96 protein-coding genes, 1 rRNA gene and 3 pseudogenes (1 of these 100 running past the window's edge) are annotated in these 115343 nt (G+C 40.5%); 62 read left to right on the plus strand and 38 right to left on the minus strand.

From position 1 onward, the window contains the following. Positions 1 to 3: 3 nt before the first annotated feature. Positions 4 to 118: ribosomal RNA gene (gene rrf / locus H5186_RS00005) — 5S ribosomal RNA — on the plus strand. A 287-nt stretch (positions 119 to 405) separates the two neighbouring features. Continuing rightward, positions 406 to 1438, plus strand: a protein-coding gene (locus H5186_RS00010) for an IS630 family transposase (protein WP_182793874.1) whose coding sequence is annotated in 2 segments (ribosomal slippage) — positions 406 to 864 and positions 866 to 1438 — 1032 coding nt in all. Because the reading frame shifts where the segments join, the coding sequence is not laid out codon by codon here. A gap of 142 nt (positions 1439 to 1580) precedes the next feature. Here H5186_RS00010 and H5186_RS00015 read toward each other — a convergent pair. Beyond that, positions 1581 to 3206, minus strand: coding sequence for an alpha-glucosidase family protein (locus H5186_RS00015; protein WP_182793877.1), 1626 nt, complete (start codon positions 3204 to 3206; stop codon positions 1581 to 1583). A gap of 722 nt (positions 3207 to 3928) precedes the next feature. On the opposite strand from H5186_RS00015, the gene H5186_RS00020 reads away from it, so the two are divergent. The 8 genes from H5186_RS00020 to H5186_RS00055 all read left to right on the plus strand — a co-directional run bounded on the left by H5186_RS00020 (position 3929) and on the right by H5186_RS00055 (position 19351). Then, the gene (locus tag H5186_RS00020) at positions 3929 to 6679 is read left to right on the plus strand and encodes a TonB-dependent receptor (RefSeq protein ID WP_182740719.1); all 2751 of its coding nucleotides are present in this window, start codon (positions 3929 to 3931) and stop codon (positions 6677 to 6679) included. 104 nt (positions 6680 to 6783) lie between these two features. Further along, a complete protein-coding gene (locus H5186_RS00025; RefSeq protein ID WP_182793879.1) occupies positions 6784 to 8295 on the plus strand; it encodes a tryptophan halogenase family protein in 1512 nt (503 codons plus the stop codon). 1 nt (position 8296) lies between these two features. Next, complete coding sequence (locus H5186_RS00030) at positions 8297 to 9784, plus strand: tryptophan halogenase family protein (RefSeq protein WP_182793880.1); 1488 nt, start codon at positions 8297 to 8299, stop codon at positions 9782 to 9784. Positions 9785 to 9836: 52 nt separating this feature from the next. Next, entirely contained in the window at positions 9837 to 11642 is a 1806-nt protein-coding gene (locus H5186_RS00035) for a glycoside hydrolase family 13 protein (protein WP_259400271.1), read from the plus strand. Between the two features lie 123 nt (positions 11643 to 11765). Further along, the gene (locus tag H5186_RS00040) at positions 11766 to 13658 is read left to right on the plus strand and encodes an alpha-amylase family protein (RefSeq protein ID WP_182793884.1); all 1893 of its coding nucleotides are present in this window, start codon (positions 11766 to 11768) and stop codon (positions 13656 to 13658) included. Next, complete coding sequence (locus H5186_RS00045; protein WP_182793886.1) at positions 13648 to 15132, plus strand: MFS transporter; 1485 nt, start codon at positions 13648 to 13650, stop codon at positions 15130 to 15132. The genes H5186_RS00040 and H5186_RS00045 overlap by 11 nt, the downstream gene beginning before the upstream one ends. Positions 15133 to 15146: 14 nt before the next feature. Next, positions 15147 to 17552 (plus strand): glycoside hydrolase family 15 protein, encoded by a 2406-nt coding sequence (locus H5186_RS00050; protein ID WP_182793888.1) that lies wholly within the window; start codon positions 15147 to 15149, stop codon positions 17550 to 17552. 86 nt (positions 17553 to 17638) lie between these two features. Next, complete coding sequence (locus H5186_RS00055; protein WP_182793891.1) at positions 17639 to 19351, plus strand: alpha-amylase family glycosyl hydrolase; 1713 nt, start codon at positions 17639 to 17641, stop codon at positions 19349 to 19351. A 22-nt stretch (positions 19352 to 19373) separates the two neighbouring features. On the opposite strand, the gene H5186_RS00060 is transcribed toward H5186_RS00055, so the two are convergent. Then, positions 19374 to 20351: an integron integrase gene (locus H5186_RS00060; RefSeq protein ID WP_149982792.1), complete on the minus strand. Its 978-nt coding sequence runs from the start codon at positions 20349 to 20351 to the stop codon at positions 19374 to 19376. A gap of 255 nt (positions 20352 to 20606) precedes the next feature. On the opposite strand from H5186_RS00060, the gene H5186_RS00065 reads away from it, so the two are divergent. The 3 genes from H5186_RS00065 to H5186_RS22830 all read left to right on the plus strand — a co-directional run bounded on the left by H5186_RS00065 (position 20607) and on the right by H5186_RS22830 (position 22331). Next, positions 20607 to 20933, plus strand: a complete 327-nt coding sequence (locus tag H5186_RS00065; RefSeq protein ID WP_138585493.1) for a hypothetical protein — start codon at positions 20607 to 20609, stop codon at positions 20931 to 20933. A 108-nt stretch (positions 20934 to 21041) separates the two neighbouring features. Continuing rightward, on the plus strand, positions 21042 to 21599 hold the full coding sequence (locus H5186_RS00070) for a GNAT family N-acetyltransferase (protein WP_182197572.1): 558 nt from the start codon (positions 21042 to 21044) through the stop codon (positions 21597 to 21599). 114 nt (positions 21600 to 21713) lie between these two features. After that, entirely contained in the window at positions 21714 to 22331 is a 618-nt protein-coding gene (locus tag H5186_RS22830) for a YecA family protein (RefSeq protein WP_220496365.1), read from the plus strand. Between the two features lie 78 nt (positions 22332 to 22409). Here H5186_RS22830 and H5186_RS00080 read toward each other — a convergent pair. Beyond that, positions 22410 to 22679, minus strand: a pseudogene (locus tag H5186_RS00080) (group II intron maturase-specific domain-containing protein); the annotation flags it as partial. A 98-nt stretch (positions 22680 to 22777) separates the two neighbouring features. Between H5186_RS00080 and H5186_RS00085 the strand changes: the two are divergent. The 6 genes from H5186_RS00085 to H5186_RS00115 all read left to right on the plus strand — a co-directional run bounded on the left by H5186_RS00085 (position 22778) and on the right by H5186_RS00115 (position 27307). After that, on the plus strand, positions 22778 to 23782 hold the full coding sequence (locus H5186_RS00085) for a transposase (protein ID WP_259400260.1): 1005 nt from the start codon (positions 22778 to 22780) through the stop codon (positions 23780 to 23782). Between the two features lie 838 nt (positions 23783 to 24620). After that, the gene (locus tag H5186_RS00090; protein WP_182793893.1) at positions 24621 to 25076 is read left to right on the plus strand and encodes a hypothetical protein; all 456 of its coding nucleotides are present in this window, start codon (positions 24621 to 24623) and stop codon (positions 25074 to 25076) included. Positions 25077 to 25373: 297 nt separating this feature from the next. Then, complete coding sequence (locus tag H5186_RS00100) at positions 25374 to 25754, plus strand: hypothetical protein (RefSeq protein WP_149982415.1); 381 nt, start codon at positions 25374 to 25376, stop codon at positions 25752 to 25754. Positions 25755 to 25813: 59 nt separating this feature from the next. Beyond that, positions 25814 to 26191 (plus strand): VOC family protein, encoded by a 378-nt coding sequence (locus tag H5186_RS00105; RefSeq protein ID WP_149982414.1) that lies wholly within the window; start codon positions 25814 to 25816, stop codon positions 26189 to 26191. A gap of 268 nt (positions 26192 to 26459) precedes the next feature. Next, entirely contained in the window at positions 26460 to 26879 is a 420-nt protein-coding gene (locus H5186_RS00110) for a hypothetical protein (RefSeq protein WP_182793896.1), read from the plus strand. Between the two features lie 200 nt (positions 26880 to 27079). Then, positions 27080 to 27307, plus strand: a complete 228-nt coding sequence (locus tag H5186_RS00115) for a hypothetical protein (RefSeq protein ID WP_182793898.1) — start codon at positions 27080 to 27082, stop codon at positions 27305 to 27307. 249 nt (positions 27308 to 27556) lie between these two features. Here the strand turns inward: H5186_RS00115 and H5186_RS00120 are convergent, their stop codons facing one another. Then, positions 27557 to 28324, minus strand: coding sequence for a hypothetical protein (locus H5186_RS00120; RefSeq protein WP_182793900.1), 768 nt, complete (start codon positions 28322 to 28324; stop codon positions 27557 to 27559). 362 nt (positions 28325 to 28686) lie between these two features. Here H5186_RS00120 and H5186_RS00125 point away from each other — a divergent pair, with 362 nt between their 5' ends. The 3 genes from H5186_RS00125 (at position 28687) to H5186_RS00135 (ending at position 31439) form a co-directional block, all read left to right on the plus strand. Next, positions 28687 to 29007: a DUF2834 domain-containing protein gene (locus H5186_RS00125; protein ID WP_182793903.1), complete on the plus strand. Its 321-nt coding sequence runs from the start codon at positions 28687 to 28689 to the stop codon at positions 29005 to 29007. A 340-nt stretch (positions 29008 to 29347) separates the two neighbouring features. Continuing rightward, positions 29348 to 30202: a CPBP family intramembrane glutamic endopeptidase gene (locus tag H5186_RS00130; protein WP_182793905.1), complete on the plus strand. Its 855-nt coding sequence runs from the start codon at positions 29348 to 29350 to the stop codon at positions 30200 to 30202. A gap of 586 nt (positions 30203 to 30788) precedes the next feature. Next, the gene (locus H5186_RS00135; protein WP_182740834.1) at positions 30789 to 31439 is read left to right on the plus strand and encodes a membrane protein insertase YidC; all 651 of its coding nucleotides are present in this window, start codon (positions 30789 to 30791) and stop codon (positions 31437 to 31439) included. Positions 31440 to 31539: 100 nt separating this feature from the next. Here H5186_RS00135 and H5186_RS00140 read toward each other — a convergent pair whose 3' ends face one another. Together H5186_RS00140 and H5186_RS00145 are read right to left on the minus strand one after the other, a co-directional pair. Next, positions 31540 to 32172, minus strand: a complete 633-nt coding sequence (locus H5186_RS00140) for a trimeric intracellular cation channel family protein (protein WP_145233460.1) — start codon at positions 32170 to 32172, stop codon at positions 31540 to 31542. Positions 32173 to 32396: 224 nt separating this feature from the next. Further along, positions 32397 to 33413 (minus strand): LacI family DNA-binding transcriptional regulator, encoded by a 1017-nt coding sequence (locus tag H5186_RS00145; RefSeq protein WP_182793907.1) that lies wholly within the window; start codon positions 33411 to 33413, stop codon positions 32397 to 32399. A 340-nt stretch (positions 33414 to 33753) separates the two neighbouring features. Between H5186_RS00145 and glk the strand changes: the two genes are divergently transcribed. From glk to H5186_RS00180, 7 genes are all read left to right on the plus strand, one after another. Next, positions 33754 to 34752 carry a glucokinase gene (glk, locus tag H5186_RS00150; RefSeq protein WP_145233464.1) on the plus strand — a complete coding sequence of 333 codons (999 nt, stop codon included), beginning with the start codon at positions 33754 to 33756 and terminating at the stop codon, positions 34750 to 34752. 35 nt (positions 34753 to 34787) lie between these two features. Beyond that, positions 34788 to 35801 carry a LacI family DNA-binding transcriptional regulator gene (locus H5186_RS00155; protein ID WP_145233466.1) on the plus strand — a complete coding sequence of 338 codons (1014 nt, stop codon included), beginning with the start codon at positions 34788 to 34790 and terminating at the stop codon, positions 35799 to 35801. Between the two features lie 480 nt (positions 35802 to 36281). Beyond that, on the plus strand, positions 36282 to 38132 hold the full coding sequence (gene edd, locus H5186_RS00160) for a phosphogluconate dehydratase (protein ID WP_182719541.1): 1851 nt from the start codon (positions 36282 to 36284) through the stop codon (positions 38130 to 38132). A 32-nt stretch (positions 38133 to 38164) separates the two neighbouring features. Beyond that, complete coding sequence (eda, locus tag H5186_RS00165; RefSeq protein WP_145233470.1) at positions 38165 to 38785, plus strand: bifunctional 4-hydroxy-2-oxoglutarate aldolase/2-dehydro-3-deoxy-phosphogluconate aldolase; 621 nt, start codon at positions 38165 to 38167, stop codon at positions 38783 to 38785. 18 nt (positions 38786 to 38803) lie between these two features. Then, positions 38804 to 39808 carry a type I glyceraldehyde-3-phosphate dehydrogenase gene (gene gap, locus H5186_RS00170; RefSeq protein WP_145233472.1) on the plus strand — a complete coding sequence of 335 codons (1005 nt, stop codon included), beginning with the start codon at positions 38804 to 38806 and terminating at the stop codon, positions 39806 to 39808. 281 nt (positions 39809 to 40089) lie between these two features. Continuing rightward, positions 40090 to 41214, plus strand: coding sequence for a sterol desaturase family protein (locus H5186_RS00175; protein ID WP_149982407.1), 1125 nt, complete (start codon positions 40090 to 40092; stop codon positions 41212 to 41214). A gap of 187 nt (positions 41215 to 41401) precedes the next feature. Continuing rightward, on the plus strand, positions 41402 to 43156 hold the full coding sequence (locus H5186_RS00180) for a hypothetical protein (RefSeq protein WP_182793909.1): 1755 nt from the start codon (positions 41402 to 41404) through the stop codon (positions 43154 to 43156). 198 nt (positions 43157 to 43354) lie between these two features. Here H5186_RS00180 and H5186_RS00185 read toward each other — a convergent pair whose 3' ends face one another. The 4 genes from H5186_RS00185 to H5186_RS00200 form a co-directional block, all read right to left on the minus strand. Next, a complete protein-coding gene (locus tag H5186_RS00185) occupies positions 43355 to 44629 on the minus strand; it encodes a leucine-rich repeat-containing protein kinase family protein (RefSeq protein ID WP_182718565.1) in 1275 nt (424 codons plus the stop codon). Between the two features lie 88 nt (positions 44630 to 44717). Then, entirely contained in the window at positions 44718 to 45431 is a 714-nt protein-coding gene (locus H5186_RS00190; protein ID WP_145233481.1) for a YebC/PmpR family DNA-binding transcriptional regulator, read from the minus strand. 180 nt (positions 45432 to 45611) lie between these two features. Then, positions 45612 to 47681: a M13 family metallopeptidase gene (locus H5186_RS00195; protein WP_182718566.1), complete on the minus strand. Its 2070-nt coding sequence runs from the start codon at positions 47679 to 47681 to the stop codon at positions 45612 to 45614. Positions 47682 to 47854: 173 nt separating this feature from the next. Then, positions 47855 to 49597 carry an ABC transporter ATP-binding protein/permease gene (locus H5186_RS00200; RefSeq protein ID WP_182740248.1) on the minus strand — a complete coding sequence of 581 codons (1743 nt, stop codon included), beginning with the start codon at positions 49595 to 49597 and terminating at the stop codon, positions 47855 to 47857. A gap of 222 nt (positions 49598 to 49819) precedes the next feature. Here H5186_RS00200 and H5186_RS00205 point away from each other — a divergent pair, with 222 nt between their 5' ends. The 4 genes from H5186_RS00205 (at position 49820) to secF (ending at position 54378) form a co-directional block, all read left to right on the plus strand. Beyond that, on the plus strand, positions 49820 to 50869 hold the full coding sequence (locus H5186_RS00205) for an NAD(P)-dependent alcohol dehydrogenase (protein ID WP_182718567.1): 1050 nt from the start codon (positions 49820 to 49822) through the stop codon (positions 50867 to 50869). 127 nt (positions 50870 to 50996) lie between these two features. Beyond that, positions 50997 to 51494: a hypothetical protein gene (locus tag H5186_RS00210; protein WP_182718568.1), complete on the plus strand. Its 498-nt coding sequence runs from the start codon at positions 50997 to 50999 to the stop codon at positions 51492 to 51494. 107 nt (positions 51495 to 51601) lie between these two features. Next, on the plus strand, positions 51602 to 53455 hold the full coding sequence (secD, locus tag H5186_RS00215; RefSeq protein WP_182793912.1) for a protein translocase subunit SecD: 1854 nt from the start codon (positions 51602 to 51604) through the stop codon (positions 53453 to 53455). Then, entirely contained in the window at positions 53452 to 54378 is a 927-nt protein-coding gene (gene secF / locus H5186_RS00220) for a protein translocase subunit SecF (protein WP_182793914.1), read from the plus strand. The genes secD and secF overlap by 4 nt, the downstream gene beginning before the upstream one ends. Before the next feature lie 68 nt (positions 54379 to 54446). On the opposite strand, the gene ttcA is transcribed toward secF, so the two are convergent. From ttcA to ccoN, 11 genes are all read right to left on the minus strand, one after another. Next, positions 54447 to 55352 carry a tRNA 2-thiocytidine(32) synthetase TtcA gene (gene ttcA, locus H5186_RS00225; protein ID WP_145233494.1) on the minus strand — a complete coding sequence of 302 codons (906 nt, stop codon included), beginning with the start codon at positions 55350 to 55352 and terminating at the stop codon, positions 54447 to 54449. A gap of 74 nt (positions 55353 to 55426) precedes the next feature. After that, a complete protein-coding gene (gene uspE / locus H5186_RS00230) occupies positions 55427 to 56353 on the minus strand; it encodes a universal stress protein UspE (RefSeq protein WP_182731414.1) in 927 nt (308 codons plus the stop codon). A gap of 92 nt (positions 56354 to 56445) precedes the next feature. After that, complete coding sequence (locus tag H5186_RS00235; RefSeq protein WP_145233499.1) at positions 56446 to 57180, minus strand: FNR family transcription factor; 735 nt, start codon at positions 57178 to 57180, stop codon at positions 56446 to 56448. Positions 57181 to 57221: 41 nt separating this feature from the next. After that, entirely contained in the window at positions 57222 to 57893 is a 672-nt protein-coding gene (locus tag H5186_RS00240; protein WP_182731415.1) for a sulfite exporter TauE/SafE family protein, read from the minus strand. Continuing rightward, the gene (gene ccoS / locus H5186_RS00245; protein WP_145233504.1) at positions 57886 to 58053 is read right to left on the minus strand and encodes a cbb3-type cytochrome oxidase assembly protein CcoS; all 168 of its coding nucleotides are present in this window, start codon (positions 58051 to 58053) and stop codon (positions 57886 to 57888) included. Before ccoS ends, H5186_RS00240 begins: the two co-directional genes overlap by 8 nt. Then, positions 58050 to 60425 carry a heavy metal translocating P-type ATPase gene (locus H5186_RS00250; RefSeq protein WP_182718573.1) on the minus strand — a complete coding sequence of 792 codons (2376 nt, stop codon included), beginning with the start codon at positions 60423 to 60425 and terminating at the stop codon, positions 58050 to 58052. The genes ccoS and H5186_RS00250 overlap by 4 nt, the downstream gene beginning before the upstream one ends. A 10-nt stretch (positions 60426 to 60435) precedes the next feature. After that, the gene (locus H5186_RS00255; protein WP_182718574.1) at positions 60436 to 60927 is read right to left on the minus strand and encodes a FixH family protein; all 492 of its coding nucleotides are present in this window, start codon (positions 60925 to 60927) and stop codon (positions 60436 to 60438) included. Between the two features lie 148 nt (positions 60928 to 61075). Then, a complete protein-coding gene (gene ccoP, locus H5186_RS00260) occupies positions 61076 to 62041 on the minus strand; it encodes a cytochrome-c oxidase, cbb3-type subunit III (protein ID WP_182718575.1) in 966 nt (321 codons plus the stop codon). After that, positions 62038 to 62223, minus strand: a complete 186-nt coding sequence (locus H5186_RS00265; protein WP_064667100.1) for a cbb3-type cytochrome c oxidase subunit 3 — start codon at positions 62221 to 62223, stop codon at positions 62038 to 62040. Before H5186_RS00265 ends, ccoP begins: the two co-directional genes overlap by 4 nt. 6 nt (positions 62224 to 62229) lie before the next feature. Further along, positions 62230 to 62904 carry a cytochrome-c oxidase, cbb3-type subunit II gene (ccoO, locus tag H5186_RS00270; protein WP_149982438.1) on the minus strand — a complete coding sequence of 225 codons (675 nt, stop codon included), beginning with the start codon at positions 62902 to 62904 and terminating at the stop codon, positions 62230 to 62232. A 12-nt stretch (positions 62905 to 62916) separates the two neighbouring features. Beyond that, on the minus strand, positions 62917 to 64350 hold the full coding sequence (ccoN, locus tag H5186_RS00275; RefSeq protein WP_149982386.1) for a cytochrome-c oxidase, cbb3-type subunit I: 1434 nt from the start codon (positions 64348 to 64350) through the stop codon (positions 62917 to 62919). Positions 64351 to 64689: 339 nt separating this feature from the next. On the opposite strand from ccoN, the gene H5186_RS00280 reads away from it, so the two are divergent. The 4 genes from H5186_RS00280 (at position 64690) to H5186_RS00295 (ending at position 70716) form a co-directional block, all read left to right on the plus strand. Continuing rightward, positions 64690 to 65112, plus strand: a complete 423-nt coding sequence (locus H5186_RS00280) for a hypothetical protein (protein ID WP_182767565.1) — start codon at positions 64690 to 64692, stop codon at positions 65110 to 65112. A gap of 822 nt (positions 65113 to 65934) precedes the next feature. Continuing rightward, a complete protein-coding gene (locus tag H5186_RS00285; protein ID WP_182718576.1) occupies positions 65935 to 68625 on the plus strand; it encodes a TonB-dependent receptor in 2691 nt (896 codons plus the stop codon). A gap of 116 nt (positions 68626 to 68741) precedes the next feature. Further along, the gene (locus H5186_RS00290) at positions 68742 to 70097 is read left to right on the plus strand and encodes a hypothetical protein (RefSeq protein WP_182718577.1); all 1356 of its coding nucleotides are present in this window, start codon (positions 68742 to 68744) and stop codon (positions 70095 to 70097) included. A 70-nt stretch (positions 70098 to 70167) separates the two neighbouring features. After that, positions 70168 to 70716, plus strand: a complete 549-nt coding sequence (locus H5186_RS00295; protein WP_149982382.1) for an HPP family protein — start codon at positions 70168 to 70170, stop codon at positions 70714 to 70716. A 49-nt stretch (positions 70717 to 70765) separates the two neighbouring features. Here H5186_RS00295 and H5186_RS00300 read toward each other — a convergent pair whose 3' ends face one another. The 8 genes from H5186_RS00300 to H5186_RS00335 form a co-directional block, all read right to left on the minus strand. Next, positions 70766 to 71017 carry a DUF3862 domain-containing protein gene (locus H5186_RS00300; RefSeq protein WP_149982381.1) on the minus strand — a complete coding sequence of 84 codons (252 nt, stop codon included), beginning with the start codon at positions 71015 to 71017 and terminating at the stop codon, positions 70766 to 70768. A gap of 18 nt (positions 71018 to 71035) precedes the next feature. Then, positions 71036 to 71872: a peptidoglycan binding protein CsiV gene (locus H5186_RS00305; protein WP_182793916.1), complete on the minus strand. Its 837-nt coding sequence runs from the start codon at positions 71870 to 71872 to the stop codon at positions 71036 to 71038. After that, the gene (gene mfd / locus H5186_RS00310; protein WP_182793918.1) at positions 71872 to 75345 is read right to left on the minus strand and encodes a transcription-repair coupling factor; all 3474 of its coding nucleotides are present in this window, start codon (positions 75343 to 75345) and stop codon (positions 71872 to 71874) included. Before mfd ends, H5186_RS00305 begins: the two co-directional genes overlap by 1 nt. A 44-nt stretch (positions 75346 to 75389) precedes the next feature. Then, positions 75390 to 76283: a carbon-nitrogen hydrolase gene (locus tag H5186_RS00315; RefSeq protein ID WP_182740237.1), complete on the minus strand. Its 894-nt coding sequence runs from the start codon at positions 76281 to 76283 to the stop codon at positions 75390 to 75392. After that, positions 76280 to 77335 carry an agmatine/peptidylarginine deiminase gene (locus tag H5186_RS00320; RefSeq protein ID WP_182760802.1) on the minus strand — a complete coding sequence of 352 codons (1056 nt, stop codon included), beginning with the start codon at positions 77333 to 77335 and terminating at the stop codon, positions 76280 to 76282. Before H5186_RS00320 ends, H5186_RS00315 begins: the two co-directional genes overlap by 4 nt. A gap of 87 nt (positions 77336 to 77422) precedes the next feature. After that, positions 77423 to 78055, minus strand: coding sequence for a PilZ domain-containing protein (locus tag H5186_RS00325; RefSeq protein WP_182740247.1), 633 nt, complete (start codon positions 78053 to 78055; stop codon positions 77423 to 77425). 123 nt (positions 78056 to 78178) lie between these two features. Beyond that, a complete protein-coding gene (locus H5186_RS00330; protein ID WP_182793920.1) occupies positions 78179 to 81352 on the minus strand; it encodes an efflux RND transporter permease subunit in 3174 nt (1057 codons plus the stop codon). A 14-nt stretch (positions 81353 to 81366) separates the two neighbouring features. Beyond that, positions 81367 to 82563: an efflux RND transporter periplasmic adaptor subunit gene (locus H5186_RS00335; protein ID WP_182718582.1), complete on the minus strand. Its 1197-nt coding sequence runs from the start codon at positions 82561 to 82563 to the stop codon at positions 81367 to 81369. Positions 82564 to 83047: 484 nt separating this feature from the next. Here H5186_RS00335 and H5186_RS00340 point away from each other — a divergent pair, with 484 nt between their 5' ends. From H5186_RS00340 to H5186_RS00350, 3 genes are read left to right on the plus strand one after another with little or no spacing between them, the layout of a single operon-like run. After that, positions 83048 to 83605 (plus strand): RNA polymerase sigma factor, encoded by a 558-nt coding sequence (locus H5186_RS00340; RefSeq protein WP_145233553.1) that lies wholly within the window; start codon positions 83048 to 83050, stop codon positions 83603 to 83605. Next, positions 83602 to 84678 (plus strand): FecR family protein, encoded by a 1077-nt coding sequence (locus H5186_RS00345; protein ID WP_145233555.1) that lies wholly within the window; start codon positions 83602 to 83604, stop codon positions 84676 to 84678. Before H5186_RS00340 ends, H5186_RS00345 begins: the two co-directional genes overlap by 4 nt. Before the next feature lie 40 nt (positions 84679 to 84718). Continuing rightward, on the plus strand, positions 84719 to 87718 hold the full coding sequence (locus H5186_RS00350) for a TonB-dependent receptor plug domain-containing protein (protein ID WP_404936438.1): 3000 nt from the start codon (positions 84719 to 84721) through the stop codon (positions 87716 to 87718). A 57-nt stretch (positions 87719 to 87775) separates the two neighbouring features. On the opposite strand, the gene H5186_RS00355 is transcribed toward H5186_RS00350, so the two are convergent. From H5186_RS00355 to H5186_RS00385, 7 genes are all read right to left on the minus strand, one after another. Further along, positions 87776 to 88171 (minus strand): biopolymer transporter ExbD, encoded by a 396-nt coding sequence (locus H5186_RS00355; protein WP_145233557.1) that lies wholly within the window; start codon positions 88169 to 88171, stop codon positions 87776 to 87778. Between the two features lie 215 nt (positions 88172 to 88386). Beyond that, a complete protein-coding gene (locus H5186_RS00360) occupies positions 88387 to 88830 on the minus strand; it encodes a PA2169 family four-helix-bundle protein (protein WP_145233559.1) in 444 nt (147 codons plus the stop codon). A 167-nt stretch (positions 88831 to 88997) separates the two neighbouring features. Further along, complete coding sequence (locus H5186_RS00365) at positions 88998 to 89936, minus strand: LysR family transcriptional regulator (protein WP_145233562.1); 939 nt, start codon at positions 89934 to 89936, stop codon at positions 88998 to 89000. A 15-nt stretch (positions 89937 to 89951) separates the two neighbouring features. Beyond that, positions 89952 to 91670, minus strand: coding sequence for a bifunctional isocitrate dehydrogenase kinase/phosphatase (gene aceK / locus H5186_RS00370; RefSeq protein WP_145233564.1), 1719 nt, complete (start codon positions 91668 to 91670; stop codon positions 89952 to 89954). A gap of 82 nt (positions 91671 to 91752) precedes the next feature. Further along, positions 91753 to 92229: a DUF4124 domain-containing protein gene (locus H5186_RS00375; protein WP_182740233.1), complete on the minus strand. Its 477-nt coding sequence runs from the start codon at positions 92227 to 92229 to the stop codon at positions 91753 to 91755. A 76-nt stretch (positions 92230 to 92305) separates the two neighbouring features. Beyond that, a complete protein-coding gene (locus H5186_RS00380) occupies positions 92306 to 93802 on the minus strand; it encodes a DUF3413 domain-containing protein (protein WP_182718592.1) in 1497 nt (498 codons plus the stop codon). Between the two features lie 5 nt (positions 93803 to 93807). After that, the gene (locus H5186_RS00385) at positions 93808 to 94020 is read right to left on the minus strand and encodes a DUF1414 domain-containing protein (RefSeq protein WP_016707302.1); all 213 of its coding nucleotides are present in this window, start codon (positions 94018 to 94020) and stop codon (positions 93808 to 93810) included. A gap of 62 nt (positions 94021 to 94082) precedes the next feature. On the opposite strand from H5186_RS00385, the gene yejK reads away from it, so the two are divergent. The 7 genes and pseudogenes from yejK (at position 94083) to H5186_RS00420 (ending at position 99214) form a co-directional block, all read left to right on the plus strand. Then, positions 94083 to 95096, plus strand: coding sequence for a nucleoid-associated protein YejK (gene yejK / locus H5186_RS00390; protein WP_149982371.1), 1014 nt, complete (start codon positions 94083 to 94085; stop codon positions 95094 to 95096). 298 nt (positions 95097 to 95394) lie between these two features. Then, positions 95395 to 96185 (plus strand): annotated as a pseudogene (locus tag H5186_RS00395) (alpha/beta fold hydrolase). Between the two features lie 342 nt (positions 96186 to 96527). Then, positions 96528 to 96875, plus strand: a complete 348-nt coding sequence (locus H5186_RS00400; RefSeq protein ID WP_182740231.1) for a hypothetical protein — start codon at positions 96528 to 96530, stop codon at positions 96873 to 96875. Between the two features lie 233 nt (positions 96876 to 97108). Further along, positions 97109 to 97411: a hypothetical protein gene (locus tag H5186_RS00405; protein WP_182718594.1), complete on the plus strand. Its 303-nt coding sequence runs from the start codon at positions 97109 to 97111 to the stop codon at positions 97409 to 97411. A gap of 97 nt (positions 97412 to 97508) precedes the next feature. Further along, a complete protein-coding gene (locus H5186_RS00410) occupies positions 97509 to 97925 on the plus strand; it encodes an SMI1/KNR4 family protein (RefSeq protein WP_182760807.1) in 417 nt (138 codons plus the stop codon). A 118-nt stretch (positions 97926 to 98043) separates the two neighbouring features. After that, entirely contained in the window at positions 98044 to 98775 is a 732-nt protein-coding gene (locus H5186_RS00415; RefSeq protein ID WP_182793923.1) for an alpha/beta fold hydrolase, read from the plus strand. Then, positions 98756 to 99214 carry a GFA family protein gene (locus H5186_RS00420; RefSeq protein ID WP_182793925.1) on the plus strand — a complete coding sequence of 153 codons (459 nt, stop codon included), beginning with the start codon at positions 98756 to 98758 and terminating at the stop codon, positions 99212 to 99214. The genes H5186_RS00415 and H5186_RS00420 overlap by 20 nt, the downstream gene beginning before the upstream one ends. A gap of 216 nt (positions 99215 to 99430) precedes the next feature. On the opposite strand, the gene rne is transcribed toward H5186_RS00420, so the two are convergent. Further along, positions 99431 to 102607 (minus strand): ribonuclease E, encoded by a 3177-nt coding sequence (gene rne, locus H5186_RS00425; protein WP_182793927.1) that lies wholly within the window; start codon positions 102605 to 102607, stop codon positions 99431 to 99433. A 625-nt stretch (positions 102608 to 103232) separates the two neighbouring features. On the opposite strand from rne, the gene rluC reads away from it, so the two are divergent. Continuing rightward, positions 103233 to 104192 carry a 23S rRNA pseudouridine(955/2504/2580) synthase RluC gene (rluC, locus tag H5186_RS00430; RefSeq protein WP_145233581.1) on the plus strand — a complete coding sequence of 320 codons (960 nt, stop codon included), beginning with the start codon at positions 103233 to 103235 and terminating at the stop codon, positions 104190 to 104192. Between the two features lie 41 nt (positions 104193 to 104233). Then, positions 104234 to 104832, plus strand: a pseudogene (locus H5186_RS00435) (HAD-IA family hydrolase). An 18-nt stretch (positions 104833 to 104850) separates the two neighbouring features. On the opposite strand, the gene H5186_RS00440 reads toward H5186_RS00435, so the two are convergent. Continuing rightward, entirely contained in the window at positions 104851 to 105444 is a 594-nt protein-coding gene (locus tag H5186_RS00440; RefSeq protein WP_145233583.1) for a nucleoside triphosphate pyrophosphatase, read from the minus strand. A gap of 142 nt (positions 105445 to 105586) precedes the next feature. Between H5186_RS00440 and yceD the strand changes: the two genes are divergently transcribed. The 13 genes from yceD to H5186_RS00505 form a co-directional block, all read left to right on the plus strand. After that, entirely contained in the window at positions 105587 to 106111 is a 525-nt protein-coding gene (gene yceD / locus H5186_RS00445; protein WP_182793929.1) for a 23S rRNA accumulation protein YceD, read from the plus strand. A gap of 9 nt (positions 106112 to 106120) precedes the next feature. After that, positions 106121 to 106291 (plus strand): 50S ribosomal protein L32, encoded by a 171-nt coding sequence (gene rpmF / locus H5186_RS00450; protein ID WP_002962381.1) that lies wholly within the window; start codon positions 106121 to 106123, stop codon positions 106289 to 106291. A 12-nt stretch (positions 106292 to 106303) separates the two neighbouring features. Then, complete coding sequence (gene plsX, locus H5186_RS00455) at positions 106304 to 107347, plus strand: phosphate acyltransferase PlsX (protein ID WP_145233585.1); 1044 nt, start codon at positions 106304 to 106306, stop codon at positions 107345 to 107347. A 59-nt stretch (positions 107348 to 107406) separates the two neighbouring features. Then, positions 107407 to 108333, plus strand: coding sequence for an ACP S-malonyltransferase (gene fabD, locus H5186_RS00460; RefSeq protein WP_145233586.1), 927 nt, complete (start codon positions 107407 to 107409; stop codon positions 108331 to 108333). Positions 108334 to 108345: 12 nt separating this feature from the next. Then, positions 108346 to 109092, plus strand: a complete 747-nt coding sequence (gene fabG, locus H5186_RS00465) for a 3-oxoacyl-ACP reductase FabG (protein WP_145233587.1) — start codon at positions 108346 to 108348, stop codon at positions 109090 to 109092. 240 nt (positions 109093 to 109332) lie between these two features. Then, positions 109333 to 109569 (plus strand): acyl carrier protein, encoded by a 237-nt coding sequence (gene acpP / locus H5186_RS00470; RefSeq protein WP_016707440.1) that lies wholly within the window; start codon positions 109333 to 109335, stop codon positions 109567 to 109569. A gap of 118 nt (positions 109570 to 109687) precedes the next feature. Next, positions 109688 to 110926, plus strand: coding sequence for a beta-ketoacyl-ACP synthase II (gene fabF / locus H5186_RS00475; protein WP_149982366.1), 1239 nt, complete (start codon positions 109688 to 109690; stop codon positions 110924 to 110926). Between the two features lie 54 nt (positions 110927 to 110980). Further along, positions 110981 to 111823 (plus strand): aminodeoxychorismate lyase, encoded by an 843-nt coding sequence (gene pabC, locus H5186_RS00480; RefSeq protein ID WP_259400261.1) that lies wholly within the window; start codon positions 110981 to 110983, stop codon positions 111821 to 111823. Next, on the plus strand, positions 111817 to 112818 hold the full coding sequence (gene mltG / locus H5186_RS00485; RefSeq protein ID WP_182793930.1) for an endolytic transglycosylase MltG: 1002 nt from the start codon (positions 111817 to 111819) through the stop codon (positions 112816 to 112818). Before pabC ends, mltG begins: the two co-directional genes overlap by 7 nt. A gap of 54 nt (positions 112819 to 112872) precedes the next feature. Further along, positions 112873 to 113502 carry a dTMP kinase gene (tmk, locus tag H5186_RS00490; protein WP_182793932.1) on the plus strand — a complete coding sequence of 210 codons (630 nt, stop codon included), beginning with the start codon at positions 112873 to 112875 and terminating at the stop codon, positions 113500 to 113502. Position 113503: 1 nt separating this feature from the next. After that, complete coding sequence (gene holB / locus H5186_RS00495; RefSeq protein WP_149982363.1) at positions 113504 to 114400, plus strand: DNA polymerase III subunit delta'; 897 nt, start codon at positions 113504 to 113506, stop codon at positions 114398 to 114400. A gap of 7 nt (positions 114401 to 114407) precedes the next feature. Next, a complete protein-coding gene (locus tag H5186_RS00500; RefSeq protein WP_145233592.1) occupies positions 114408 to 114734 on the plus strand; it encodes a PilZ domain-containing protein in 327 nt (108 codons plus the stop codon). A gap of 11 nt (positions 114735 to 114745) precedes the next feature. Next, a protein-coding gene (locus H5186_RS00505; protein ID WP_145233593.1) for a TatD family hydrolase crosses the window boundary here: on the plus strand, positions 114746 to 115343 show its 5' portion. It continues 182 nt past the right edge of the window; the window shows 598 of its 780 coding nt (coding positions 1–598); the start codon lies at positions 114746 to 114748; the stop codon falls past the right edge of the window.

A 115343-nucleotide genomic window follows, 5' to 3' on the forward strand; every position in this document is an offset into this window, starting at 1 on the left:
TTGCTTGGTAACAATAGCGTTTTGGACCCACCTGACCCCATGCCGAACTCAGTAGTGAAACGAAACAGCGCCGATGATAGTGTAGCATTTGCTATGTGAAAGTAGGACATTGCCAGGCTCCAAATTGAGAAAGCCGCTTCAGAAATGAAGCGGCTTTTTTACGTTTAAAATGTGAGTTAGCGAGAGTAAAGTTAGCGAGAGTAAAGTTAGCGAACGTTTGACATAGGGCGCGAAAAGTTTATTTTTGTAAAACTCGAAACTCGAAACTCGAAACTCGAAACTCGAAACTCGAAACTCGCAAATTTATTTCCTCTATCAGCTAATGATACCAATCTGCCAAATTATACCAATCTGCCAAATTATGTGATCTAATTAACACACTGATACTTATCTACTTTTACTAAATTGAACTTAGAAAAATCCAAGCAACTTTTAGCTTTATCACGTAAAGAGCCTAATGCAAGAAAGCGCATACGCCTGCTTGCTGTTTCATTATTCTTTGAGGGTGAAAACAGAACGAATATTGCTAAGCGCCTAAATACAGCGCGCGGCAGTCTCAATAAATGGGTTTCAAACTACCTTAACAATGGCGTTGCTGGCTTGAACAACAAACCGATTAAAGGTCGTCCAGCTAAATTAACCTCACAACAACTAAATACACTGTCAGATTATGTAAAACAGTCAGCAAGTTCTTCAGAAGGAGGCAGACTAATGGGGGAAGATATTGCTCAGTATATTTATGACCAGTTCAACATAAGATATCACACCGATCATATTTACAAACTGCTCAAGAAGCGTGGGTTTAGCTGGATCACAAGCCGTTCTAAGCACCCAAAGCAGTCAAAAGAAAGCCAAGAGGCTTTTAAAAAAGTTCCAAGTGGAAACGATCCTTCACACCCCAGGACATCTCCCTTTAGATCGCATTGATGTGTGGTTTCAAGATGAAGCACGGTTTGGACAACAAAATCAAACAACACGCTTATGGGCTGAAACAGGCTCTAGGCCTCGCGCAACAAAACAACAGCAGTTTGAGTATGGATACTTATTTGGTGCAGTGTGCCCAAGTAATGGTAAAACAGAAGCGCTGATCAGCCCTATCGTCAATAAAGACGTCATGACGCAACACATGGAATTAATATCAAAAGCCACGGAGGTAGGACGTCATGCGGTCGTGATCGTTGATGGCGCTGGTTGGCATACTATTGATACTGTAAAACCATTCAATAATGTCACGCTAATAAAACTTCCGCCTTACTCCCCGGAGTTAAATCCAATAGAGCAAGTATGGAGTTGGATACGGCAACACTGTTTATCTAATCGTGTGTTTAGTGGTTATGAAGAAATAGTCGAACAGGTTTCGCAAGCGTGGAATAAATTCATTTCAGTCCCAGATACGGTTAAAAGCAAATGCTCTAGAGACTGGATAAAATTGACTTAATCTTTATGCAGATTGGTATTATTTAAAGAACTATAGTTGATAAAGAATCAAAAAATCGGCCACAATATAGATTATGACCGATTACTCTTTTTCGAAAAGGAAATTACAATCTTGCAAATCCCTTTTATATTACTAAAAAATATTAACTAACGGCTGCGTAAAAACAACCAAAACCGGGTAGGGTAAGGGTTTGTTTATCTAAGCTGCCATTGTGATGATTCAGTTCTGTATGTGGCACAATATCAGTGTGTTCAATGTTGAGGCTTGCAGGCTCTTGCGCTAGGTTAAATACGCACAACATAGTCTGGCCTGCAAAACGACGGTAAAAAGCTAACAATGGCTCAGGGGTATTAATAAATTCAATATCGCCTTCGAGTAAGATAGCTTGTTGCTTACGCCATGTCATAAAATGGCGGAACGCATTTAGAATAGAATCACTATCGCTATCTTGTTTGCTTACAGTCTGGCGTTTGTGGTTTTCGTCAACAGGTAACCAAGGTTTCGTTGCAGAAAATCCGGCCTGTTCACCGTCATCATTGTGCCATGGCATAGGCGTACGACAGCCATCTCGGCCTTTAAAGTTTGGCCAAAAAGTTATCCCATATGGGTCTTGTAAGTCTTCAAACGCCACACTTGCTTCGCCAAGACCTAGCTCTTCACCTTGGTACATACATACACTACCGCGCAATGAAGCGAGGAGGGCGGTAAGCATTTTACACTGCTCTGAGTTTACTTCACCATTGTTACTCCAACGACTAGCAACACGTTCTACATCATGGTTACTAAAGGCCCAGCATGGCCAGCCTTCTGTCATTCGTTCTTCCAATGTTTTAACTGTTGTACGAATATACTCACTGCTATAATCATTGGTTAGTAGCTCAAAACTGTAACCCATATGCAATTTATCGCCACCAGCGGTGTATTCAGCCATAGTAGCAAGTGAATCCTCGGATGATATTTCACCCAAAGACACGGTACCAGGATATTTGTCTAACAGGGTACGAATATCTTGCATAAAGCTGATATTTTCAGGTTGGGTATTATTATAATGATGATACTGAAATGCATATGGATTATCTTCGCTAAAACCACGGCCTTGGCGTTTTTCTGGTGGTTTGGCTGGGTTATCACGTAGCTGTGCATCGTGATAACAAAAGTTAATTGCATCTAGGCGAAAACCATCTACCCCTTTTTTAAGCCAAAACTCAACATTGTCTAATACTGCTTGACGGACATCTGGATTATGAAAATTAAGATCCGGTTGTTCAGTAAAAAAGTTGTGTAAATAATACTGGCCACGACGCGGCTCCCATTGCCAAGCAGGGCCACCAAAAATAGAAAGCCAGTTGTTTGGCTGGGTGCCATCTGGTTTTGCATCAGCCCATACATACCAATCTGATCTGGCGTTAGTTTTGTCTTCTCGGCTATCTAAAAACCATTGATGTTGGTCTGATGTGTGGCTCAATACTTGATCAATAATAATTTTAATATCACGTTGATGAGCTTGTGCAATGAGCTCGTCAAAGTCATTAAGATCGCCAAAAAGAGGGTCTACGTCACGATAATCGCTGATATCATAGCCAAAGTCTTTCATTGGTGATTTAAAAAATGGTGAGATCCAAATAGCATCAACACCCAGACTTTTAATATAGTCTATCCGGCTGATGATCCCTTTTAAATCACCAATGCCGTCACCGTTGGTATCTTGAAAACTGCGCGGATAAACCTGATAAATCACGGCACCCTTATACCACTGCTGTTGAGCCATTTTTTTCTCCATCGTGACAACACTCCCCATTTTACCCTAGCAATTATTACTGTTTAGAAATGGTGTGTTCGTAATCTTGTTAGCAGTTCAATTAAAGCAAACTACGTTATTTTTTAAAAAGCATACGTGAAGGGCTTGATACTGTAAAAAGGATGCATACGTATGCATGCTAAATAGATCGCTTTGATAAGGAAAACAGCTTCTGAAAAACCTATTAACAAAGGTATGTGAGCGGCAAATAGATGTTTACCAATTCTCGTTTTCGTATCATTAACAAAGTAGCAAATCCAACTTGGTGCATATTATATGGGTTCTGTAGCGTTATGGTGCAGCGCCATTAATGGTCTTACCAATTGGCATTTTGTGAGGGGGGCGATCGGGACTCGAATGCAAAGTGTGAATGCACTAATAATTAAGGTATTAAACTGTAAATCGCCGCGCTGAAGGAGCTCGAAGCAGTACATATTTCTTTTATAAAATAGAATGATCAATTATCCCCTCTTTATACCTATAAAAACAAGGTGTTGCCATTATTTGTGTGAATTTTTTGTTAACTTTGTTGGTTTTGTACTAGCCTGAATACGTATGCATAAAGTTGTTAAAAAAATAAGGCGGGCGTTAATATTCATCCTGACAACAAAATAGCTAACAAATGGTTTGCTTCTATCACAAGCAACTCGCTAAAAGTTAGTAATATAAAATTGGGTAACGGGAAACACATCATGTCTATGTTCAAACCAAGTATATTAACAATTGCACTTGCAACCGCAGGCTTAACTAGCATGTCAGGTTTTGCAGCTGAGCAACAAACAACTGCGAATGAAGATTTAGAAGTCATTGAAGTGAAAGGTTTTCGTCGTAGTTTAATTCAAGCTATCGACACTAAACGTTTCAGCAGCTCAGTAGTAGAGGCAATCTCAGCAGAAGATATTGGTAAGTTACCAGATTCGTCTATTGCAGAATCAATTGCGCGTCTACCTGGTCTTGCCGCGCAACGATTAGATGGCCGTGCAAGTTCAATTACTATTCGTGGTATGGGCGAAGACTTTAGTACCACAACATTTAATGGTCGTGAGCAAGTATCGATTGGTGATAACCGTGGTGTTGAATACGACTTATACCCGTCAGAAGTGATCAGCGAAGTTGTTGTATACAAAACGCCAGATGCATCTTTAACGACTCAAGGGATTGGCGGTACCGTTGATTTACGCTCTACGCGTCCTCTATCAGCCGGTGAACAATCAATTACTGCAAATGTGCGTTTTGAACAAAACGAAATGGATGCAGTTAATCCAGAAATGGATAATAAAGGTTATCGTGGTTCGTTTGGTTATGTAGATCAATTTGCTGACGATACCATTGGTGTTGCATTTGCTTATGCCCACATGGAATCACCAAATCAAGAACAACGCTGGAATGCATGGGGTTATGATCCAAGTGGTGCTGACGGCAATTTACGTTTACAGGGCGCTAAGCCTTATGCACGTTCATCAGAGCTAACAAGAGATAGCTTTTTAGGTGTGCTTGAATTTGCACCATCAGATAAACTGCATATTACCGCCGATGCGATGTATGTTGATTTTGAAGATAAGCAAATATTACGAGGCATAGAGCTGCCATTAAATTCAGGTCGTGCAGATACAAATTATGAAACGTTAGCCACCAATGGTGGCGTTGTTACTCAAGGCCAAGTTAATAATATTAAAACCTTAGTTCGTAATGACGTAAACTTCAGGACTGCTGATTTACTCGCGCTTGGTTTTAACGTTGAATACGATATAAATGACAGCTGGCAAGTGGCTGCTGATGTGAGTTATTCAAAGGTTGAACGTGATGTCTGGGGTCTTGAAAGCTATGCAGCGACAGGACGTGGTGACAACGAAGGCCTTGGTGATAACCTACAATACAGACTTGACAGTGGTATGGCTGGCGCCATTTTTACCCCTACACTTGATTATTCAGACCGCGATTTATTTCAACTGGGTGCAGCGCGTACTTGGGGGAGTAGTGCTGTTGGTGGAGATGGTCAAGATGGCTTTTTAAATAGACCACATGTTGAAGATGAATTAGCATCATTAAAGCTCAGTGCAAAAACGTTTATTGAAAACAGCCCGATAAGCCAAGTTGAATTTGGTGTTAACTACAGCAGCCGTGAAAAAGATAAACAAGATACCGGTGAGTACCTGCGCCTCAAGCAGTATCCTGAAATGGTGCGTATCCCAGATGAATATTACCTAGGCTCAGTATCACTTGATTTTATTGGTATGGGTGACATGATTGCATATGATTCGTTAGCCCTATACAACAGCGGCGCGTACGATTCATTTAATCAAGCTGATACTGATACAGGCCGTTGGGCAAATATTTGGACTGTACAAGAGGATATTTTAACTGCCTATGTTAAAGCTGATTTAGATACTGAATTGTTTGGTTTACCTGCACGCGGCAACGTGGGCTTGCAAATTGTAAATACAGATCAAAGCTCTGACGGTTATGCGGTTGATTCAGATCCGGATACAGGCCTTGTCCGTGTACAATCGAATAGAGCAGGCGACAAGTATACTGAATTTTTACCAAGCTTGAACTTGAACTTATCGTTGACTGAAGATCAAATGCTACGCTTTGGTTTAGCTCGTACAATGTCGCGTTCACGTATGGATCGTATGAATGCAAGTAACAGCTACAGCTTTGATGCGGCAAAAAACAACGTTACAACACCACCGACTAATCTAGAGAATTCACCATGGAGTGCAAGTGGCGGTAACCCAAGTTTGCGTCCTGTTATTGCTAATCAAATCGACTTATCGTATGAGTATTACTTTAGTGCGGAAGGTTATTTTGCAGCTGCTTTATTTCATAAAGACATAGAAGATTGGCAGTTCAACACGCAAATAGTGGGTGATTTTGCTGATGTTGATACACCTAATGGTGAAGTGCCGATCACTAACCAAGGTCTAGTGAGCGCATGGGATAACGTAGGCGATGCAAAAGTATCAGGCCTTGAGTTAACAGCGACATTACCAGGTAATATACTCAGCGATAGCCTTGAAGGCTTTGGTACAGTTATTAGCGCTACCTTTTTAGATTCTTCGCTTGATAACCTCAATGGTGAGAAAGAAGAAATTCCAGGTCTATCAGATAAAGTTTATAACTGGACACTTTATTATGAAAACTACGGTTTTCAAGCACGTGTGAGTATGCGTTACCGCTCTGACTTCTTAGGTGAAGTAAATGGTCTATCATTAGCAAGAACAACGGTCGTTGTTGCAGAAGAGACTATCTGGGATGCCCAAATTGGTTACGATTTCTCTGAGTCTAGCATTGAAGCATTACAAGGTCTTACTGTATCGCTACAAGCACAAAACTTAACTGATGAGCCGTTTGTAACTTATCATGACGGCAATAAAGCAACGGTACGTGATTATCAAAGCTATGGGGCTAATTATTTATTAGGCTTTGCTTATAAATTTTAATTAAATATACCCAAGTCAGTATGATTCAGTTGTATTAAACGCGATTGAGACAAGATACTAGGGATCTCAATAGAGATCCCTTTTTTATTTGTGAGGAGTGATAAATGAAAGCGATAGAAAAAATTGTTATCTTAGGCGGCGGCAGTGCAGGTTGGATGACCGCTGCGATGTTAGCAAAAGTGTTTTCTAAGCAGCTATCAATCACTTTAATAGAATCACCCGATATTCCAACTGTTGGTGTAGGGGAGGCAACTATCCCTGCGATACAGACTTTCAACAATGTCTTGGGGCTTGATGAACACGTTTTTTTAAAGCGCACTCAAGGCACTTATAAACTTGGTATTCAATTTGAAAATTGGGGCCAACAAGGCGATAGTTACCAGCATGCATTTGGTGATATTGGCAGAGGGCTTGGGATCACCCCATTTCATCACTTTTGGCTCAAAAGCAACCAAAGCAAAACAACGCAAACCTTATGGGACTTCAGTGTTAATGCGATTGCGGCAAACCATAATAAATTCAACCCAAATCCACAGATTGGTAAAACGCCTTTAGCTGGGCTTACTTATGCTTATCACTTTGATGCGGGCAAATACGCAAAGTTATTACAAGAGTTTGCAATTGCGCAAGGTGTAGAATATCTCAGTGGTACGATGGAGTCTGTAAAATTAGACGATAATGGCTTGATTAAAACACTTGAACTCAGTGATGAACAAACCATAAAAGGTGATTTTTTTATTGATTGCAGCGGCTCCAGTGCACGCTTGATTGAACAGGCGTTGGGGGTTAAATACCAAAGTTATCAGCATTGGCTTTTCTGTGATCGTGCAATTGCAGTGCAAACTAAACCGCTGAAAAATACGCCGCCATTTACTCGTTCGATTGCAAAAGATGCCGGGTGGCAATGGCAAATTCCGCTGCAAAATAGAGTGGGGAATGGGCTGGTATATAGCAGCCAATTTATGAGTGCTGAACAAGCTGAACAACAGTTATTAAATAGTTTAGAAACTGAGACCATAACGGCCCCAAAACATATTAAGTTCACGCCAGGAAGACGCGAACAGCAGTGGTTTAAAAACTGTTTAAGTATTGGTTTATCTAGTGGCTTTTTAGAACCTTTGGAATCTACCAGCTTACATTTAATACAAACCAGTATAGCTCGGTTTATTAAGTTATTTCCGGCGCACCCTGATTGTGAGTTATCGGCGCATGCTTATAATTTACAAGCCAAAAATGAATTTGAAAAAATTCGTGATTTTATTATTTTGCATTACGCTGTTAATCAAAAACAGTCTCCATTTTGGCAACGGTGTGGCGCTATGACATTACCTGACTCATTACAGCAACGTATTGCACTATTTAAACGAACAGGCACGCTTTCAATACAAGCAGATGAACTTTTTTCAGAGGTTGCTTGGCTACAAGTTTTAATTGGACAAGGGATCCGACCACAAAGTTATCACCCGCTCGCACGTGCAATTTCAGATTCTGAGCTTGATGAGTTCTTATCCAATATAGCGACTATCCAACAGCAATACGTTACTCACTTACCAACACATGAGCAATATTTACAGCGATTTTGTCGTTGTTCAGAGTTAGCAAAAGGCCAGATCTAGTATGAATATTATTATTGTTGGTGGTGGTACAGCAGGGTGGATGGCTGCTAATTTATTAAATCATTCTCTCACTAATACCCATGTCACTTTAATTGAATCACCAACAATTGCGCCTATTGGTGTTGGTGAAGGGTCGACTGCGCAGTTAAAACAATTCTTCGATACATTAAATATTAGCGAAAGTGAGTGGATGCCTCAATGCAATGCAACCTACAAACTGGGGATTGAATTTAAAGATTGGTCTACCCATCCAGGTCATGAGCAGTATTTTCACTCATTTTATGGGCAGACGGATTTACATACACAGCAGCAATTTATAAAAAGTTGTTTGTTAAAACGTCAAGGTATAGCGATTGATGCACATCCCGACAGCTATTTTTTAGCAGCCTACTTAGCTAAGCAACAGCGTGGGCCACATACTCAAGCGGACTTTCCATTTCAGCAAAGTTATGGTTATCATTTTGACTCGGGACTGCTTGGGCTATTTTTAGCTAATAGAGCAACAAGCAAAGGTGTTAAGCACCTAAAAAGCACCATAGCGCAGGTTGAGCTTGATTCTGCAGGCAACATCAAGCAGCTTGTTCTTGATGAAAACAGTGATGGACAGCAGTGTATTGCAGCTGATTTTTTTATCGATTGTAGTGGTTTTAAAGGATTGCTTATTCAGCAAGCATTAGCCGTACCTTGGCTTAGTTTTAAAGAAAATCTATTTAACGACAGTGCTATTGTACTGCCGACAATGAGTAATCAATTACAAGCCCCGCAAACAACTTCAACCGCATTAAAATATGGATGGCAATGGGCTATTCCGCTTACCAATCGTATTGGCAATGGTTATGTTTACAGCCAAGACTTTTGCAGTGCTGATGAAGCAGAAACAGAACTTAGAACCAAACTCGGCTTACTCAATTGCGATGTACCTGCACGTAAGCTAACAATGAAAGTAGGACGAGTTAAGCAACATTGGTATAAAAACTGTTTAGCTGTAGGTTTATCGCAAGGCTTTATTGAACCTCTTGAAGCAACTGCTTTACATTTAGTGCAGCAAACAATCGAATCGTTTATCGCATGTTTTGAGCATAACCGACCGAGTGAAGTAAAACGTGATCCGTTCAATATGCAAATTAATAACCGTATAGAAGGTATTCGCGATTATATTGTGTGTCATTATCGCGCATCTAATCGGCGAGATACAGAGTATTGGCAAGCAAATGGTCAAAATGAAATGCTATCAGCCTCGTTAAAAAATATTCTTCAGTGCTGGCTATCGCGTAATGATTTAACCGGCGAAATTGCCCATCAAGGGATTGAAAACTACTATTCAAGTCTGTCGTGGCATACCTTATTGAGCGGTTATGGCGTCTTCCCTCCTAGCGTTGCTAAGCCAAGTTATACGCAACAACAGCAAATTAAAGAGCTTTATAATTTTAACCATCAGTGTGCAAGCCATTTTAGAGCGCTTACGCCCATCATCCCGCAGCAAAAATAATCAGGATATTAATATGAGACTATCAAAAAGCGCATTACTGTTAGTAACAGTAATGCTGAGTTTTCAGCTGCACGCAAAAATGCGCGTTGAGCCACAAAACTGGTGGGTTGGTATGCAAAATAATACCTTGCAAATTATGCTGCATGATCAAGGTATTGCTAAGCAACAATGGCAATTAGCATCTTACTCAGGGGTGAGTTTAAAAAGTGTAACTAAAACCGATAACCCAAATTACGTTTTTTTAAATATTGAAATAAATCCAATAGCAAAGCCAGGTGTTTTAGTGTTTAGCAGTAAATCAGGGGAGCGTTTTGAGTATCAATTGCATGCACGTAAAGCTAATAGCAGTAAACGTAACGGTTTTGATAGCAGTGATACCATTTACTTAATTAATCCGGATCGCTTTGCTAATGGCGATAGCAGCAACGACACAGTAAAAGGAGTGCTTGAGGGTGCAAATCCAATTGAGCGAGGTGGGCGTCACGGTGGCGACATTCAAGGTGTAATTAACGCACTGCCGTATTTGCAAAAACTGGGCGTAACCCAGCTTTGGTTAACACCACCGCTTGAAAATGATATGCCCAGCTACTCTTATCACGGTTATGCAATTACCGATTTTTACACTATCGACCCACGCATGGGCTCAAATGAGTTATATCGCGAGTTATCAGCCAAAGCGAAACAACACGGTATTGGTATAGTGATGGACCTAGTGCTTAATCACTTTGGCTCTGAGCATGAATGGATGACAGATAAACCCACATCAGATTGGATCAATTTTAATGGCGAGTTTGCAAACGGTAAACATGCTACCAGCCATGCTCGTCAAACCATTCAAGACCCACATGCAAGTGAGTTTGATAAACGCCAGTTTAGCGATGGCTGGTTTGTAGCCACAATGCCGGATCTAAACCAGCGGCAACCGTTATTAGCAAACTACCTTATCCAAAATGCTATTTGGTGGATTGAATACGCCGACTTAAGCGGTATTCGCGTTGATACCTATTCATATTCAGACAAAGCCTTTTTAGCTGACTGGACTAAAGCCATAATGACTGAGTATCCCGCTTTTAATATTGTTGGCGAAGAGTGGACCACCAATCCTGCGATTGCTTCATATTGGCAAGCAGGAAAGGTAAATAACGACGGCTATACCTCAAGCTTACCAAGCGTGATGGATTTTTCATTACAAGAGTCACTTATTCAAGCACTTAATGAAGAGGAGAGTTGGAACACTGGCTGGGTAAAAGTGTATCAATCAATCGCCAATGACTTTTTATACCCAAATCCAGACAACTTGCTCGTGTTTGCCGATAACCACGACATGAGCCGAGTTTACACTCAGCTTAAGCAAGATCTTGCTAAAACGAAAATGGCGATGACTATGTTGCTTACCACTCGTGGTATTGCACAAATGTATTATGGCACCGAAGTATTGCTTGATAATACGGGCAGTAATGATCACGGTGATATCCGTATTGATTTCCCCGGTGGTTTTAAAGGTCAGCCAAGTAATGCTTTTACAGGACAAGGGTTATCAGATGAGCAGCGTGATATGCAGCAAACCATCACCACCTTACTTAATTTTAGAAAGCAAAGCCCAGCAATAGCGCAAGGTAAACTGGTTCATTTTAGTCCTAAATCAGGTATATACAGTTACGCGCGGATAAGTGAACAGCAAACTTTGTTGGTGTTTTTAAATAAAAATACCGCAGCAAAAAACTGGTCATTAGCGTATCTGCAAGAGGTTATTGGGCAATACAAAAAGGCTGTGAGTCTTTTTACTGAACAGCAAATAAATATAACAGATACAGTGACCTTAGCGCCTATGAGTGCAACGGTATTAATAATTGAATAAAGCCTGTGTGAATACGTATGCAGCCGCTGTCAGTCAGTGGCAGTTCACTTTAGTATTAAATTTATAATAAAAATGACGTTTAAATGACAACCCATTAAAACGTCAGATCTAAGTAAGAACATTATGACAACAAATAAAACCACAATTAGTACATTCAAATATGGCTCATGGGTATTAGCTAGTAGCTTGTTATTGTCGAGCTGCTCAGATGAGCCCACAACCCACAGTACTGACAAAAAGGTAGCTGAACAAGTTAACGAGCATTCAAAGCCGGTTGTGTATCAGGTATTCACGCGCTTATTTGGTAATACGCAAACAGCCAATATTCCGTGGGGAACCAAAGAGCAAAATGGCGTAGGCACATTTAGTGACTTTAATGATGCTGCTTTAAGTGGCATTAAAGAACTTGGTACCACCCATATTTGGTATACCGGCGTGTTACACCATGCTTTGGTAGGCGATTACAGCCAATATGGAATTAGCCAAGATGACCCGGATGTAGTGAAAGGCCGTGCCGGCTCGCCGTATGCAATTAAAGATTATTACGATGTAAACCCAGATTTAGCCATTAATCCAGAGCGCCGCCTCGAAGAGTTTGCTGCATTAATTGAGCGCACCCATCGACACGGTATGAAAGTGGTCATTGATATTGTGCCAAATCATGTGGCGCGTCATTATCAATCAACCGCTAAACCCGCTGGAGTTAAAGATTTTGGTGAGCAAGATGACACCAGCGTAGAGTATGCCCGCGATAATAACTTTTATTACGTTACTGGGCAGTCATTTCAAGTACCAACCATTGAAAACTACCAAGTGCTAGGCGGTAATGCCCACCCACTTGCTGATAACTTATTTGCTGAAACGCCTGCAAAATGGACTGGTAATGGTGCCCGTGCTGCTAAGCCTGATATAAACGACTGGTACGAAACAGTTAAAGTAAATTATGGCGTAAAACCTGACGGTAGTTATGACTTTCCAACTCTGCCCGATGAGTATGCTACTAAAGATTTACGCGCGCACTTTGAGTTTTGGCAGGATAAAGAGTTGCCAAACAGCTGGTATAAGTTTCGTGATATCGCGCTATATTGGCTCGATAAAGGCGTAGATGGCTTTCGCTATGATATGGCCGAAATGGTACCAGTAGAGTTTTGGAGCTTTCTAAACTCATCAATCAAGATGCACAACCCAGAGGCATTTTTACTAGCCGAGGTATACAATCCCGCACTATATCGCCCGTATATCCAGCAAGGAAAAATGGATTACTTGTACGATAAAGTCGGCTTTTACGACACCTTAAAAGCTGTTATGCAAGGCACGCAACCGGCAGACACTATTTTTAATGCTCAGCAAAAAGTGGCTGACATAGAGCAGCATATGCTGCACTTTTTAGAAAACCATGACGAACAACGTATCGCCAGCCCTGACTTTGCAGGTAGTAGTGAAAAGGGCAAACCCGCATTAGTAGTATCAAACCTTATTAGCCGTGCGCCAACACTATTATATTTTGCTCAAGATGTGGGTGAAGATGGCTCTGAAGATGCAGGCTTTGGCAAACCAACTCGCACCAGTATTTTTGACTACATTGGCGTGCCAGCGCATCAAGCGTGGATGAACAACGGCAAGTTTGATGGTGCTTTATTAACACCGGCACAAGGTCAATTACGTGAATATTACAAAGCCGTTATGGCGTTGAGTAAACATCCAGCAGTTGTAGCTGGTGACATGCAACCACTGATGGTTACTGGCAGCGAAAAAGTTGCTGCGTTTAGCCGCAGTATCGGTAATCAACAAATTTGGGTGGTGAGTAATTTTGCTGAGCAAGTCAGTCAGATCAGTATTGATATTCCACTTAACACACTGACGCAAAATACCAACGAAAAAATACAATTGCTTGATTTGCTAGAGGCGAATCAAAACGCCGAGCTAACTATTACAGCTGAGCAGGCACACATTAGTTTAACTTTAAATGCGCTTAGCAGTGCAGTATTAACCACTGGAGCTCATAATGAAAAATAACAAACCAGATTTAAGTTTTTGGCAAATATGGAACATGTGCTTTGGCTTTTTAGGCATTCAATTTGGCTTTGCACTGCAAAACGGTAATGTAAGCCGAATATTTCAAACCCTTGGGGCGAATGTAGACGATATTCCTATTTTGTGGGTAGCAGCACCACTCACAGGGTTAATTGTACAGCCAATTATTGGTTACTGGAGCGATAAAACCTGGGGCAAATTAGGCCGCCGTCGTCCGTTTTTTTTATACGGCGCTATTTTAACCACATTATCGTTATTTATTATGCCAAACTCACCAACACTTTGGATTGCAGCGGGCATGTTATGGATAATGGATGCATCGATTAACGTCACTATGGAACCATTTCGCGCTCTTGTAGGCGATAACCTACCAAACAAACAGCGTGCTACTGGCTATGCAATGCAAAGCTTTTTTATAGGCGTAGGCGCCGTGGTTGCTTCTGCACTCCCTTGGATGATGACGAACTGGTTTGATATTGCTAACACCGCCGCTGCAGGGCAAATTCCTGATTCAGTAAAGTACTCATTTTACTTTGGTGCAGTTGTATTGCTGGTCGCAGTGGGCTGGACAATTATAACCACCAAAGAATATTCACCTGAAGAATTGGCCGCATTTAATCAACAAGAGCAAACTGCGGCTGAACAGGCTGTATCTGCACAAATTAACTTTAGTAAAGGCGGCAGTGTATTTACTGTGTTAGGCCTTGCTGTGCTTGGTTTAGTCATGGGATTAAACCTAGAAAAAGAGCTGTACCTATTGGCAGCTGGCTTAGTGAGTTTTGGCGTAATTCAATTTATTGCAGCCGCACTACAGGCAAAAAACCACACCAGCGGTGGCTTTTACCAAGTCGTTAACGATGTATTCACCATGCCAGAGGCGATGAAACAACTTGCTTGGGTACAGTTTTTTAGCTGGTTTGCATTATTTGCCATGTGGATTTACACCACCTCAGCGGTAACCAGTTTTCATTATGGTAGCAGCGACACAAGTTCAGCGGCGTATAACAACGGTGCAGACTGGGTGGGTATTTTATTTGCGGCTTACAACGGTTTTGCTGCATTGGCGGCTTTATGTATCCCGATCATCGTTAAGCGTGTTGGTTTAAAACTAGCACATGCACTTAACCTTATTTTAGGTGCGTTAGGTTTGGCGAGCTTTATGTTTATACAAGATCCGAGCTTACTTATTTGGCCAATGATAGGTATTGGTTTTGCGTGGGCGTCTATTTTGTCATTGCCTTACGCCATGTTAAGTACCTCAGTACCGAGTCATAAAATGGGTGTGTATATGGGAATATTTAACTTTTTTATTGTGATCCCACAATTATTAGCCGCCAGTGTACTTGGCCTGATACTTCGTCACTTTTTCCAAAATCAACCTATTTACGCATTGATGCTAGGTGCTATGTCTTTTGTACTTGCAGCGGTTGCCGTACTGCGGGTTAAACAGTCTTAATTTAAGGGGCTAAAATGAAAAAATATAACCTAATTACCGCGACAATATTGGCCGCAGGCCTTGTAGGTTGTGGCGTGCAAAATACGCAAACTAGTGCAGTAGCGCAAACATCAGTGAGTGCCCCAGGCGCACCAGGCGAAGCCCCATTTTGGGCATACGCAGGCAAAACTGGGATAGGCACGTCTTTTGAGCAATATCAAAATGGCCATTACAGTGACGACGCGCCAACAGCTAAAGTGTCAAAAGTATGGTTTTCGATTGCTAAAGGGATGATCACCGAAACTATGTTTGGGCTTATTCATCAAGCGCAAATTAAAGACATGCAATTTGTTGTAGTCGGAAAAGATTTTACAGTCACCGAAGCTGACGATTTAGACGTTACCATTGATTACTTATACAAAGACGATAAAGGCCGCCCGTTATCATTAGCATACAAAGTAGTAAGCAAAGACAAACAAGGTCGCTTTAGCCTAGAAAAACATATATTTACCGATCCAGACGGTCAAAGCTTATTTGTACGCAGTATTTTTAATACCCAGCTTGACGGTGTAAAAGCTTATGTAACGGTTAACCCGTATATAAACAACAACGGCTTAGATGACTTTGCAAAAACCACCGAGCAAGGATTGGTAGCGTGGCAGGGCGATAATTACTTGTCATTGCAAGGTGCACAGCCATTTAAACAAACAAGTGTCGGTTTTACGGGCGTGAGTGATGGTTTAACTGAGCTTAAAACAACCCAGCAATTAGCAACTGTGTATAAAAATACGGGTGAGCAATCGGGTAACGTAAGCTTACTTGCTGAGCTGGGTGAGATTGGTAAAAACAGTCAATTTGATCTAAGCCTAAGCTTTGGTAAAAACCAGCAAGCAAGCTTTAAAGAGGGCCAAGCTACGCTAGCCAAAGGGTATCAAGCTGTACTTGATAACTACAACGGCAAAGGCGAAGCCCTAGGTTGGCAAGATTACCTACAAAGCCTTGCACCACTTAATACCATGAGCGAGCAAACAGCTGATAACGGTAAACTGCTGTATACCAGCGCCATGGTTTTAAAAGCTCAGGAAGATAAAACCCATGCAGGCGCGCTCATTGCCTCTTTATCTAACCCATGGGGTGAAACCGTATCGGCGAAAACCGGCTCTACCGGTTACAAAGCGGTATGGGTGCGCGACTTTTATCAAGTTGCCATGGCATTTATGGCCATGGGCGATACTGCAACAGCTAAAACCGCATTTGAATACCTTGAAAAAGTACAAGTAAACAGCAAAACCCAGGGCAACAAAGGCGACACAGGGTGGTTTTTACAAAAAACACACGTAGATGGCGAACTTGAATGGGTAGGCGTACAGCTAGACCAAACCGCTATGCCTATTATGCTAGCGTGGAAGCTTCATCAGGCAGATGTGTTAAGTGATGCTGAGCTAACTGATTGGTATACCCGCATGTTAAAACCGGCCGCTGACTTTTTGGTAGACGGTGGGCGCGCTAAAATCCTATGGAACGACATGCAAATAACCCCACCTGCGACTCAACAAGAGCGTTGGGAAGAGCAAGAAGGGTATTCACCATCAACCACCGCTGCTGTTATTGCCGGTTTAATTACCGCCGCTGATATTGCAAAAATGGCAGGTGATGAGGTGAATGCTAAACGCTACCTTGCAACAGCAAAAAGTTACAACGCCGATATAGAAAGTATGATGTTTACCACCGCAGGTAATTTAGAATCAAGCGCATCAGACGGCGAATATTTTATACGTATTGGCCAAGACAAAGACGCTAACTCAAATACCAAAATTAACGCTAATAATGGCCGTGACGGGTTTAATAAAAAGCAAATACTTGATGGTGGGTTTTTAGAGCTCGTTCGCTATGGTGTACGTGATGCGCTAGCACCGAGCATAGTAAAAACACTCCCAGAATATGATGACGAAACCCTAACAGATAACCTACAAGTTAAATACAGCTTTGAGTTTACTGATGGCAGCGGCACATTTGCAGGATACCGCCGCTATGGTAACGACGGGTACGGTGAAGACGAAGTAACTGGCGCTAACTATGCGCAAGGTGGAAAAAATAGCCCAGGGCAACGTGGGCGAGTTTGGCCATTTTTTACCGGTGAACGGGGCCATTATGAAATTGCCGCCGCAAATGCTAATAATACCTTAGATGCAACAAAACAGCAGGCTATTAAAAATAGCTATGTAAAAGGGCTAGAGCAATTTGCTAACGAAGGCATGATGCTACCAGAACAAGTATGGGATGGCGTAGGCGTAAATAAAGCAGGATACACGTTAGGCGAGGGTACAAACTCGGCCACACCACTGGCATGGACGCATGCTGAATACGTGAAGCTAGTGCGCTCATTAAGTGACAAGCAAGTATGGGATCATTACCCAGTGGTAACTAAAGCACTAAAATAACCGCAAACTATCCGCAGTTCAGGTTAATTAACATAGCCGTAGTAAAATACGGCTATGTTATTTATTACAATAATAACGAGGCTGAAATGAAAACATTTACCTTGAGCGCATTAGCATTAGCAATCATGCTAACAGGCTGCCAAAGCGCACCATCATTAAATACCAACACTAACAATATCGCCAGATCGCAATTAAACACTGAGCAACACGCAACGCCTTGGTGGCAAAATGCGGTATTTTACCAAATTTGGCCCCGCAGTTTTTACGACAGCGATGCTGATGGCCATGGTGATTTTAATGGTATGACCCAAAAACTCCCGTATCTGCAAGAGCTCGGCGTTAACGCATTGTGGTTAACCCCCATGTTTGAAGCACCGTCGTATCATGGCTATGATTTTACTGAATTTTACCAAGTAGAAAACGACTACGGCAGCATGGCAGAGTTTGAAGCCTTTATAAAAGCCGCTGATGATAAAGGCATGAAAGTCATACTTGATTTAGTTATTAATCATATATCAAGTAACCATGAATGGTTTCAGCGTTCAGCAAAACAACAAGCCCCTTTTGCTGATTACTTTATTTGGCGCGACGATATGCCAAAAGCCGGTAGCGGTTGGGGCCACGCATGGAGTGATAACGACAAGCCCGATGCCGTATGGCATTGGAATGAAACACGCCAGCAATATTACTACGGCGCGTTTGGTGCCAGCCAACCTGACTTAAATTTACGCCACCCTGATGTTATTGCTGAAATGGAAAAAATGGCTAAGTTTTGGCTTGATAAAGGCGTTGCAGGTTTTAGGTTAGACGCTGTGCGCTTTGCCATGGAAAGCGGCGGCAATGCACAGGCCGACACAGACGAAACCATAGCTTACTGGCAGCACTTTAATCAGTATGTAAAAAGTGTGAACCCTGAGGCGTATTTAGTAGGTGAAGCCTGGGCCGATATTCCTGTGGCAGCCAAGTATTATGGTGCAGGGAAGGGGCTTGATCAGGGCTTTGATTTTGAAGTGGGCTATAAAATACTGGGTTTGTTAAAACCAGATGCCAGTGGCGAAGCGCAATTTGGCACCATGCAATCTAACCAACAAATCAACGCAGTTGATGCCAATGTGCTCAAACAAAATTTACAGCAACGTATTGACTCAGCCGCACCGCTTGATTTTTTTGCGCCGTTTTTAACAAATCACGACCAAGAACGTATCGCTTATCAACTTGCAGAGCATGACGATAAAGCAAAACTTGCCGCCGCCATGTTATTTAGCTCCCCTGGTACACCGTATATTTATTACGGCGAAGAAATTGGCTTAACACAAGGTGGCACAGGCCATGATGTTTATAAACGTGCGCCTATGCAATGGGACAACAGCAATCAAGCCGGTTTTACCAAAGCTAAAACGAGCTGGGTTGAACAAAGTGAATTATTTGGTAAAGACTTTACCAGCTGGTGGCCTGAATTTTTAGCCGAGCAGCTTAGCGCAGGCGATCGCAATGTTAAAGTACAGCAAGCAGACTCTGATTCACTTTGGCGTTTATATCAGCACTTAATTTCGCAGAAAAAACAGCGCCCAGAGCTGGGTATTAAAGGCAGTTATGAATTAACGCAACACAACAACGGCCTAGTTGAAATAACCCGCGAGTTAAACGGCAGTAAATCGATGTTTATACTTAATTTAACCGCTAACCCGCAAAGCATCAGCGGTATAAAACGTCAGGGGTTAACGCCTAGCTGGCAACACGATCTCAATGACGAGCAACTCGCAGCTTATGGTTTGTTGTTACTGAATAACACACTGTAAATAGGTTACACATAAATTGGGGTTAACATATGTTAGCCCCAATTCGTGAAAATGGGCTAATTACGCCATTGGCGCCTTGCTGCAAAACATGCGTGTAAATTTGGGTTGTTCTCACATCAGTGTGACCTAATTGTACCTGAACCGTTCGAATATCAGCGCCACTTTGGAGTAAGTGCGTAGCGAAAGAATGGCGTAAAGTATGTGGGGTAACGTGTTTATTAATGTTGGCATCCTTAGCTGCTTTTTTAACCGCGCGCTGTACTTGCTTTTCATCTATATGATGCCTTCTCAACTGTTTACTTTCAGGATCAACACTGAGCTTATAAGATGGAAATAAATATTGCCATCCCAGCTGCTTGTTATGATTGGGGTATTTTTTACGTAATAAGTGGGGCATGTAAACGCCACTGTATAGAGGATTTTTAAGATCAAGCTGTAAATAACTATTTACTAATTGTACTTGTGCGCGCAATTGAGGAATTAGCTCTATCGCGAGTGTTACAATACGGTTTTTTCCTCCTTTTCCATCCCAAATTCGAACACAGCTATAATCAAAGTCAATATCTTGTACCCGTAAACGTAGTGCTTCCATTAGCCGCATACCGCTGCCATAAAGTAGCGCACAAGCTAAATAGTGCTTTGTAATACAGTGTTTAAATAGTGCGGTTACTTCAGTTTGCGTAAGCACAACGGGTAATTTTCTCGGACGCTCACTTTTTACAAAATTTAATGATAACGACAGAGGGTCCTTAATTATTTCTTTATATAGAAAGCTAAGCGCATTCAACGCCTGAGCTTGTGTGCCTTGAGCAACATTTTGGGTGTTTACTAAATGGTTTAAATATAATTCGACTTCCGTATCCCCCATACAACTTGGATGTTGCATATTATTAAAGCGAATATAGGCAGCTATCCAAAAAAGATAAGCCTCAATGGTGCTCTTAGCATAACGCTTGCTATACATATGCTCTTGAATCATGTTTAGAAAAAGAGATTTCATAAATAATATTCAATTTCCAATAAAAAGGGTACTGTATATATAGACAGTTACTGGTGTTTTGTCCAATAATATTATTAAAAGTCGTTTTGGTGTAATTACACAAGAGTTATTTTATATAGCACGTAATTACATGTTTACAATTGAGTTATTTAGTGGAATTATTGAGCTATGTAATATACGCCGTTTTGGGGTGTTATAATCCCCCAAAGTGGTGTTCAATAAGCTGTTATGTGTTTCAGGAGTATGGTGTTTTCAATGGATAATGGTGACGTAAAAATGGTAGAAGCTAAAATAGAGTTAGAACGTATTTCTGAGCTTCAAAAATATAAAGAAGAATTTGATAAGCTTGGTTCAAATGATTGGGGGCTTAAAGATTTTCTTTCTATTATTGCGCCGTTTGGCTTGCTTCTACTTGCAAATAGTTTCTTTACAATCGAGAGTGAGTTATTTCAAATAATGTGCGTTATTTTCATTGCCTCGTCTTTTGTTCAAGGCATGGTTACCGCTGAAAGTAAAAAGACAAACCGCAGAATTGATTTACTGCTTAAAATCATCAAACAAGAACAGAGTAAAAACACATAACAAGCTAATTAATAAGGACAAAAAACAGTTGGCTGTTTTCGTTCCTCAACATTTTAGCCAACAATTTTTTGCCCATTATTAGGGCGTTATATTTCATGGAGGATTTAGGTGGATTTCCCAGAGTTAGAAACATCTCGTTTAATGCTTACCAAGCTATCAGTGGATGATAGCCCTGCATTATTAAATATTTTTTCAGATAAAGACGTTATCAAATTTTATGATATAGACGTTTATGATTCTGAAGAGCAATCGTTAAAATTAATTGAATTCTTCAATTCTCGCTTCACTGAGGCTATTGGCATTCGGTGGGCTATTCGTATAAAAGACACTGGTCAGTTAATTGGCACCTGCGGCTTTAATTCATGGAACCAAAAGATGAAGAATGCTGGTATAGGTTACGAGTTATCTTCTAAGTATTGGGGGTACGGCTATGCCACAGAAGCTTTATACAAAATCATTGATTCAGCCTTTTTAAATCAACTACCATTTGGTGAGCTTCATAGAATCCAAGGTGATACCATGCTTGGCAATGGTGCCTCAGAGTCGGTGCTGAAAAAGCTTGGCTTCAAAGAAGAAGGTATCCGTCGTGCAAGTGGTTACTGGAAAAATGAATTTCACGATTTGAAATGTTATGGTTTATTAAAGCCTGAGTTCAATGAAATATAACAAGAAAATAAACAAGGACACGTAACAGTTGGCTACGTTTCGCTTCGCTACACAATTTTAGCCAACTATTACTTAGCCTGTTATTTAGGCGTTAAGCATTAAGGAAGTCTAAGCATGAGCACAAGGCTATTTTTGCCAGTGATTCCTAAGCCAAGGGAAAATACGGCTTCTGTTATGGTGCCAGCAGAAGGTTTTCAAGGGCCTCTATTTAAAGGCGCAGCGAATATCAACCTTCATTGCGGCTCGTGCAGTTACATGGTTGCAAAAGGCATGGCATCGGGGCAAATGGAAAACTTGGTTCTGCAATGCCCTGGGTGCAGAAGCTATAACGCTGTCATAAGTATTCCAAAAATAGAACAGTTTGTAGAAAAACTTCAATTATCCAACCTTACAAGTCAATCTCTTCCAAAGTTTCAAGAGGCTCTTGCCAAGACCGTCAATGAAGAAACTACTCACGAAGAATTTCAAGAGTACTTGGAGATTTCCCTTCCAGAGTTATCTTGGTTTAAAGAGTTCCTTGTTCCGGGTAATACGGGCGAAATGTATGCAATGCTCGCATTCATATTGGCGTTAATAACTTGGTACCAAACAGTGTTCAAAAGTAAAGCTGCGGAACCAAAAGTTGTGGTAAATAATTACTTTACAGGTGCTGATCCGTTTAAAGAGGCTGGTCGAAATGATCAGTGTCCATGCGGCTCTGGCTTGAAGTTTAAAAAGTGTCATGGCGCGTAAAGATGCTTAATCGGGTAGCCGGAGGTCTCTAACCTCCAGCCCCCACACCACCCATCATGCGGGTCCGCAATGGGCGGTTCATCTCCCGTAATGAATATTGATCCAAATACCTCTCAGTGACACTAAACCTTTTGACGCTAAATAGTCATTGCCTAGCGCAATGTTAATTCCTTTTGTTTTTGAGCTTCGACAAGGCCCCTTGCTGGTGATACCACATGCTATGGCTAGTCTCTCACTGACCCCCAATTTCATTAAACTGCGTACTTTGGTGCGAGGTTTACGCCACTGTCGCCAGTAGCACATTCTTATCCTACGGCGGATCCAATGATCTAAATCCACTGTTAGCTGATTGAAAAATAGGACAGGCGCATTTTTTTGCAAATTTTTTGCAAAATCCATAGTATCAACTACTGTTTTTATATACAGTTTGACAGGAGTTGCTATGTATGACCCGGGCAAGAAAAAAGCTTATTGATTTAGCGTCCACATCTTATTATCACTTAATCTCACGATGCGTGAGACGTGCATTCTTGTGTGGTGATGATAAATACACAGGTAAAAACTTTGATCACCGTAGAGTGTGGTTAGTAGAGCGAATTAAGTTACTAAGTAGCGTTTTCGCTATAGAGATAGCTGCCTACGCGATAATGAGCAATCACTACCACCTTGTTGTGAACGTCAATAGACGTCAAGCACTTGATTGGTCTGATGATGAAGTAATTGAACGCTGGTATCAACTTTATAACGGCCATGTTTTAGTTGATCGTTACTTAAATGGTGAGCAGCTAGATAAGGCGAGTGTGCTCTTTTTTGATGAGATCATCGCTAAATGGCGCGCAAGGCTTTATGACATCAGCTGGTATATGAAAAACCTTAATGAGTACATTGCCCGCGAGGCCAATAAGGAAGATAACTGCACGGGCAAGTACTGGGAAGGGCGCTATAAGTCACAGGCATTATTAGATCAAACCGCAGTACTCAGTTGCATGGCCTACGTTGATTTGAATCCTATCAGAGCAAACATAGCCGATACGCTTGAAGACAGTGATTTTACCTCAATTCAAGAGCGTATAGCGCATTTCAAAGCCTTTACCACAGACACGGTCAAAGCAAATAAACCCCTCAAACAAAAAGATACTGTTCAATATGAAAGTCAACCAGCACAGCTAAAGCAATTTGGTGGTAATCATATTAAAGGCACGATCCCCTTTGCCTTACTGGATTACATTGAATTAGTCGACTGGAGTGGCCGCCAGATAGATCCAAAGAAAAAAGGGCATATCAACAAAAGCATACCAAAAGTGCTCCTGACGTTGAATATAGAAGAAGCGCAATGGCTTGAATCAATTCAACGTTTCAGGCAGCAGTACTCAAATTTTGCAGGCAGCAAACAACGGTTAAAGCAGCAAGCCGCCAGCAACGATGTAAAATGGTACAAAGGCGCAGGATGAACAGTTGCATCTTGATTGGTTTGTTTAAAAAACACGATATTAAATAAAGTGATGACCTAGCTTTGCCTTTATTTGCCTAAAACTCCTTCCAAGCCACTGAATTCTAAGTTCTGTAACTAACACTAACAGTGTGCAAAAAAATAATGATACGGTTACCCACAAAGGAAGAGGTGCTAAATCTTCTGACACAAAATATGTGTCTGTCCTTTTTATTTTGTCAAGATTACTCTCGCAATGCAAAATTATAAACATACTGGGCTGTTAAAATATGTTCCTAAGAAATCTACTCATTGGATTAACAATAGTGTTCGCTTGGTTGCCAACTACCTTTCTAATGATTATTGGTGGACTTTATTTCCTAACAAGTATTGTAACTATTTTCTTTGTACCACTTAGTTTTACTTTGCAATGGTTGTTACCATTGGTTGGGGGGCTTTTGGGGTATCTAGCTCTAACTTCTTTAAGTTGGGGGTTGAATATAGCGCTAAAAAAAAGATTAATATTTCTAATTTTAGGTGTAGCTTCTTTGCTCTATGTGTATTGGTTGAGCTGCAATTATCAAGGAGAAATTGTTAGCTTAAGTTTAAGCTGGTATAAATTATTTATAATTGGAGGTCCGCTATTTTTTAGTGTTATCCATATCCTCCTTCACCTTTTATGGTTGAAAAAATCAGCATAATTTTTTCTGGTATGTATGTTTTAGTATAAGCACAATAAACTCTAAACGTAACACCAATTCATAAAACGTGCAGATACCATTGCGTTAAGTAATCATGATTGGTGTCAATAAATATTCTAATATTTATATGTTTGAAATACTATTTTGGGAAAGGGAGTTATGAGAATTTTATTAAAACAAAACAAGTTAGCTAGTGTTAAGCTGTTTCATAGTTTTGTCACTAGAACGTTATTTTGTGGCATGTTTGCTTACTATCTTGTTGAAATCTCAAAAGCCGCATTTTTAAAGCAACTTGGATATATCGCCTTGTTTTGTGCATTATCCTTGATAAGTGAATACGTTATGTCAAAGCCAAAAAAGTCAGTGGCCGTTGCGATTGATGGCGATGTTTTGATTGTATTGGGTGCACGTATAAGTATTACCGAGATCAGTGAAATTTTATATGTACAAGAGAAAAGGTTTGAACATATAGTAAGGTTTCGTTTTAAAAATCAGACTTATCAAGATTTTGAATTAGCTTCTCCTGATTTAATTGAAGATCTACGCTTTTACAATTTTCTAGTTGAAAATCAATTACCAGTTAAGATGCTAGATAGTTGTGAGCGTGTTACTTAGTATTTCAACATAACAAATTGTTCAAGAGCTATTCTGCACGCGTGGCATTTTTACTATGCGTTCGGTTTAGTGGTTAAGGTGGTATGCAGACGCTTTGGTATTGCGTGCCTCACACCTTAACAAGGTGTTGAGGCTGTAGAATTACTATTTTCTAAGAATAACAGCTTGTTTTATGGGTTCCAAAATGCATTACCTAATGCTTTAAAAACGCTTAGAGTTAATTCAGAAGCTCTATTTTTTAATTGAATTTGGCTGTAGGAGTTACTCTACAGCCTTGTTTGGCATTCAAGGGGGAGTATGATTAAATTTAAAGTAGTTAGCATAATTACAGCAGCTATTGCATTCACTTTGTGTTTGGTTCTTATACTTATTCCGGAAGTATTATTTATGTTGTTTAATATTGATGAAAATAACTCTGCTTTCTTTATCGGTAGAAGGGCTGCAATGTTATTTCTCGGAATATCAGTGTTTAGTTGGTTTGGCCGAAATGCTGAGCATTCAGAATCTAGGCAGGCTATATGTTTGAGTCTTTCCGTTTCTATGTTTGCATTGGCTTTTCTTGGTAGTGTTGAATATTTACGTGGATTTGCTGGTATAGGTATTTTACTGGCAGTTATTACGGAGGCTAGTATTGCCTTGCTGTATTATAAAATATGGTTAAGTTGTAATAATGTCTAACAAGGTCTTAAACATAAATTTAGAATCAGAGTTGGGCTTACAAAAAACAGAGATTACTCATGGTTAACGTATATTTATTTACAGATGATTATGACCGACTATTTAATTTTTATCATAAGACTTTAAAATTTAAGGATCTGGACTGTGTTCTAACCTTTCCTGAAAATGATAATGCCGGAATATGGCTATTAAATTCACACGGAAATCCTACCGGATTGAGCTATTTCGGCTATGAAGTAAAAACTAACTTTTTATCCTATTGCGATAGCCTTATTTCACTTGGCGTAAAATTTGAAATGGTTTGGAGTCAGCCAAGTGGATATGTAGCAAGGTTCTTTGATTCTGATGGAAATACGATTCAAATTACATCTGAATGCTTTGATGATACTAATGAGGTAGACACTAGCAATTGGGGTTTCTTTAATGCTATCAAATAATTGCATAAAATCGTAAATAAAAAAATGAGTTCTTAGCTCCATAAAAATCCTTAATTACGATAATGACGAACCAAGGAGAAACTAGTAAAAATTGAATCAAAAGATTAATTTGATTATGGTTGTTCAGCAGTAAAATAAATTTAAACGAGTTATTTTTTAGGCTCGTTAGTTTCATTTATGTAGCCTTCACTTTTTAACTAGGTGGGGAAACTACTTTTTATGAGCTGTATTTATCTAAAATTTCTTCATAAATAATAGGGTTAATGGGATGTCAATGTACTCTCAAGAGTTTAAAACTGAGCTTAAAAAGTGTAATATTTTTAAAATTAAAAGTCCCAAAGGTGGGCACTATAACGACCGTTTTGAACTTAATGCTATTATTGCAGCAGAAAATGAAGCTCAGTTGTTAAATTATTTAGAACTGTTAGGCGTTTGTCATACAGTCCATAATGAAGAACCTAAACAATGGTGCCCACCGCCAATAGTATTAAATGGCACAAAAAAATGGATTGAATATAATGCCCAATGTGAATGTTTTGGCTATAAAACGTGTGTGCATATAGGAACTACCAACCTTACAATTGAGTTTAATTTTAATTCCGACAATCTCTATGAAGTATCAATTAATGATTTAAAAAGAGCTGTAGAATTTGAAAAGACATTAAAATTAAATGGCTTTGTCTCTTAAGGTAACCAAGCTTATCGATTAACGTTAAGTTACAAGAAAGAGGTCATCTTCTTAAAACTAACAACGTATACGGATTGTTCTTTCGCCATAGGAATTACTAATATTTCAGGTCGCGTCGGCGGAAAAATTATAAATTAACAAACCCATCTACTTCTATTTGTTTGTTGGGTCTAAAATGGTTTTCGTATTGAAGGTGTAAAATGCCTAGGCTAACTAATAAAATGCTTGATGAAATGCAGGAAAATGTAGTGGATTTTGAACTGATTTTTGGTATTGATAATCCCAATTACTTGCCATACTGGACTGCTTATATGAGAAATGACGAGCGCAGACAGTTCTTATTAAATGAAGGCTCAACATTTTTAGATTTTAATAAGGAAATGTTCGAACATGATTTTGATTGGTTGCAATGGGAAGCAATCATTTGAAAATAAAGCACAATGAAAGACATTGTAGTAGTACAGTTTTTTAATGTTAAAAAACTTTATAGTCTCGTTAATTTAAATAGCTTATGTGAATTGCGCGCCCAACTTTTGACTTACACGGGCGCATCTTGGGCATATTTGGTAAGCAGTAAATAAAAAGCTGAGCTTAATGGGACTCAAAATGAGCTCTCTAAACTGATAAAATATAACCAATAATCTTCGAGTGGCGATTACATTGCACAAATATGTGATTTATCTTACACATAAGGCTTCAGATTGCTCGGTAAATGGTAATGGTAATTCACATTTATAATTACCCCCCATAGCATTTATTTCAAATGCTAAGTTATTACCTTGCCAATTAAAGTTTTCAAACCACCAGTTGCCGTCTTTTCCTATAAGATCAATGATTGAGTCGTCCGTTTTATTTATGGCACTACAAACATGTTTAATGTTTGTTGGGCCATCAAATAGGGATGTACTGTAATGCTCAATGGTAAAACATGGGTTTATTTCAGAATTATTAAGAATAAGACGAAACAGACCTTCTGCTTCTTTTACATTGCCAAACTCTATATGTTTAACAGCAGGAGGGATGACAACCTCATTCTTTTTTACCGCTTTTTGGTGCTCTGCTTTAACGTCTTCTTCCTTTTTGGGTTTGTTTTTTAGCTCACAACTAATCGTCATATTTGACAGTTCTATAGTACAAGCTTGATCAGCCCAATAGGCAGCAACAAAGAAATATAATCGGTGACCTGAAAAATTAATATCAAAAGGGTAGATGTTAGGATCATCAGCTAAATTAATGCCTTTGGTGACCTGACAAAAGCGGACCTCTTTATGGGTTGTTAGGTTTTTAACCTGAATACAAGGAGCGCCATTTTTTATATAAGCGGCAAACTCCGGTTGCTGATCATCTCTGAAGTTGTCTGTTGCATAGAACTTATATTGACTAATGTCATCGGCTTTAGCGACACTGGCGATGAGTAAAATAAGTAACACACATATCTTTTTCATTTTTTATAAGCCTTATAGCTAATCAGGGGTTTTTATAAAAAAACGGAACAACACTTTAACTATTTTAAAGGTTTTTGCAATAGAGTTGTTATGGTGGGTATTTTGAAAGACTAATAATTTATGTCATATCTTTGATAGTTAATGGGCGTCTCTTATTTCACTAGGTAGTTTGGAGTTGTAATTATTTGGTTCATATTAAAAAACACCAAATCACACTAACCACTTCAAAAGCCGTTAATCACTAAACGATTGAATCAAAATAGGAATTCGGCTATGGTTGATACAATAATAAAAATAAATTAAAAACGAGTTATTCTACAGATTCATTAGGGCTTACTAAAAACAGTTGCAAGGATGGTGAAATGGTTAGGTTTTATCTGGTTCTTACTTTATTAGGAATTTTACTACCTTATGGCGCCTTTGTTCCTTGGCTAGTTACAAATGGTTTAGATCTTGGTCTCTTGTTTAATGACGCGGTGACAAATTCTATCAGCGTATTTGCTTGGCTTGATGTTGTAGTGTCTGCCGTTGTTTTGTTGGGTTTTATCATTGTCGATGGTCACAGAAATAAAGTGACATATCGATATTTTGCTGTGCTGGGCACGTTGTTTGTGGGTGTGTCGTTTGGGCTTCCACTTTATCTTTACCTTAAAGAAAAGCAGTCCCTTGAATCACAGCCCTAACAAATAAGTTGTGGCGTTAATAGTTATCTTCAAGTATTTGGCGGTTTCTATATTTTATTACTTATTGGTACTGAATTTAAAATCGCCATAATTTTCCAGATGTAAGCAATGGGACGTAGTTACTGGTAGTAGCCCTATTTTTAGCGCTATTGGTACTTCAATGATGTTATTTATTTCGATACTAATGCCATTTATAGTGCTTTGTATCATTGATATTAAATGCAAAAAGCGGATAGAACTTTTTTACTTTTATAAATGCCATGCTGCTGGTCGGATCTGTAAAAGGCGTTAATTAAAGTAAAAAGCCTTTTTAAAATCTAAAACATAAGATTACACATTCATGGCTTTTTGTTTCCTAGCGCTATCTATTTTATGCGTTTTTCCATTTTGTAAGATAGTAATTTTACGCCAACCAATTTGGCAATACTTACTGCTGCTAAGTGTTATAACTGCCTATTATCAGGAATATATAAACTTATACGCAGTTGTTGTTATTGTGTTTTATTTAGGCTTATTGCACTTTTCGGTATCTGCAACCTCTGCGTTAATACGCCGTATCTTAACGCCTTTATTTGTAATAGCCTCACTTGGTTTAGCCTTACATTGGTTCCCCGGTTTTAATAACCAGCCTATTGTTGTTAATGAACAGCTTACTAGCAATGCAATTGCATTTACCCTGTATGCTAATTTCGATAAAGCATTAGCGGGTTTGATGCTGAGCGCTTATTTTTTTACAAAAAATAAAACGCTAAAACCAATAAGCGTAGGGCATCCACTTTCGATTATTGCCATCACGATTTTAGCTGCACTCATCACTGCTTTCATATTGGGCCTTATGGAGTTTGCGCCTAAAGTACCCGAATTTTGGTTTTTATTTATAGCAATTAATCTATTTTTTACCTGCGTTGCAGAAGAGGCGTTATTTAGAGGGATAATACAAACTAAGCTTTCGAAAGTGATAACCTCGGCTCGGTTTGCATTACTAGCGCCTGTGATCACTACTGGTTTATTTTCACTCGCACACTTTTCAGCTGGAGCTAGTTACATGCTAGTGGCAGCTGTTGCAGGTTTGGGCTATGGATACATTTTTTATAAAACTCAGCGTTTAGAGTGGGCTATTTTATGCCATTGGTTCGTTAATGTGTTTCACTTTTTCTTATTTACTTACCCTATGCTTGCAACACCCTCTTATTAAATAACTATATGCTATCAAGTACTGATGGTGTCATTTAAGTTCATGATTTGATGTGAAATAACTAAAAAATGTTGTTCTGAGCATCACAGACAACATTGCTATTTATTACTACGACTACTGCTTATCCGCCTCTGGGCTTACTAAAGGAAATGTCATCTACTTAAAAGCAGATTCACAACATGCTGATGATTTTTTAAGGAGAAATTAGTTTCAAAGGCTGTGTGAAATATAGAACGTTAAGTACTGGGTTGAGGTAGAAAACGATCTTAATATAAAATTAGTTAATTTTCCCTGCAGTGAATAATTCAGTTGAATTTCTTGTGTAAATATTAACCAGCAAGAAGTGATCGAGAGTTGAACTAGCTCCCAATCTTCGCTTACTTGAGGTTTTTTGCTCAGCTTTAGAAACTCGATATAGCTCATAAGTAAGAAACGTTTAAATGTCTTTATCATGATAAAAAATAGCTTTATTTGTTAAATATCATTAAAAAAGATCCATCAGCGCGATAATGAACATTAATAAACATCTTGACATAATATGTCGAGATGTTTACTTTTAATACATCAAACTGAAAGGGAAGTTTAAATGGAACTTTGGAATTTTTTTACGAGCTTTATCGTGCAGTCTATCGCCTTTCTTACTCAAGAAGTCGGGCTAAGCCAAGCTTTAGCTATTATTTTATTTACACTAATTGGTCGCTTAGTTTTAATGCCGATTAATTTGTTAGCGATGGCCAAAACCGTTAGTAACAAAAAGGCGATAGCTGTATTAAAGCCTGAGCTTGATGAAATAAAAAACAAATATAAAGATCAACCCAGTGCAATAGCTAAATCTACAATGGCGCTCTATAAAAAGCACAACATTAAATTTATTGATAAAAAGAGTGTGTTAAATATGGCAGGTCAAGGTTTATTTGGCTTTGGTACGTTTCAAGCTCTTCAACAAATCGTGTTTAATAGTAAGTTTGCGTGGATTGCGAGCATAGCAAAACCCGATATTGCACTTTCATTGTTGGTGGGTGTGATCACTTATTTTTCTATGGCGATGATGCCTGGAACTGCTGAGCAAACCAGTACCTTATTATTTATTATTCCAGCTGTGATTTGTGTTATTACCTTAATAAACTTCCCCTCTGCTATTGGTTTATATTGGGCAACATCAAGTGGTACAAGTTTATTGCAATCTTTATTACTCAATAATTACTTTCAAAATAAAACAGTCTGTAAAACTATTTAGTTTTAACGTATGAAAATAATATTTTTGGCTGTTTCAATAGCCTAAGAAGTAATTGGACTATTGAAAAGCTCAAGAGCAGGGGGTTAATAAACGACTGCCTTTACTGTTCATTTTTCAAATTAGCTGGTTCTAATAAACTAAACGTAGGTAAGCGCCATTTAAAGCGTACCGATGCCATGCGTATTAAATACCCTACAACTAGGCTTGTAATAACGCTGATGTTGTCATCAATGTTGTAGTGGTGTAGTGCTAGATATAAACAAGCTACAATCAGCGCTACGCTGGCGTAAAGCTCATGATGTAATACTAGCGGCGCTTGGCGACAAATTAAATCACGTAATAATCCACCAAATACGCCGGTAACAATAGCAGCGACTACACAAATACCATAGTGCAAACCCATATTAAGCCCCACTTGGCAGCCAATAATACTAAATGCGGCAAGCCCAAGGGCATCTAAACGCATAAAAATGCCTTTAAATTTAACCACCCATTTTGCAAGCCAAGTTGTAATAATACCGGCAACGCAGGTGATCAATAAATATTCTGGATGTTTTACCCAAGTTAAAGGGTAATTGCCAAGTAAAATATCGCGTACGCTGCCACCACCAATTGCTGTGGCACTGGCTACTAACATAACCCCAAACCAATCCATGTTTCTGCGCCCAGCACTCAGCGCACCGGTCATGGCTTCGGCTGTAATACCAATAATATAAACAATAGTTAATAGCATAAGATATTCACTTGAATTTTTAAGAGCAAAAATAAAAGTGCGATTGTAGAGAGAAACTAATAAAAAGACGAGTGAGAAATTACACTAAAAACGCTCAGTTTCAGATAAAAAAAACTAATGTGAAATTAATGTGTGAATTGGCTGTTAATAGTACGTTGACCTAGCGTGTAATTATAAAAAAATAAGGACAAAAGACCGTAAATAATGTAATAAAATATATGTAGTTAGCTGGAACCTCGTGCAATTAGTCGCGGTGTTAGTAGGGTGCTTTGTACTTGTTCACCACGAATTAGTTTTAGTAAGTTTTCAACTAGCATTTGTCCTGCAATTGTGGTGTTTTGCTCTATGGTTGTGAGTGGCGGGTTTATATAGCTGGCAATCGAAATATTATCAAAACCTATCACGGCTACATCTTTTGGCACGTTGATATTGGCTTCTTTTAAGGCGCGTATTGCACCTATAGCAATCAGATCGCTAGCTGCGAAAAGGGCATTAAAGGTAATGTTGTTGGCAATAAGCGAACGTGTGGCATGATAACCAGACTCTTCGGTCGAAATCGCATTCGCTATTTTTCGCTCGCTTAAGGTAATAGCATGTTGTTTTAACTTGTCTTTAAAGCCATTAAAACGGGCAAAAAATTCAGGGCTATGATCAGATGCATCACCAATAAATGCGCAATCAGTTCGGTTATGCGCCAATAAATGCTCAGCAGCAAGTTGGCCGCCGCCATAGTTATCACAGCTAATTGTTAAATCGGCACGATTATCTACCGTTGCTCCCCAACAAACAAATTTGGTGTTTTGTTCAAGCAAGGTATTAAATTTAGGCTGAAAATCAATGTAATCGCCATAACCTAATAAAATAATACCATCAGCACGGTGACTGTCTTCGTAGTCCGCTTGCCAATCTGAGCTTGCAGATTGAAACGATACCAATAAGTCATACCCTTCTTTTGCGCAAGCACGCGTTATGCTGCCGAGCATCGCTAAAAAGAACGGATTGATTTGTGATTCATCTGCTGTGGGATCTTCAAACAGTAACAAAGCCAATGTACTACTTTGTTGAGTTCGAAGGTTACTCGCATTTTTGTCGACTTTATAGTTAAGCTGTTTGGCTACCTCAAAAACACGTTTGCGGGTTTCTTCATTAACCAATGGACTGTTGCGCAAGGCGCGCGAGACAGTGGATTGTGATACCCCTGCGTAGTGTGCAATGTCAAACGATGTAGCTTTACCTTTCATACACAACCTAACTATTTCAAGTAACTAAAGTGCAAATAACTCGTGTTATTCTCGTTTATTTGCTGATTTTTACAAGCTATTTATCAGTAATTTATCAGTAATTTAAAATTTTTATTGATCCAACCCTGACACCGGTGTCATAATGCGGGTGTTTTATCATTTTGTTGTCAAAACGTATTGGCTGCCCATTTAGTTGGGCAGCATTTTTTTATACTAGAGTAACTACTTTGAGGTGATAGCTCAAAGTTTATCTCATAGCGATAGCAAGACCATTGAAATTACAATAATAAGCACGGTTATAGCTAAGTATATAAACCGCTTAGACAAAAGAGAAAACACGATGAACTCCAAGCCAAATTCAGAATTCGATCCTATCTTAGTGGCCGACATCGGCGGCACTAATGCCCGTTTTGCTTTAATTACTGCTTTTAACCTACAAGAAAAACAATTCGTTATTGAGCATAATATCATTTTTCCCAGTGCCAATTTTGGTTCATTGGAAGCGGCAATAACGCATTATTTATCTCAAGTTAGTCATATTCAACCTCGACGCGCGTGTTTAGCCGTGGCTGGACCGATAAAAGCAGGCCAAGTACATTTAACTAATTTAGGTTGGCACTTTAGTGTCGAACAAGTAAAAGCTGAGTTTAATTTAGCTCAACTGGAAGTGATCAACGATTTTGCTGCGTTTGCCTATGCAGCACCTTATTTAGATCCACAACAAAACATTGCAGTTAAAGCAGGACAAGCCGATACTGATGCAAATATTGCAGTCATGGGTCCGGGCACTGGTTTTGGTGCGGCGTGTTTAGTGCGTACTAGCCAATCACGTGCTGTTTTGAGTTGTGAAGGTGGGCATATAACATTGGCATCAGTGAGTGAATTAGATACTCAGCTGATCATCGAGTTACGTAAGCTATTGCCACATGTATCGGTCGAAACAGTATTTTCAGGGCCGGGTATTGCTCATTTGTATCAAGCCATGGCGGCTGTAAAAGGTGTCGATGCTAAGAATTTAACCGCTGCACAAATTAGCGAATTAGCAAATAGTGGTGAATGTGCCATTTGCGATGCTACGTTAAATCAATTTTGTGATTGGATTGGCAGTGTCGCAGGCGATTTAGCACTGGCATTTGGTGCGTTAGGTGGTGTGTATATTGGTGGCGGTATTTTACCGCGTATGCAAGCTCGTTTACTTGCTAGTCGTTTTGTTGAGCGTTTTGGTGCTAAAGGGATCATGTCGCAGTATGTGAGCCAAATACCAGTGACGTTAGTCACACAAGATAATATTCCACTTATTGGTGCTGCTGCATGTTTGCACGTCAATGAGCAGTCATAATACATCGCTCATAGGGGTGTTATTGGGAAGGTTGGATGAAGAAAGTTACAATAAATAGTGTTGCAAGTTATGCTGGGGTCTCTAAAAAAACCGTGTCTCGGGTTTTAAATAATGAACCTAATGTTAGTGATGCAACCCGTGAAAAAGTTCTTAAGGTTTTTAAAGAGCTAGATTACACTCCTAACCCGATCGCCAGAGGTTTGGCGCAAAATCGTAGTTTTATTATTGGTTGCATTTACGATAACCCGAGTAAAAGTTATATCACTCGGGTGCAAACTGGTGCGCTTGCTGCGTGTCAAGAAAACAACTATAACTTGTTGATCCACCCATGTGATTTACGTGGTGATGCGTTGATCAGTAATATTGAGCATTTACTACAATCTTCTCGTCTTGATGGCTTGGTATTGACGCCGCCATTTTCAGATTTTAAGGTATTAGTCGATTTTCTCAAAAGTAAAAAAATTCCGTATGCACGAGTTGCATCAGCAGTGCTTGAAGACGATTCAATTTCAGTACGCAGTAATGATGAGCAGGGCGCATTTGAGATCACTGAGCACTTAATTAAGCTTGGCCATAAAGCGATCGCGTTTATTAAAGGCCACCCAGATCACAGTGCCACTGAGCAGCGTTTCAAAGGTTATCGCAGAGCGCTTAGTACGCACGGCATTGAATTTAATGAACGTTTGGTTGAAGAGGGTAACTTTAGTTATCATTCTGGGGTCGATAGTGCGCGCAGCATTTTAGATTTAACCCCACGTCCAACCGCCGTATTTGCATCAAATGATTACATGGCTGCGGCGGTATTAAAATTGGCAACACAACGTCAATTTAAAGTACCCGATGATATTTCTATCGCGGGTTTTGATAATGCGCCAATTGCTCGTCATATTTGGCCTGGTCTTACTACCATAGCGCAACCGGTTGAAGAAATGACCAAACAAGCGGTTACTAAACTGATTGAGCATATTGGTGATCCGCAAGAGCAACCGTATCAGGTTACGCTTGAAGCGCGATTAATCACACGCGAGTCTACCGCACAAGTTAGATAAAGGCTTTTCACAGTTGCCCGAGTTTGAGTGACGCTTACTCGGGCATTTTTTTGCTTAACAAAGCAGTCTGCATGTTGTTGCTATCTGGGTTTTTTTATCCGCTCATAGGTACTTACGATTGATATCATTTAGATTATAAAAAGATATTATAATCAATAAATTAAAGTAAAAACTCCTCACATTTTCTAGCACTCCAGCAACACAATTTAGCGACCAAGCTAGATCCCCTAATGAAAAATTATTTTCGTTCATTATTTGGTCATTTAAAATATTTAAACTAAATTTATAGGATAGGGTTGACACCGGTGTCACAGTCATGCGTTAATACAGTGACACCGGTGTCAGGTTGATTGTGAGAGACAACCTGCCAACGTATACCTTTGAACGGGTAAATCAAAGATGCTCAGTGCAAGTTCATTCGTGGAGTATGCACTTGCCACTGAGCCTTTATCCTCTAACCTTAGAGATGAGTCGAATTTTATGTTACATCCTCGTATTCAAGAAGTCACCGAACGCGTCATTGAACGCAGTAAAGCTACTCGCCAAGCCTATTTAGAACGCATCAATCATGCAAAAAAACAAACAAGAGTTCGTTCTGGTTTAGGTTGTGGCAATATCGCCCATGTTATGGCTGCGTGTAGTAGTGACGATAAAGCACGTTTAAAAGCTGATGAGCAGCCAAACTTAGCGATTATCAATTCATATAACGATATGCTATCTGCGCACGTGCCATACAAAGATTATCCAGATTTAATTAAAGACATTGCTACAAAGTACGATGCCACAGCTCAAGTTGCAGGCGGCGTGCCAGCCATGTGTGATGGCGTAACTCAGGGCCGTGATGGCATGGAGTTATCGCTTTTTTCTCGTGATGTAATTGCGATGTCGACAGTTATTTCATTATCACACGATGTGTTTGATGGCGTATTTTGCTTAGGCGTGTGTGACAAAATTGTCCCTGGTCTATTAATTGGTGCTTTATCATTTGGTCATCTACCGGTGTACTTTTTGCCAGCAGGCCCGATGCAGTCAGGCATTCCAAATAAAGAAAAAGCCCGTATTCGTCAAAAGTTTGCTCAAGGCTTAGTAAGCCGTGATGAGCTTTTAGAAGCGGAGAGTGCGTCTTATCACAGCGCGGGTACTTGTACGTTTTACGGTACTGCAAACAGTAACCAAATGTTGATGGAAATTATGGGCTTGCACCTTCCTGGTAGCTCGTTCATCAATCCATATACAGAATTGCGTGATGGTTTAACCGGTAATGCGGTAGAAACCATGCTTAAACAATTGATTCAAAGTAAAGATGCCAATTGCTTAGCGGATGTTGTAACTGAAAAAACCATTATTAATGGTTTAGTTGGTTTGTTAGCAACCGGTGGCTCTACGAATCATGCAATTCACTTAGTGGCAATTGCCAAAGCGGCAGGTGTTGAGCTGACATGGAAAGATATGTCGGATTTATCAGAAGTGGTGCCACTACTAACACGTATTTATCCAAATGGTTCTGCTGATGTAAATCATTTCCAAGCAGCCGGCGGCATGGGTTTCCTTATGAGAGAACTCGTTGGTGCAGGGTTCTTGCACAATGACGTTAAAACCATTGTTGGCGAAGGTCTCGAGGCGTATACCCAAGAACCACGTTTAGATACTGACAGTAACCTGATCATGACGAGCGCAACAGGCCCAAGCAAAGTTAAATGGGTACCGTGTCCAGAGAATTCATTAGACGAAGATGTACTTCGTCCAATTGACAACCCATTCAGTAAACAAGGTGGCTTACAGTTACTAACTGGTAACTTAGGTAAAGCCGTGATCAAAGTGTCTGCGGTTGCGGTTGAGCATCAAGTTGTTACAGCACCAGCAAAAGTATTTGCTTCACAAAGTGCATTACAAGAAGCCTATACACGCGGTGAGTTAAACCAAGACTTTATTGCTGTGCTAAAAGAGCAAGGTCCAAAAGCCAAAGGTATGCCTGAGCTGCATAAGCTCACGCCAGTAATGGCAACCTTGCAAGATGAAGGTTACAAAGTAGCGATCGTAACTGACGGTCGTATGTCAGGCGCATCAGGTAAAGTGCCAGCGGCAATCCACTTAGCACCAGAGGCGGTTGAAGGCGGCATTATTGCTAAGATTCAGGAAGGTGATTTAATTACTCTTGATGCACCAGCAGGTATCTTAAAAGTACATGTAAGTGATGAAGAATTAGCACAACGTGAATTACAACTTAGCGTACCTAGCTTAACGTTTGGTACGGGCCGAGAGTTGTTCACCGGATTTAGAAATATCGTAAGTAGCGCAGACATGGGCGCTAGCGCCTTTGGAATAGAATAATAATTCGCCAAACTGGGTATGAGGAACACACTATGAGCATAGAAAAAATATTATCATCGGCACCGGTAGTGCCAGTGGTGGTAATTGATAATTTAGAAGATGCAGCGCCACTAGCAAGAGCGCTGTATAACGGCGGTCTAAAAGCACTTGAAATTACACTACGTACACCGATTGCTGCAGAAGCTGTAAAGCTAATGAAAGCCGAAGTACCAGAAGCCTATGTTGGCACTGGGACTGTGGTAGATAAAGCAAGCTTTGATGCATCAGTTGCCGCAGGTGCTGATTTTATGGTGAGCCCAGGCGTAAATGATGAACTTTTAGCACTGGCAAAAGGCACTGATATTCCATTTCTACCGGGCGCCGCAACGCCAAGTGAAGTGATGAAATTAGCCAGTCACGGATTTAAGTTTTTAAAGTTCTTCCCAGCAGAAGCTGCAGGTGGAACAGCAATGCTTAAATCGATTGGTGGGCCATTACCACAAGTAACATTTTGTCCAACCGGTGGCATTAGCCTAGCAACAGCACCTAGTTATTTAGCACTTAGCAATGTTATTTGTGTTGGTGGTACCTGGATGCTAGATAAACAACTAATTGAAAATAAAGACTGGCAAGCCATTGAAGCGCTTGCTCGCCAAGCAAGTGAAGTTAAATAATTTAAGTGGAGTTTTGAAATGATTAATGTAGCAATTAATGGCTATGGCCGTATCGGTCGCAATGTTTTACGCGCGCTTTATGAGTCTGCACAAAATAATGAAATTAAAATTGTCGCAATTAACGACTTAGCACCGGCTAATGTTAATGCACATTTAACACAATATGATTCAGTGCATGGGCAATTTTCTCATAAAGTCACACTTGCTGATAACACCATGTTGATTGGCGACGACGTTATTACTCTTACCCAAGAACGCGACCCTGCTAACCTTCCATGGAAAGCATTAAACGTTGATATCGTTTTAGAATGTACGGGTTTTTTCACTAAGCGTGAAGATGCTGCAAAGCATATTACAGCGGGCGCGAAAAAAGTAATCGTTTCAGCCCCTGGTACTGATTTAGATGCAACCGTTGTTCACGGTGTAAACAGTGATGTGATCACTGCAGATAGCAACATTATTTCTAATGCTTCATGTACAACTAACTGTTTAGCACCAATTGCCAAAGCAATTAACGATACAGTCGGTATTGAGCAAGGTAGCATGACGACAATCCATGCCTACACTAATGACCAAAACTTGTCAGATGTTTATCATCCTGATCTGTATCGTGCACGAAGTGCAACGCAGTCAATGATCCCAACTAAAACCGGTGCTGCTAAAGCAGTTGGTTTAGTGTTACCTGAGCTTGCTGGTAAACTTGATGGTATGTCAGTACGTGTACCTACAATTAATGTATCACTGGTTGATTTTACGTTTATTACTAAGCGTGAAACAACGGCTACAGAAATCAATGAAATTATGAAAGCAGCATCTGTTGGGTCGATGAAAGATATTTTACAATACAACGAGTTACCGCTTGTTTCTATTGACTTTAACCATAACCCAGCGTCGTCAATCTTTGATTCTACGCAAACGAAAGCTGATGGCAAACTAGTTAAAGTGATGGCTTGGTACGATAACGAATGGGGTTTCTCAAACCGCATGTTAGACCAAGTTAAAGCGTTAGGTCAGTACTTGTAATAAGTACCACGTAAAAATTTAGCTTTATCCAACCAAGCCGCGACTATCGCGGCTTTTTTGTGTCTAGCGCTGGGCTGTAGATATGGTATTCTGCGAGCTGTTTTAGTACCAATCGACTTAAATACTTAACCATGCTAGCGAGCTAAATAAAGCGCTAACTGCGTTATAATTTTTTCAAGTAGAACAACTACATGTCAAAATTTACGCCTTGTTATCACTGTATTTATCTGTCGCTATAAATGGTCAGTAACTTAACACGATTGATATAAAAGGAATTACTAATGAAAAATACTCTAAAAACTCACCTGTTTCGTACTAACCACCTACAAATAGGTGAAGGTAATATTAGCGGTTATATCGGCTGCTTTTTAGCTATGCTGTCTTGTTTAGGCGTGCTCGCCTTTCATTTTCCAGAATATTTAACCACACCGGAATTGAGAAAGAGCTACAGTGTCGAATTTTTACGTCAACTGATGTTTGGTGCGCTTATCGTGGCCGGTAGTTTGGGGTTACTTAACTTTGTACGTAACAAAAATAAACGTTTAGGTGCAACTGCGTGGTTTTTTATTGTGCTGGCCATTGCGTTTGGCGGCCCTAATGTTGAGGTGAATGATTTTGCTGATAACACCCCCTATATAGGCCTAGACTGGTTTATATTAGATTTATTGGGCTCAACCTTAATATTTATTCTCATTGAAAAGCTGTTACCGCACCGCAAAGAACAAAAGATATTACGCAGTGAATGGCGCGGTGATCTAAACCACTTTTTTGTTAACCATTTGATTATTGGGTTTGTGTTATTAGTGACTAATCACTTTGTGCACTATGGTTTTGGTTGGGCAGTGTCAAGCACTGTGCAGGGCTACATCAGTCAATTACCTTTTATATTGCAAGTGCTGTTAATTATTTTAGTCGCTGATTTGATGCAGTACTTTGTACACCGCGCTTATCATGAAGTGCCTTATTTATGGCGTTTTCATGGTATTCATCACAGTGCAAAAGAAATGGACTGGCTTGCAGGCTCTCGCCAGCACATTTTAGAAATTTTAGTGACGCGCAGTTTAGTACTTACGCCTATTTTCGTGCTGGGTTTTTCGCAGCAAGTGATCAGCTTATATGTGATAATCGTGGGTTTTCAGGCGGTATTTAACCATGCCAATGTACGGGTGAAATTTGGTTGGTTGAAATATTTATTGGTTACGCCACAGTTTCATCATTGGCATCACTCTTCAGATAAAGCGGCCATTGACCGTAATTATGCTGCGCACTTTTCATTCTTAGATTATGTTTTTGGCACGGCCGTAAAAGGCCAACAAGAATGGCCAGAAGCTTATGGCGTAGTCGGGGACTATGTACCAACTGGGATGTTAAAACAGCAGCTGTTTCCGTTTAAAAAGCAAAAATAATCGCGATATGGGAATCCTTTCAATTTAGTGTTTTCGATAGTGGTCATATTTTATTGAGTATTGGTATGGACAGATAATAACCAAAAAATATATTGCTAAAAAAGGTACTAGTAGTAATAATTGATAACTGAAGGAATATGTATTAGTAGCAACTTTTTTGAAACTAATTAAACACAAGGATTCTATTTTGCAATTTAAATCATTTTTAGTGAGTTTATCTATTTTAGCCGCAAGTGGATGCGGTGGCTCTTCTGGCGACAGTCAAGATACAAAGCTACCTGCTATTTCAGAGCAAACGTTTACGCTCAAAATAACAGCCAATGGTGTTGCCTCAGGCCTTGAAGTGTCATGGATGGATAACAAAGCAAAGCTTACTGCAGACAAGGCTATTGAACTGAGCGCAACGTCAAAAAAATTTGTACAACCAACCTTATTAGCTATACCAGAAAGTATCACATGCGACACACAGCTGAGCAATACAACAACGTTGAATTATAGCCTTGCTGTTAAATGCGTATCTTCTCAGGCGAGTTTTGCACAAACAACTCTTTATTCATATCCTGTAACTATTCGTTATGGCGAGCAAAGTATTCAGTTAAAAGACTCTCCAGTCTCGGTTCCACCACTTACAATGATTGAGCCTGAAATTACAGCGCTTGGCGGGCCACAGATTTGTGAAGTTGATGACTCCTCTAATCTTAAGTTTAAAGTAGCTTGCCGTCCTTATACTGTGGTGTATGAAAAACGTAAATTGTATTTGGTGTTTAGTGAACAAGAACAGCAATTATTGTTTGATAACCCCTACAAAGAGCGGTTAATTGAATCTGAATATTTATGGTTTGATGAGCAAGTTTGGTTTATTACTGAAGGCGCCTCTACGCAATACAAATTACACTCAGCCTCTTTTAATAATGGCCAATTAGGTAATTATAAAGTCCATGATATTAACGCTTCAAGTTTAGCTATTTCAGGCGGTAAACTATTTGCATTAACGTCTTTTCCTGATGGTGTTTATAGTTGGCAAAGTGGTAAATGGAAAGCTGTATCTAACCTAATCAACAATGGGGTTTTGAAAAGTGAATTTATTGCGAATAATCAAGACCTTTATCTAGCGCTTGAAGATAATAATGAGGTTTCATCAAAATCGTATATACAGATCATAAATGCTCAGATCCGAGGGAGAACTGTATTGAGTAAGCAGATCAGTACATTTAGTCATACACCATTTTTTGAATATGATGACATCACTTTTGGTCTAGGTTTTGGTACTGATGAGCAGTTGCTTATAAATGTAATGGACGTCATACCAAGTGCGCGCGATGACGCTGTGTTTTCATTGAATAATGTACGCAATGCTACTATTTGGCAAAATGGTAATAACCAGTTCTTATTTACAAACCAAGACAGTGGTATTGAACAGTTTAAATTCACACGAGAACAAGTAGAGACAAGTACTGCATTCGATTTAACCGCGTTAAGACAAACAACTCCTGATTGGATTGGCGGCGACTTAGATACTTTACTAGCGGGTGATTTTGTAGAGACAGCATCGATAAAATATGCCGTGCTTAAATATTTACGTAAGGCTGATACAGAGCAGTCTGAATTGCAGTTGCAATCACGGCTAAATACCACTCAACCGATCAGAGTTTATAATGAAACATGGCGCACAATTGCGAGTTATGCACGAAGTAATACTAAAAAAATAACTCCTATTGTGAGTGAACAAGGCTATATATTGGTTTATGTAGGTGATGCGTCATCTAATCAATCAACGGGGCAGCTGTGGGCCCTATCAGCGGATAAAGAGTATTTGCTCAAAGATGATGTGTCATGGGAAAGTTATTCAATGAAAGACTTTCATTTTGAGACTATTTCTGAAAAACACCTTGTGGTGTATAGCGAATTTGCCAACGAAGTCATTACAATAACGCTTGATTAACGCTATTTTATTAACCAACTGAGCTTTGGGTGAATTAGTTTGACCAAAGCTCAGTAAAGTTACTGATAGTATAAAAGCATACCAGACACGAAAGCCATATAAGTAGACCAAGGCTTATTTATATTCAGTTTTATTTAATAGCTATGTAGCAAAGCAAGGCGGTAAAGCACGACTCAGAGGTAGAGTCGCGCATAAAAGTTATAGTTTTTCTATTAGTGCTTTAAGAGTTGGTCGTTGGCTCATATCTTCATTCATACATTGTTGAGCAAGTGTTGTTAACTGTGTTGCATCGCTCGTAACTTCAGAACACACGCTCAGTAAATCATCAATTAAGCACCCAATCGCTCTGACTTCAATACGCTGCATTTGTTGGCGCTGATAGTCGGTCAGAGAGTCTAAATTAGTTGCTGCGCCAAAGTCACCAAACAATACTGTGTATTCATCGTTTATCATGGTGTTGTGCGCATATACATCGCCATGACTTACGTTATTGATATGTAAGTGGGCAAGGGTGCTGACCATTTGCTTAGCAATGTGTTTAATGGCGTGAGCAGTGAACTGTGTATGCTCAAAAAAGGTATCGCGGGTGCAAGTATCAAGTGACGGCGGTAAGCCGAGGTTTTGATAGTCCTTACTGATAAGCTCCATAACCAGACCAAGTTGCTCTGGGTTATCGATATAGGCGAGAACGTTTATTAGGTTTTTATGTTCGCCCGCTTGCAAGCAACAGTTTACTTCATCAAGTGGATAGCCATCACTGGTGATCGCGCCTTTAAACAGTTTTAACGCCACATTATTGTGCTGCCACTGTGCTAAGTGAATAATCCCAGACGCACCTTCACCAATTTTTTCAACAAGTGAAAACTCGTTTAGTTGTACGGCTGCTAATTGAACTTGTTGTAAACTTTGTGCTTTATTAAAGTCATTGCCTGCAAAAGCCAGCCAACTGAGTTTTGGTAATTCAAACAGCCAGTCATTAACATCAGTTAAGTTATTCGCAGATAAACGCACGAGTTCAAGCGCTTGGCACTGCTGCATGCTGTGTGGCAAAGTCGTTAGTCGATTACCAGCAAGGGCAAGTTTACGCAGTTGCGTAAGTTCACCAAAAGAGTCTGGCAATTGTTCAATATGGTTGTCAGTTAAAATTAACCATTGTGTCGAAAGCGGCAAACTATGCTCGGCAAATTCACTGATTTTATTGCCTTTAAATGCAATCATAATAAGGGAAGGGCATTTTGCCAATACAGCAGGAATATGCTGGAACTGATTGAATGATAAAAACACCCGCTTTAATTTAGTTAAACTAGCAAATTCGTCGGGCAAATCAGATAAATTATTATTTGATAAATCGAGTACTTCGAGGGTATCTGCAAGGGTAAAAATTTCGTCTGGGAATGTGGTTAGCTCTTCAACTAGTTGTAAACGTTTAGTGCCAGCTAATTTACCACTACGAAGCTGTTCAACGGTATTCAAAATACAAATCCATTTATTTAGGGGTTTAACAATAAGAAAATAAAAAGGCCAATCAAGTTGGCCTTAGTCATAATTTTAGTCAATAAAATTAAAATTGTGCGTTGTGGTACACGTTTTGTACGTCGTCACAATCTTCAAGCATCGCTAAAAAGCGTTCCATTACTTCTACGTCTTCGCCTGCAATGGGTGCTTCAACTTGCGGCACAAAAGAGATCAAATCTTCATCAAACTCAGTAACGCCCATTTCTTCAAGTGCGGTACGGGTGTTGTTGTACTCAGTATGCGGAGCAAAAACAGTGACTTTGCCGGCTTCAACTTCTACGTCAGTAACATCAACGTCAGCCATCATTAGTGCTTCAAGCACGGCTTCGTCATCATCGCCATCAAATACAAAAATAGCTAAATGATCAAATAAGTGAGATACCGAGTTTTGTGCACCAATTTTAGCGTTTGCTTTAGTAAAACATACACGTACATCAGCAAAAGTACGTTTGTTGTTGTCAGTTAAGCAATCAACAATGATCATGCAGTTACCAGGGCCATAGCCTTCGTAACGAGTTGCTGAGTAGTCTTCACCGCCGCCGCCTTTGGCTTTATCAATTGCGCGGTCAATTACGTGTGCTGGTACTTGATCTTTTTTAGCGCGTTCAATTAAACGACGTAGCGATAGGTTGCCATCGGGATCAATACCACCATTTTTTGCGCAAATATAAATTTCTTTACCGTACTTTGAGTAAACTTTAGTTTTAGCACCCGCAGTCTTAGCCATTGAATCTTTTTTGTTTTGGTAAGCTCTTCCCATCTGCGTTTCGCCTTAAATATGTTTTTAAAAGTATAAATTTTGTAGTGCCGTATTCTATACCCAACTCGCTTGGAAATACAGAATTCAGTGGGAATTAAAGTTGCTTTGAGTGAGCAAGCAGCACAAAAAATATAACCCGCAGTTGCGGGTTATATTTTCAATCGAAATGTATCGGGTATATTACCAAATACGTACGCGTTGATCTTCTGGTAAATACAAGGCATCACCCGGTTGTACATTGAATGCTTTGTACCATGCATCGTGGTTACGTGGTGCTTGTGCTCTAAAGCGACCGGGTGCATGTGTGCCACCACGAAGCTGGTTTAACATGCTTTGCTCAGTGCGTTTTTCTTTCCATACTTGTGCCCAGGCTAGGAAGAACCGTTGATCGCCCGTAAGGCCGTCAATAATAGGCGCTTCTTTACCGTTTAGGCTGAGTTTGTAAGCGTGATAAGCCATTGCTAACCCACCCACGTCACCGATGTTTTCACCTAAGCTATTACGACCATTAACGAAGTTACCAGGGATTGGCTCGTATTGACTGTATTGTGCAGCAAGTTGGTCGGCTTTGGCATCAAATGCAGCACGATCGGCATCTGTCCACCAGTTACGTTGTACGCCGTTAGCATCTGATTTAGAGCCTTGATCGTCAAAACCATGGCCCATTTCATGACCAATCACGGCACCAATGCCACCATAGTTTACTGCCGGATCGGCATTAGGATCGAAAAATGGTGGTTGTAGAATTGCTGCAGGGAATACAATTTCGTTAAACGAACTGTTGTAGTAAGCGTTAACACGTTGTGGTGTCATGCCCCAGCGGTTACGGTCGGTTTTTTGCAATTCTTTTGCAGCGCTTTCAGCTCGGAAAAACTCGCGGGTATTTTTGATGTTGCCCATCAAATCATTGCTACTTATGCTTAAACCATCAAATGATTGCCATACATCGGGATAGCCAATTTTAGGCACAAACGCAGCGAGTTTAGCGCGGGCATTTACTTTAGTTTCTGCGCCCATCCAGTCTAGGTTGTCAATACGTTCGCCCAGAGCTGTTCGCAGGTTTTCTACCAATGCTGACATTTGTTGTTTTGATGATTCAGGGAAGTAGCGTGCTACATACACTTTACCAATGGCAAAACCTAATGAATCAGTGCTCGACATTTGGCTGATAGCGCGTTTCCAGCGTGGGCGAGGCTCTTGCTGGCCATTTAGCTCTTTTCCGTAAAATGCGAAGTTAGTATTGAATACATCTTCAGACAGTAGCTCTGCATTAGAGCTTAGTGCGTGATAGGTTAAGTAATCTTTCCATACAGTAACATCTTCTTGATTGATCAATGCAATCATGGCTTTGATCGGCTCTGGTTGCGATACATTTAACTGTGGTACTTGGTATCCTGTTTGTTCAAAATACAGATCCCAATTAAAATCAGGATAGCTAGAGCTCAGCTCGCTGCGTTCGATTTGATTTAGGGTAAGGTCGCGGTTACGACGTTTTTCTCGTGGCCACTGGCCTTGTGCTATTTTGGTTTCAAGGGCTAAAATTGCCTCAGCACGTTCAGTTGTATTGTCAACACCTGCAAATTTAAGCATGTCGGCAATATGGGCTACATAAGCAGTACGAGTTTTAACAAAACGTTCTGAATCTTCAAGGTAGTAAGAACGATCTGGTAAACCTAAGCCGCCAGCACCTAATGACATTTCATATTTATTTGGGTCTAAGCGGTTAAACCACATGCCACCACCAATAGGCGAGTTAACGCCCGTTAACCACGATTGGCCAAACAATTTGGTTAGATCATCGGTTGATGAAACGTTACTAATTTCCGTTAGTAGTGGTTTAATTGGCGACACACCAAGCTTATTAAGGGTATCGGTATCCATATACGCGTTATAGAAATCGGCAACTAACTTTTCTTCAGTATTTAAATCTTTTCGGGCTGCGATCTCTTCAATAATTGCCTTAACACGCTCTTCGCTGCGCTCTGCCAATCCTGCAAATGCACCGTAGCGAGTTTTATCGGCAGGCATAACGTAGTTGTCATACCATGTGCCACTGGCGTACATGAAAAAGTCATCACCTGGTTTTATGGCTTCATTGCGGGCTGTTAAATCTACCCCAAAGCTACCTAATTCAGCTTTTGCTGTCTGGGTTTCGGCACTAGGCTGCTGTTGCGCTTGTGTTGTTTTAGGCTCTGAACAGCCGGTCAGAAATGTGGCAGCAAGTGTTGCTGCAATAAGTGTTTTCTTCATTGGATTTCCCTGAATGTAATTTAATTATTTTTATCTCACGTTTTTCTAACTCGGATTGTTATTGATAACCTAAAAACAGACAAACTTTTGAGGTGAATTACTTCTCAGTTAGGTGAAACAACAAGCAACGCGACATACAGTGTGTATCCCGCGCCGAAGATGAGTCTCCATGTTTATGCTGTTTTTTGTTGAAGTTCCCACATGCGCGCGTATTCACCATTGAGGGTAAGTAACTCATCATGTTTACCTTGCTCGATCAGCTGGCCCTCTTTGAGCACAATAATCGTATCTGCATCTGTTATTGTTGATAAGCGATGGGCAATAACTAAACTGGTATGATTAGAGGCTAGTGCAGACATGGCTTTTAATATTGCTTGCTCGGAATGAGAGTCTAGCGCTGATGTTGCTTCGTCAAAAATGATAATAGGGGAGCGTTTTAAAATGGCTCGGGCTATGGCAATGCGTTGTTTTTCACCGCCTGAAACTTTTAAACCTCGTTCACCAACGAGGGTTTGATCACCTTTATCTAAACTATCAATAAAGCTGCGTAAATGCGCCATATTAATAGCATTATCAATGTCTTGTGCTGTAGCATCTGGACGGCCATAAGCAATGTTGTCGCGAATGCTGGTATTAAATAACACAGTATCTTGTGGCACAATGGCAATCGCTTGTCGCAAGCTGTTGAGTGTGACGCTAGTAAGTTGTTGACCATCAATATGTATTTCACCGCTGTCAATATCATAAAAGCGATACAGTAAACGGGCTAGGGTGCTTTTTCCTGCACCGCTGGCGCCCACCACCGCGACTTTGCTGCCTGCTTTAATAGAAAAACTAAGCTGCTTAATGATAGGTCTTGATGGATGGTAGCCAAAGTTAACGTTTTTAAATTCTATATCAGCGTGTTGTATATTGAGCTGTTGTGCATTTGCTTTATCTGAAATGAGTGGTTTACGGGTTAATAGTCCGAGCATATTTTCAAGGTCGGTTAAGGCGCGGCGAATTTCTCGATAAACAAAGCCTAAAAAATTGAGCGGTAAAAATAATTGGATCATATAGGCGTTGATCATTACCAACTCACCAATAGAGAGTGTGCCTTTAACCACTTCAATACTAGCAAGCCACATTAAAGCGGTGATCGCTGCTGCTATGATCAAGGCTTGACCTGAATTAAGGGCAAGCAACGATAAGCGGTTTTTAAGCCGGGCTTGCTCCCAACTAGCTAAAAAGCCATCATAAGTTTGTGCTTCATGCTTTTCATTATTAAAATATTTAACGGTTTCATAATTAAGTAAGCTGTCAATAGCACGGCTATTACTATTATTGTCGGCTTGGTTTGCTTCGCGAATAAAGCGGTTGCGCCACTGTGTTACAACAACCGTGAAGGTAATATATAAAGCCACTGCAAGCAGGGTAACTACGGCAAACCACGGCGAAAATAAAGTTGCAAAAATAATCGCAACTACGGCTATTTCAAATAAAGTTGGCACAATATTGAACATTAAAAAGCGCATTAAGAAGCTTAAGCCACTGGTGCCACGCTCTATATCACGGCTAATGCCGCCAGTTTGCCTATCAAGATGAAACGACAACTCAAGGCTGTGTAGGTGATTAAATACTTTTAGGCCAATATGGCGCATAGCATGTTCAGTTACACGACCAAACAACGCATCACGTACTTCACCAAAAAACACACTCGCAAAACGTAGTCCGCCATACAGTAACAGTAAAGCTATGGGTACGATGACTATATTTTGTAAACTTGGATCAACACTGTCGATTATTTCTTTCAGCGCCCATGGCATCAATAAAGTGGCACCCTTTGCGGCGATCAATGCCAGTGTTGCAAGTGTTACACGGCCTTTAAAAGCAACTAAGTAAGGCCACAAGGTGACAATGCTTTGCTTTAAATTCATCGCATCATGATGTTTTATTGCTTCTTGTTTACCCATTCCGCGCATATTTTCTCTAACTCTATTAAGTCTGCATTAAACTTTTTCTAGTAGCCTAGAGTATAAACTTTAACAGTTTGTATCTAGGGCTATACTACTAACAGCACATAGTACAGTTTAGGCAGCTTAAGACAATGTTTTAGAGTGGTTAATTAAACTCAGTTTTTAACAAAGAAGGGAAAGCAGATGAAAACTATCGGATACGCAGCAAATCAAGCTAATACGCCATTAGAGCCATTTCATTTTGAAAGACGCGATTTGCGCGATGAAGATGTTGCGATTGAAATCTTATATTGCGGGGTGTGCCATTCAGATCTACATACCGTAAATAATGATTGGGGTGGTACTAGTTACCCAATTATACCAGGACATGAGATTGTCGGTCGTGTCGATGAGGTTGGCAGCAAAGTGACTAAATACAAAGTTGGCGATAATGTAGCAGTTGGTTGTATGGTTGATAGCTGCCTTGAGTGTGACCAATGCCACAAAGGCGAAGAGCAATTTTGTCGCGAAGGCATGGTCGGAACTTATTCAGGAAAAGATCGTATCACTGGTGAATCAACCAAAGGTGGCTACGCCAAACACATTGTAGTGCGCGAAGAGTTTGTTTTAAACGTTCCAGAATCACTTGATCTTGCTAAGTGTGCGCCAATTTTATGCGCGGGTATTACCACTTATTCGCCGCTACGTACTTTTAATGTCGGGCCTGGAAGCCGAGTTGGCGTTATTGGCTTAGGTGGGTTAGGCCATATGGCAATTAAAATCGCAGCGGCAATGGGTGCCCATGTGACAGCTATTAGTCGATCAGATGATAAAAAACAGCAAGCGTTGGAATATGGTGCTGAAGGTTTACTGGTATCTAAAGACGAACAAGCCATGAAAGCATACGCTAATCAGTTTGATGTGATCATTAATACTATTCCAGTTAAGCATGACTTTACCCCTTATATGCCCCTATTAGATATTGATGGTACTCAAGTATTAGTCGGACAAGTGGGTGAGATGGCTGAATCAAACTCGGTGCCATTATTATTGGGGCGTCGCCGCGTGGCTGGCTCTTTGATTGGTGGTATTGCACAAACTCAAGAAATTCTTAATTTCTGTGCGCTGCATAATATTTTACCGGAAGTAGAGATGATCAATATGGCAGATATTAATCAGGCTTTTGAACGCTTAAAAGAAGGTGATTTGTCTCATCGTTATGTCATTGACATGTCCTCACTTGAAGTCGCTTAATTATCGACTGTGATTTTTGGCCGTAAGTAGTTTTACTTGCGGTTTTTTTTGTTCAATTGCAAATTAGCTATTGAAATAGGGCAATTACTCCCCATTTATAATACCAGCTTACTATTTAGATAATAAAATGATCCGTTTTCGCTTAGTCCTTACTGTATTACTGCTGTTTACTGCACTTTTTAGTGTGCAGGCTAATGCTGTGAGCAACGCTGAGACTAATGTGAGCCAGCCTACCGCTTTTTTTCAGTCGGCGATGTTATCTGATTTGAGTGTTTTAGAGGTTAAGGTATTTGATACTTCAGTATCAGATAGCACCCCTTTTACCAAGAAGATACCAATTGCGGCGGCTGATCAACAAACAGAAGGCGCGGGGTTTGAGTCTTTACAGCCACGCTTTTCAGCGAGTAATTCATCGTTATTTCTGTATCAAAGCCAAGTTGAGCCAAGTTATGTGGCAATATTTGAGTTTTTTGTACCTAGCCTTGCGCGCCAACTTTACTTACAACCCCTTGAACCGCCAATAACATTACCTTGGTTTGTAGCCTACGAAGGTAAAAAATCACGGATTAGTGGTTGGAAAGACGCCAACTTACAATACCGTGCAGTACTTACTTACTTCAGTTAACTCTTCCTACTAATTTTTTCGATGTTTTAGTCATTCAACTAAAGCAAATAAATTACTGCGCCTATGAGGCGAGAAACCGATGCTTGCATTAGTTTAAAGGAAGCAATATGTTAAAAAATTCATCAAAAAAACCGCAGCTACAGCGTTTTAAAATAAGCTATATGGCGATGTTTTTGGCGCTGGTATTATTAGCTATCAGTGCCTTACCAAATTTATATCCAGCAAAATCGTGGCTGCATCTGAGTACAACGCAGAGCCAGCCACATTCACAGCAGTTACTAGCGAATACTCCTTCGCAAAAATCTGTTATTGATTTTTTAAATCAACATGGGTTTCTGGTTGAGCAATCAATTCAAGTGGCGCAAAACAGCCTTTCATTAAATGTGTTACTACAAGAGCCAACCAAAAGTGCCGCAGCGCAACAAGCGTTAAAAAGTGAATTTACGCAGTTGAATGCAAAAATAGTCACGCATCAAACAAGTCCCGATTGGTTACAAAGCTTAGGATTAGCACCTATAAAATTAGGTCTTGATCTTAATGGTGGTGTGTTATTTGTATTAGATGTTGATTTAGTGAAAGCGCAACAAGAGCAACTTGATAGTGCGTATGAACAAACTAAAACAATTATTCGTGATGAAAAAGCCAGAGGTGTTCGTGTACAAAAAAATGCCCATGGTTTTGAATTACACGCGTTGCCTGCTGCTAAAAGTGACTTAGCCGCAGTACAGGCGAATGTTCTAAAGCGTTTTGAGCGTTTAATGGCAACTGCGCATTCACAGGGTAATCTAACAACGGTTGCATTTAGTTTTAGTGAACAAGGTAGTAATGCGTTTGATAAAGAAGTAATGAGTCAAACCTTAACCACTTTAAGAGGCCGTATTGAAGAATTAGGCATTACTGAAGCAGTTACCCAGCGCCAAGGTAAACAACGTATTCGTATTGAGTTACCCGGTGTACAAGATCCAAGTGAAGCAAAACGTATTATAGGTGCAACAGCGTCGCTTGATTTTTATCAGCTTAAAGAAATCGGCGGAAAAACCTTTAACCTGCAAAATGGTGGCTCGATCAATTTAGACCCAATTGCTATTTTTTCGGGACAACACATCAATAATGCCCATGCAGGGCGCGATGAATGGGGCAAGCCGCTAGTGCAACTTAGCCTTGATAGCCAAGGTGGCGAGGCGATGTCAGCATTTTCAAAACGTAATATCGGTAAACCAATGGTAACGGTGTATTCTGAATATTATAAAAATGTCAAAGGTGAAGTAGTTAAAAAAAGTGAAGTGATTAATGTTGCCAATATAGCTCAACATTTGAGTAGCCAATTTAGTATTACTAATATGCAAAGCCCACAAGCGGCGCAGGATTTAGCATTGCTATTACGTGCAGGTTCATTAACTGCGCCGGTGACAATCGTACAAGAACAAACCATTGGGCCAAGCTTGGGCGCAGATAACATACATAATGGGCTCGCGGCCTTAATGTTGGGAATGGGTATTACATTAGCCTTTATGGCGCTGTGGTATCGCCGTTTAGGGCTGGTGGCAAATATTGCCTTATTATTGAATTTAACAGCTTTAGTAGGATTAATGTCACTGCTGCCTGGCGTGGTGCTAACTTTACCGGGCATCGCCGGGCTGGTACTGACAATCGGTATGGCTGTTGATACTAATGTTATTATTTTTGAGCGGATCAAAGAAGAGCGCCGTAAAGGCCGAGCACCATATCAAGCGATAGAGCAGGGCTACCAACAAGCATTTGCGACAATTTTTGATGCTAATATTACCACTATGATCACGGCAATTATTTTATATGGTATTGGCTATGGGCCAATCAAAGGCTTTGCAATTACGCTGGCGTTAGGGCTAATAACTAGCGTATTTACCGGGGTGTATGTTTCTAAGGCGTTGAGTCAGACTTTGTATTTAAAATTGGCAAATAAGCGAGGAGCTCGCGCATGAGCAATTCAAATGAAAAAATGAGCACCACAACCCGCTTACGTTTATCGGGGTTGGTTTTATCTATCCTACTAGTGCTGCTCTCTGTAATAGGGGTTGCTACAAAAGGATTGAATTTCGGCCTTGATTTTACTGGTGGCTATTTAACTGAGTTTACCACTGCAGTGCCAATTAGTGAGGCTGAGCTGGCGAAAAAAATTAGTTATTATCACCATGATGACTTTACCTTAAGCGCTCAATCTAGCCAGCACTTTCAGTTAAGAGAGGCAGAGCAAGCCAGTACATCGCCTTGGTTAGCAACGCTTACGCAAGATGAGACATTGGGTGCTGAAGTGTTGTCATCTTCTTACTTAGGCTCTCAAGTTGGCGATGAATTATTTGAACAAGGCTGTTTGGCATTATTTGCGGCAATGGTTGCCGTGATGATTTATTTAGCGCTACGCTTTGAGTGGCGTTTAGCGTTGGGATCGGTTGTGGCTTTAATGCATGACGTGGTGGTGGTAGTTGGTTTATTTGCATGGTTACAGCTTGATTTTAACTTAACCGTGTTAGCGAGTTTACTGGCAATCATTGGTTATTCATTAAATGATTCAATTATTGTCGGGGACAGGGTACGCGAGCTACTGCGCTTAGATTCCACAACACAACAAGCTAGCGTGAATACGGTGATCAATGAATCAATTAAGAGCACTTTGACCCGTACTTTTATCACCTCAGGCACTACTCTTGCAACAGTGGCGAGTGTGTGGTTATTGGCTGGTGCGCCGTTACAGGGGTTTTCTATCGCACTATTTGTAGGAATTGTTGTGGGAACATTATCGTCAATTTGTATTGCTGCAACGTTACCGCAGTTACTTGGTTTAAGACATGAAAACTATCAAGTTAAGGTCGATGAGCAAAGCCAAGCGTTGATGGATATGCCGTAACTGACTTTATCAACGAAAAACAAAAATGCCGCGATATACGCGGCATTTTTATTCTTTAAGTTAATTTGTTAACTTAAATTAATTGTCACAACGTCAGCTGTTTCATCATCGTTGAGTACAGGTTGTTTTGGTATGTCTGGTTTATCAAGCGCAATATCGCCGCCATCAATTACTTCACCGGTTTTTAAGTTGGTGAAATCAAATAACTCATTATCTGCTAGATGCGAAGGCACAACATTTTGCATTGCAGTAAAAATACTCTCAATACGACCAGGGTGCTCAATATCCCACTGTGCAAGCATCGCTTTGGTATGTTTGCGTTGCAGATTTTCTTGTGAGCCACACAGATTACATGGAATGATAGGGTATGCTTGGCTGATAGCATATTGTTCAATATCTGTTTCTTTACAGTAGGCTAATGGACGAATTACCATGTGCTCGCCGTTATCGCTCATTAATTTAGCTGGCATGCTTTTCAGTTTGCCACCATAAAACATATTTAAGAATAGGGTTTCGATCATATCGTCGCGATGATGACCTAAGGCGATTTTAGTGGCCCCCATTTCATTTGCGGTACGATATAAAATGCCGCGACGTAAGCGTGAGCATAGCGAACAGGTTGTTTTACCTTCAGGAATAATATCAGTCACTATACTGTAGGTGTCTTCTTCAACAATTTTGTATTCAATATTCTGAGTGTCTAAATATGCTGGCAATACATGTTCAGGAAAGCCTGGTTGCTTTTGATCAAGGTTAACAACAAACAAATCAAATTTAATAGGTGCAACACGCTGTAAATGCTGCAGCATGTCAAGTAGAGTATAACTGTCTTTTCCACCAGAGAGGCACACCATGATACGGTCGCCTTCTTCAATCATATTGAAGTCCATCACCGCTTGACCGGTTTGACGACGTAAGCGTTTTTGTAACTTAGATAAGCTATGTTGAGCTTTGGCTTGAACAGAATGCGACATTACGCCCCCTTTAGAACTATGGGTAAAATAAAGGGGCGTATTATATGCCTAAAGTTTCAATCAACAAAATTTATTTAATCTTTTGCCAGCGGGCTCACATAGCCATCGGGTTTTAAGGCTAATACGTCACAATCAAGGCTGTCAATAACATGCTCTGCGGTGTTACCTACTAAGGCTGCACTTAATCCAGTGCGGCCAACCGTACCAATTACCACTAATTCACTATTAAGGCGCTTTGCTACATCCGGGATCACGTCCTCTGGTAAACCTTCTTCTATGACACAGTTTTGCTGGGCGATTTGATGACTAGCTGCTAACTCATGGGTTGATTCTATATGGTGTTTTTTAACCGACTCGTTATAAATACTGGGGTTAAACTCAGGGATTTCAATTGCAATGTTTACCGGTGTCGCAGGATAGGCGTTAACGATACTAAGGCTTGCGTTAGCCAGTTCACATAAAAACTGCGCATCTTGAATAATACGATGGTTTAAATCAAGGTGCTGTTGGTTTTCACTTACAGCGTTAACAGCAGCTAAAATATTACCCTGCGAAGGCCAAGCGTGCTCTTTTACCAATAATACCGGGGCTGGGCATTTACGAATTAAATGCCAATCGGTTGGAGTAAAAATTACTGACTTAAGTGTATCGTGCTGGTGAGTTCCTTTTACAACCAAATCAAACTGTTGGTCTATTACCGTATCGATGATCGCTTCATAAGTGCGATTATGCCAAACCACTTGGCTGTTAATATCGACGTCTGGGTAGTGTTGCAAAATTTCATCCAGCCATAACTGACGGTCTTTAACGACGGCATTGCGCATTGCCTCGCGCTCATCGCCAGAGAGCATGGTCGTCATCTCATAGGAAAAATCATAAATGCTCATAAAAGCGGTGATACTGGCACCGGACTTTTTGGCTAATTCGATAGATCGAGATAAACCATGCTGAGACTCAGCGGTTGGATCAATAATGGCGAGTATTTGTTTGATGGTGTTCATAAGCTGCTCCTTTAACTACTTTATAGCTAGAGTGTAACGTATAACGTGAGTAGTTAAAGTAACAGCTAACAACTAGTTGCGCTAGATCAAGTTTATTTTGGGTGGATTGCTGCAGCTGCGGATAACCCATCACTATCTAGAATAGTGATAAACTTACCTTCCACTTTTATTAAAGCAGCTTTTTGAAAACGACTCAGTAAACGGCTAATCGTTTCAACGGTTAAACCAAGGTAATTACCAATTTCACCACGGGTCATGGTAAAGCGAAACTCTTTACGAGAAAACCCGCGTTCGCCAAAGCGATTTGACAAGTTGTAGATAAAACTAGCTAAGCGCTCTTCGGCTGATTTTTTATTCAGTGACAAAAACATTTCTTGGTCGTAGTTAATTTCACTGCTCATCAGGCGCATAATCTGCTGGCGTAGTTTTGGTAATTTACCCGCTAGGTCATCGAGTGTTTCAAATGGAATTTCGCATACCATTGAGGTTTCGAGCGCTTGAGAAAAGCTTTGGTGTGCCATTTTATTTATTGCATCAAAGCCGATTAAATCACCTGCGAGATGAAAGCCAGTAATTTGTTCGTCACCTTGCTCTGAAAGGGTGTAGGACTTAAATGAACCAGAGCGAACAGCAAAAATAGCGTTCAGTGGCGCTCCTGATTCAAAAAGAAAATCCCCTTTGTGTAATGGTTTTTTACGCTCAATGATTTCATCAAGTTTATCCATTTCTTGCCCATTGAGGGTAAAAGGTAAGCACAGTTGACTTATGCTGCAGTCATTGCAGCTGATTGTGCAATTATTTTTGGCTTTGTTTTGATATAAATCCATTAGTTCAGTCCATTAAATGTTGTCACATTAATTTGTTAAGATTAATGCAGCAGCTTGTCAGTTGCAATGATAAGTAAATAAATCCCGTACCAAATAAGTACACTGCCCAGTGCTATTCGTGCCCATGGGTGATTTAATACTTTATGTAATACTTGTGCGCCCATGCCGATACTTAACATCGCGGGAAACGTACCAAGCGCGAAAAATAGCATGACTAGAGCGCCATCAAGGGCTGTGTTGCTGGTCATCGCCCAGGTTAGCGCTGAATAAACTAAACCACAGGGTAACCAACCCCATAATGCGCCATAAGCCATTGCTTTAGGTAATGAGTTGATTGGCATTATAAAACGATTTAGTTTTACCAAGTGCTGCCACACCAAGGTTTTCCCTAGCGATTCCAGCCATTGTAAGCTTGCGCCTAACCGCATGATATACAAGCCAACCAAAATCATAAACAGGCCACTTAAAAACGCTAAAATTAACGCGAACCAATGACTTTGGGTGGCAAAATGGCTGCTGATCCCAGCAACGAGCGCCCCTGCGAGCATATAACTGCCGGCACGACCGATGTTATACGCAATGGAGTACTGCAATGGTCGGGTTTTATCTGTGGCTAATTGTAAGGAGCTGGCAATACCACCACACATTGCTATGCAATGTCCGCTGCCAATAAGGCCCATGATAAAAGCGCTGACAAATAAGGGGTCAATCATTACTTTTTTTGTGCTGCTCTTTATCATCTTCAAACAAAATGCTATGACCTTGTTTGTTTAAATCTGAAAATTGTTCACCGCGAACGGCCCAAAAAAACACCCCAATCGCGATCAGTACAAATAAAATAGCAATTGGAACTAGAATATAAATTATACTCATAATTTTAATAACCTTAGTGAGTTACTGATCACTATGATGGAACTGGCAGACATCCCAATCACAGCCATCCAAGGTGCAACTAGGCCTAATGCCGCAAGCGGTAAGATTGAACCATTATAGAGCAATGAAAGCGCTAAATTTTGCTTTATTATTCGGCGTGTTTTTTTCGATACCGTCAATAAATGCTCTATAGCGGCTAAATCACTATTGAGTAATACCACATCAGCGGTGTTTTTGGAAATATCAGCGCCAGTTTCCATTGCGATAGATAAATGCGCGCTATTAAACACTGGACTGTCGTTGACACCATCTCCTACCATAGCAACAATTTCACCTTGGCTTGACCACAGCTTCACTTCGCTTTGTTTATCCTCTGGTAGACAGCCTACTTTAAAGCTATCAAGTTTGAGCTTCTTAGCAATTTGTTGCCCTGCATTTGAGGCGTCCCCAGTTAGCATGTGGCAGGTTAAGCCTTGCTGTTGTAAAGAGGTAATTAAGTTTGCAGCATTACTTTTTACTTCATCTACAAAGTAAAAATTAGCAACCGGTTGTTGATCAATGTAGAACGTTGCTTGAGCATTACTTTTTTTACTGTTGAACCAACCACTTTTACCAATTGCATAGTTATGATTGTCATCTTCACCGGTGATGCCACAGCCAGGATGAATTTTAATATTCGTTAAGTCGCGCTGTGTGGGTGTGAACTCATTAAATGCAGTCGCAATAGGGTGTTCGGAGTAACTTTCAAGTTGTGCTGCAAGAGCCAAAATCTGTTTTTTAGATAAAGAATTTGCTAATAAGTCCACAGCATCTAGGCTAAAACGCCCCTGTGTTAACGTGCCTGTTTTATCAAAAGCAACGCGCGTTAATTGTGGTAGTGTTTCTAGCACATGAGACTGCTTAATGAGTATTCCTTTGCGGGTTAAGGTAGCCACCGCGCAGGTTAAGGCGGTTGGAATTGCTAAACTTAGCGCACATGGGCAAGTTGCAACAAGGACCGCAATGGTGATCCAAAAGGCATGTTCAGGGTCAACTTGATACCAGCCGATGGCGGTAAGTGAGGCAAATACCAGCAAGCAGGCAACAAACCACTGTGCCACTTTGTCGGTGATTTCCACCAGTTTAGGACGGGTGGCAAGCGCACTGTGCTGCAATTTAATTATTTGGTTTAAAAGAGTATTTTGACCAATTTTATTGATAAGGATTTCAATTACACCATCATGATTCACGGTACCGGCAAAAACTTGATGATCAATGTACTTACTAACTGGTAAATGCTCACCTGTCATCATTGCTTCATCAACGGTGGTGCTGCCAGAGAAAATAACACCATCTGCAGGAATTGTTTCTCCGGCTTTAATTAAGACTCGGTCACCGAGTTTTAATTTTTTAGCTGCAATAATATGTTCGTGGCCGTTTTCATCCAAAGTACGGGCTGTAAGTGGTAATAACTTTTGTAAGTTAGCAGTAAACTCACTGGCTTTCAGTCGAGCCCTAAACTCTAAATATTTACCTAGCAATAATAAGAAGGTGAACATACAAATTGATTCAAAATACACTTCGCCCACGGCCATCACGGTGGCGTAACTACTTGCGCCATATGCGCCAAAAATAGCCAGGGATACAGGAAGATCCATGTTTAACTGCTTGGCTTTTAAGCCATTAATTGCATTAGTTAAAAAGGGCATAGCACTGTATAAAATAACCGGTGAAGCGAGTATTAAGCTGATCCATCGAAAATACTGTTCAAAGTTTTCTTCCATACCAGAAAACATGCCAAAGTACATGGCGAAAGCAAACATCATCACCTGCATGGTCATTAAGCCTGCTACGCCGAGCCTGCGTATATACGCTTTGGCAACTAGCTGCTTTTGACTTGCTTCAACATCGACTTGAAACGGGTAGGCCTTGTAGCCAATTTCTAATAACGATTTGATAATGTCGCTTAATGGTGTCTGATCTTTATGCCATTGGATCATCGCGCGGTTTGTTGATGTATTTACGTCAACGCGTTTGATTGCGGGTATGTTTAACAGTTGCCTTTCAATCAACCATGCACAGGCAGCGCAAGTGATCCCTTCAACGGTCAATAACACTTCACTGATATCGTTAGTTTGAGAAATAAACTCGTCTTGAATATCTGGGTTATCGTAACTACTAATAAATGCTAATTGCTCAGGAACTAGCTGTTCTACTTTACCAGCGCGCACGGTTCTGAATTTATAATAATCGGTCATGCCTTGAGCAACAATCGTCTCGGCAACGGTTTGACAGCCTATGCAACACATCGGTTGCGCGCTACCGTCTATAACAACAGTAGCGTTAAAACCCGATGGTACACTTTCAAGGCAATGAAAGCAGTTATTAGACATGATGGGGTGACTACTTATATTCAGGACTTATGGCAATACTTTGCTCACTTGGCAAAGTGATGTTTTCTTTTAATTTCCAGCTACCGTCTATCGGCTCAATAAATACAGTATAAGCACCATCAGTATATGGTTCGACAATTGCTGTAAATTCACCATTCGCATTTGGGGTTAAATGAGTACTAAAGTCATGAGCCTGAATCGTTCGGTGATAAAACGATAGTTTTAATGAGTGGATATTACTGGTGTCCCCCTTATTGAATTTAAAGCTGACTTTATCAGCTTCGATTAGCAAGTCACCATGTAAATATAACGCTTTAGCTTTCTCGAATTTGCTCAGTTCTAAGTTAATTGCTTTGCCTTTTTTATAGTAATCATCAACCACCATATCAGGACCATTGCCGATCGCAGTTATAAAAAGGGAAATACAACCAATGATGGCAACTAGCGGAAAAAAGATTAAGAACCACGGCCAGAAATTTTTATACCAAGGAGTAGGGGTCATAAATACACTTAATTAGTTTACGATAAGGGCATTTTATAGGATTTAAGTTGAAAAAACTAAAAAAAAGCCTCCAGATGGAGGCTTTTTTGATCTGAATTAATCTATTGAATTAAAACATTAAAATATAAACATTCTATTAACGTTTTAGTTATTTATCTTGCGATAAACTATAAACGTATGCAGTTAATAGATGAATTTTTTCTTCACCTAAAATGTCTTTCCAAGCTGGCATAACACCGGCACGACCGTTGTTAAGTGTTTCTTCAACAGCACGTTGAGAACCACCATATAGCCAGATGTTATCAGTTAAGTTAGGTGCACCAAACGGTAAATTATGTGCAACTGAACCTTTACCATCAGCACCATGACACGCGGCACACATTGCAAACTTAGCTGCACCTGCGGCTGCGTCTTTTTGGTTAACGGTACGACCTGATAAACTTAGTACATGAGCAGTCATTTCTTTAACGCCTTGCTCACCCAATGCAGCACCCCAAGGTGGCATTGCAGCAATACGACCATGTAACAGTGTTTCTTTGATTTTATCTGGCGTGCCACCGTACAACCAATCTTTATCAGTTAGGTTAGGGAAGCCTTGACCACCACGGGCATCAGAACCATGACACTGCGAACAGTTTTGTGCGAATAAACGCTGGCCAATTTCCAGTGCTTTTTCATCAGTAACAAGCGTTTCGATATCTTGCTGAGCATAAGCGGCAAAAATAGGACCAAAACGCTCATCTGCAGCTTCATATTCTTTATCAAGCTTTACAAATTCACCATTCGCTTTGGCTTCTTCAACTGCTTTTTTAGATTCAGCTAAAGAGGTAATACCTTGGTTAGAGCTACTCCATTTAGCAATACCTTCCCAATTACCTAAACCTGGGTATGCTGCTAAGTAGTAAACTGACCATACAAATGTTGCAAAGAACATGTAAGTCCACCACTTAGGTAGCGGATTATTTAGTTCTTCAATACCATCAAATTCGTGCCCGCAGCTTTCACCTTCTTTAACACCAGTGTAGTTTGTTAAATTCCACACTAGTAAGCCAAAAATGATAAATAAGCATGCAAGGGTTAATACAATAACCCATATACTCCAAAAGCTAGTCATTTCTCAGACCCCTTTTCCTCGTTAGAGATTGTATCGTTGTGTTTTTTCTCATCTTCAAAGATGACATTAGCGGCGTCTTTAAAACGAGTTTTACTACGCTTGCTATATGCCCACACAACAATGACAATAAATAGTACTAAAATTACCAGAGTTAAAATGCCTCTGTATGTTCCGTAATCCATAATTAATTACTTCAAGTGCGTGCCAAGTTGTTGCAAATAAGCGATAAGGGCTTGTATTTCTGTCGCACCTTTACCGTCATTCATTGCATCAACTTTAGCAACATCAGCGATTAGTTCTTCATCACTACCATATCCTAAACCAGGGTGAGCTGGGTTTTGTGGATTAATAGCAAATGTATCACGGAAAATTTTAAGCTTTTTCAGAGTAAGGCTAGTGTCAACACGATCCTCTGCTAACCAAGGGAAACCTGGCATGTTTGACTCAGGAACCACAGCACGTGGATTCACTAAGTGAGCATAATGCCAGTCATCCGAGTAACGTTTACCTACGCGTGCTAGGTCAGGACCAGTACGTTTAGAACCCCATTGAAATGGGTGATCCCATACTGATTCACCAGCAACAGAGTAGTGACCGTAACGTTCTACTTCATCACGGAAAGGGCGGATCATTTGTGAGTGACAGTTATAACAACCTTCACGTACATAGATATCGCGGCCTTCCATTTCCAGCGCGTTTAGTGGACGTAAACCATCCACTGGCTTTGTTGTATCGTCTTGGAACATCAGTGGAGTGATCTCTACTAATGCGCCGAAGCTGATAGCAAAAACAGTCAAGATAGCCATAAGGCCGATATTTTTTTCGACTATTTCATGTTTGTTTTGTGAATTTTTATTGCTCATCATCTCACTCCGTTATGCTAATTGTGCTTGCGCATCTAATTTCAACGAATCATTCTTCGCTGAAATTGTACGGTAAACGTTATAAGCCATAACCAGCATGCCTGTGACGATGAATACACCGCCTAAGAAGCGCATAACATAGAAAGGATGTGATGCTTGTAGCGACTGTACAAAGCTGTACATTAATGTACCGTCGGCATTTACTGCACGCCACATTAGACCTTGCATAACACCTGAGATCCACATTGCTACAATGTAAAGTACAACACCCACAGTGTGTAACCAGAAGTGTGTATTAACAAGTTTCACGCTATACATACGACCTTGTGAAAATAACGCAGGGATAAGGTGGTAAATAGCACCGATAGAAATCATTGCAACCCAACCAAGCGCACCAGAGTGAACGTGGCCAACAGTCCAATCAGTGTAATGAGAAAGAGCATTAACTGATTTAATTGCCATCATTGGGCCTTCGAAGGTCGACATACCATAGAAAGACAACGATACAACTAAGAAACGTAGTACTGGATCAGTACGTAGTTTATGCCATGCACCAGATAACGTCATGATACCGTTGATCATACCACCCCAAGATGGAACGAATAAGATGATTGACATCACCATACCTAAACTTTGTGTCCAATCAGGAAGTGCAGTGTAGTGTAAGTGGTGAGGACCAGCCCAGATATACAGTGATATCAATGCCCAAAAGTGAACAACTGATAAACGGTATGAATAAACTGGACGACCAGCTTGTTTAGGCACGAAATAATACATCATACCCAAGAAACCAGCTGTTAATAGGAAACCTACAGCGTTATGACCGTACCACCACTGAACCATAGCATCTACTGCACCGGCGTAGATTGAGTATGACTTAGTCAGTGATACTGGTACTGCCATGCTGTTAACAATATGAAGTACTGCAACAGTAATGATAAAGCCAGCATAGAACCAGTTAGCAACATAGATATGAGACACTTTACGTTTAGCAATGGTGCCCATAAATACAACTGCATAGGTAACCCAGACAATAGCGATTAGAATATCGATTGGCCACTCAAGCTCAGCATATTCTTTTGAACTTGTTATACCTAGAGGTAGAGTGATAACCGCAAGTACGATAACTAACTGCCAGCCCCAAAATGTAAAGGCGGCTAATTTGTCGGAAAGAAGGCGCGTTTGACAAGTACGTTGAACAACATAATAAGATGTTGCAAAAAGTGCACTGGTACCAAATGCGAAAATAACTGCGTTCGTGTGTAACGGACGTAGTCGAGAGTATGTTAACCATGGTGTATCAAAGTTAAGTGCTGGCCAAGCTAATTGGGCAGCAATCAGAACCCCAATACTCATGCCAACGATGCCCCAAATCACTGTCATAATAGCGAATTGGCGTACAACCTTATAGTTGTACTCAGTTTGTGATGCTACTGTTTGGCTCATTTTCTGGCTTCCGCTGCAATAAATGCGTTTAGAAATGAATTACCCACTTTATAAAGTGGGGCCTACTATTATTCTCAAGTATGTTATCAAAAAACCCTCAATGCCTTGACTGCTTCAGAAAACAAACTCGAGAAACCCTTATTTTTGCGGGGAAATGATAAAATTTTTGGCCTAAAAAAGATAGGTCAATTGCATAAAATTATGACATCAATCAATTTTTCACATGCAGTTGGCTATTTTTTGACACACTTTTGTACATTTGTGTAAGAATTTTGTTCAGTGGTTGTATTTTAACAGTACGCTGATTAGTATCGGCCTTTAATTTATCTAAGGAATACTATGCCAATTAAGCTTTTAGTTGTGTTTTTAAGCGCATTGCATATGTTAATGGCGTGTGGCCCACAACCGCTAAGTATAGAAGCGCAAACCCAAGATGCAAGTTGTCGGCCAAATCAGTTATGCGAGTATGATAATCAGGTGAAAATTTGGTTGAGTGAGCAACAAATAACACCAGAGACGCCTTTTGAAATACATTTATCGTTACCAAGCACATTGTTAGTTCACAGTGCTAAGCTTGAAGGTATCACTATGTATATGGGATATATTCCAGTGTTGTTTGAGCCGCGTAATGATATTTTAGTCGCGCAAGGTATGGTTGGCATTTGTTCCGAGCGTAATATGACCTGGAAGTTGACACTCGAAGTTAAAAATCCACAGGGCCAACTTAAGCAGATATTTTATTACTTTGATGCGACTTATTGATATCAGTTTAATCCATATCAAATCGGAGTGTTGGTTAAGAAGTTTGCTATCCGAAGCTTAGGGCATAGAGTTACAAATGTCCGTTATCACTTATTCTACCCATCCATACACGCAATTTTTGGTACCTTCATTAGCTAAGTATTAGCTGACTTCATGCATTAATAATGCATTGGACCCATTTTTTTAATTGAACCTTTAACCCATCAAAACACTTCAAAGCAATATTTACTGAAATAAGACGCTAAATATTAAGTTGAGTATCTATTTGTAAATCAGAGTTTTCAGTTTAAGTCTCGCCTCGTTTTTATATTTTCAGTTAAATTTATAGAGTGCGCATAAAACCACCTTATTTTGACATTAAGCTGCAATGAACAAAGCTAAAAACCACTACATTGCTATCAAAAAAGTTGCATAGAGCTTAAATACGCAAAATTATTGCATAACTATGGTTAGCAGTTGTTGGTCAGTTTTGCAGTTTTAATAAAATGATGTGATTAACTTGTGAAATTTTCTGATTTAGGTATTTTTTATACGTTAATTACATATAATTACAAAATCCATTAGTTTGATTTCATACATGTTTAAAATGTTTTTGTTTGTCCTTAAGTTTATGAACTTAAAGTGTATTAACTAGTTAACAATGAAACATTCATTAACTAACGTACCTGTTGCAGGTTTATCAATAATCGCAAAGATAATCATTGACCACTCATTCAGATTTCATTCAGTTAAATCCGCCTAAGTTGCCATCGCTGACTCGATATTCTCAAATAAAACGAGCGCTACCTGAGCAAGGTATTTCTCCAACAAGTAGGGTTTCACATGAAAAAATCTATGATTGGCTTAGCTGTTGTCACAGCTATTCCTATGTTTTCAACAATGCAAGTAGCAGCAGCTGAAAATGCGGCGCAAACTATCGAAAAAATTCAAGTAACGGGTTCTCGCATTAAGCGTTCAGATATGGAAACCGCTAGCCCAGTTACATTAATTGGCGCCGATGATATTAAAGCAATGGGTGCAACAAGCATCGATAGCGTATTACAAAAGATGACCGCTACAGGCGGCGCAATGACAAACCCTGGTGTTAATAATGGATCTGGCGGTAACGCATCGATTAACCTTCGCGGTTTAGGTTCTCAACGTACTTTAGTGCTTGTTAACGGTCGTCGTATGATCAACTCAGGGACTGGTGCAGCGTCTACCGTTGATTTAAACACTATTCCAGTATCAATGATCAAGCAAATTGAAGTACTTAAAGATGGTGCTTCTGCTGTTTATGGTACTGATGCTGTGGCAGGTGTTGTAAACATCATCCTTAAAAATGACTTTGAAGGTTTAGATTTAAATGTAAACACTGCAATGACTTCAAAGCATGATGCAACTGAAAATTCAATTGATTTTACAGTTGGTACTTCTTTTGATAAAGGTAACATTGTTTTTGGTGCTCAGTACACTAATCGTGGCCAAGCAAGCCAAAGTGATCGTGACTTCTCAAGCTGCCCACTACTAGAAGGCGCAAATGGCCTATATTGTGGTGGTTCTTCATTCAGCGAAGGTGGACACATTCAAAGTAATGTGACGGCTGATATCTTAAATAAAGATGGTGAATTAGAGAAGACGGGTGTTGCTGACGACAGTGGTTTAAGTGGACTAGGCGGTACTTTACATCGCTACACAACAGCAGCTGATGCATACAACTACTCAAAAAGTAGCTATTTATATACACCAATGAATCGTTTAAATATTACGGGTCTTGGTACATATGAACTTACCGACGATACAAATTTCTTCAGTGAATTCACTTATACTAAACGTTGGTCAGAGCAGCAGTTAGCTCCACAACCAATTAACTTTGCATTTAACTACGATCCAAGCACTATGGGCAATAGCTTATTAGGCCAAACGTATGATAAACGTCAAGTTGTTAATAATGCGTTTGTAGAAGATGCAAATGGTGATTATGTTACAACGCCAACCAACTACGCTGCAGGTGACCCAATTAGCTACCGTCGTCGTATGAGCGAAAGTGGTACTCGTAACTACACCCAAACTGTAGATACTGTGCGCATAGTTGTTGGTGCTGAAGGTGTAATTAATGATTACTCTTGGGATCTTTCTGCAAATTTTGGTCGTAACGATTCAGTAAGTAAAACCAGCAATCTTCACAATGTTTCGGCGTTAAAAGCGGCCGTAGATGCTGGCACATTTAATCCTTTAAATGAAGCTGATTGGGCTCAAGCAAATGTAAATCCTTATATTTACAAAGAACAAGAATCAGGTGGCAGCCAGTTATTTATCGTTGCTGGTTCACTGTCTGGTGAGATGTTTGAACTACCTGCAGGTTATGCTGCATTTGCTGCTGGCGTAGAGCATCGTCAAGAAAAAGCATGGCAAGATCCTGACTCAATTGCTGCACAAGGTCTAGGTAATGATCCTCGTATCGATCCAACAAGTGGCGGCTTTGATGTTGATGAAGCTTATGTCGAATTTGCAATTCCATTATTAGCAGATGCACCTTTAGCGCAAAGTGTTGAATTAAGTGCGGCAATTCGTGCTTTTGATTACAGCACCTTTGGTTCAGATAATACTTGGAAGTTAGGTTTAACTTGGAGAGCAACAGACGAGCTAATGATGCGTGCTGTGCGTTCAACAGCTTTCCGTGCACCTACTGTTGATGAATTGTATTCTGGTAAAGCAATATCTTATGATGGTGTAACTTACCCTGGCGCAGACGATCAAGCTGAAGTTACTGTTGGTGGTAATACAGCTTTAACTCCAGAAGAAGCTGATACATTAACATTCGGTATTGTGTATGAGCCTGAGTGGATTAGCGGCTTTTCAATGACAGTAGATTACTACGATATTGAAATTGAAAATGCGATCAGTACTTACACTAGTCAATTCGTTGTTGATCAATGTATTAATCCTAGCGGCACAGGTACTACACTGTGTGAAAATACCGGTGCATTTATACGTCCAGATGGTCGTATAGTATTTAATAACCAGTTACGTAATATCGGTTCTGAAAAAACATCAGGTATTGATTTAAACTTAGCGTATTCATTTGATGCATTAGGTGTAGCTTGGAAAGCAGGCTTAGATACAACATATTTAGACGAGTATGTAGTAGACACTGGTGCTGTGATTGATTACCAAGGCTACGTTACAAATGGTAGCGGTGGTTTTGCAGATCTTAAGTCAAACTTCCACCTTACAGCAAGCAGTGATAGCTGGGATGCAACGTATGAAGCCCGTTATATTGCCGGAATGGATAGCTTTACATGTCGTAATGAACCGGGTAAATGTATTGCACCAACGACTCCATCTATTGTATACCACGATATAAGTGGCTCATATATGATAAATGATATCGTGAGTGTTTCAGCTGGTGTAAATAACTTATTTGATAAACAACCACCTTATTACTCAGGTAACTACGATTCAAATACTGATCCGTTCACATATGATGTATTAGGTCGTCGTTTCTTTGCTGGTGTGAATGTTAAACTTTAATCAGTAAGTAACTTTGATTTTATCTAAGGCCTAGTTTTTACTAGGCCTTTTTTTATTGAACAAATGAAAGTGTGGCAGTAAACTAGAGGCATCTTTTTACTTATTAGGAGAGCTGATTGCTAAAACAGGATGAAAACTTATCCTTTATAATTGAACCTGAATTGAGCCCGCGCTCTGAACAGCGCATTGATATGTATTTTTCTATTCCGAATGAAATGGGCATCAATCCGCAAACGTTAACAGAAGAATCGTATTTTAATAACCACTTCAAATCGTATTTAGCGTATAACGCCAATAATATCCATTTACCTTTAGTGCGCAGCCGCTTTGTTAGTAAAAATAAAGGTGAACAACAAGACTATCGGCAAAACCTCAATTTGTATTGTTATCAAGTCCGCCTAGCGATTGATACCGATATCAAAGATACATTGAAGATTGAAGAAGTTGATGAGTTTTATCAGCGCGCTATTGAATTATGTGAACAAAGTCAAAGCTTACTTAAAAAACTAAGGCGTTACACACCAGATGATGAAAAACTGATCTCGTTTTATACCAATGCAGATAACTATCTGAGTTGGCATATTGAGCAGTCGTTTTTAAAATTACTTGACGAAGGGCCTCGTAGCAGTGATTACGCGAAAGAGCGTAATGATCTGATGAATTTTTGTAAAGCCGAGCAAGATTATCGACATGAGCTGCAATATAACTCGGAATCAACCCTTCAGGATGCAAACCGGATCACCAATAAGATGCGTCTTTTACAGCGTTTGATTGAGCATGGTGTGGTGTTAAATCGTAATACTCGTTACCTTAATAGTTATTTAAAACGATTGGTTAAAGGAACCGTTACAGCGATTATAATGGCGCTTGTTATGGTTGTGGTTCTGAATGCGCGGATCTCATTTACCGAAGTGACTGCAACATTAGTGATCATTTTGGGCGCTATTTACGGGATGCGAGAAATTTTTAAAGAAGATATAACACGAGTTATTTGGCGCGCGATTGTGAAAGGGCGGCCAAAATGGCGGTTTCAATTTCGAAATAGTGTAACCAAAGATAAAATAGCTACACAATACATCTGGCTTGAATATACACGCTTTAAACATATTCCAGAGGATGTACGAAAAATATTTTCAAAACGACGTCAACAAAATAAACAAGCAGCGCAATGGCTGCACTTTGCCAGTGAAATTCGGGTTAATGCAAAAGAGTTTTTACCTGGTTATGATAGCTTGCAACAGACCTTACAATTTAGTTTAGCGGCGTTTGCGCGGAACTTAAAAAAAGGTGAAGGTAAACTGTATCATATTGATAATAATAAAATATCTAAACAGAGTGTGGAGCGGCGCTATCAACTAAATGTAGTGCTTTCATATCAAAATGACGAAGAGATAAAGTATCAGCGTTATAAAATCACTTTAAATAGAAGTAAAATTGTTAGTATTGAGCTTATTTATAGCGAAATGGAATAAAAGTTGTCGTCGATTTTCTTATCTATCAGGTATTATCTCCCTCATTTTACACAGCTTGAGGGGAAGTGATATGCGCTTTCTGATTTCCAGGATGGCCGCAACCAGTCAATGTCCACCACGTAAACCAATGAGTAAAATTATGTGGTCTTTACTTGGGTCATTTTTGGGCATTTATTTGGTTGCTATAATTGGTAAAAGTTTACAGTTTGATCCGTTAACTAATTTATTTTTAATTGGTTCTTTAGGTGCAACTGCAGTGCTTGTTTACGGTGCGCCATTAGCGGAGTTTTCTCAGCCGCGCAATCTTATTGGCGGTCATGCTCTCAGCGCGTTGGTAGGTGTGACTGTGGCAAAACTGCTAACTGCTGATTTAATGTTGGCAAGTGCTTTGGCTGTATCATTATCAGTTGCAGTTATGCACTTAACACGTACTTTGCATCCTCCCGGTGGCGCTACTGCATTGATTGCGGTTATTGGTGGTAATGGTATACAACAGCTTGGTTATTACTATGTGCTTAGCCCTGTGTTGTTTGGTACGACAATTATGCTGTTAGTTGGGTTGCTAGTTAATAATTTATCACGCAATCCTAAACGTCATTATCCTGTTTATTGGTGGTAATAACATTAAGTCAGTAGGTAGTAAGTTTGTTACTACCTACTGCAATGGTTTATTTTTCTAAACCAGTTTTACTGTACAAAGATACTTTGTTTGACACTAAGGTTATTTCAATGTTTTTACTGTCATCGCCCCATGTACAATTTGTGTGTAGGGTTTTTTCAACACAATTATCAGCACTGCCTAAAATAGCTTCTACTGCAGTTTTATCCATGCCAATTTCGATTTTTTCGTAGTTCTCTAAGCTTACTTTTGAGCAAGCTGCTAGGCTTAATGCTGCAGCAATAATTAAAAGCTTTTTCATTCGGTCATCTTCCTTTATTTAGTGTTTGAATTTTCTAATTTGTACAATCATGCCCATTTTAGGATGGTCAAAATAATGAATGTCGCCACTTATAACACGTTTGAATTGTGCGAACCGAGCGTGTTGGATTTCACCGTTGGCTTGTCTTTCATTCACATCAAAACTGGCATTAATAAATAAATAATGGCGCAAGTAAATATTAAAGCTACCATCTAGCTCCCATTGATCCGTAGCTTGTTCAACTACTGGGGCTATGCTCTGGTTGGTGTTGACTAAACTAATAAAGTCATTATTTGTATACTGTGGCGTTTGCGCAATCACAGGAGCGCGTAATAATTTACCGCCAAACAGTTTAATACTTTCAGAGCGAGATTGGCTCGCACCTTCAAAACGCCATCCGGTATGAAGTATAGGCTTGAGTCCTTTTTGCGCCAGCTCTTGCTGTTGTGATATAAATTGTAGCTGTTCGGGAGCAAGTAGGTAGGTTTGCTCCATATCGTCTTTAACAGGCGCTATTGGGCTAAGTGGCAGTGCTGAGTAACTGTGTAGGTAGTCAATACTGCCATCACATAAATTAGAGCGATTGGCACCAATCACAGAATCGGTTAATGACTGTGAATTAAAGCGAGTGTCGCCGTTGATACACTCCTGTTTAGCTTGCGCAGTATAAAGTGGTGTCAGTAAATCAACGCTACGCTTGGCCTTAATTTGCTCTTTGTCTAAGCTAAAATCCTCTTGCAAATAAGGGGCAGGGCGCTGTTTGAATATCAGTACTTCTACTTCAAACCAACGTTCTGCAAATGCTGTGCTACTAAATACACAACACAATAGGATAAGAGATTTTTTAAGCAACATTAATGGCTAACCTTTTTTTCGAAATCTGCAATCATTGCAGTGACCATTTTTAAGCGTTCGCGGGCATTCGCCTCATCGATCGCAAAGCGCAACTTATTTGCACCATCCATTTTATACACCTTAGGTGCACTTTGTATCAAACCTATAATGAAGCTAGGGTTAACCTTAGTATGTTGACTAAACTCAAAATAGCCACCTTTTGGATTTGCTTCAATTTTTTTAATGCCTAATTCGCTGGCTTTGAGTTTCAGTTGTTGCAAACTAAATAGGTTTTTAGTTGCATCAGGCAGCAGGCCGAAGCGATCAATCAGCTCAACTTGTAATTCGTCCATATCATCTAGGTTAGCGCAGCTGGCAACCCGTTTGTAAATACCTAGTCGCGCATTTACATCGTGAATATAATCTTCAGGCAGTAAAGCGGCTAATTTTAAGTCCACTTCACTTTGTTGTTGTAGCAAGTTATCAAGGGTAGGCTCTTTGCCTTCACGAAGAGATTTCACAGCTTGCTCAAGCATTTCCATATATAAGCTAAAGCCGATGGTCTGCATTTGTCCTGATTGATCATCACCAAGCAACTCACCAGCACCACGGATCTCTAAATCGTGGGTTGCGAGTGCAAAACCGGCACCTAAATCTTCCAGTGACTCGATGGCTTCAAGGCGTTTTACAGCATCTTTCGACAGCCCTTTAGGATTACCAGTTAATAAGTAAGCATAAGCTTGATGATGGCTGCGACCAACTCGACCCCGTAACTGATGTAACTGCGCCAAGCCTAGTTTATCGGCTCTATCCATAATAATTGTGTTGGCTGTGGGGATATCAATTCCCGTTTCAATGATGGTAGTACATACAAGTACGTTGTATTTCTGGTGGTAAAATTCGCTCATCAGTTGTTCTAAATCACGTTCGCGCATTTGGCCATGGGCAGAAGCGACGCTTGCTTCAGGTACCCATTCACTAATTTCTTCTGCCACGCGGTCAATAGTTTCAACGTTATTATGTAAAAAGTATACTTGGCCACCACGCTTTATTTCCCGCAATACCGCCTCTCTGATCAAATCTGCATCGCGTTGACGAACAAATGTTTTAACCGCTAAGCGTTTTGCAGGAGGGGTCGCGATGATTGAAAGATCACGCATACCACTCATGGCCATATTTAATGTACGTGGGATTGGTGTTGCAGTGAGTGTTAAAATGTCAACATCGGCACGCAGCGATTTTATCTTCTCTTTTTGACGTACCCCAAACCGGTGTTCTTCATCGACAATTAGCAGGCCAAGATCTTTAAAGATAATATCGGCTTGGATCAATTTATGAGTACCAATGACGATGTCCAAGGTACCTTTAGCCATTTTTTCTAGGGTGTCTTTTTGTTCTTTAGGTGAATTAAAGCGAGACAGCACACCGACTTCAATGGGTAAGTCGGCAAATCGATCTTTAAAGTTTTCAAAGTGTTGTTGTGCAAGCAAGGTAGTTGGTACTAAAACCGCTACTTGTTTATTATCGTTTACAGCAACAAAGGCGGCGCGCATCGCAACTTCAGTTTTGCCAAAACCTACATCACCACAGACTAACCTATCCATTGCTTGTTTACTTTGCATATCACCTAGCACAGCTTCGATAGCGTTACGCTGATCGTCAGTTTCCTCAAATGGAAACCCATCGCTAAAGACGCGATAAGCAGCACCATCAAGTTTAAAGGCATTCCCCGGTTTTGCTTGGCGCTGGGCGTAAATATCGAGTAATTCAGCGGCCACATCACGTACCTTTTCCGCCGCGCGTTTTTTCGCTTTTTCCCAAGCATCAGATCCCAGTCTATGCAGCGGTGCACTGGCTTCTTCGCCACCAGAATAACGACTGAGCATATGCAGGGCTGACACTGGCACATACAACTTTGCTTCATTGGCATAGGTAATGGTTACAAACTCAGTGATCAGTCCCGCCGCATCAATCGTTTGCAGACCTTGGTAGCGGCCTACACCATGATCCAAGTGTACAATCGGTTGGCCAACTTTAAGTTCAGCTAAGTTACGGATGAGCGCATCTTGGCTAGCTTCGTATTTATGTTTACGACGGCGACGCTGCGATACTTTAATGCCAAGTAATTCTTGTTCAGTAACAATGGATAATGCGGGCTTTGTACCAAGTACCACACTTTGTTCTAGTGGGCTGACAATTAAGCCAACATCGCTACTACTATTTACAAATTCATCGAATGATGAAAACTCTTTAAACTTTAAGCCACTGGGTTTAAGTATAGCGAGCAGAGATTCACGGCGACCATCGGATTCTACTGACAGTAAGATACGGCCTTTTTGTTTCTTTTGCGCTGCTACATAATTTATAAATGCTTGATAGGGTTCATGTAGTTTATGATCAATGCGTATTGCGGGTAACTCGCTGGTGACTAGATTTTTATTGCCTGCTTTTGTCGCGAGTTTTGCTTGCGATAACCGAATGCGAGCAAAGTTGCCTAAATTTTCAAACAGTTCATTAATGGGTTGATAAAGTGCAACTGGCTCAAGTAACGGGCGCAGTGGATCGACTCGACGGTTTTCATAACGCACATTAATATCATGCCAAAAATGCTCCGCAGCATCTTCTAAATCTCCCAGTTGCATCACTGTTGCAGTATCTGGCAGGTAATCAAAGATAGTGGCTAATTGCTCAAAAAACAGCGGCATATAATATTCGATACCAGCAGGCCAATTGCCTTTGGTCACTTGCATATACACGGAATCTTGCGATGAGCTGGCACCAAATTTTTCACGGTAGTTTATTCTAAATCGTTCAACATCGGCTTCGTTGGTAGGGAACTCATGAGCAGGTAGTAATTCAATTTTATCGACTTTTTCATCCGAGCGTTGGCTTTCAACATCAAATAAACGAATGGTATCAAGTTCGTCATCAAGAAAATCGAGTCTAAATGGATGCGGACTGCCCATTGGGTATAAATCAACAATCGAGCCACGAATGGCGTATTCACCATGCTCCATGACTTGTTGCACATGTAAATAGCCTGCTTGCTCTAAGTTACTGCGAAGTTTGTGGGTATCGAGAATATCACCGACTTTAAAATTAATGGTTGAACCATAAATAAACGAAGCAGGGGCGGTACGTAGCATCAAGGTAGACACAGGCACAATTAATACACTTTGTTGTTCTTTTTTTAAAGTATTTAAGGTGGCTAAGCGCGATGAAATTATATCTTGATGGGGTGAGAAATGATCGTAAGGCAACGTTTCCCAATCAGGGAATATCATTACTGGATGCTCGGGGAGCAAGCACTCCAACTCTGTTTCAAGGCGCAATGCACTGGGTGTATCAGGGGTAACAATAAGCACTAAGCCAGCTTGTTGTTTAACTCCTTGTGCAATGGCAATACTTAAACCACTGCCAGTGAGTTGCCCCCATTGAATTTTATCTTTTTGAGATTTTACCCAAGGCAAGGCTGCCCATTGCGCAAACGCCATTTACTACTCCTTTAATGCGCCTCAACTGAGGCGCTAATTTATTCTTAATCGCGATATATTTTGGTTAAATCGTGGTAATGATCTATACGACGGTCGCGTAGGTACGGCCAAATGCGTCTTACATTTTCAGAACGCTTTTGATCAAGTTCAACAAGTAACAGTTGCTCATCAGTGTTGTTGGCTTCTGCTAGCAGTTCACCTTGAGGACCCGCTATAAACGAGTTACCCCAAAATTGAATACCATCACTTTGACCACTTGGATCACTTTCATGACCGACACGATTACAACTAATCACGGGTACGCCATTGGCAACCGCATGTGCGCGTTGCGATATTACCCACGCATCTTTTTGACGTGTTTTCTCGCCTTCGTCATCACGTGGATCCCAGCCAATTGCGGTTGGGTAAATTAATAGTTCAGCACCGGCCATTGCCATTAAACGCGCAGCCTCTGGAAACCATTGATCCCAACACACTAAGACACCAAGTTTGCCGACAGAAGTTTGAATTGGTTCGAAACCTAAATCACCCGGAGTGAAATAAAACTTTTCGTAAAAGCCTGGATCGTCAGGGATATGCATTTTACGGTATTTCCCCGCAATTGTGCCGTCTTTTTCAAGCACTACCGCAGTATTGTGATAAAGCCCTGTGGCACGTTTTTCAAATAAAGAGGCAACAATAACAATGCTTAATTCTTTTGCAAGCTCAGCTAAAGTGTCGCTACTTGGGCCAGGAATAGTCTCTGCCAAATCAAATACATCAACATCTTCGGTTTGACAAAAGTACAGACTGCGATGTAATTCTTGTAACACCACCAGTTGTGCGCCTTGGCTTGCGGCATCGCGAATACCGGCAATTGATTTTGCCATGTTTTGTGCGGCATTATCACTGTTACTTTGCTGCACTAAGGCAACGGTTAAATTTGCAGGGCTGCTCATAATGATGCTCCAGCTAAAAATCCACGGGGTAATTGCATAGTAATGCAGTGTAAACTACCAAATTGATGAATAATTGGTAAGCAGTTTACGCCTATTATTTGATGCTCAGGGTAGGCCGTTTGAATTTGTGCTAAGGCTAATTCGTCATTGGCATCAGCATAAATAGGCACAAGTACAGCTCCATTAATGATTAAATAATTTGCGTAGGTGGCAGGTAACCTGTCGCCATCATCATTAAATACGGCTTTTGGCCATGGTAAATCAATTAAGGTATAAGGTTTACCTGTTGTTGTTTTAAAACCTTGTAACTGCTTTTCCATGGCATCAAGAGCGCTGAAGTGTTGGTCATTTTTATCATCACACTTTACATACACTAAGGTATCATTAGGCGCAAAGCGCACTAAAGTGTCGATATGACTGTCGGTATCGTCACCGGCTAAATAGCCATGATCAACCCATAAAAAGTCGGTGGCGCCAAGTTGTTCACGCAAGCACTGTTCAATGTCTTGTTGGGTTAGATTTGGATTACGATTTGGATTAAGCAAACATTCACTGGTGGTCAATAGTACACCGTGTTGATCAATCTCTACACCGCCACCTTCAAGAACTAAATCAAGCGCTTGGTATTGATTGCGCGTATCGGCAAGTTGTTTAATCAGTACCGCATTAATTTTATTATCTAATTCACTGGTAAATTTATTACCCCAGCCATTAAAGATAAAATCAACAATTTTTAGTTGGCTATTATCAGCAACTGCGGCGCAGGTTAATGGGCCATGATCACGTGCCCACGTATCGTTACAGGGAGTAACAACAAAATGCACGCGGCTCAAATCAACAGCGTTGCTATGCAATAACTGGCTAATGTGTGTTTTTAAGGCTTCATCATGAGCGATGATCACTAATTGCTCTGCATTACAAATATGCTGACATAATTGCACGTATACAGGCTCTACAGCGGTTAAATTGTCGCACCAATCAGTGGCTTGGTGTGGCCAAGTGAGCATAACGGCGTCTTGCTCAGCCCATTCGGGTAAAAGTCTAAAGTTCATGAATTTAATAAACAAACAAAGGTGCTATTAGTTTAGCATTTCAACTATAGCCAAGCCACTTCAAAATGAGGGTTGCTAGTATCTATATTATTCTGGTTTTGTTGGCTCTGTTGTGTCTTGGTTATCAAAGTTGTCGCTTTCATGTTGCAGCAGCTGACGCTTTTTCAGTTGTCTGGTTTGTGCATGTAAACTAGCACGTACCACAAGTTCTTGATCAGTATCGCGGATGGCTTTAAAAAGTAGGGTGTATTGGTAGTGTTCATCGTCAATCTTATTAACCGCAACTACCTCGGTGTAACAATAAATAGCAGAGGCTTCATGCTGTAAAAATAATTTAGTGCGAAATACTTGGCCAATAGAGTAGACTTTTGTATCGGTTAGTTTGACACCGCCACCGCCGTAGCTATCACAATAAATGGCGTTATCTTCGGGCTGCTCTGAGGCTAATATATGGCTCATGATCAAGTCGATTTTACGCGATTGTGCTTGTAAAAATACGGCAAGCTCTTGTGCCAAATCACCAAGGCTACGCAATGGTCTTAACGAGCTTTGCTCTAATTCACTAACCTCATTGGCCAATTTAAATAACGGTGGGATATCTGCTTCTAGTTGCGCTAAGGTAGTAGGCACTTTGCTATCGTCAACAGCAAATAAATTTACTCGATTACTTTCATCAATCTGAAAGTACTGCTCAAACTCGGTTAATTTTTCACTATTCATCATAAGGCTCCTCGACGCAATAGTTTAATAGTAGCGCCGACAGTATAAAATTGCTAGTTATCAAATTACCATAAAAAAGGGCAAACCACTGTTTGCCCTTATATTTTTGTAGCTGAGCTTAAATCATAAATTACCCTCTTGGGTGTCGACATGTTCACGCTTGTGGTGGCTTGCAATTTCATCGGATAAATCTGCTCGCGAGCGTTTTTCAGTAAGTTTGCGCTCAGTTAACCAATAAAAGAACAGTGGTACAAAGAACACGGCAAGGAAGGTTGCTGCCATCATGCCGCCCATAACGCCAGTACCAACGCTATGACGTGCACCTGCACCGGCGCCTGAGCTCAATACTAATGGCACTACACCTAAAATAAAGGCCATCGAAGTCATGATGATGGGTCTAAATCGAAGGCGGGCAGCTTCAAGTGCTGCAGCGCTTGCGCTCCAACCTTGTTGATGTTTCATCAATGCATATTCAACAATCAAAATGGCATTTTTACTGGCTAAACCAAGTAAGGTCACTAAGCCGATTTGGAAGTACACATCGTTAGTCATGCCTACTAACCAGATTGATACCAATGCGCCAAAGGTTCCAAATGGCAATGCTAGCATCACCGATAGTGGCAATGACCAACGCTCATATAGTGCTGCAAGGATTAAGAAAACCATGATCACCGCAAGGCCTAAAGCAATTCCTGTGGTACCTGAGCTGCGTTTTTCTTGATACGCAGAGCCGGTCCAGTCGTAGGTCATATCCGGTGGTAATACTGCTTTTGCAATACGTTCAACTTCAGCAATTGCTTGGCCAGAGCTGTAACCGGGTGCAGCATTACCGAGCAGTTTTACCGCAGGCAAGTTATTATAACGATTTAGATTTTCTGGTCCGCGGCTATATTCAATATTAGTAAACGCAGACATAGGGACCATAGTACCTTGACTGTTTTTTACATAAATTCGTCCAATGTCATCAGGCTTCATTCTAAATTCAGCTTCTGCTGACATGAGTACTTGCCAAGCTCGGCCAAACTTATTGAAGTCGTTCACATAATAAGTACCCAGTGTGCCGGCAAGGGCTGTAAAGGCATCGTCAATTTCAATGCCCATTGCGCGGGCTTGTTCACGATCTACATCAACTTTAAGTTGCGGTGCATTTGGTCGCCACAACGTTTGTAGGCCACTTAAAATAGGGCTTTTTTGTGCTTCAGCCATCATTAAACCCATGGCTTGTTGCAGTTTTTCTGGGCCACCTGCGCCTTTGTTTTGAATATAAAATTCAAATCCGCCAGTGCTCCCTAAACCAAAAATAGCAGGGGGGTTAAACGCTAAAACAAGTGCTTCGTTGATATGCGCAGTTTTCATAAACAGCTCATTAACCAAACTTTTAGTATCAACCTCTCGTTCATCCCAATGTTTTTGGGTGACGAATAAGGTGGCTGCACTGTTTTTATAACCGCCGCCAATAAAATCAAAGCCTGTAAATGCCACCACATTTTCATTGGCAGGATTAGATTGTACGGCGCTAATAACTTCAGCTACTACTTTTTCTGTACGCTCAAGGGATGAGCCGTCAGGTAAGAAAATAGCTGAAATATAGTAGCCTTGGTCTTCATCAGGCACTAATGAACCGGGAGTGCTTTTCCAAAGGCCAATGGTAATTGACACCATACCAATCATCAGCAATAAACCTAATGCTCCTCGGCGCACGATAAAACCAACAGCACCCACATACTTACTGGTTATTTTAGTAAATACACGGTTGAACCATAAAAAGAAGCTTGCGGTTTGTTTATGCTCTTGTTTTAAAATAAGCACACATAAAGCAGGGGTCATTGTTAGTGCAACTATGCCAGATAAGCTCACAGCAATTGAAATGGTGATCGCAAACTGACGGAATAGTTCGCCAGTTAAGCCACCTAGAAATGCAATTGGCACAAACACTGAGCAAAGTACTAGAACAATAGCAACAACAGGTCCTGATACTTCTTTCATCGCTTTTATTGCGGCTTCATGGGCGCTCACATGCTCTTCGTGCATGATACGCTCTACGTTTTCAAGTACCACTATGGCGTCATCCACTACGATACCAATAGACAGTACCATACCAAATAAAGTCAATGAGTTAATAGAATAACCAAGCATATACATGCCAGCAAACGTACCAAGTAATGACACCGGTACGGCAAGAGTTGGGATCAGTGTGGCGCGCCAATTTTGTAAAAATAAGAACACCACTAAGAAAACCAGTACCATTGCTTCAAGTAGTGTTTTCACTACTTCGCGGATCGAGACTTCAACAAAACGGGTGGTATCGTACGAATTTAAGTGAGCAAGTCCAGTGGGAAATTGCTGAGTTAACTCTGCTAATACGCCATTAACTTCTGCTGCTACATCAAGTGCATTGGCACCAGGTTGTAGGAAAATACCTAATAGTACAGCTTCTTTGCCGTTGATAGTGCCTCTGAAGTTATAATCTTTTGCACCAAGTTCAACACGGGCAATGTCTTTTAAACGTAAGCTACTGCCATCAAGGTTTGAACGAATAATGATTTCTTCAAATTGTTCAGGCTCTGATAAACGCCCTTGAGCGGTAACACTGTAAACCAGCTCTTGCGCTGATTGTGAAGTGGGGGTTGCACCAATCGAACCGGCTGCATATTGAGAGTTTTGGCTGCGAACTGCCCCTGCGACTTCTTCAACAGTAACACCGAGCTGACTCATTACATCAGGGCGCAGCCAAATACGCATGGCGTAATCTTTCGCACCAAAAATTTGTACACTCGTTGTACCAGGAACACGTTTAATACGGTCTAAAATATTCAGGGTGACATAGTTTGAAGTCCATAGACTATCACGAGTGCCGTCCGGTGAATAAAACGCATGAACTTGCAAAAAACTCGATGAACCTTTTTGCACCACCACGCCTTGGCGCCGTGTTTCTTCAGGTAAACGAGCTTCAACTTGCTTTACACGGTTATTGACGTTAACTGCTGCTTGGTCAATATCGGTGCCAATTTCAAACGTTATTTCAATGGTTGTTGCACCAGAGCTGGTCGAGGTTGAAGACATATACATCATGCCTTCAACACCGGTAATCGCATTTTCAATCGGCGCGGCTACGGTTTGTTCGAGTACTTCAGCCGACGCACCCGGATAGGCTGCTGTCACTTGCACAACGGGTGGGGCAATTTCAGGGTATTGGGCGATCGGCAAGCTGCGCATGGCAGCCAGGCCCGCCAGCACAATAACAATTGAGATCACAAACGCAAAAATAGGTCTGTCGATAAAATAACGAGAAAACATAAAACTCCCTGCGCCTATTCTGCGCTTACGTTGTTTGTTGCATTGTTAACGGCCACTGGCATGCCTGGAAAGAAAATCTTTGCCATACCATCGATGATCACTTCATCGCCTTGCTGTATGCCTGATTTAATCAACCAAAAGTTTTTATCACCTTGATTATCTGGCTTTTGGATCCACTCACCTACTTCAACGGGAGCTGGGCGCGCAATCGTGCCGCCTTGTTCATTTTTAGCGACTACATAAACAAATTTACCAGTGCCATTATCAAGTACCGCACGTTGCGGTATTACAAATGCATTTTTGCGTACCGCACCACTTAACATCACTCGCACAAATTGACCTGGACGAAGTTCAAAATCAGTGTTGGGGATAATTGCTTGTAGTTCGCTGGTGCCGGTATTTGGATTAATACGTACATCGGAGAAGTTAACTTTGCCACTTTTATTGGAGAGTGAACCGTCTTGCAATTTAATGCTCGTGTGCCACTGACCTTTTTCTGGCAGCGATAATGAGCCATTTGCAACATCTTGACGCATTTGTAATTGTTCACGCTCAGAAATACCAAATCGTAAACGAATAGGATCAAACTGGGTAATTTGCGTTAATAATAGATCGGGACCTGATACAAAAGTACCTACCGACACAAATTCACGGCCCACCACTCCAGCGACAGGTGCTTTTACTTGCGCATATTCTAAATTCAGTTGGGCTTCTTTTAATGCAACTTTCGCGGCCTCTAACGTCGTGTTAGCAATATCTTGGGTGGAGCTGGCGTTATCATAATCCCGTTGTGAGACTGATTTCTCAGCACGTAGTTTGGCTAATCGTTTCACTTCACGTTCGGCTTGCACTAAAGATGCTTTTGCACCATTAAGAGCTGCTTGCGCGCTTTCAACCGCCAATTGATAGGGGGCTAAATCCACAGTGAAAAGTGACTGACCTTGCTTAACTGTCTGGCCTTCATCAAAGTTACGAGATTCTAGGATCCCCGTTACTCTGGCACGTACTTGAACTTCTTTAGAACCTGATAAGGTTGCCGGTAGTTCAATAGTGAATGGGGCATCTTCATAGGTTGCTATGGTTGTTGCCACAGCTGCTGGATGCATTGCTGCTTGTTCGGCTTTAGGTGCTTCACTACAACCTTGTAGAAACAACGAAGCCGAGGTAAATAAGAATAAAGATAATTTTGATGGTGCGAAAGACAGACGCATGGTTACTCCACAGTTCCAATTGTTAAGTATAAATAATATGTAACATTTTATAAGCTAATAGCATGACATTCTGTTGATTTTATCATCAGCTTGACTTACGTGGTGCTTAATCCATTTAGCTTAGTTAAATACGAGTGTATACCTTAAATTTTTACAGGTATATGCTGGTGTTTATTTTTTTCATTGCATTTTAAAGAGTGTAGAACATATTAGGGCTATATGAACCAAGTCGCAGCAACCGTGGTTTTTAAAGCGTAATTTAGTTTAATAACTAAATAATTGAGCGCTTTTATGCGCCCCGCAATAAAGCTGTTTATAAAATAATGAAGTCATTGTTTTGTATGACAATAGCTTAATTATGACGTGCTGTAAGTGCTTTGTTAGCGAAACTGCTTTAATAACCACAAAATTAACAAATTGCCTTGTAATTGGCGCTAAAACTCGTACCCTAGGCGTAATAATAATAGCAAGGGTAAAGTTAATAATGACGCGCAAGCCGACATTATCTACAACATTTATTGATCTGTCTTCACAGTTGCGACGTTTTGTTTCGCGGATTGTACAACCAGATGACGTGGAAGATATAGTACAAGAAACCTTTGTTAAGAGCTATCAGGCTGATTTAAAACAAGATATTAAATATACGCGCAGTTATATGCTAAAGACTGCCAAGCATTTGGCGCTTAACCATATTGCTAAATGGGATAATCAGCATTGCGATTCATTAGATACCTCTGATGATTATCAGCAGTCGTTGCGATCTATGCAGCTTGAGGATGAAGTGACCTCAAAAGAGCGCTTTTTACTGTTTTGCCGTGCTACTGAGCAACTAAGCCAGCCAGTGCGAAAATGTTTTATTTTAAAGAAAGTATATGGCATGAGCCAAAAAGAAATCGCAGCGCAAATGAAGTTAAGTGAAAGTACGGTTGAAAAACATATTGCCAAAGGTCTGTTACAATCTATGCGCTACATGCAGCAACATGAGCAGTTAGGTGAGCACAGCAGTGCCACTATTGAACCTGCCAGGAGGGTGGGAAAATGAGTAATATTCATCAATTTTCGTCTAAAGATGCTATTCAAGCAGATGCCAGTCGTTGGATAAGTGCTATGGATAGGGGCTTATCAAAGCAAGAACGTATGCAATTTCAGCACTGGGTGCAACAAAATAAAGCTCATCAAGATGCGGTATTTGAGTTAGCCCAGTTATGGGATGAACTGAGCGTATTAAATGAGTTGAGTAGCTTATTTCCCAATAAAAATAGCATCAATAAGCCTGCCCGCAGAGAAATTAATTTTTCGATTGCGGCAAGTGTCTTTGCCGCATTGCTAGTTGCCAGCTTTATATTTGTTGGTATTGAACAGTGGCCAACAACACCACAAGAACAAGCCAAGTACAGTAAAATTTACCGTACTAAAGTCGGTGAGCAAGCAACGTTTGTGCTACCAGATAGTACGATAGTGCAATTAAATACCAATAGCTTATTAGAAGTTGCGTATACAAAAAACCGCCGACAACTGATTTTAAGTCGAGGCGAAGGGCGTTTTAATGTTGCTAAAGATGCCGCACGTCCATTTACGGTGATGGCGGGCGATAAGTCATTTACCGCACTGGGGACTGTTTTTAATGTGCAACGTAATGCAGCATCGGATCTTGAGTTGGTTGTTACTGAGGGTAAAGTGATGATCACGGATCCTTCGGTTGCAGTAAATGCTGATGATTTTGTTCAATTGCAAAGTGCTAGTAATGATACCGACAGTGTGAAAAAAATTAATGCTAGTATTGTTATCTCTGGCGAAAAAGCATTAATTAAAGAAAGCATTACTAAGCCAATCAAACGGTTAACACAAGATGATGTACAACGGGATCTGGCATGGCAACAAGGTATGCTAATTTTTAATGGCGAGTCGTTAAGCGAAGCACTGCAAGAAGTGAGTCGCTATACCGCAACGCGTTTTGAACTTGCTGATCCTGCATTAGCTTCTTTAAAAGTGGCTGGGGTGTTTAAAGCCGGTGATATTATCGGTTTACTTGATAGCCTGCGCATCAATTTAGCCATTGAGCATGAACGTTTAGGTGAACATATCGTAAGCCTAAAACACGGTGATCACAGCTAAGCTTATGCTTGCTCTTTGATTTAAAGTGTCAGAAGTTACAATGGTAAATATAAAAAGTAAAAAAATAATTAATAAAAAAATAGGATTGCATAGCGGATTATTCTTTCTCAACTGTTTGTATAAGTTGCGCAGTAACCAAACGTATCCAATTTGTGGGTTAATTGTATTAGCACCTTTAGTATTTAGCCTAAATGTTCAGGCTGAGGCTGCAAATCCACAGATGGTACAATTTGATATAAAAGCGCAGCGAGCAGATCAAGCATTGATAGAGTTTGCAAAACAAACAGAACAAACCGTGGTTTTTTCGTTTGACTTAGCAAAACAATACCAAGCTCAATCAGTGTATGGTTATTACACTCAGTTAGAAGCGCTTAGTACAATGCTGAAAAATACTGAACTCGATGCGGTTGTTGATCAAAATGGTTTACTGAGTATAAAACTCAAACAAATCAATAGGAATGATAACAACATGAGAAAGCTTTCAGGGGTCAGTGCTGCTGTAATACCACTTTTAATGGCAACCAATAGCCAAGTTGCTAATGCACAAGAACAAGCCGCTCAAGAAAATATTGAAAAAATCGCCATCGTTGGTAGCCGTGTAGCAGGGCGTTCGGTCGAAGACTTACCCGTACCTGTTGATATTTTAAGTGCTGAAGCGCTAGAAAATACCGGACAAACAGAAGTCGGCCGTATGTTACAAGCTATCGCACCGTCTTTTAACTTTTCAAGTTCATCGATCAGTGATGGTACTGATGCACTACGACCTGCCACTTTACGTGGCTTAGGGCCAGATCAAACATTAGTACTTATCAATGGTAAACGTCGTCACCAAGCCAGCATTATCCATATTAATACATCTGTAGGTCGTGGTACTGCAGGTACAGATATGAATGCGATCCCAGCTGCTGCAATTAAACGTATCGAAGTGCTACGTGATGGTGCGGCTGCACAATATGGTTCAGATGCGATTGCGGGTGTTATCAACATCGTATTAAAAGATGCTGATGAAGGCGGTAAAGCCGCAGTTAACTATGGCCAGTATTCTGAAGGTGATGGCGAAACCGTTACGATTGATTTTAATAAAGGCTTTGCCTTAGGCGATGATGGTTATTTAAATACCACTATCAACTACCGCGACCGTGCACCTACAAATCGTGCCGGTTTACATGGCTCTTGCCAGTTTTATGGTTGCACAGAGCTTGATGATGGCACGCTGTTAGCGGGCGATCCTCGTGAGCTGACTGCACCACGTGATACGTTTAGAATTGGTGATGCAGACTCGCAACAATTTGCTTTAACGGTGAATACCGGTTATGAACTTGCTGGTGGTGAGCTCTATGGCTTTATTACTTATTCAACCCGAGATAACGAATCAGCCGCGTTCTTCCGTCATAATGCCAATGCTGATGGCAACCCAGTTTTACAAGATGGTGATGCGGTGATCCCGATGGGCTTCTTGCCAATGATCAACACCACCATTGATGATATATCGTATAACTTTGGCTTTAAAAAAGAGTTTGATAATAGCTCTAGTCTTGACCTGTCATACACCTATGGTGAAAACAGCATCGATTATACCACTAGTGACACTATCAATGGTTCATACGCTAATTTATTACGTTATGATCAAGGTTTAAGTGCTGATGATATTCGTGCCACTATTCCTCGCCAAGCGTATGCGTATGGCATGGAGTTATCACTGCAAACAATCAATCTTGATTTTACACAAGACTATGATAATTTTTCACTGGCAATGGGTGCCGAGCTTCGCACCGATGAATATCGTATTTTAGAAGGCAGTGAATACGCTTACCGTGATTATGATACTAATAATGGTGTTAATATTTACGATGGTATGAGCGGTGGTATTGGCAGCGAAAATGCAGCAGGTGGTACTCAAGGTTTTGGTGGTTCATCGCCGGAATCTTCTGTGGATGAATCACGTGATGTGATTTCGTTTTACCTTGATGCTGAAACTTACATTATTGATGATGTAATTATCTCTGGCGCACTGCGTTACGATAACTACAAAGGCTTTGGTGATACGGTTAACTTTAAGTTAGCGGGTAACTGGTCGGTGACTGATGACGTTTCACTGCGCGGTGCGGTGAGTACTGGTTTTAGAGCACCATCAATGCAGCAATTGTATTTCAATAATATCAGTACCCAGTTTGTAGTTGGTCCTAATGGCGATCTAATTGCAGAAGAAGTTGGTACTTTTAGAAACGACAGCACACTTGCACAGAGTATTGGTATTCCAAAACTTAAAGAAGAAAAGTCACAAAACATGAGCTTAGGTATTGTGTATAACGTGACGGATAATATTAATGTTACCGTTGATTATTATTCAATTGATATTGACGACCGTATTGTGATCAGTAACCGTTTAGGTAAAGGGTTGTCATCAACGCTAGATGCTGCATTGGTTAGTTCTGGCGCAGGTGCAGGGCAGTTTTTCTTAAATGGTGCAGATACCGAAACGCAAGGTGTGGATTTTGTTGCGACATGGAACACGGAAGGCTTAGGCGGTACCCTAGATTTTACATTAGCGGCTAACTTTACTGAAACCGATGTGGTTGATTTATTTACTCCTGCGGGCAGTGGTTTGGAAACGATCCCTGTCGAAGATGTATTTTCTTCGCAAGAAACCTCAATCATCGAAGAATGGCAACCACAAGACAGAGTAAACTTAAGTGCATTATATCGCCTTGAAGATTGGACGGTAAACTTATCGCTCAATCGTTATGGCGAATACACGGTTGAAGATGGCGGTCGCCAGACTTACGGCGCTGAAATTCTTACCGATATAAAAGTAAATTATTTTGTCACAGACAACTTGTCACTAAATATTGGTGCAAACAATTTATTTGACGTTTACCCTGATAAAAATACCATAGGTAATTCTCGCTCAGGCACAATTGTTGATGCTTCTGGTAATACTATTATCAGTTCAACCGGTGTATTTGAGTACTCACGCCGTTCAGCACCATTTGGTTTTAACGGTGCTTACTACTATGTAGGTGCTGAATACCGATTCTAAAAATAACTTCTCCTACGTTATTTAGTTTTGAAGGGCCGTCTGGCCCTTTTTTTGCTTTTAGTGTGATGTGAGTGCAATGGGGTAGTTATCATACTCTTTGATATTATTCATTACTGTCATTAAAGTTTGATGCGTACTGTTTTCGTCAGCGGCTATTTGTACTGTGGCGATATTATACTTCGCAGCAAACATCGCAAGGTTAGTGGCAACTTGGTTTAAGTCAATTAATCGCCCCGCAAAATACACCGCATTGCTTTGGTCAATACTAAAATGAGCACTTTTAGTTTGTTTATCAATACTGGGTTTATCTACAGGCCGTTGCAGCTCTATTGCCACAGGTTTTACAAATGAAGTTGTAACAATAAAAAATATTAAAAGTATAAATACAATATCAAGCATCGGCGTCATATCAACGTCAGCGTTTTGTGGGTTTACATGTTGTTTATTTCTCATAATGGAACCTTGTTATTTTTGATAAAATGCTGCGGCGCCACAGCGGGATAGTAGGTACCTATTAATAAGCCTAGACGATTAAAATCATGCTGTGGTTAAATAAATATGCTATTTTTATTAATTATTTGCATTATTTTGTTATAAAAATCATTTAACTATAATTATGAGCATAAAAAAGCCCAGCGCGTGGCTGGGCTTTCATTTAAGCATTGTGGTTAATGCTTCTGCATACGGCTCATCTCCGTATGACAGCTTTGCATGGTCAGTAATACTTTAGCGAGGGCGGCTTCACAATCGTGCGGTTGTGGTTTTTTCATGGCAGCTTTAATTTCTTCAAGTGTTTTATCTTCCACTTCTTCAAGCTCTTTGACATAAATTTGGTCGTTGTTGGCACTAAATTTTGTGATCAGTGCGGTATATGCTCGGCGAGCTTCAACAGCAAAAGACGAACCATCTTCTCGTTCACCTTGCTGATTAATAGCGTAAGGCTGTAAGTTTTCAACGCTGACTTTACGTGCGTCTATCATACGCTGAAATAGCGCACCAATGGCTGGATCTTGTACTTTTTCCTGCGCCTTTTCATAAAAGTCGATGCCGCTGTTCATTACTTGGATAATGTCAGTGATATGATTTACTTCGTTTCCTTGCTGGGCATTCATAATATTGACCTCTTTAAGTTAAATGAATATTAAAGTTCAAGTAACTTAAAGCAATTGCCATTCCATTTTTAAATTATTTTAACATCATGATTATTAATACTTTTAAATTGATGTTTGCTTACTTGAAAATACCAGTAAGCAAATTTTACAGGGCTTTTGTAAGAGCGTTACTTTAATTCATCTGCAACTTCGGCTACTTTTTGGCGTAACCAAATATGACTGGCATCTCTGTGAAGTAATGGGCTCCAAATCATATCTAACTCAAATGGTGGTATAGGGAAGGGAGGCTCCAGAATTTGCAAACCAGGATCATCTAAATAAATATTAGCGGCTTTTGAAGGGAGTGTCGCAATCAGGTTCTTCTCTTTCGCTAGATGTATTGCAACGTGGTAATTACGGGTGAATGTGGCAATATTTCGGTGTTTACCAAAGTGGGCGAGCGCTTCATCAACCCAGCCAAGTTTTTGTACGTCTTTAGGATCCATACCAACCCCGACACCAAAACCTGTTTTACTTACCCAAATATGCCGAGCTTTTAAATAACTATCGAGGCTAAAATTTTCAATGATCGGGTTGTCAGCTTTTACTAAACAACAAAAGCTATCTTTCCAAATACGTTTGTGATGAAACGACTGCGGTAGGTTTTCGAAACGATTTATTGCCATATCAACTTTACCGTTTTCTACATCATGAAAAGTAACATCACTTGGAGTGAGAATATCGAGTGTGGTATCCGGCGCTTCATCGTGTAATTTACTCAGTAGCTTAGGTGCTAAGGTGCTGGCAGCATAGTCACTGGCCATAATCCTAAATACCCGTTTGCTTTGGCTGGCCTCAAATTCACGGTTTGGTGCAAGCGTTTCTTCTAATGTCATTAAGATGCCACGGATCACCGGCTGCAATTCAATAGCTCGTTCAGTGGGCACCATACCATCACTGGTGCGTACTAAGATCGGATCGTTAAACAGGTTACGTAAACGTTTTAAACCATTACTCATTGCCGGCTGTGTAATGCTAAGCTGGTTTGCGGCGCGAGTAACATTACATTCGCGTAATAATGTGTCGAGATAAACGAGTAAGTTTAAATCTATTTTACTGATATTCATTGTGTGTCCTTTCGTCTACCATTGATGGATAAAACGCTGCGCTGCTGGATAAGGGTAGATATGGCTAACGACCCCTGCTTTTATATTTCGTTGCGCTTGCTGCCAAAATGCGACGTCTAATAGTTCTGGATGTGTTTGGCTGAAAACTGCTTTGTATTGCGGGTTCGGCATTACAAAAGTGCATAACTGCTCTGGAAATACATCTTGTGGTGCCACAGAGTAACTTTGCTCATTGGTTAAGTAGTCATCATAACTTTTGGCTTTAGGCAGTGCTCTAAAGTTCATGTCTGTTAAATATTGCACTTCATCATAATCATAAAAAATAATGCGTTTGTGTTTACTGACACCAAAGTTTTTAAGCAACATATCGCCTGGGAAAATATTAACGGCGATCATTTCCTTGAGTGCTTGGCCATATTCTGCAATGGCAACAGCGGCATCTTCAGTATTAGCTTTTTCTAAATATAAATTCAGTGGCGTCATGCGTCGCTCAATATACATATGTTTGATGATCAGTAAGTCGCCTTCGATGATCATTGATGAACCAATAGTTTGTTTAAGCTGTGCAAGCAATGTAGCGTTAAAACGCGCAACAGGGAATACGACGTTAGAATACTCTATGGTATCTGCCATACGACCAACCCGATCATGGCTTTTAACTAATTGGTAGCGTTTGAGAACGGTATCGCGGCCAAATGGTTTACTTTCACCAAATTTGTCTTTAATTATTTTAAATACATAATCAAATGAAGGTAGGGTAAATACCATCATCACCATGCCCGGTGTGCCAGGGGCAATCACAAAATCATCACTGGAGCGTTGTAAATGGGTTAAAAACTCGCGATAGAACTCGGTTTTACCTTGTTTATGAAAGCCAATGGCATTGTAAAGCTCTGCTAAGGTTTTGTTGGGCATTAGTTGGTTTAAAAACCGAACTAATGCGGAAGGAGCGTGGGTTTCAACCATAAAATAAGCACGAGCAAAGCCAAAAATAACCCGCATTTGCGATGAGTTAGTCAGTAAAGCATCGAGATACAGACCTTGCTCTTGATGATGTAACACCGCAATAATAAATGGCTGCACACCACTTTGTGATACTACACGGCCGACAATATAGGCTGCTTTGTTGCGATAAAACGGCGTTTGTAATATGTCAAAGCGCATTTGCCACGCACGGTGATGGGTGTCGGGTGCTTGTTTATAAAACGCTTTTACTAAAAGTCGTATATCGCGCTCTAAATTAACAAAATCGGCTTTAAAATCAAATTGATTAATTATTTTACGGATAGTGGGCTTTAAGCCGTCTACAACAGGAAAGTAGCTGCGGTATTCTGCTTCTACAGGAAGCGCAGGAGCATCTGCCAAGGTGGCTTTTACAAAAATAAAATCATTATTAAAATAACGTCGATGAAATAAGCGGCAAAACACAGAGTTATAAAATGTTTCGGCTAATTCTGCTTGTGGATGAAACGTTAAAAAGTGCTGGTAGATTTGTTTTGTTTGCAGCCAGAGTGATTCATCCAATTGATTGGCTAATTGCTGATTTTGTAGTTGCTGGGTGGTTTCGTTAACCCGATCATCGTAATAAGTGATCCGCAAGCGACTAATGTCGTGCATTTTTGTCCAGTTTTTATTTGCAAATGCCAGAGGTGCTTGTGCGGTGATCTGCTGAAATAATTTATAATGCTTTTTAAAGCCATTTAAAATTAGCTCGGCAATGTTTTGTGGTTGCATGAACGGGTACTCCAAAATGACCTGTAGAGTATATGCTCTACACATGTTAAGAGTATGCTATATATTGGTAAAACCCAATAGTTTATTCATAACGTTTCAGTTTTTTTTCGAGTGCGGAGAGCTGTTTGGTGGTCGTTTTGGTGTTTTTGGCAAACGTTTTATTGATCACTTTTAGCTGCTTTTTTATCTCTTTACTCAGCTTTTTTTTATCATCATCACTCATTAAACGATTTAGCCTTTGCAGTTGCTCGTATTCAGCGCGATCACGGTCACGACTCAAAATGGCGAGTTTATATTTAACACTGCGTATCTCAGCGTTGAGATTACGAATAATTTGTTCACGCTCAAGGGAGTTAAGCGCTTTGACATGATTTACAGTAGCCGGAGTGACGTTGGGCGACACTGCTATTTTATGTTGCGTTGCCTGCCCGCCACAGGGGAATTGGCTAAATGTAGTGCCTCTGTCGGTTACGCACTTGTAATATTGATCTGCGGAAGCCGCCTGATCAGCAACAAATAGCAAACTAATAAAAATAACGAAAAGAGTACACAGTTTCATTACGCTAGCCTTCCCTAGTTAGGGCATAATCATATATGAAAACTATAACCTAACTTGGGTAAATTGCCAGTAGCAGTTATTCGGTAAAGGTTTTTAGCTTTTTAATGCTTTGTGCTAAAAACGGAATATCTAAACCTTGCTCTATTGAAAAGCCTTGTGCAGCAGAGATATTTTTATAATTACCATCAGAATCAATTAATGTAATACGGTCTTTCTTATAGGCAATAAATACGCCTTGCGAATAATTAACGCCCATATCGCCTTTTTTGTTATACAAATTAACGCCTAGCATGCTTTGCTTTGCGATATCAGCACAATTTAAATATTGGCCAACGCTTGTGGCAATTAAATCGCTTGGTTGGATCAAGCCTTCAGTACGGGTTACTTTTCTATCCGTGCTGTATAAAGATGAAGCACTCACAATACCGTGATCAACATCGGCTAAACTAAATGCAAATACTTGATTGACTCCCTCACGAAGCGCAGTGTTTTCATCGGCGTTAATGATACGAATTGCTGCATCACCCGCTGTTGTACTATTGATATAGTTAAAATCATTAAAGCCACTGACACTAATACTACGACGATTACTTTGCCACACCGGCAATGTTTGCTCTGTCATTAAGGCTGGCTTGTAGTATGCAGGTAAACCGTAAATCAAGCTAAATAGCACATCTTGATGATGAACGGGTTGTAAAAGCTGCTCGGTTTTATTTAAATTTTTGTGCTGTTTAGCAAAATTAGTTAACGCAGGCGCAGAGCTAAACACTAAAATATCGACTGTCGCAGCAGTAAATTCTTCACAGCGAGCAATTGGTGTTGGAGCCGTGTAATCTACATTTTGTGTATTAACCTTTACGTTATGTGCTTGCTCGTAGCTTTCAATATCAAGTAAATCATTTTTTGCCAATAAACTTTTTGCTGTCGTTGGGTAGGACAAGGGTAAGACATTATCTTGCTTAGTAATATCAAACTTCAAATTTGCATCAGCCCAAATATGAATACTGTGACTCATCGCAAAACAGACTAATAACAATGAGCTGGCGTAACGAGCAAATTTATATTGTTTTAAGCGGGCTAAATGGTGCCATGTATAGTTACTTGCTAATAATTGAAATGCAAAAATAAGCATCACAATTCCGCCAGCGAGCAGGGTTGTCAGCGCTGGAGAGCTGGTTAAACGATGCCATAATAAGGTAATAATTTCAGGTAATGCAGAGCTACTTAAATGGTAGCCTAAATTAAAATACACATAGGCATCAAGCGTCAGTAGTGATGCACCACAGGTGGCAAGTATTGCTGCCATACCGCGGATATGACGTGGGTAAGGAAATATTAAACTTAGCGGAAATACCGTCAGCACAAAGGCAATAAAGGTAATAAAACTAGTGTGGCTAAGCCATGTCACTAGCATATAAAGCATACCCATAAAGCTGGTGGGAGGAGAGTCAGCAAATAAGTAACTTAAACTTATAAGCAACACTAAGCCGATATTGGCAAAAGTAAACAAATGCCCCCAACTTAATAATTGACTCGCTTTAGACGAAAACTGATTGTGCTGCGATAAATTCATAAAGTCTATTTAACCGATTGCGCAAGTGCTTTGGCAAAATTGTCTGCAACCGCTTGTCTTTTCCCTGTTGGTACATGCTCTTTTAAGATATGCGTGATAGAATTTCCTAAACACATAAGACTTAAATCAACCGGCGCATTGTGCTTAGTTAACACATCAATGAGCTGATCGACGATTTGTTCTACTTCATCATTAGAATATTTTGATAAGATTGGCATCAGTTGGTTCAATAAAAGAGTTATATTCTCACATTTTAACACCAGAGGCGTGAAAAACAAAGATGGCAATAGATGTTAAAAAGTTAGTCGTTCATTATGTAGACAAAAAAGACGACGATACGCAAATTCATTTGCGCAATGACGAAATGGCAGTGAATGATAAAGTCGCTGTATTCATCGAGCAACTTCATCACGCATACAACGGCAAACCAGGTAAAGGGTACTGTGCTTTTAGTGGTGATAAAAACTCTGTAGTTGCATCAGCCATGCAAAGTTACCGCAATAGCGAGCTTGGCTTTTGGCACATGACAGAGCAAGCTTCAGCTGTACTTAAAGAGGAACTTGATAAGTACGCGTTTAACGAAACTGGCTATTTAGTATTTTGTCATTATCAATACGTAGCAACCGATTATATGCTGATTGCAATGATCAACATCAAAGAGCATTACTCTATTACCTCTGAGCTTGATTTAGCCTCGTCACGCCATTTAGATATTTCCCGCATGCAACTAGCTGCACGCATCGATTTAACTGCGTGGGACACCCAAGCAGAAGACAATCGTTATATCTCATTTATTAAAGGCCGAGCAGGGCGCAAAGTCGCCGACTTTTTCTTAGACTTTTTAGGTTGCGAAGAAGGCATCGATCCAAAACAGCAAAGCCAAGTAATGCTCAATGCAGTTGAAGATTATTTATCAGAGCAACAATTTGATAAATCTGAAAAAGACGATCTGCGTAAACAAGTATTTGATTACTGTAATGACTGCGTTACTACTGGTGAAGATGCTAACGTCAGCGAGTTATCAGCAACGCTCACCAAAGGTGACGACAACCCATTTGAAAGCTTTTGCAAAGAGCAAAGCTATGATTTAGAAGAGTCATTCCCGGTCGATAAAAAAACCGTTACCAGTATGGTTAAATTCTCTGGCCTTGGCGGCGGCGTGAGCATCAGTTTTGAGCGCAAACACTTAGGCGAACGGGTAATGTACAACGAGGCCACTGATACGTTAGTTATTAAAGGCATACCGCCGAACCTTAAAGACCAATTGCAACGGTTTATGGAAAGTGAAGACTAGCGCTTTAAGCCATAAGCCATAAGCGGTAAGTTTTAAGCAGATTTGAATTAGTTGAAAGCGTGGTGTTTACACCGCGCTTTCTTGTTTTTGCTGTGTGCCGAAGCATAGTTACAGTCGATACTAAATTAATTAAGCTGTCTGAAAAAACCACCGCGAATAAGATTATTACTCTAGCTTTTATACAATAAATAATTCGACCAAAATAGTAACTTGGCTATGGTTCATTAATAAAAGTGAATTTAAAACGAGTTTATCTACAGGTTTAGTCTTTAAGGAGAAAAAAGTGAAATTTGGATTGATGCTTTGCTATTTTTTTGTCACAGCAAGTGTGTTTGCCAAGCCTAATTTTATTAAGGTTAATGGCTATGATGTTGAGTACGAAATCGCGGGGAGTGGCAAGCATACTGTATTTTTAGAGGCTGGTGGCTCTGCGGGGGTATTTGATTGGGAGCCGGTTTTTGAAAAGCTTGCAAAGGAAGCCCGCTTCATTCGTTATTCAAGAATTGGTAACGGCGGTTCTACGCAATTGAGAAAAAACTACAGCTCGGAAGAGTATGCAAACGAAGCTCTCATGCTACTTGAAGCGTTACACGTTGAAAAACCAATTGTCTATATTGCTCATTCATATGGTGCTTATATCGCAAGACGATTCGCTGCAACTTATCCTGAGTGGGTTTCAGCCCCATGCTGATTGAGCCTGCTTCGGAGCATGATGTTGATATCATGCGCCAAATTGATCTTGCAAAAGCTGAGAAAGAAATAACACAAGTGAAATTAGACGATATGGCTAATGGTATGTCCAACCAGTATCTGGACTTTTGGGCGAAAAGACCATTGCCAGATTATCCACAGATCCCAGATATTCCAGTAACCGTTATTGCATCCGTGAAAAAGTATAAAAATCCGCCATTACTCTTTTTTACCGATGAAGGCCGAAAAATGTGGGGCGAATTGCATTCAGCTTGGGCTGAGTCTTTTCCACAAGGTAAAGCTGTATTAACTGATAAGAGCTATCATTATCCTCAAAATGATGAACCAGATAGGGTGGTGCAAGAAGTAATTGAACTGTTAGGCAGAATTAAAGACTAACTTTGATCCATGAGTAAACATTAATTTAAAATAATGAATTATGAGTATTGAGTTACTTCAGACAATGTAATGGTCATAGTTATATTTGGCGCAAAGCTTTGAAAAATTAACGCCTATAAATTCGTTTTACCTAAAACTGGCCAGGTGTATTCGGTTAGTTTTGATAAAAATGAAGGGATAATTGAGGTTCAGGGGTTTCGAATTGAAATGGCAGAAGTGTCTTGCCATAGTTTGGTAGAGTTTGGGAGTAATAGGCTCTATTTATTGTAAATTCACTTAATGAGCGCATATTACCTGACTGATTTGCCATGGGTTCTGATCAGATAAAAATAGGGTATTAAAATGGAAGTTTTAGAATTTCGTCAACGACTACAAACTATACTGGTAAACGAACTAAAAATGTGGAGACATCGGCTGTGCAATCAAACAATGTTAGTTTTCGATTTTGGATGTTTTGCATGGCATGGCTATTTTGAATTGAGCTTTTTAACGAACGATGAACCAGAGATGGAAATGTTTTCACGAGACGTAGACTTTATGGCACAGTGGAGACTATACGATTTCACATCTACGTACCTCTCCAAGTGGCCTCAAGCTACTGAACTGGCAATTGAAATGCAACAAAGTTATGAGTCTGCAAGCGAGCCATCTGCTAAAGCAGACGAATTCTTTCTGCATGTGCTGCTGTAGTTAAATCTAGAGAAGTCAAAGAAGTGTTGGCAACATACTCGCTAGCGAACGATTTTGAAATGCGCGTGTTAAATTCAGATGATACTTCAAATAAGAACTATTGTAACTTTAATACCTAAGAAGGCCCTGTATAATCCTTCTAAGGTTGTTATACCAAAGAGTAGGATGCTATGAGGATCACTGAGCACGCTAGAGTGCTAAAAATTGCTAAGCTCAATTTGACGAGTGGCTTAATGAAGCTCACTCTAGGCGGTTTTGTGCACGAAGACCTTGAGTTTAGGTGCAATAAACCAAAGTATTATCTTGAACCAGACGGGTTTTCATCACCTGGTTTAGACGTAATTCCGCTGTGGGAATCAGACGACATGATAACAGGTTTTTATTTTGAGGGAGCGACGCCTGTTTTCATCGTATATTATATCGATAGCCCAAGTGCAGTTAGAGAAATTGGCCGCAGTGTCGACGAGCTGATTAATTATCTTGTAGACGAATATGCAGAGAATGAAGAACAAGTGCGAAATGTGTTATCAAACTAAAGATTACATAAAATCGACATCTCGGTTACCACTTTTGTGCTGTTTTGTTGTTTAAAGCTACCACGTTTGATAGGTATTTATAAGTCAGGAAAATACAATGCAAATTGAAGAAGTCATAGCACTATTAAAAGAAAAGAATGAACCGGTCCCAAAGCCTTTACTATTACCAACGGAAGACGAAGTGTCTTGTGCTGAAAAAGACTTATCTTTTAAATTTCCAGCTCAATATCGCAAGTTTATGCTTGAAGCTAGTTGCGTTACTTTCGGTGTAAGAGAGCCAGGTTTAGTACTACCAGATTTACAACCGTATTGTTGCCTAAGAAGAATGACAAAAGATGGTCGTCAATCTGGAGTTCCTAAGGATTTTATTGTTTTCTGCGAAGAGAATGGAAATTATTTCACCATAAATGAAAAAGGTAATATTGGATACTACGATCATGATGATCTTACACACAATCTACACAATGGTGATTTCAAAGATTGGGTGATAGAAAATTGGTTAGAGTTAGAGTAAGTGCCTGCTGCCGTTTTAGCGTTTCATATTTTTTGCTCATGATTTTTGTGCACAAAAGCACTTGGCCAAAATCAAAGTTCAAGTATTTGAATGCTAACGTTGGGTGTTGAATTTAAATATGAAAATTATACTGCTTCCTGGCCTTGACGGGACTGGCCGCCTGTTTGCTAAATTGACAAAAAACTTGCCTGAAAATATAAATACTGAAGTGATCTCATATGAATCACTTGAAGGCGTAACTTATGCTAAACAAGCGGCAGAAATAGCAAAGCGTTTTAAAGATACTGATATTTATATTGTCGCGGAGTCTTATTCTGGGCAGGTGGCTTATGAGCTTTATAAGCTACTTGGCAGTCGTGTGAAAGGCATCGTATTTTTGGCCAGCTTTATCTCAGCGCCTTCTTTGTTATCTAAGTTGGCAGGCTTTTTACCCGTTAGCTTACTGTCAGCAAATTATTTAAGTAAAAAGCTACTTTATCTGTTTGGTTTTAGTTTAACGGGTGGCCAAACGTTGGTTTATCCCGTATTTGCTTCGCTGCAAACAGCGAATAAACGTAAACTCAAATTAAGATTAGGCAACATAGCTGGCCTTTCAAAACAACAGTGCGAGTTAGATTGCCCAGTGACTTATATTCGCCCTAGTAGAGATTTACTGGTAAGCGCGAGTGCGGTGAAGTACTTAGCGTCAATGTGTTCCAGCTTCAGCCAAGTTGAGATTGAAGGCGGACATTTTATAGCGCAATCAAACCCTGTAGCATGTGCTAAGGTTATTTTTGATACATTCAACGTAGCATCGGCGTTGATAAAATTGAACTTAAAGGAAGATTATAATGGACAGTACATCTCATAAAACAAAAGGCCATTGTCGTTGTGGACAGGTAAAGTTTGAAGTTAGCGCAAAGCCAATGATCACTATGGCTTGTCATTGCACTGGCTGTCAGAAAATGACTTCTAGCGCATTTAGCTTAAGCTCATTATTTCAGCGAGCTGCCTTTTCTATTGCATCTGGAGCGCCTGTTATTGGCGGGCTGCATGACAGTAGTACGCAGCACTTTTTTTGTGGACATTGTATGAGCTGGTTATTTACCCACCTAGAAGGTTTGGATGATTTTGTAAATGTTCGCTCAACAATGCTAGATGACTCTCGCACCTACAAACCATTCATTGAAACTTACACGGATGAAAAACTTGAGTGGGCGAGTACGGGGGCAAAGCACAGTTTTTGTAAGTTTCCACCGCAGGAAAAGTTTCCTGAATTGCTGCATGAGTATATGCTAAAACAAGGATAAATATAGCATTACCCTTCATGCGCTTTTTATAAATAACAAGTGCAATGTGCTGTTTGTTTTTCCATCACTATTTATCTAGTATCTCTGCTTAGGCTAGTCTGCTTTAGCTAGAACCTAGTAAATCGTTCTCTTTAACCTTATAACTGCTATTAAAAAAGCCGCGTTAATTTTCATTAACGCGGCTTTTTAGTGTGCTTTTAAGCTAAACCAAAAGTGTTAGTCAACACTCATGGTTTTAGTCATTGCAGCATTCGCGCGACCAGCTGGTTTGATAGAACCGGCACGTAAGCCGCTATCTGGAATAGCGTCACGTTTGTCGTGTGCCATCGCTTTTGGCGTATGGGCGACTTCGCTATCTGCAACGGCAGTAGGTTGTGCCATTGGCGCACTTGCTTTACCTGAAGTGATCACTGTTTTAGTGTGTGCTACAGGTTTTGCAGTAGGCTTAGTCTCTGCCATTGGTGCTTCCTCAACAACCACTTCTGGAGTAGGTTCAGCAGCAACAGGCGCTTGTTCAACCACTTCTTCAGTTGCTTCAGCAGCAACAGGCGCTTGTTCAACCACTTCTTCAGTAGGTTCTGCAGCAACAGGCGCTTGTTCAACCACTTCTTCAGTAGGTTCTGCAGCAACAGGCGCTTGTTCAGCCACTTCTTCAGTAGGTTCAGCAGCAACTGGTGCTTGTTCAACCACTTCTTCAGTAGGTTCTGCAGCAACTGGCGCTTGTTCAACCACTTCTTCAGTTGCTTCAGCAGCAACAGGCGCTTGTTCAACCACTTCTGGAGTAGGTTCTGCAGCAACGGCAGGTTTTTCTTCAACTACTTCTGCAGCTTGCTTATTTTGCTTGGCTTTTAACTCAGCTTCATATTCAGCAGCGGCTTGATCTGCAACTGGAATAAATGCTGGTGGTTGTGTACCTTGCGTTGGCGTAGCTTCTTCACCCTCAGGGCGACGACGGCGTTGCCCAGCAGCACGTAAATGACGTGGAGAACGGCGTGAACGCGTACGCGTTTGGCCTTGCTCTTCATCAGTCGATGTTACTGTCTCTTGCTCGTTTGGTGCCGTCTGTTCAGCTTTTTGCTCAGGCGCTTCAACAGCAGTTGTTTCAACAGCAGTAGCCTCAACCGGTGCTTTAACTTCTTCAGTTTGAGTTACAACTGGCTTAGCCGGCTTGTCATCAACAACAGGCGTAGCTTGTTGCTCTGCGTCATTGTTGGTTGTAGCCGGTTGTGCATTTTCATCTTGCAGGCGAACTTTTTTACGTAAGTTACGGCGCTGACGACGAACCTTAGGTTTTTGCTCCGTTGCTTCAACAACGACATCTTGGCTTGGTGCAACGTCTTTTACGTCAGCTTTTGCTTCGGTTTTTTCTGCTACTACTTTGCTGTCATCGTTACGGTTATCGTTACGCTTACGTGAGTTAGGATTGCGACGACGTTTGTTACGGTTATCGTTTCTTTCCTGTTGCTCGTTGTTTTGCGTGTTTCCAACTGCTGGCGTTTCTTCAGCTACGCTCTCTGTACGCTCGCTTTGCGGTTTAGTGCGTGAATTATTGTTACGACGACGTTGGTTATTACGACGACGTGTATCACCGTCATTGTTACGACGTGGATTATTACGAGATTCACTCGCTGTTTTTTGCTGCTGTTGCTCTTTACTTTCTATTTGCTCAGCAGGCGTTGCAAATAAAGCCTTAAACCAATTGCTGATGGTAGTAAATAAACTTACCTGCGGCTGGGCTGCAACACTTTGTGGTGCCGCTGCTGGGGCTGTTTGAGCCTGAGCTTGTGGTGCTGGTGTTGATGGCATAACTACGCCTTTTAACACCGGCTCTTCACGTACCGCGACCGTTGGTGTTTTTGATGTTTCATACACTTCTTGTTCTGGTAATGTGATTTGCTCGTAGCTTGCTGCTTCAATTGTTTCATCTTTACGCAAACGCATTACTTCATAATGTGGTGTATCCATATGTTGATTTGGAATGATCACCACATCACAGTTATGACGTTTTTCGATGCGATGCACGCTACGGCGTTGCTCATTTAACAGATATGAGGCAACCGCTACAGGTACTTGGGCATTAACTTGTGAGGTATTGTCTTTAATCGCTTCTTCTTCGATTAAACGTAGGATTGACAATGCAATCGACTCGTTTGAACGAATAGTACCTTGACCACTACAACGTGGGCATGGGCCTTGGCTCGCTTCACCTAATGAAGGGCGTAGGCGCTGACGCGACATTTCAAGTAAGCCAAAACGCGAAATTTTACCAATTTGTACACGGGCACGATCTGGACGAACAGCATCTTTTAAGCGATTTTCTACTTCACGTTGATGGCGCGGTGGTGTCATATCAATGAAGTCGATAACGATTAAGCCACCTAAGTCGCGTAAACGTAATTGGCGAGCAATTTCGTCTGCAGCTTCTAAGTTGGTATTAAGCGCAGTTTCTTCGATATCGCCGCCTTTAGTGGCTTTAGATGAGTTGATATCGATAGAAGTAAGTGCTTCAGTTGGGTCAATAACAATTGAACCACCAGAAGGTAAGCGTACTTCACGTTGAAACGCAGACTCAATTTGGCTTTCGATTTGATAATGAGTAAAAAGAGGCACTTCACCTTGATAAAGTTTTACACGGCTCATGAAGTCAGGGCGAAAACGCTCAATGTGCGCTTTAGCTTCTTCAAATACACGGGCTTTATCAATTAGGATCTCACCGATGTCACGGCGTAAATAATCGCGAATCGCACGGAAAATCACGTTGCTTTCTTGATGAATTAAGAACGGTGCTTTACCGCCATCAGAGGCTTGCTGAATCGCATCCCAATGAACAAGCAGCGCTTTTAAATCGTAGTTTAGTTCTTCAAACGATTTACCAACACCGGCAGTACGCACGATTAAACCCATGCCTTTAGGCAGTTCTAAACGGCTTAAAGCTTCTTTAAGTTCAGTGCGTTCATCACCTTCGATGCGACGAGAAATACCGCCAGCACGAGGGTTATTAGGCATTAAGACTAAGTAGCTACCTGCAACACTAATAAAAGTGGTGAGGGCTGCGCCTTTTTGGCCGCGTTCTTCTTTGTCTACTTGGACAATAACTTCTTGACCTTCTTTGATCACGTCACGAATATTCGGACGACCATGGAAAGTATAACCTTGTGGGAAGTAAGTACGGGCTATTTCTTTTAAAGGAAGGAATCCGTGACGATCAGCGCCGTAATCAACAAAGGCGGCTTCTAATGACGGTTCTATACGAGTGATTTTGCCTTTATAAATATTGGCTTTTTTTTGTTCGTGACCCGGGCTTTCGATATCTAAATCATACAGGCGCTGGCCATCAACCAGTGCTACGCGCATTTCTTCTTGCTGCGTCGCATTGATTAGCATACGTTTCATATTGTTACTCTACTGTGTTATGTCTCTGACATGACGAAACTTTTCGCCTGTTCAGTTGCTCCCATCGCTTCTTTTTGTACAATCTCACGACTGGGTCTGTGGGGGAGCTTGGTACTGTATCCGTACTCTAAGTATCTTTATGGTGCTGGCTGACAATAACGTGTTGTCACGTTATTAAATTCTATTATGGTGCCAAAACTATCGGCTGTTTTTTTACAGTGACGTATTCGAGTTCTGTCCAGAGTCGACCATTAATTAAATTAACTTGTACGGTTACAACACATCTGCTGAACGGCGTATTGTACGCCGTCACGATCAGACAAATTATCTGTTCAAATTGCTTTTTTCATCAACATTAAATAACACTTCATGCTCAAACTTAACTGGCGATATATTACACGCATCGGAGTTAATTGAAGGCACGTGTAAACTGGGTATGTATAAAAGCTTTGGAAAACTTATCTCGGATCTGTATGATCAATTACCCAGAATGTGCATCACGAATGTTTTAATGTGTTAAAAAGCACCGTTGTTATTTGCAAATATATATTTGCGACGGTGATTATCCCATTATTATAACTGTGTTAGCAACTAAAATTATTTTACTTAAATCAGTGATTAGGCAATGTCAGAAAAAACCGGCTTACAAGTATCTTTCGTCACGATTACCGAAGACCATTTAGGTCAACGGATTGATAACTTTCTTATTACTCATTTAAAAGGGGTGCCTAAAAGCGCTGTGTATCGAATTCTTCGCAAAGGGGAAGTGCGGGTTAATAAAAAACGCATCAAACCTGTGTATAAATTACAACTCGATGACATCGTTCGTATTCCACCAATACAAATAGCTGAACGTGAAGAGTTTGTGCCTAAAAACCTTGATGTAGTAACCAAACTTGAAGAGGCTATTTTATTTGAAGATAAATACCTTATCGTCATTAACAAACCATCAGGCATGGCTGTGCATGGCGGCAGTGGGCTCAGTTATGGTTTAATTGAAGCATTGCGCGTATTGCGCCCAGATGAGCGCAGTTTAGAGCTTGTACATCGTTTAGACCGTGATACATCAGGCTGTTTGTTAATCTCGAAACGTCGTTCAGTGTTGACCAGCTTGCATGAACAGTTACGTGAAAAAACCATGGAAAAGAATTACTGGGCATTGGTTGATGGGCAATGGGATTCTAAAACTAAAAATGTCACCGAAGGGCTGCGTAAAAACACCCTACAATCAGGTGAACGAGTAGTACGTGTGGATAACGTTGAAGGTAAACCTTCACATACTCGTTTTAAAGTACTGGAGCGCTTTGCTGAATGTTCGTTAGTGCAGGCATCACCAGTAACAGGTCGTACTCACCAAATTCGTGTGCATACACAATGTAAAGGTCATGCAATTGCTTGTGATGATAAGTATGGCAACCAAGCATTTGATGCGGCGATGCGTAAAGTGGGATTAGGGCGATTATTTTTACATGCGCACGATTTGAGTTTTTATCATCCAAAAAATGAAACTACTATGCGAGTAGAAGCGCCGCTTGATAAAGCGCTGGCTAATTGTATTAAAACGTTACGTGCCGCAAAACCGTGAAACCCTATAAATTAGTTATATTTGATTGGGATGGCACGGTGATGGATTCAGTGGCTAAAATAGTTAACTGCATGCATCAATCTGCGAGAGTCTGTGGTGTAGTTTGCCCCAGTGACGAGGCGGTTAAAAATATCATTGGTTTATCACTTGAGCAGGCCGTGACGGTGTTATTTCCTCAGCAGAGCCATTTACACGCTGATTTAATCGCCGGTTATAAGCATCAGTATAAACATCTTGATAACACGCCTACCCCCTTATTTTCTGATGTAGAACAGACTTTAGCGGCATTAAAAAACCGTGGCGTATTATTAGCTGTTGCTACCGGCAAAAGCCGAGTCGGCCTTGAACGCTTGCTGGATGAAACACAGTTACGGGATTACTTTGTAGCGACCCGCACCAGTGATGATGCATTGTCAAAACCAGCTCCTGATATGTTGTTGCAACTGCTCGATGAACTCAATATTAGCCATGATGATGCGCTGATGATTGGCGACACCAAAATAGATATGGCGATGGCAAAAGCGGCCAATATTGACCGTTTAGGTGTAACTATGGGGGGCATAACGCCCAGCAGCTAAACGAGTTTACACCGATTGCGACAGTTGATTCGTATCAGCAACTAGCTGCGCGTTTAGTTTAAGTCGTAGTGAATAAATAGTTAGTCTTGATTACTTAACACATCCAGATCAAACTCAGTCAATAATTGGCTGAGTTTGATAAGTGGTAAACCAATCAAGCTATTAGGGTCATCACCGCTAAGCTTTTCAAATAAACAAATACCTAAGCCTTCGCTTTTAAAGCTGCCTGCACAATTGTAGGGTTGCTCTGCGTCGCAGTAAGCAGATATTTGTGCTTGTGTCAGTGTTCTAAATGTAACATTAAAGGGTTCAACTAGGGTTTTTGTTTTATTGCTTTGAATATCATAAACACATAAGCCCGTTAGAAATGTGACTGTATTACCGCTAAATAAACTCAGTTGTTTAATGGCATTTTCTTTGTTGTGTGGTTTACCTAAGATTTGTTGCTCAAATACGGCAACTTGATCAGAGCCAATTACTAAGCCTTGTTTAAAAAGGGCAGTGGCTGCGCGTGCTTTGAGTTCACTTAAGCGTTTTACAAGTTCAACAGGGGCTTCATTGGGTAGTGCTGATTCGTCAATATCAGGTGAAAAACTGTCGAACGGCAGATTAAATTTTTGCAATAAAGACTGACGAAAGGGTGAACTTGAGGCTAAAATAAGCGGGTGCTGCATGGATTGTTTTCCTAATGAAAATTAGATTGAGTTAGGATAAATCAGATCCGTTGGCAAAACAAAGAAATGAATCGCGAAAAACCAGCTAAAATTGGTTTTTTACTTTGACTAACCAAGTAACTATCTATATGATGCAGCCCCTATGCAAAAGGTGAAAATTCCCATCACTCTTCATCCAGGCAAGGCAGCGCAACACCGTTTAAAGTATGACGGCATTGTACCGCTTGAAAAACTTACCCGTTTACGGGAAGTTGTGCAGGAAGAAGTAGGTGAAATAGCGGTAAAAATTCATTGCAAAAACGATGATCAAGGTTTCGCTGTGATTAGAGGCAATTTGTCCACACATGTTACTGTCACTTGTCAACGTTGTAATGGTGATTTAGGGTTGAATTTGGTTCAAGACTTTGTTTATTCACCAGTCGGTGAGGATACAGAGTTAGAGATTTTTCCAGAAGACTACGATGAAGTAGCGCTTGATGAAAATGGTGAAGTTAACGTTTTTGATTTAATCGAAGACGAACTAATTTTAGCCGTGCCATTAGTTGCTACCCACAACGAAGCTTCATGCAGTTATTCAGCAAAGCCTGCCAGCTTTGGTGTTTTAAAAGCGGAAGATGATAAACCAAATCCATTTGATATTTTGAAACAACTTAAGAAAGATTCTTAGGAGAAGACTATGGCTGTACAAAAAAGCAAAAAGTCTCGTGCAAGACGCGGCATGCGCCGTTCACACGATGCGATCAGTGGTCCAACTTTAACTGTAGACCAAACATCTGGTGAGACTCATCGTCGTCACCATGTGACTGCAGATGGTTACTACAAAGGCGTTCAAGTAATTTCTAAATAAGAGATTGCTTTTATGCTGACCAATCTAACAATTGCGTTAGATATGATGGGGGGCGATTATGGCCCCCGTTCATCTATCCCCGCAGCCGTTAACGCGGTAAATGCAAATGCCAATCTAAGATTGATCTTATGTGGCAACGAACAAGTAATATCTAAAGAACTTGAGTCTCTCGATTCTCTATCTCATCCTCGTTTAATAATTCGTCATTGTAGTCAAGTAGTCACCAATAGCTGTGAACCGTCTTCTGCTGTGCGATCTAAAAAAGATTCCTCAATGCGCGTTGCCCTTGATTTAGTTAAATCAGGTGAGGCACAAGCGTGCGTTAGTGCCGGAAATACCGGTGCATTATTATTTATGGCTCACTATGTGCTGAAAATGTTGCCAGGCGTAAAACGTCCTGCATTGATCTCGGCTGTGCCAACTGAGCGAAAAAATCCGGTTTACTTACTTGATTTAGGTGCGAACGTGCATTGTGATGCACAAACCTTATATCAATTTGGCATTATGGGTTCGGTTGTCGCAGGGCAAGCACTGGGCTGTGATAGTCCAAAAGTGAGTTTATTAAATATTGGCTCCGAAGACATTAAGGGCCATGAAGATATCAAACAAGCTGCACAACTGATGCAACAATGTAGCTACCTTAATTATACTGGTTACAGCGAAGGTAGTGATATTTTTACTGGTAAATCAGATGTGATCGTCTGTGAAGGTTTTGTGGGCAATGTGGCTTTGAAAACCTGTGAAGGGATTGCCAAGCTGATTATGTTTAAGCTTACCAAAGCACTGCAAAAGCACTTTTTCTATAAATGTTTAGCATTTATGTTACAGCCAGTAATAAAAAAACTCTATAAACGGGTGAACCCCGACCAGTATAACGGCGCTTCTCTGGTAGGATTGCGCGGTATTGTCGTAAAAAGCCATGGAAATGCCTCAGCTAAAGCATTTCATGCTGCTATCGACGAAGCTGCTAGAGAGGTGGAACGTCAACTTCCTGAAAAAATTGCAGCTATCTTCGAGCAAACACATTCAACTAAAAAAGTCGCAACTGACGATTAATTACTATGTCAGGTGTGTACTTAAACATTTATTTATTTGTTTAATTAAAAGAGCAAAGTATGGCACAAAAAATTGCACTTGTTTTTCCGGGTCAAGGCTCACAATCTGTGGGTATGTTAAGTGAACTATTAGAGCAATCTGATATTGTTAAAGCGACGTTTGCGCAAGCATCAGCGGCACTTGGTTATGATTTGGCTGCATTAGTACTTAATGGTCCAGAACAAGAATTAAATCAAACCCATCGTACGCAACCGGCATTATTAACAGCATCAGTGGCAATTTACCGCCAATGGCTTGCTGCAAATCCAGATGCAGACGTAACGATGGCAGGTCACAGTTTAGGTGAATACTCAGCGCTGGTATGTGCTGATGTGTTGAGCTTAGGCGAAGCTGTAAAATTGGTTGAAAACCGTGGTTTATATATGCAAGAAGCTGTGCCAGCAGGCGTGGGTTCAATGGCTGCGATCATTGGTTTAGGTGATGACGAAATTAAAGCCGCGTGCTTGGCATCAGCACAAGGTGAAGTGGTTGCACCAGTAAACTATAACTCACCGGGTCAAGTTGTGATTGCAGGTCATAAAGCCGCAGTAGACAGAGCATCAGAAGCGTGTAAAGAAGCTGGTGCAAAACGTGCGTTGCCTTTATCGGTAAGCGTACCTTCACATTGTGAACTAATGAAACCAGCGGCAGAAAAATTAGCAAAAGATTTAGCTGCTTTAACATTTAATACACCTAAGTGTGATGTAATTAATAATGTTGATGTAACAGCTGCAAGTTCAGCGGATGCTATTAAAGATGCATTAGTACGTCAACTATACAGTCCAGTACGATGGACAGAAACAGTACAAGCATTGGTAGCACAGGGCATTACCCAAAGCTACGAGTTTGGTCCTGGGAAGGTGTTAACGGGTCTTGCTAAACGCATTGATAAAGCAATGGTATGTGGTTCGGTGAATAGCCAAACTGCCATTGACGAAGCAAAATAAGAGTAGGAAAAAATGGCAAATTTATTTTCGTTAGAGGGCAAAGTTGTCCTAATTACAGGCGCTAGTCGCGGTATTGGTAAAGCAATCGCCACTACATTGGTAGCACAAGGTGCTAAAGTTGCCGGTACTGCAACCAGCGAGTCTGGTGCTGCAAATATCAGCGAATACTTAGGCGAGAATGGTAAAGGTTATGCGTTAAACGTAACTGATCCTGCATCGATCGAGGCAACACTTGCTGCGATAAAAGCAGATTTAGGCGATATCGACGTATTAGTAAATAATGCTGGTATTACCCGCGATAACTTACTTATGCGTATGAAAGATGCAGAGTGGGACGATATCATTGATACTAACTTGAGCTCAGTTTTTCGTTTATCTAAAGCAGTGTTACGCCCGATGATGAAAAAGAAAAACGGTCGAATTATCAATATAGGTTCAGTTGTTGGTACAATGGGTAATGCAGGGCAAGCTAACTACGCAGCAGCTAAAGCGGGTGTAATTGGTTTTTCTAAGTCGTTAGCGCGTGAAGTTGCTTCTCGTGGTATTACAGTCAACGTAGTTGCTCCTGGTTTTATTCAAACAGATATGACCGACAGCTTAACTGACGAGCAAAAAGCAGCTACGCTTGCTAATGTTCCTGCTGGGCGTTTAGGCCAACCGGATGAAATTGCCGCCGCAGTATGTTACTTAGCATCTGATGCAGCAGCGTATGTTTCAGGCGAAACTTTGCACGTAAATGGTGCGATGTACATGGTGTAAGGAACTTTGTTCCTATTTTGTTTTGAGGCGGCTTGTCGAAAAATGTTGAATTTTTTGTTAACTTGCTTTAAACATACTTGAATTCGTGCTGAAAATAAGCGATAAAAGACACAAATAACCGTCAAGAGGTTTGACCAGATAAAAAATTATCAGCAAATCCTTGAATCACAGAATTATGCGCCGTAAACTACGCCGCAATCTGAAAATAACGCATTGGCGTTTTTAATAAAGGAAAGAAGAATGAGCGACATCCAAGAACGCGTAAAGAAAATCATCATTGAGCAACTAGGTGTTAAAGAAGAAGAAGTAAAGCATGAAGCTTCTTTCGTTGATGACTTAGGCGCAGATTCACTTGATACTGTTGAATTAGTAATGGCTCTTGAAGAAGAGTTCGATACTGAGATCCCAGATGAAGAAGCTGAAAAGATCACTACAGTACAAGCTGCAATCGATTACGTAACGGCTCACGCTGAGTAATCAATCGCATATTAAGGGCAGCGTTCGCTGCCCTTAATCTATCTATACCCTGTATTTCCACGCATTTGGGTATTAATACCCACCAGAAAAATAATAATTCCCTTATTGGAGGCAAACCGTGGCTAAACGTCGAGTCGTCGTAACTGGCTTAGGAATGTTGACGCCGCTAGGTAATGATGTTGAATCAACCTGGCAAGGCTTGTTAAATGGCAAAAGTGGTATCCAAACTATCACTCATTTTGATACATCTAGTTTTGGCACCAAGTTCGCTGGTTTGCTGAATGATTTTGATGCGTCAGCCTATATGCCGGCAAAAGATGCTAAAAAAATGGATTTGTTCATCCAGTATGGCATTGCAGCAGGTGTACAAGCACTACAAGATTCTGGCCTTGAGATCACAGAGCAAAACGCAGCCCGCGTTGGTGTTGCTGTGGGTTCGGGCATTGGTGGTTTAACGCTTATTGAAGAAAACCACATAAAGTTATTAAACAGTGGCCCACGTAAGCTTTCTCCTTTTTACGTGCCGTCGACCATTATCAATATGATCTCTGGTCATTTATCGATTATGCACGGTCTACGTGGTCCAAATATCTCTATCGTGACAGCCTGTACAACAGGTTTACACAACATTGGTCACGCTGCGCGCATGATTGCTTATGGTGATGCTGATGCGATGGTTGCCGGTGGTGCAGAGAAAGCCTCAACGCCAATTGGTATGGGTGGTTTTAACGCTGCACGTGCGTTATCAACCCGAAACGACGATCCGCAAGCTGCATCACGTCCATGGGACAAAGACCGTGATGGCTTTGTACTTGCTGATGGTGCAGGTGTTATCGTACTTGAAGAATACGAGCATGCGAAAGCCCGAGGTGCAAAAATCTATTCTGAGTTGGTTGGTTTTGGTATGAGCGGTGACGCTTATCACATGACGTCGCCACCAGAAGATGGTGCCGGTGCAGCCTTGGCAATGGAAAATGCTTTAAACGATGCGCAAATCAATGCAGATCAAGTGGGTTATATTAATGCTCACGGTACATCGACTAACGCTGGCGATAAAGCAGAAACCTCTGCAGTTAAGTCAATTTTTGGTAATGCTGCCAAAGATGTGATGGTGAGTTCATCAAAATCTATGATGGGTCATTTACTCGGTGCAGCAGGCTCTGTTGAATCAATTATCACTATTTTGTCGTTACAAGATCAAAAAGTAACACCAACAATTAATCTTGATAACCCTGATGAAGGCTGTGATCTGGACTACGTTCCACACACGGCTCGTGATGCGAAACTTGATTACGCATTATGTAACTCATTTGGTTTTGGTGGTACTAATGGCTCGTTGGTATTTAAAAAGGTATAATCTTTTTTAACAACGAGACAAAATAAGAGCCCAGTTGTTACTGGGCTTTTTTATATGCAAAATATGCCAAAACAAAAAACTCACATAGCGCAAACAATAAAATTAGTCACGCCACAGCAAGGCGTTAGCATAAGTAGCAATGATCGCGGCTTTAATTATGGCGATGGCTTTTTTACAACTGCAAAAATAGTTGATGCTCAAGTAGAGCATTGGCCACTTCACAGGGCACGATTAGTTGAATGCGCGCAGCGACTTAGTTTTGGTGAGCTGGATTTATCGGCACTGCAGCAAGCAATCGCTGAGTATATTAAGACGGTTTCGCTGGGCGTGTTAAAAATAGTGGTTACACGTGGTGAAGGAGGGCGTGGTTATGGCCTTCCTGAACAAAGCAATTTATTGATTGTACTGTCGCTATTACCGTTTCCTTCACACTACGCTCAATTAGCACAACAAGGTATTAAACTCGCTATTAGCCCTGTGCAACTTGCATCGCAACCATTGCTTGCTGGTTTGAAAACGTTAAATCGTTTAGAGCAAGTAATGATCAAACGCGCCATGCAAGGGCAAGATTGTGATGATGTACTGGTGTGTGATTATCACAATAATGTGATTGAAACCTCTGCGGCAAATATTTTTGCTATTAAAAATGGTCGAGTTTTTAGTCCAAGTTTGCAAAACTGTGGCATTCAAGGGGTTTATCTGCAATCACTGTGTGATAAGTTAACCATTGAATTTACTGATATTAAGCTAGAACAATTGCTGCAAATGGAGGCAGTATTTAGTTGTAATAGCTTAATGGGAATTGTGCCTGTTACAGCGATTAATGGTATGCAGTTTGAGTTAGCAAACAGTTTAGTATTATTGCATGGTTTATTTACCAAGGAGTCTGCGTGTTAAGAGTGATTATATCGATTGTGTTGCTAGCATTATTGGTAACTGAAGTTGGTTATCAACAGTTGCAAGCTACTATTAACAGTAGTTTAAAAGCGCCAGCGAATACGTTGTTTGAAGTTAAAAAAGGCACGGGGTTTAATCAACTCTGCCAACAGTGGCAAGCTAAAAAATGGTTAGATGGGTGCTTACGTTATCAGATACTCGCGAAACTCGATCCGACACTGACGGATTTAAAAGCTGGTTTATATCAACTTAATAACGCCACGGTGCTTGATAACATTCGGCAAATCAATCAAGGTAAACAAGTAAGCTTTAGTTTTACAATTATTGAAGGTCAGTCACTTCGTGACGTGTTAGCGGCAATAAGTAAAGCCCAGTACCTTCGTCAAGATTTAAGTCTTGGTGAGTTATCTCAGCAAATAGTCGGCTCTGATCAGCATTTAGAAGGGTGGTTATTTCCTGATACCTATTATTATCATGCTAATGATACGACAAGCTCAGTGCTCAAACGAGCGCATAAAATAATGCAAAATGTACTTGATGAGGCTTGGCAAAACAGGGCTGCTGATTTACCGTTTAAAACGGCCTACGAAGCATTGATTATGGCCTCAATTATTGAAAAAGAAACAGGCCTTGCCAGCGAACGGCCATTAATAGCCTCTGTATTTACTAATCGACTAAATACAAAAATGCGCTTGCAAACTGATCCAACCGTGATTTATGGCATTGGTGCTGACTTTGATGGTGATATAAAACGTAAAGATTTAACTAATCATACTCCGTATAATACATATAAAATTAATGGCTTACCGCCTACGCCGATTGCTATGCCGTCAAAAGCGGCAATACTTGCAGCAGTCAATCCACCTGAGTCTGAGTACCTTTATTTTGTTGCCAAAGGCGATGGTAGCCATCAATTTTCTAAAACCTTAAAAGAACATAACAAAGCAGTACAAGATTACTTACGTTATCAAAAACAGTTAAGCAAATCAGAGTAAAAAATATAAAACGAGAAAGCCGATTAATGCTTTCTCAAACTAAAAAGAGAGATCATGACAGCAGCAAAATTTATTGTGATTGAAGGCTTAGAAGGGGCCGGTAAATCGACAGCTATAGCAATTTGCCAACAGTTTTTAGAGCAGCACAAAGTTGATTTTATTAATGTACGCGAGCCCGGCGGGACACCCATCGCTGAAGCACTGCGCACTATTGTAAAAGATAACCATGTCGAACAGATTGCCAGCGAAACAGAATTACTGCTGATGTATGCAGCCCGTTCGCAACTGCTACATAATGTTATTCGTCCAGCACTTGCTAAAGGACAATGGGTATTAGGCGATCGTCACGATCTATCATCGCAGGCTTACCAAGGCGGCGGACGTGAAATTGCCGCTACTACGTTAGATTCTCTCGCCAATATTGTATTAAAAGGTTTAAAACCAGATCTGACCATTTATTTGGACATTGAACCTGCGGTGGGCCTTGCCCGTGCGAAAGGACGCGGTGAACTGGATCGTATAGAACAACAAGCATTGAGTTTTTTTGAACGTACCCGCGCACGCTATTTAGAACTCGCATATAGTGATGACACTATTAAAACAGTTAATGCAGGTCAAAGTATGCAATTAGTACATCAAGATATTATTACCGTGCTTGAACAATTTATGAAAAGTAACAATTAACATGATTTATCCTTGGCTTAGCAATGTTGAGCAGCAATTAGCAGCCAGTTTTAATGCTGGGCGTTTTCACCATGGACAATTATTTAATGGTCAACAAGGTGTTGGTAAGCGCGCCTTAGTGGAGCAGCTGGCTAATGCATTATTGTGCTTGTCTGCAACTAACTTAGTCCCTTGTGGGCATTGTAAGAGCTGCCATTTAAATCAAGCAGTTACTCATCCTGACAAATATGTAGTGCAAGCTGATGGACAAAGCATTGGTGTGGATGATATTCGCAGTGTCAGCGATTTCATGCATCAATCAGCGGCGCAAAATGCCAATAAAGTGGTGGTGATCAATGATTGCCATAAAATGACCACAGCGGCGGCCAATGCCTTACTTAAAACGTTAGAAGAGCCCAGCCCGCAGCGATTTTTGTTACTAACAACGAGTGCGACAACGCAATTACCGGCCACTATTTTAAGTCGCTGCGCGCTTACACAAGTAAAAGTGAATGACGCCAATGTTGCTATGAATTGGATTTCCCAACTGCACGTTCCTGCATATCCATGGTTAAAAATGTTTACCCAGCAGCCATTATTGATTGCCCGTTGGCAACAAGATGAGCAGCTGGAAGTAATCGATGAATTGTATAAGTTTGCAACTGAGCTAAAACAAGGCCATAATTTCAGTGCGTTAGTTGATATTATCAGTAAAGATACAGAGCGTGTTCGCGTCTTTTGTTTATTTTTAAGCGAACAATTAAAACAACAACTCATTGCTGGAATGGATTTTGATTCATATCAGAGTGCGCAAAATGCATTGGCCGAATTTGTGCAAAACAGTACACAGATATTAGGATTGAACTTGCCGTTGGCAGTGTCTCGTTTAGCGTATCGTTTACGTAAAAGCTATAAGTAGGATTATTGTGCAAGAATTATTAGTCGATTTAGATGATCTAGATGAATTATACCGCTGCTATATGCCGTATTTAAAAAATGGTGGACTATTTGTGCGCACTAATATGCGTTATGAGATGGGTCATTCATTGGCATTAAAAGTGACATTACCGGATGCGCTTGAAGATGATGTAATAACCGGAAAAGTTACATGGATCACGCCACAAGGCGCGCAAAGTTCTAATCCACCGGGCATTGGTATTAGTTTTATCGATGATAAAACGAACCTAAATGTGAAGATCGAAAAACTACTAGGGACTATGTTAAACTCTGGTAATCCAACTTATACCATGTAGTAAGCAGTAACATGATTGTAGATTCTCATTGCCATTTAGACCGACTCGATTTTGATAAACTCGATTTAAACTTAGACCAAGTACTTGATAGTGCACGGGCTAAACAAGTTGAACACTTTTTATGTGTGAGTGTCACACTTGATCAATTCCCTAGTATGCTAGAAAAAATTCAAGGCTATAGTGATGTCTCTGCCTCGTGTGGTGTTCACCCGCTTGATCAAAAAGACGCACTTGATAAACAACGCTTAATTGATTTAGCAAGCCACGATAAAGTAGTAGCAATTGGCGAAACAGGGCTTGATTACTATTATTCGAAAGACACCCATGCCGTGCAACAAGCAAGTTTTGTGGGTCATATTGAAGTGGCGAACGAGTTACAAAAACCACTTATAATTCATACTCGCGATGCGCGCGACGACACCATAAACTTAATGCGTGAACATAACGCACAAAAGTGTGGTGGTGTATTGCATTGCTTTACTGAAGATTGGGATATGGCTAAAAAAGCCATCGACTTAGGCTTTTATATTTCTATCTCTGGCATTGTGACCTTTAAAAATGCCGTAGAGCTTAAAGATGTTGTTAAACAAATCCCTCTTGATAGATTAT

Source organism: Pseudoalteromonas sp. SG41-2, from assembly GCF_014164535.1.
GTDB classification, from domain to species: domain Bacteria; phylum Pseudomonadota; class Gammaproteobacteria; order Enterobacterales; family Alteromonadaceae; genus Pseudoalteromonas; species Pseudoalteromonas rhizosphaerae.

Bases quoted from the DNA above. Each gene is read 5' to 3' on its own strand.
- yejK (WP_149982371.1), top strand. From the start codon at position 94,083: ATGGCAATAGATGTTAAAAAGTTAGTCGTTCATTATGTAGACAAAAAA.
- H5186_RS00240 (WP_182731415.1), bottom strand. From the start codon at position 57,893: ATGATTGACCCCTTATTTGTCAGCGCTTTTATCATGGGCCTTATTGGC.
- H5186_RS00065 (WP_138585493.1), top strand. From the start codon at position 20,607: ATGGATAATGGTGACGTAAAAATGGTAGAAGCTAAAATAGAGTTAGAA.
- H5186_RS00085 (WP_259400260.1), top strand. From the start codon at position 22,778: ATGACCCGGGCAAGAAAAAAGCTTATTGATTTAGCGTCCACATCTTAT.
- H5186_RS00295 (WP_149982382.1), top strand. From the start codon at position 70,168: ATGCGCTTTCTGATTTCCAGGATGGCCGCAACCAGTCAATGTCCACCA.
- H5186_RS00375 (WP_182740233.1), bottom strand. From the start codon at position 92,229: ATGAAACTGTGTACTCTTTTCGTTATTTTTATTAGTTTGCTATTTGTT.
- H5186_RS00020 (WP_182740719.1), top strand. From the start codon at position 3,929: ATGTCTATGTTCAAACCAAGTATATTAACAATTGCACTTGCAACCGCA.
- H5186_RS00315 (WP_182740237.1), bottom strand. From the start codon at position 76,283: ATGAGCAGCCCTGCAAATTTAACCGTTGCCTTAGTGCAGCAAAGTAAC.
- H5186_RS00040 (WP_182793884.1), top strand. From the start codon at position 11,766: ATGACAACAAATAAAACCACAATTAGTACATTCAAATATGGCTCATGG.
- H5186_RS00300 (WP_149982381.1), bottom strand. From the start codon at position 71,017: ATGAAAAAGCTTTTAATTATTGCTGCAGCATTAAGCCTAGCAGCTTGC.
- H5186_RS00210 (WP_182718568.1), top strand. From the start codon at position 50,997: ATGATCCGTTTTCGCTTAGTCCTTACTGTATTACTGCTGTTTACTGCA.
- H5186_RS00190 (WP_145233481.1), bottom strand. From the start codon at position 45,431: ATGGGAAGAGCTTACCAAAACAAAAAAGATTCAATGGCTAAGACTGCG.
- H5186_RS00055 (WP_182793891.1), top strand. From the start codon at position 17,639: ATGAAAACATTTACCTTGAGCGCATTAGCATTAGCAATCATGCTAACA.
- acpP (WP_016707440.1), top strand. From the start codon at position 109,333: ATGAGCGACATCCAAGAACGCGTAAAGAAAATCATCATTGAGCAACTA.
- tmk (WP_182793932.1), top strand. From the start codon at position 112,873: ATGACAGCAGCAAAATTTATTGTGATTGAAGGCTTAGAAGGGGCCGGT.
- rluC (WP_145233581.1), top strand. From the start codon at position 103,233: ATGTCAGAAAAAACCGGCTTACAAGTATCTTTCGTCACGATTACCGAA.
- fabG (WP_145233587.1), top strand. From the start codon at position 108,346: ATGGCAAATTTATTTTCGTTAGAGGGCAAAGTTGTCCTAATTACAGGC.
- mfd (WP_182793918.1), bottom strand. From the start codon at position 75,345: ATGGCGTTTGCGCAATGGGCAGCCTTGCCTTGGGTAAAATCTCAAAAA.
- H5186_RS00235 (WP_145233499.1), bottom strand. From the start codon at position 57,180: ATGGATTTATATCAAAACAAAGCCAAAAATAATTGCACAATCAGCTGC.
- H5186_RS00280 (WP_182767565.1), top strand. From the start codon at position 64,690: ATGCCAATTAAGCTTTTAGTTGTGTTTTTAAGCGCATTGCATATGTTA.
- H5186_RS00340 (WP_145233553.1), top strand. From the start codon at position 83,048: ATGACGCGCAAGCCGACATTATCTACAACATTTATTGATCTGTCTTCA.
- H5186_RS00355 (WP_145233557.1), bottom strand. From the start codon at position 88,171: ATGAGAAATAAACAACATGTAAACCCACAAAACGCTGACGTTGATATG.
- H5186_RS00420 (WP_182793925.1), top strand. From the start codon at position 98,756: ATGGACAGTACATCTCATAAAACAAAAGGCCATTGTCGTTGTGGACAG.
- H5186_RS00360 (WP_145233559.1), bottom strand. From the start codon at position 88,830: ATGAATGCCCAGCAAGGAAACGAAGTAAATCATATCACTGACATTATC.
- glk (WP_145233464.1), top strand. From the start codon at position 33,754: ATGAACTCCAAGCCAAATTCAGAATTCGATCCTATCTTAGTGGCCGAC.
- H5186_RS00050 (WP_182793888.1), top strand. From the start codon at position 15,147: ATGAAAAAATATAACCTAATTACCGCGACAATATTGGCCGCAGGCCTT.
- rne (WP_182793927.1), bottom strand. From the start codon at position 102,607: ATGAAACGTATGCTAATCAATGCGACGCAGCAAGAAGAAATGCGCGTA.
- plsX (WP_145233585.1), top strand. From the start codon at position 106,304: ATGCTGACCAATCTAACAATTGCGTTAGATATGATGGGGGGCGATTAT.
- H5186_RS00105 (WP_149982414.1), top strand. From the start codon at position 25,814: ATGGTTAACGTATATTTATTTACAGATGATTATGACCGACTATTTAAT.
- H5186_RS00350 (WP_404936438.1), top strand. From the start codon at position 84,719: ATGGTAAATATAAAAAGTAAAAAAATAATTAATAAAAAAATAGGATTG.
- H5186_RS00125 (WP_182793903.1), top strand. From the start codon at position 28,687: ATGGTTAGGTTTTATCTGGTTCTTACTTTATTAGGAATTTTACTACCT.
- H5186_RS00335 (WP_182718582.1), bottom strand. From the start codon at position 82,563: ATGCGTCTGTCTTTCGCACCATCAAAATTATCTTTATTCTTATTTACC.
- ccoO (WP_149982438.1), bottom strand. From the start codon at position 62,904: ATGAGCAATAAAAATTCACAAAACAAACATGAAATAGTCGAAAAAAAT.
- H5186_RS22830 (WP_220496365.1), top strand. From the start codon at position 21,714: ATGAGCACAAGGCTATTTTTGCCAGTGATTCCTAAGCCAAGGGAAAAT.
- secD (WP_182793912.1), top strand. From the start codon at position 51,602: ATGTTAAAAAATTCATCAAAAAAACCGCAGCTACAGCGTTTTAAAATA.
- H5186_RS00325 (WP_182740247.1), bottom strand. From the start codon at position 78,055: ATGAATAGTGAAAAATTAACCGAGTTTGAGCAGTACTTTCAGATTGAT.
- H5186_RS00120 (WP_182793900.1), bottom strand. From the start codon at position 28,324: ATGAAAAAGATATGTGTGTTACTTATTTTACTCATCGCCAGTGTCGCT.
- gap (WP_145233472.1), top strand. From the start codon at position 38,804: ATGATTAATGTAGCAATTAATGGCTATGGCCGTATCGGTCGCAATGTT.
- H5186_RS00130 (WP_182793905.1), top strand. From the start codon at position 29,348: ATGGCTTTTTGTTTCCTAGCGCTATCTATTTTATGCGTTTTTCCATTT.
- ccoS (WP_145233504.1), bottom strand. From the start codon at position 58,053: ATGAGTATAATTTATATTCTAGTTCCAATTGCTATTTTATTTGTACTG.
- ttcA (WP_145233494.1), bottom strand. From the start codon at position 55,352: ATGTCGCATTCTGTTCAAGCCAAAGCTCAACATAGCTTATCTAAGTTA.
- H5186_RS00090 (WP_182793893.1), top strand. From the start codon at position 24,621: ATGAGAATTTTATTAAAACAAAACAAGTTAGCTAGTGTTAAGCTGTTT.
- H5186_RS00285 (WP_182718576.1), top strand. From the start codon at position 65,935: ATGAAAAAATCTATGATTGGCTTAGCTGTTGTCACAGCTATTCCTATG.
- uspE (WP_182731414.1), bottom strand. From the start codon at position 56,353: ATGAACACCATCAAACAAATACTCGCCATTATTGATCCAACCGCTGAG.
- H5186_RS00015 (WP_182793877.1), bottom strand. From the start codon at position 3,206: ATGGCTCAACAGCAGTGGTATAAGGGTGCCGTGATTTATCAGGTTTAT.
- H5186_RS00205 (WP_182718567.1), top strand. From the start codon at position 49,820: ATGAAAACTATCGGATACGCAGCAAATCAAGCTAATACGCCATTAGAG.
- H5186_RS00400 (WP_182740231.1), top strand. From the start codon at position 96,528: ATGGAAGTTTTAGAATTTCGTCAACGACTACAAACTATACTGGTAAAC.
- yceD (WP_182793929.1), top strand. From the start codon at position 105,587: ATGCAAAAGGTGAAAATTCCCATCACTCTTCATCCAGGCAAGGCAGCG.
- ccoN (WP_149982386.1), bottom strand. From the start codon at position 64,350: ATGAGCCAAACAGTAGCATCACAAACTGAGTACAACTATAAGGTTGTA.
- secF (WP_182793914.1), top strand. From the start codon at position 53,452: ATGAGCAATTCAAATGAAAAAATGAGCACCACAACCCGCTTACGTTTA.
- ccoP (WP_182718575.1), bottom strand. From the start codon at position 62,041: ATGACTAGCTTTTGGAGTATATGGGTTATTGTATTAACCCTTGCATGC.
- H5186_RS00410 (WP_182760807.1), top strand. From the start codon at position 97,509: ATGCAAATTGAAGAAGTCATAGCACTATTAAAAGAAAAGAATGAACCG.
- H5186_RS00060 (WP_149982792.1), bottom strand. From the start codon at position 20,351: ATGAAATCTCTTTTTCTAAACATGATTCAAGAGCATATGTATAGCAAG.
- H5186_RS00145 (WP_182793907.1), bottom strand. From the start codon at position 33,413: ATGAAAGGTAAAGCTACATCGTTTGACATTGCACACTACGCAGGGGTA.
- rpmF (WP_002962381.1), top strand. From the start codon at position 106,121: ATGGCTGTACAAAAAAGCAAAAAGTCTCGTGCAAGACGCGGCATGCGC.
- H5186_RS00025 (WP_182793879.1), top strand. From the start codon at position 6,784: ATGAAAGCGATAGAAAAAATTGTTATCTTAGGCGGCGGCAGTGCAGGT.
- H5186_RS00380 (WP_182718592.1), bottom strand. From the start codon at position 93,802: ATGAATTTATCGCAGCACAATCAGTTTTCGTCTAAAGCGAGTCAATTA.
- H5186_RS00100 (WP_149982415.1), top strand. From the start codon at position 25,374: ATGATTAAATTTAAAGTAGTTAGCATAATTACAGCAGCTATTGCATTC.
- H5186_RS00155 (WP_145233466.1), top strand. From the start codon at position 34,788: ATGAAGAAAGTTACAATAAATAGTGTTGCAAGTTATGCTGGGGTCTCT.
- H5186_RS00135 (WP_182740834.1), top strand. From the start codon at position 30,789: ATGGAACTTTGGAATTTTTTTACGAGCTTTATCGTGCAGTCTATCGCC.
- H5186_RS00255 (WP_182718574.1), bottom strand. From the start codon at position 60,927: ATGACCCCTACTCCTTGGTATAAAAATTTCTGGCCGTGGTTCTTAATC.
- H5186_RS00265 (WP_064667100.1), bottom strand. From the start codon at position 62,223: ATGGATTACGGAACATACAGAGGCATTTTAACTCTGGTAATTTTAGTA.
- H5186_RS00110 (WP_182793896.1), top strand. From the start codon at position 26,460: ATGTCAATGTACTCTCAAGAGTTTAAAACTGAGCTTAAAAAGTGTAAT.
- H5186_RS00195 (WP_182718566.1), bottom strand. From the start codon at position 47,681: ATGAAGAAAACACTTATTGCAGCAACACTTGCTGCCACATTTCTGACC.
- H5186_RS00030 (WP_182793880.1), top strand. From the start codon at position 8,297: ATGAATATTATTATTGTTGGTGGTGGTACAGCAGGGTGGATGGCTGCT.
- H5186_RS00140 (WP_145233460.1), bottom strand. From the start codon at position 32,172: ATGCTATTAACTATTGTTTATATTATTGGTATTACAGCCGAAGCCATG.
- pabC (WP_259400261.1), top strand. From the start codon at position 110,981: ATGCAAAATATGCCAAAACAAAAAACTCACATAGCGCAAACAATAAAA.
- fabD (WP_145233586.1), top strand. From the start codon at position 107,407: ATGGCACAAAAAATTGCACTTGTTTTTCCGGGTCAAGGCTCACAATCT.
- H5186_RS00045 (WP_182793886.1), top strand. From the start codon at position 13,648: ATGAAAAATAACAAACCAGATTTAAGTTTTTGGCAAATATGGAACATG.
- holB (WP_149982363.1), top strand. From the start codon at position 113,504: ATGATTTATCCTTGGCTTAGCAATGTTGAGCAGCAATTAGCAGCCAGT.
- H5186_RS00330 (WP_182793920.1), bottom strand. From the start codon at position 81,352: ATGTTTTCTCGTTATTTTATCGACAGACCTATTTTTGCGTTTGTGATC.
- H5186_RS00320 (WP_182760802.1), bottom strand. From the start codon at position 77,335: ATGAACTTTAGACTTTTACCCGAATGGGCTGAGCAAGACGCCGTTATG.
- H5186_RS00385 (WP_016707302.1), bottom strand. From the start codon at position 94,020: ATGCCAATCTTATCAAAATATTCTAATGATGAAGTAGAACAAATCGTC.
- H5186_RS00415 (WP_182793923.1), top strand. From the start codon at position 98,044: ATGAAAATTATACTGCTTCCTGGCCTTGACGGGACTGGCCGCCTGTTT.
- H5186_RS00365 (WP_145233562.1), bottom strand. From the start codon at position 89,936: ATGAATATCAGTAAAATAGATTTAAACTTACTCGTTTATCTCGACACA.
- eda (WP_145233470.1), top strand. From the start codon at position 38,165: ATGAGCATAGAAAAAATATTATCATCGGCACCGGTAGTGCCAGTGGTG.
- H5186_RS00345 (WP_145233555.1), top strand. From the start codon at position 83,602: ATGAGTAATATTCATCAATTTTCGTCTAAAGATGCTATTCAAGCAGAT.
- H5186_RS00440 (WP_145233583.1), bottom strand. From the start codon at position 105,444: ATGCAGCACCCGCTTATTTTAGCCTCAAGTTCACCCTTTCGTCAGTCT.
- edd (WP_182719541.1), top strand. From the start codon at position 36,282: ATGTTACATCCTCGTATTCAAGAAGTCACCGAACGCGTCATTGAACGC.
- H5186_RS00035 (WP_259400271.1), top strand. From the start codon at position 9,837: ATGCTGAGTTTTCAGCTGCACGCAAAAATGCGCGTTGAGCCACAAAAC.
- H5186_RS00305 (WP_182793916.1), bottom strand. From the start codon at position 71,872: ATGTTGCTTAAAAAATCTCTTATCCTATTGTGTTGTGTATTTAGTAGC.
- H5186_RS00200 (WP_182740248.1), bottom strand. From the start codon at position 49,597: ATGAATTTAAAGCAAAGCATTGTCACCTTGTGGCCTTACTTAGTTGCT.
- H5186_RS00115 (WP_182793898.1), top strand. From the start codon at position 27,080: ATGCCTAGGCTAACTAATAAAATGCTTGATGAAATGCAGGAAAATGTA.
- H5186_RS00175 (WP_149982407.1), top strand. From the start codon at position 40,090: ATGAAAAATACTCTAAAAACTCACCTGTTTCGTACTAACCACCTACAA.
- H5186_RS00405 (WP_182718594.1), top strand. From the start codon at position 97,109: ATGAAGCTCACTCTAGGCGGTTTTGTGCACGAAGACCTTGAGTTTAGG.
- aceK (WP_145233564.1), bottom strand. From the start codon at position 91,670: ATGCAACCACAAAACATTGCCGAGCTAATTTTAAATGGCTTTAAAAAG.
- H5186_RS00250 (WP_182718573.1), bottom strand. From the start codon at position 60,425: ATGTCTAATAACTGCTTTCATTGCCTTGAAAGTGTACCATCGGGTTTT.